Here is a 115343-nt window from a genome sequence, read left to right on the forward strand (position 1 = left end):
TCCGGTGCGTATGTGCTGGCGATGTCGATCCATCACATCGCCGCCGACGGGTGGTCGATCGCACCGCTGGCGCGGGATCTGTCGACCGCGTACCTGGCGCGCCGGTCCGGCCGGTCCCCGCAGTGGAGTCCGCTGCCGGTCCAGTACGCGGACTACGCGCTGTGGCAGCGCGAGACCCTGGGCTCGGAGTCCGATCCCGAGTCGACGCTGACCCGCCAGCTCGCCTATTGGACAGGGCAATTGGCGGGGGTGCCGGATCGTCTCGAGCTGCCCGCCGATCGGCCACGCCCGATGGTCGCGACACAGACGGGTGCGAGCCACTCCTTCGTCCTGGACGCGGCGTTGTTCGCCGGCCTCGGGGAGGTGGCGAAAGCCCACGGCGCCACCATGTTCATGGTTGTCCACTCGGCGTTGGCCTTGCTGCTGTCGCGGCTGTCCAGGACCGCCGACATCTCGATCGGAACGCCGATCGCCGGGCGGGGCGCAGCGGCTTTGGACGACGTGATCGGCATGTTCGTCAACACGCTGGTGTTGCGTACGCCGGTGGATGAGGCCGGTTCGTTCGCGGATCTGCTCGCCCGGGTCCGGCAGGTGGATCTCGAGGCCTTCGCCCACGCCGATATCCCGTTCGAACGCATCGTGGAAGCCATCGATCTGCCGCGGACCCAGTCGCATCATCCGCTGTTCCAAGTGCTGCTGGCCTTCCAGAATCTCGACCTGGATCCGGCCGCCGCGCAGCTGCCCGGGGTTCGGGTCTCGCCCATGGAACTCACCGTCGGCGTCGAACGATTCGATCTGTCGGTCACCGTCGCCGATATTCCGGACACGCGGGGCGATATCCCGGTCACCCTCGGTTTCGCCACGGACCTGTTCGACCGGTCGACGGTCGTGGCGATGGCTCGTCGGCTGGAGCGCATCCTGCGCGCCGTGGTCGCCGATCCGGCCGGCGGCTTGCGCGAGCTGGACGTGCTCGACGCGGACGAGCGGAAGTCGTTGCGGGAGTGGGGTGATGGCGGCGTAGGCGCGGTGCCCGCGACGCTGGACGACATGCTGACCCGGGTCGCCGCGCGGTTCCCGGATCAGCTCGCGGTCGTCGACGCGGCCCAGCGCCTGACCTATGGGGAACTGGATCGCTGGTCGAATCGGTGCGCCCGCATGCTGATCGACCGCGGTGCCGGGCCGGAAACGGTGGTGGCTATCGCGCTGCCGCGCTCGGCGGCCTGGGTGCGGGCGGTCTGGGCGGTCGTCAAGACCGGCGCGGCTTTCGTCTCCGTCGACCCGGCACACCTGCGGGAGCGGAACCGGTTCGTCCTGACCGATGTCGCGGCGACGGTGGTGATCGCCGCGGCCGCAAGCCGCAGCGAGACAGCCGAATCCGGCCCGGCCGCGTGGACCGAAGCCGGGATTCCCGTGCTCGATCCGGATCGGCTCGACCTCGCCGGTTACAGCGGCGAAGCGCTGACCGATGTCGATCGGCCCGGAGCCGTGCGATCGGGCAATACCGCCTACGTCGTGTACACCTCGGGGACGACCGGCACGCCGAAGGGCGTCACCGTCACCCACGCCGGGTTGGCGGCCGTCGCGGCCGCGCAGCGCCGGCAATTCGGGCTCGACGCCGATTCCCGCGTATTGGCCGTTGCCGCGCGCACTTTCGACGCGGCGGTGTTCGAATTGCTGGCGGCGGTTTCGGTCGGCGCGAGGTTGGTCGTCGCGGACGGTGACGCGTTCGCTGGTGCGCTGCTGACGACGCTGATCCACGACGAGGGGGTCACGCACGCCTGTGTGACTCCTGCGGTAGCGGCCACACTGGACGCCGAGCGGCTGAACACGCTGCGCGTGTTGATGGTCGCCGGTGAAGCGTGCCCGCCGGCGCTGGTGCGGCAATGGTCTCGGACCGATGCCGCCGGTGTGCGTGAGCTGTACAACCTGTACGGGCCGAGCGAATCCACGATCTGGGTCACCGCGACCGCATTGCGAGCGGGGGAGCCGGTCTCGCTGGGCGGGCCGATTCCTGGCGTCCGGCTGGTGGTGCTGGACGCGTGGCTGCGTCCGGTACCGCCGGGCGTGCTCGGCGAGCTGTACGCGGCCGGACCCGGTGCGGCGCGCGGCTACCTGGGCCGGGCCGCGTTGTCGGCCGCGTCGTTCGTCGCCGATCCCGGCGGGCCCGCGGGGACCAGGATGTACCGCACCGGCGACCTGGTGCGGTGGCTGCCGACTGGCACGCTGCGGTTCGCCGGGCGCGCCGACCGGCAGGTCAAGATCCGCGCCCAGCGCCTCGAACTCGGCGAGATCGAAACCGCCCTGGCGCAATTGGACGAGGTACGGGAAGCGGTGGTCGTCACGCACACCGACAGCGAAACAGTGCGATTGGCCGCCTACCTCACCGCCGCGCCCGGTCATCTCCCCGAGCCCGGCACGATCCGGCACGCGCTCGCGCGACGACTGCCCTCGTTCATGGTCCCCGACACCGTCACCGTGCTCGAGCGCCTGCCGTTGACCGCGACCGGCAAGGTGGATTATCGCGCCTTGCCCGCCCCGGATCGGGTGGCGGTGGCGTATCGGGCGCCCTCGACGCCGTTCGAGGAACTCGCGGTCGACGCGTTCGCCGAGGTGCTGGGCGTGGACCGGGTCGGGGTCGACGACGACTTCTTCGCGTTGGGCGGCCATTCGCTGTCGGCGACGCGCGTGGCGGCGCGGGTGGCCGCGGCGACCGGCGCCGAGGTGAGCGTGCGCGAGGTATTCGACGCGCCGACCGCGGCGCAGCTGGGGCGGATGCTGACCGAACGCTCGTCCGGCGACGACCCGGTGCGGTCGCGGCTGGTGGTGCGCGAGCGGCCCGACTATCTGCCGCTGTCGTTCGCGCAGTGGCGGATGTGGTTCATCAACCGGCTCGAACCGGACTCACCGGCCTACAACATTCCCCTCGTGCTGCGGTTGACGGGCGAACTGGATATCGAGGCGCTCACCGCCGCCCTCGGCGATGTGGTGGCGCGTCACGAAACCCTGCGCACCGTGTTCCCGGACCGGGACGGGGATCCGTACCAGCGGATCATTCCGGTCGCGGAGACCGCCGTGACGGTCGAGGTGCGCAGGGTGCTCGCGGCGGATCTCGAGCGGGAGATCCGGTCGCTGGTCCGGCGCGGATTCGAGCTGGCGAGTGCGCCGCCGCTGCGAGTCACGTTGCTGGACAGCGGTTCCGGTGAGTTCGTGCTCGTGCTGGTGCTGCATCACATCGCGGCCGACGGCTGGTCGCTCGCGCCCCTGGCGCGGGATCTGTCGCTGGCGTATACGGCGCGGCGGGCGGGGCTGGATCCGCGGTGGGCTGGTCCGTTGCCGGTGAAGTACGCCGATTACACGCTGTGGCAGCGTGCGGTGCTCGGGACGGAATCCGATCCGGAGAGCGTAGCGGCGCGGCAGGTCCGGTACTGGGCCGAACAGTTGGCGGGATTGCCCGATCGGCTCGAGCTGCCGACCGACCGGGTGCGGCCCGCGGTGGCAACACAGCGCGGGGATACCTATTCGATTGCGCTGGAGCCGGATACGGCGGCGGGGCTGTACCGCATCGCCCGCGCTCAGCACGCGACGGTGTTCATGGTGCTGCACGCGGTGCTGACGCTCGCACTGGCGCGGGTTTCGGGCGGCGCCGATATCGCGGTGGGCACGCCGATCGCGGGGCGCGGGGCCGCGGCGCTGGACGGGCTCATCGGCATGTTCGTCAATACGCTGGTGCTGCGTACCCGGGTCGATGAGTCGTCCTCGTTCGCGGAACTGCTCGAGCAATGCCGCCGGGTCGATCTGGAGGCGTTCGCACACGCCGACACCCCGTTCGAACGGGTGGTGGAGGCGGTCGATCCGCCGCGCACACAGTCGCATCACCCGCTGTTCCAAGTGATGCTCGCGTTCCAGAACCTCGATCTCGGGGCGGCGGCGGATCTGCTGCCCGGGATGTCGTGCACGCCTATGGATCTGGGCAGCGGGGTGGAACGCTTCGATCTCACGGTCACCGTGTCCGACGATCCCGGTGCGGACGGCGGGCTGCTGATCGGCGTGAGCTACGCGCTCGATCTGTTCGATCGGGCGACGATCGTCGCGCTGACCGGGCGCTTGCGACGGATCATCGACGCCGTGCTCGCCGACCCCGCGATCGGGTTGCGTGCGATCGACGTCCTCGACGCGAAGGAGCGAATGACGCTGGCGCAGTGGGGCGATGGCGGCCCGGGACCGGAACCGACCACCCTTACCGAGATACTGGGCCGGGCCGCGGTCGAGCACGCGGACCAGCTCGCGGTCGCCGATGCCGGGAGCGCGTGGACCTATCGGGAGCTGGACGAGTGGGCGAATCGGTGCGCTCGGCTGCTGATCGAGTCCGGGGCCGGACGGGAATCGGTTGTCGCGGTGGCCATTCCGCGGTCGGTGGAGTGGGTGCGCGCGGTGTGGGCGGTGGCCAAGATCGGCGCCGCGTTCGTTTCGGTCGATCCCACCCAGCCGGCGGAGCGCAATCGGTTCATTTTCACCGATTGCCACGCCTCGGTGGTGCTCACCAACCGTGAGATCGTTTCTCGGGTAATCGGTTCGGGTGCCGCCGATGCCGAGCTGAGCGCATGGGCCGAGGCCGGCATGCGGGTGATCGATCTGGACGCGGCCGGCCTTTCCGCACGCAGTACCGCGCCGGTCGGCGACATCGACAGGGGTGGCGCGGTGCGCCCCGGCAATACCGCCTACGTCGTTTACACCTCGGGCTCGACCGGTCGACCCAAAGGGGTGGCCGTCACCCATGCGGGATTAGCGGCCGTCGCCGCCATCCAGGCCGCGCGCAGTCGACCGGACCGGGCATCGCGCGTATTGGCGGGCGCCGCACGCACTTTTGATGCCGCGGTCATCGAAGTGCTGTTGGCGGCACCGGCTGGCGCGGCCCTGATCGTCGCGCCGGACGACGTCTTCGCGGGGGAACCGCTGGCGAAATTGTTGCGCGAGCAGCGCATCACCCACGCCTTCATGGCTCCCGCGGTCGGCCTGTCGGTCGATCCCGCCGGGCTCGACGACCTGCGCGCCGTCCTGAGCGGCGGCGAGGCGTGCCCGCCGGAGTTGGTGCGGCGCTGGTCGGGCACCGACGCCGCCGGCATCCGTGAGCTGCACAACGTGTACGGGCCGACCGAGTGCACCCTGTGGATCGCCGGGACGCCGCTGGATCCCGAACATCCGGTGTCGCTGGGTGGTCCGATTCCGGAAGCTCTTCTGGTGGTGCTGGATTCGTCCCTGCGGCCGGTGCCGCCGGGTACCGTCGGAGAGCTGTACGTGGGCGGTCCGAGTGTGGGGCGCGGTTATCTGCACCGGCCGGCCATGTCGGCGGCCGCGTTCGTGGCCGATCCCTTCGGTGCGCCCGGATCTCGGATGTACCGCACCGGAGACCTGGTGCGCTGGACGGGCTCGGCCGATGCCGCGGCGTTGCGGTTCGTGGGCCGCGCCGATTTCCAGGTCAAGATTCGCGGTCAGCGGCTGGAGCTCGGCGAAATCGAAACGGTGCTGGCCGATTCGGCGGAGGTGCGGCAGGCGGTCGTGATCGTCCACGCACCCGAGGGCGGTGCCGCGCGATTGGCCGCGTATGTCACCGCGGCACCGGAGTGCGGCCTCGATCCGGCCGCGATCCGGCAGGCGGTGGCGCGACGGTTGCCCTCCTTCATGGTCCCCGACACCATCACCGTCCTCGAGGCGCTGCCGCTGACCGGGAACGGAAAGGTCGATCGACGCGCGCTGCCGGCACCGGAGGGGGCGGTCGTGCCCTACCGGGCGCCTTCGACACCGCTCGAAGAAATCGTGGTCTCGGTGTTCGCGGAAGTGCTCGGCCTGGCGCGGGTCGGCGTCGACGACGACTTCTTCACTTCGGGCGGCACCTCAGTGGTCGCCATGCAGCTGGTGTCCCAGCTGCGGGCCCGCACCGGGATCGCCGTCCCCTACCGGCTGCTGTTCGCCGATTCGACACCGGCGTCCCTGGCCCGATATCTCGCGAAACCACAGTCCGAGCTGGGCGTCTCCCTCGGAGTACTGGCGCCGCTGCGGTCATCCGGCGACAAGACCCCGCTGTTCTGTATCCATCCGGGCGGCGGTCTCGCCTGGGTCTACGGCGCCCTCGCGGGCCATCTGGACCCGGACCGTCCGATCTACGGCCTCCAAGACCCCTACGTGGTGGACGACAGCCCCCGGCTGGACTCGGTGGAGGCCTACGCCGAGCGCTACGTCACGGAACTGCTCGAGGCCTTCCCCGGCATCACCTATCACCTGCTCGGCTGGTCACTGGGCGGAAAGATCGCGCACGCCATGGCCGCTCGCCTGCAACAGGCCGGTCACCCCGTCGGCCTGCTCGCCCTCGTCGACGCGGGCATCGCCGAGAACCTCGCGCCCGCACCGGAACCCGACGCCGCATCGGACCAGCGTGCGCTGACCGAATTCCTGCACGGCTGGCGGACGTTCCTCGGCATAACCGACGACCAGCAAGTCGACGATCCGGCAGCGTTGCTGCCGCTCATCGCGGAACGACTCAGCGCCGAAGGGATTTTGAGCCCCCAGCAGGTAGAACGAGTAACCGAGTGCTTCACAACCCCGGTCTCACACGAACCGGGCCACTACACCGGCGACGCCGTCCTCTTCGTCGCCGCCCGGGAGGCATATCGAGACCAGATCGCCGCAACCTGGCGCGGGCATATCACTGGTTCCATTCACGAATTCCCGATCGATGAATGGCACACCGGAATGATGAATCCGACGGGCGCCGCCGCCATCGGACCGATACTGAATACCCTGCTCCGGGAAAACGAAGCCGGGACGGCCCAGAGCGCGGACCTCGGGCCCGATCGCCGACCGTGAGCTACCGCACCGCGAGCCAGGGAACACCGTGCACCGGCACATCCTGTATTTCCGAGTTGAGGGTGTTCTCGACTGGTGCTCGGCGGTGGGGGCGTGGCGGGCGACACGATCATGCGCTGGCGAAATAGGACAGATTCTGACCTACCGGGTTCCTAAGTTGGTCTGCATGAACGCTGACATCATTCCCTTCCGGATCGATATCCCGCAGGGCGAGCTCGATGATCTGCGTGACCGGCTGGCCCGCACCCGATCGCCATACCCGGTCCCCGGCACCGGCGCGGACTGGGACCGTGGCATTTCCCCGGACTACCTGCGCGAGCTGGCTACCTATTGGGCCGACGGTTTCGATTGGCGCGCCCACGAAGCCGAACTGAACCGCTACCCGCAGTTCATCACCGAGATCGACGGGCAGCGGATTCACTTCCTGCATCTGCGCTCACCCGAACCGGGCGCGACCCCGCTGTTGCTCAACCACAGCTACCCGACCTCGTTTGTCGAGTTCCTCGCCGCGAGCGGGCCTTTGACCGATCCGCGCGCCCACGGCGGCGACCCGGCCGACGCGTTCCATCTGGTCATCCCGTCACTGCCCGGCTTCGTCTTCTCGAGTCCGCTGTCGGCACGCGGCTGGAACATGGAGCGGACCGCGCTCGCCTTCGGAGAGCTGATGACCCGCCTCGGTTACGAACGTTTCGGCGTCGAGGGCGGCGACCTTGGTGCCGGGGTGACCGGCCGGGTTGCGACACTGCTGCCCGAGCGGGCCATCGGCGCCCACACCCACGGTGACCGGCTCCAGGTCGGCATGGTCGGGGAGGACCTGCCGGTTCCCGCCGGCCTGGATGCTGACGAACTCGAGCAGCTCGAACAAGCGCAATACCGCTGGTCGCAGATGAAGGGCTACAAGTTCCTGCACTCCACCGAGCCCAATGCCCTGTCGGCGGGCTTGGCCGACTCGCCGATCCTGCAGTTGGCCTGGATCGCAGAGAAGTTCGTGGAGTGGGCGAACCCGGCGACACCGATCAGCCGAGACAACGTCCTGATCACCGCGAGCCTGTACTGGTTCACTCGCACCGGACCCGCGGCGGCCGACTTCTACTGGGAGATAGCCCACGCCGGGAACCCCGGCTGGGGCGATACCTCCGTTGTGCCGCAAGGCCAGTCACTGTTCTACAGCGACCCTTTCGTGCGCAGGCTCCTCGGCGCCGGCGACAACGTCGCCTTCTTCCGTGAGCACTCCGAGGGCGGGCATTTCCCCGCTTTCGAGGTCCCCGATCTGTTCGCCGACGACATCCGCACCTTCTTCCGCCAACTCCGCGGCTGAACACCAAAGCCCACCCGAAGCTGCGTCCGGGCCTGCTCATGACGCTGCATACCGAGCAACGAGACCGAGACACCGGCCGCTTTGTCGTGTCTGGTCCAGGCGGTCGCCTTGATCTGGTTGGCTTGCGCATGAAAGGGGCTGGCTACCGCCCTCGCACCGTACCGACACCGCGCAGGAGGATCGCATGGCTACGCGACACAGCGGCGAAATGAAATGGTTCGACACCACCAAGAGGTATGGCCTCATCAAACAGCACGGGAGCGGTGTCGAAATCTACTGCCATATCGACCAATTCCCCTCTGACACTCAACCATTCGACGTCCGTCAGGGCATGCCAGTGACGTTCGAGGTGCTCAACGGCGACGCCAGTCGCGGACCAATGGCTACCAACATCATGTTCGGAGATGCGTAGGAGTCACGACCGCCGCTGAGCGCTCGGCCGTCGGGCTCGGGCCAGCACCACGGCGAACGCACCAAACTAGTCGATATACAGGATCGTTTGAACCCGCCAGTATCGAGAATCGAACGATTTCGCGGCGACACCAGGTGGATGTCGAGCGGACCGAGATGCGCTCTAGGACTTCACCGGCCGTACCAGCAGGCGCGCCGGGCCAGCGGTGGTGTGGTCGGGAGGTGACTATCCCGACCTGTACTACCGGCGGTGGGCGATAGGCCCGATGAGCAGGGGCTGGTCCAGCATGTCTGCGGTGAACGACACTCCGGTGACCTTCGCCGCCAGGGCGAAGGCCCTCGGCACGCCGGTGCTGAGGCTGATGTCCCAGGCGTCGGAATTGCTCTCGGGTTCATCCTCATCGGCGTCATAAATGTAGTCATCGTCGGTCATGTCCAGCTCCATGCCCAGCTCGCGCATGTAGTCGTTGAGCCGGTCGGGCTCGCTACCCCAACGGATATGCGGGTACCACAGTCGGTGGCCGGTCACGATCGTGCCGCCGATCGCGTACTCGAGGCTGTGCACGGCGTAGTCGTGTCGGGTGATCGCCAGGACCTCACAGTCTCGCGATAGCTCCGCCAGCGTCTTGTGGTCAGTCACCGACCACCCGCACGGTTCGATGGCCACGCTCCAGGCACCGGCCCGAAACACGCCCACGTAACCGCCGCCTTCCCCGCCGCCGGTCTTGCCGTTGAGCTCTTCGAAATCCGACTCCTGGCCGGCGGCGCCACCGTTGCTGAAGCGGCGCACCACCTCCGACGGGTCCAGGTTTCGGAAGAAGCCGACGCTGAAGATCACGCCCAGCGGGCCCGCTTGGCTCTCGGATGCGTTGAGCCACTGAAATGGGGCCAGGGGATCGGTTGTCGCCATATGGGTCATGGTGGCAGAGCACACCGACAACCATTCGATCGTCCGGATGCTTGATCACTGTCCTCAGCGCGGACTTCCCGTCGCCATCCGGGACCGCCCGAAGCACTGAACTGCCGCGTGGCGGGCGACTCGATCAGGCCACGCGGCACGACCAAGAATCAACGGGCGGAGATCATCTCGGCATCGCGGACTGGGGACCGGACGGCGGCTGCACCCGGATACCGACCCGAAACCCACTGTCTGACAATCCAATCGATGACACGACAAAGGCCCGCCGTGCGCGGGCCTTTCGTAGAGTGCAGGCATGTGGTTGCTCAAGGGGATGGTCTGCGCGGTGCTCGGAGCAATCCTGCTGTCGGTCGCAGCGATTGCTGCTTTCGGTTTTGCGAGTGCCCATCCGGAATGTGCCCAGATTCCCCAGGATGTCGCCCCCTGCGATTTCTGGCCGAGGGTCGAATACATCGCTCCCTTTGTCGGGCTGTGGGGAACTGTCGTGGGCACACCCATCGTCGCGATCGCGCTGCTGGTCGCGGTCGGGGTGACCCGTCTTGCGAACAATGTGTTGGACGTCGAGGAGCGGACCGGGCGGATGGAAGACTAGGCAAGACGTTCTGGTTCGCACTCATTCATGCAGACTTCAGTCAGGACGAGTGAGCGATAATCACCGTAAGGTGTTAGATCAGCAGGGCTCCCATGCGGACGCGGTTCCTGGCTGGGATCGGTACTGCCAGGACGCCGGTGCCGACGACGCTGGTCTGTGGGCCGAGGGTCTCGGGTGAGACGGACAGCCTGGGTGCGGCGCCTTCCACGCCGACGTCCCATTCGGCAGGTGGTTCCTGGGGAGTGACGTTCAGTTTGGCCGCGGGCAGTGCCTCGCGGCCGAAACGCCGGCGCAGGGCGTTCACGTCGTGCTCGCCGACAGTGCGCGGAGGTGGTGTGCGGTGGCCTCTGCCGTGGTCGTTTGCTTCGAGCCAAGCACGTAAGGCTTCGCGAGTCGGTGCCGACCCGAGCGCATCGGCCTGGTAGAACATGACCTCGCCATCGACTGCCATGTACCAGTCATCGTCTCCCTCCGGCATGGCACCGCCTACCGCGCAATGGATGCGGACTGCGCCGTCCTCGGCCACACACCAGTGGCTCCAGAAGTCCTGCTCGCAAATTTGCTCGTAGAAATGCGCCGCCCCGAACCGTTTGCTCAACTCGGCGCAACGCTTGTCCGGCTCATCACTGGGCTGCCAGTCGGCCAGCACCAGTGTCCAACCGTCCAGCGCCGGAGTAACGAACACCTCGCAATAGCTGTAGGGGTTCCCCCAACCGTCGTGATAGACGTTGAGATCGGTGTACAGATTGGCCGGCCGCCTGCCCTGTTTCGGGTCGCGCTCTTGGTCGAGCCACGCGCCGAATCCCATGCGGAGAGTCGCAGGAATCGGATCGCATAGCCCGAACGCGTCCAGCACCGCCGCCTGATCGGTGGTGGGCAATGCGTACCAGCCCTTGCTCAGAAGAACCGGTTCGGGCACCTCTGTTGCCTGTTTCATCCGGAGCAACCGGTATACCAATGCCAGGTCGGCCGGATCGAGTTGCTGCCAGCCGAATTCGGCCAGCAGCGCCAGTGCCACACCGCGGACTCGTGAGGGACGCTTGCGCACCTCGCGCAGCACACCGAGTATGCCTGGACCCCCGCGGGCCAGCTTGAAATACGCTTCCCGCCGAACCCATTCGGTCGAACTGCCCAACAGCGCTACCAGCGCTGCCACGTGGCAACACCGGCGCGCGTCCGCGCCTTCAGGCTCCCACCCCCAGTGCTGAATACCCGGCTCGTGCTCGATCGCGGCTGGGAACTCGGGGAGTTCGGTCCCGGCGGGCAGACCGAGAATCACGCCCAGCCGATCCCGAAATCCGTCGTCACCGGCCCGCGCGAACTGGTCCCACAGAGTCTCGAAAGCGGTCCAGGGGTATCGCAATGTTTGCAGCGCCGCCGTGGCGTCAGGCCAGGCGTAGGCGTATTCCTCCTCGCCCAGGACGCGGCTGGCGACCTGGACATGGCCAAATAACTGCTCCCAGTTGCGCCAATCCATCACCTCCCGCACCTGTCGCCGCACCGCCGGATCTCGATCAACCAGCAACAGACCGAATTCCGTGGCACCCATCACTCCGAAACTCACACCCGCACTGTAACTTCGAGCACCGACGAGCCCGTAGCAGCTCGGTAGTGACGCTATGAAGACCTACCCGTCCGCCGGACCGCTCGAGGCTACTGACACCACGCCAGCGCGGTTGGCTGGCCGATCAACTGTTTAGCGGTGATCGGGGCGGGGATACCCCACGAGACAGATCGCAATATTGTGGCAGGATGGTTTGATCGACCTGCCCAGCATCAGATTCGAAACGGTCTCTTCACAGAGGAGTTCGCACGATGAGCGAGGCACATTTCACCACTGACGATGCCGGAATCCCGGTACCCAGTGACGAGCATTCACTCACCGTCGGCCCCGACGGTCCCATTCTTCTGCACGACGCCTATCTCATCGAGAAGATGGCGCAGTTCAACCGCGAACGGGTACCCGAACGTCAACCACACGCCAAAGGCGGCGGTGCCTTCGGCGAATTCGAGGTCACCGAAGACGTCAGCGCCTACACCTGCGCCGATGTCTTCCAACCCGGCCGCAAGACCGAGGTCCTGGCCCGTTTCTCCACCGTCGCGGGGGAGCGTGGCAGCCCCGACACCTGGCGCGACCCGCGCGGATTCGCCCTGAAGTTCTACACCCGCGAGGGCAACTTCGACATGGTCGGAAACAACACTCCGGTGTTCTTCGTCCGCGACCCGATGAAGTTTCAGGACTTCATCCGCTCGCAGAAACGCCGCGCCGACAACAATCTGCGCGACCACGACATGCAGTGGGATTTCTGGACCCTGTCACCGGAATCCGCGCACCAGGTTACCTGGCTGATGGGTGATCGCGGCATCCCGCGCACCTGGCGGCATATGAACGGCTACTCCAGCCACACCTATCTGTGGAACAACTCCGCGGGCGATCGCTTCTGGGTGAAATACCATTTCAAGACCGACCAGGGCATCGAATTCTTCACCCAGGACGAAGCCGATCAAATGGCCGCGATCGACACCGATTACCACACCCGCGACCTGTTCGAGCACATCGCCGACGGCAAACACCCCAGCTGGACGCTGCACATGCAGATCATGCCGTTCGACGACGCCAAGACATACCGTTTCAACCCCTTCGACCTGACCAAGGTGTGGCCGCACGCCGACTACCCGCTGATCCCGGTCGGCAAGCTCACCCTGAACCGCAACCCGGTCGATTACCACACCGAAATCGAACAATCCGCCTTCGAGCCCAGCAACGCCGTCCGCGGGACCGGCCCCAGCCCCGACAAGATGCTGCTCGGCCGCTGGTTCTCCTACCCGGACGCACACCGGCACCGCATCGGCGCCAACTACAAACTGCTGCCGGTCAATTCACCACACGCCGCACCGGTCCGCTCGTACTCCAAAGACGGCGCCATGCGCTACACCAATGTCGCCGACCCGGTGTACGTCCCGAACTCCAAGGGCGGCCCACACGCCGACCCAGCCGTCTCCGGGCCACCGATCGGCTGGCACACCGACGGCGAAATGGTCCGCACCGCCTACACGCTGCGCACCGAGGACGACGACTGGGGCCAGCCACGCACCATGATCCGCGACGTTCTCGACGACGCCGCCCGCACCCGCCTCGTCGACAACGTCGCAGGCCATCTCCGCAACGGCGTCACCGAGCCGGTGCTGAAACGCGCGTTCGAATACTGGGCCAATATCGACACCGAGATCGGTTCGCGGATCGAGTCGACGGTACGGGCCAAGCAGGACGAGCTGGACCCGAAGGCCGAGCAGCAATCCAATCCCGCACGCTCATCGGCCCAGCGGAAAGCCTGAGTTATGACGTAGACCTCCTTCCACGGGGTCTCTGGGTCGAATCGTTGTGAACCTGAGCGGTGCGTGTTGCTCGCAGCCCCACGGAACTACATGACATGGCTGTAATGTCGAAGATGTGCAGCGACGAATTATGGGGATCGAGACCGAGTTCGGTGTGACATGCACCTTTCACGGTCACCGTCGGCTGTCCCCCGACGAGGTGGCCCGGTACCTTTTCCGCCGGGTGGTGTCCTGGGGCAGGAGCTCTAATGTGTTCCTGCGCAACGGGGCTCGGTTGTACCTCGATGTGGGTTCGCATCCGGAGTACGCCACGGCAGAGTGCGACAGCCTGCATCAGCTGGTCACCCATGACCGCGCCGGTGAGCGCGTGCTCGAGGAGCTGCTGATCGATGCCGAGCAGCGGCTGGCCGAGGAGGGTATCGGCGGCGATATCTACCTGTTCAAGAACAACACCGACTCCGCGGGCAACTCCTACGGCTGCCACGAGAACTTCCTCGTGGTGCGGGCCGGCGAGTTCTCCCGGATCTCGGATGTGCTGCTGCCGTTCCTGGTGACGCGCCAATTGATCTGCGGCGCGGGCAAAGTGCTGCAGACGCCGAAGGCCGCGACCTTCTGCTTGTCGCAGCGCGCCGAGCACATCTGGGAGGGCGTCTCCTCGGCGACCACCCGCTCGCGCCCGATCATCAACACCCGCGACGAGCCGCACGCCGACGCCGAGAAGTACCGCCGGCTGCACGTCATCGTGGGCGACTCGAACATGTCCGAGACCACCACCATGCTCAAGGTCGGCACGGCGGCGCTGGTGCTGGAGATGATCGAGGCCGGCGTCTCGTTCCGGGACTTCGCCCTGGACAATCCGATTCGCGCGATCCGCGAGGTCAGCCACGACATGACCGGGCGGCGCCCGGTGCGGCTGGCGGGCGGGCGGCAGGCCAGCGCCCTCGACATCCAGCGCGAGTACTACCAGCGCGCCGTCGAGCACCTGCGCAACCGGGACCGCGACCCGCAGATCGACCAGGTCGTGGACCTGTGGGGCCGCACCCTGGACGCGGTCGAGGCCCAGGACTTCGCCAAGGTCGACACCGAGATCGACTGGGTGATCAAGCGCAAGCTGTTCCAGCGCTACCAGGACCGCTACAGCATGGAGCTGTCCGACCCGAAGATCGCCCAGCTGGACCTGGCCTATCACGACATCAAGCGCGGCCGCGGCGTCTTCGACCTGCTGCAACGCAAGGGCCTGGCCAAGCGGATCACCGAGGACGAGGCCGTGGACGCCGCGGTGGACACCCCGCCGCAGACCACCCGCGCCAAGCTCCGCGGCGATTTCATCACCGCCGCGCAAGAGGCGGGCCGCGACTTCACCGTCGACTGGGTGCATCTGAAGCTGAACGACCAGGCCCAGCGCACCGTGCTGTGCAAGGACCCGTTCCGTTCGGTGGACGAGCGCGTCGATCGGCTGATTGCCTCGATGTAGCCGCCGGTTCCTGGGTATACCGACCCCATGGAACTGAAAGAGCTACTCGATATCGAACGCCAAGGGTGGGACGCGCTGTGTGCCGGCACCGGCGCGTCCTTCTACGGCGAACTCATGACCGACGACGCGGTGATGGTGCTGGCCAACGGCATGATCCTGGACCGCGCCGGCGTGGTCGATTCCCTGCGCGCCGCGCCGCCGTGGCGGACCTACGAGATCGAAGATCCCCGGCTCGTCGACGTCGGCGGTGACGGCAAAGTGCTCGTCTACACCGGCGTCGCCTACCGGGACGGGGCCGAACCGGCTTTCCGCGGCATCATGTCCAGCACCTACGTGCTGACGAAGGCGGGCTGGCGGCTGGCCTGCTACCAGCAGACCGAGATTCGTTAACCGAAATCCATGGTGACTCATAAGGTCCCGCTGCGATGCTCCCTCGATGGGAGGACGAACTGTTTACACCATCGTCGGGGGCGCCACCGTAGTAGTCGCGCTCGCTAGCGCCATCGGATGCGGTACGGAGAAGCCTGGAATCGCGAAACCATCGGAATCCACGGTGACGGCTACCCCGACGACCACGCGAGCTCCGACGACGAGCCGCACCACCACGCCCCGGCGAACGACCACCTCGGCCCCGTCCACGCTGCCGCCGGCCGCGGACGGCACGAACGTGGCCGCCTGCGCGGACGGCACCTGCGAAGTCGAGGTCACCGGCCCGACCACCATCCCGATCCCGGGCTCCACCCTCGCCGTGCTCGCCATCACCGGTGACGCGCTGACCATCCTGGCGAAGTCGACGACGATCCGGGCCGATGCGGGGGACACCATCCGGGTGAGCGGCGTGGTCGTGAAACCGGTGGCGATCGTCGGCGGCTCCGCGGTGCTGAGCTTGACCAAGGCCTAGGACTGCGGCCGCGGATGGTCCGCCGCGGCGAGCTGGTGCCCGGATTTCTTCGGCGCCGGCGGCGACTCGACGTCGACGGCGTAACGCACCAGCACCCGTCCGTGCGGTCTGGATTCGACTCCGAGGCAACGCAATCGGGTCGGCCGCGCGGTGCGTTCCAGATCCGGCGCGGTGAACATCATCGACGTGCGGGTGCCGCCGACCGCGATCGGGACGATCTCGGTCTCGATCTCGTCGATCAGCCCGGCCCGCAGCAACGCCCCGCCCAGCCGCGCGCCGCCGGTCGCCACCACGGTGTCCACACCGAACCGGGCGCGCAGCACCTTCAGCGCCGCGGCCAGGTCGACGTGCCGCCGCCCGACCACCAGATACGGAATCTGCTCGCGCCGCAGATACGCCAGGTACCGCAGCGGCGTCGCCACCGCGACCAGCACCAGCAGGTGCCATCCGGCCATCTCCTCGCCCGGAAACTCCTTGTAGGTCCAGCGCACCCGCCCGCGGCTGTCGGGTACCACGAACCAGCCGGCGCTCGCCTTCGCCCGCACCTCGGCGGGTAGGTAGTCGCTGCCGAGCAGCTGCGGCGACAGCTGGGTGGCGGGCAGCGGCGCGGGCCGCTGATCGTCGGTCACCAGCGACCCGCTGCCTTCCAGCAGTACCTGCGGCTGATGCCGGTGCAGAATGTCGAGGTAGCCGTCCCCGCCGGTGGGCCAGCGATCGTCCAGCATCAGCAAGCTACGCGGCGAAACCGCGAGCCTGCCGTCCACCGAGACGACATTGTGGGTAATCACTCGAGGCCGTTGCATCATCGCCTCCCATCCACTGACCGGATACCCGGCACCGGCGGGGCGAACCGGCTGGCCCGCTGCGGATTACCCGTCCGCGAGATAACGCTCGACGGTCGCCACCTTCGAGGTCATGCCATCGGTGACACCCGGCCGGATATCGGCCTTGAGCACCAGACTGCACCGCGGTGCGACGGCCAGCACCGCGTCGCTGGCCTGCTTGACGACCGCCATCACCTCGTCCCATTCGCCTTCCACCGTGGTGAACATGGCATCGGTGCGGTTCGGCAGGCCGCTGGCGCGCACGATCCGCACCGCCTCGGCAACGGCCTGGCCGACATCGACACCGGTGCCGAGCGGGGTGACGGAGAAGGCGACGATCATGGCTCCATCATGCTCGATCTGTGCGCCGCCGCGCGTGCCGCGCCCCCGGGCTATTACGCTCTACCGGGTGGCGATATCCAAGGTCGAGCGGCTGATGAATCTGGTCATCGCGCTGTTGTCGACCCGGCAGTTCTTGACCGCGGAGCGGATCCGGGACAGCGTCGCGGGGTACGAGGAGTCCGCGAGCGACGAGGCGTTCAGCCGAATGTTCGAGCGCGACAAGAACGAACTGCGTGACCTGGGCATTCCGCTGGAAATCGGGCCGGTGAGCCGGTATTCGAGCGTCGAAGGGTACCGGATCAACCGGGACGCCTACGAGCTGCCCGAGATCGATCTCAGCGACGAGGAAGCGGCGGCGGTCGCGGTCGCGGTGCAGATGTGGGAGTCCCCGGAGCTGGCGGCGGCGGCCGAGGGCGCGCTGCTGAAGCTGCGCGCGGCGGGCATTCACGTCGAAGCCGACGTCGCGGTGACCGCGCCCGCGGTGCCCGCGCGCACGCGCGGTTCCGAACCCGTGCTCGGCAAGTTGCTCGCGGCGATCGATGCCGGGCAGGCGGTGCGGTTCGAGCATCGCGGCGCGGTGAACGCGCCGTACCTGATGCGTGACGTCGAGCCGTGGGGTGTGGTCACCCGGCACGGCCGCTGGTATCTGGTCGGGCACGACCGGGACCGCGCGGACGTCCGCAGCTTCCGGCTGTCCCGCATCGGCGACGAGGTGACGCCGTACGGACCGCTCAACACCGTGCGCAAACCCGACGAGGTGGATCTGCGCGAGATCGTGGACCGTGTCACCAGCAACACCCCGGTCAGCGGATCGGCGACGGTGTGGGTGGCCGACGGCCGCGGGCAGGAGATCCGCCGGCTCGGCCAGGTGCTGGAGGAGCGGGCCATCGGCGAGCGCGGCGGCATGGTGGTGCAGGTGCCGATCCGGTCGCGAGATTGGCTGGCGCGCTTGATCACCGGGCTCGGTCCGGACGCGCTGGTGCTCGCGCCCGAAGATCTCCGCGCCGACGTGGTCGCGCGGCTGCGCTCGGTGTTCGATCGGACGGAGGTCGCGCTGTCGTGAGTACGAGTTCCCGGCTCTCGGTGCGGCTTTCGCGGCTGCTCAACATGATCCCGTACTTCATCGCCAATCCCGGCATCAGCGCCGCGGACGCGGCCGCCGATCTGGGCGTCACCACCAAACAGCTGATGAGCGACCTGAATCAGCTGTGGATGTGCGGCCTGCCCGGCTACGGCCCCGGTGATCTCATCGACCTGTCGTTCTCCGAGGAGAGCATCGAGGTCACCTTCTCGGCGGGCATCGACCGGCCGCTGCGGCTGACCTCCACCGAGGCGACCGCGCTGCTGGTCGCGCTGCGCTCGATCGTGGACATGCCCGGCATGGTCGACCCGACGGCCGCGCACGCGGCCATCGCCAAGATCGAAGCGGCGATCACCGGCGGACTGCTGGTGCCCGAGTCCGAGCCGCCGACGGCGGCGTCCGGGCCCGAAGCGGCCGGGAAAGACCCGGTGGCGACCGTGCGCGCCGCGCTCGCCGACAAGCGTGCGGTCCGGATCGTCTACTACTCGGCCAGCCGCGACGTGGTCTCCGAACGCGTCGTCGATCCGATCCGGATCGTGCTCGTCGACAACAACAGCTATCTGCAGGGCTGGTGCCGCCAGGCCGAGGGCGTGCGGCTGTTCCGCTTCGACCGGATCGAAGCGGCCACCGAACTCGGCGAGGCGGCCCGCCCGCCCAGCCACGCCACCGCCGAAGCCGCGGCCCTGGACCTGTTCCAGGACGATCCCGCGGTGCCGCTGGCGCGCCTGCTCGTTCGTCCCGACTACGGCTGGGTACTCGACCAGTACCCGATGCACCGGATGGCGGTGCATCCCGACGGCAGCCTGGAGGCGACGATGCGGTTCGCCACCCTGGACTGGATGGCCCGGCTGCTGCTCGGTTTCGGCTCCGGCGTGACCGTGCTCGGACCGCCGGAACTCGTTGCGGCCGTGCGGGAACGGTCCAACGCCGCGCTAGCCGCCTATGCCGCCGCCGGATACGAGGAGGCCGGCACACCGTGAGCCCGGATCGATTACCCCACCGCGTCCTGGTGCTGGGCGCGGGCAGCGTCGGCGTGTTCGCGGGCGGCAAGCTGGCCGCCGCGGGGGCGGAGGTGACTTTCGTCGGCCGGCCGCGGGTGCTCGACCAGATCGGCGCGACCGGGCTGCGGCTCACCGATCTGGACGGCGGCGATGTCGCGGTCGGCAGCGACCGCTTCGAGGTCGCCACCGAACCGGACGAAGCCGGGTCGGCGGATCTGGTGCTGGTGACCGTGAAATCGGCGGCCACGGCGGAGGCGGTGCGCGGGCTGCTGGGCAAGATCCGGCCGGGCACCGTGGTGCTGAGCCTGCAGAACGGCATCGGCAACGACACGGTCATCCGGGAGATCCTGCCCACCTGCGTGGTGCTGGCCGGGATGGTGATGTTCAACGTCGTGCAGCACCCGCAGGGGCGATTCCATCGCGGCACCGAGGGCGAGATCGCGATCCAGGACGACCCGGCACTCGCCGAATTCCACGACCTGTTCGCCCGGTCCGGGCTGGGCTGGCGCCGCTACCCGCAGCTGCTGCCGGTGCAATGGGCGAAACTGCTGCTGAATCTGAACAACCCGATCAACGCGCTGTCCGGGCGGCCGCTGCGGGAGCAACTCGGCGACCGGAACTACCGCCGCTGTCTGGCGCTGACCCAGCGTGAAGCCCTGGCCGCGATGAACCGGGCGCGGATCCAGCCCGCCCGGCTCACGCCGCTGCCGCCCGCGCTGATGACGCGGCTGCTGACGGTGCCGGACGGGGTCTTCCGGCGGGTCGCGGCCAAGGTCCTCGCCATCGATCCGGTGGCGCGCTCGTCCATGGCCGATGACCTCGCGCTCGGCCGCAAGACCGAGATCTCCTGGCTGTGCGGTGAGATCGTCGGGCTGGGCGCGATGGTCGGCCTGCCGACGCCGGTGAATCAGCGACTCATCGAACTCATCGTCGCGGCCGAGCAAGGCGACAAGCGCACCTGGACCGGAGCCGAACTTCTCGCGCAACTCCAGGCCGCGGCCGCCACCGTGCGTTAACGCCCGGCAAACGCCGATTTACCGGGGCGTTCGAGCGGTGGGGCGCACAAATGCGCCGCTCAAAGTCCGGTAGCATCAGAAACACCACAGTCTTGGGAGGTACACCATGGGCCAGTTCAGCATCTGGCATTGGCTGATTGTCGCAGCCGTCTTCGTGCTGTTCTTCGGCGCGAAGCGGATGCCGGACGCGGCCCGCGGTCTGGGCCGTTCGCTGCGCATCTTCAAGAGCGAGGTCAGCCAGATGCAGAGCGAGGGCAGCTCCTCGACCCCGGCCGCGCAGCCTGCTCCGCAGCAGCTGCCGGCCGCGCAGCCGGCCAACCCGGTCGCGCAGCCGCAGGCGCAGCCCGAGTCGAAGTCGCTGTAAGAGCCGGACGCTCCACCCCGGGTGAGTCGAGCTCGCCCGGTTCCGCGCTGTTCAGACACAGGGGCCGACTACACCTATGCGAATCCCGTTCGATCCCCGGCGCAGCAAGCGCCGGACCAATCCCGACGGCACCATGTCGTTGGTCGAACACCTCCAGGAACTGCGTACGCGGCTGCTGATCTCGCTCGCGGCCATGATGCTCACCACCATCATCGGGTTCCTCTGGTACGCGCATTCGTTCCTCGGTGTGGAAAGCCTCGGTGAGATCCTGCGCGGCCCCTACTGTGCGCTGCCGCCCAGCGCGCGGGCCGCGCTGACGCCCGACGGCGCCTGCCGCCTGCTCGCGACCGCGCCGTTCGAGCAGTTCATGCTCCGGTTGAAGGTCGGTTTCACCGCCGGCGTGGTGCTGGCCGCGCCGGTCTGGCTGTATCAGCTGTGGGCGTTCATCACCCCCGGCCTCTACGCCAAGGAACGCAAGTACGCGGTCGGGTTCGTCACCTCCGGCACCGTGCTCTTCGCCACCGGCGCCGTGCTCGCGTATGTCGTTGTGGCCCATGCCCTGGACTTCCTGCTCACCATCGGCGACAACGTCCAGATCACCGCGCTCAGCGGTACGCAGTACTTCGGATTCATCATCCAGTTGCTGATCATTTTCGGGGTCAGTTTCGAAACGCCGCTGATCGTCATCGGACTCAACCTGATCGGCGTGCTGACCTACGAACGGCTCAAGGCGTGGCGGCGCGGAATCGTGTTCGGGCTGTTCGTGTTCGCGGCCATCGTGACGCCGCAGGATCCGTTCTCGATGCTGGCCCTGGCGCTCGCGCTGACCGTGCTGTTCGAGGTCGCCGTGCAGTTCGCGCGGATCAACGATCGGCGCCGGGCGCGCAAGGAAGAACAGGCCCTCGCCGACGACGAAACCGCCGGCATCGACGAGCCGGAAGCCGTTGCGCCCGCGGAGTCGATCTCCGAACCCGCCGGAAAATCCACGCGACCAGTGTCGGACTACTCCGATACGCTCTGAAATGTGACAGATCATGCGGCGTCGGGCGAGCTGACGAAGTTTTCCGCCGAGCTGAGCTTCTCCCTGGATCCTTTTCAGCGCGACGCGTGCGCCGCGCTGGAAGCGGGGCACGGCGTTCTCGTGTGCGCCCCGACCGGCGCGGGCAAGACCGTCGTCGGCGAGTTCGCGGTGCACCTCGCCCTCGCCTCGGGCGGAAAGTGCTTCTACACCACGCCGATCAAGGCGCTGTCGAACCAGAAGTTCGCGGACTTGACCGAGCGCTACGGGCGCGACAGCGTCGGTTTGCTCACCGGTGACCAGTCCCTGAACCCGGACGCGCCGGTGGTCGTGATGACCACCGAGGTGCTGCGCAACATGCTCTACGCCTCCTCCGACGCGCTGCGCGGGCTGTCGTATGTGGTGATGGACGAGGTGCACTACCTGGCCGACCGGTTCCGCGGCGCGGTGTGGGAGGAAGTCATCCTGCACCTGCCGCCGGACGTGCGGCTGGTCAGCCTCTCGGCGACCGTCAGCAACGCCGAGGAATTCGGCGCGTGGATGGAAACGGTGCGCGGCAACACCTCCGTGGTGGTCGACGAGACCCGCCCGGTGCCGCTGTGGCAGCACGTCATGGTCGGCCGGCGCATGTTCGACCTGTTCGACTCCAGCTCCAGCGAGCAGAAGGTGCTCGTCGACGAGGATCTGGTCCGCTATATCCGGCAGCGGGAGTCCGCGGATCGGATGAACGGCTGGGCGCCGCGGCATCGCGGTGGCGGCCCGCGCCGCGATTTCCGGCCGCTGCCGCGTCCGGAGGTGCTGGCCAAGCTGGACGAGGAAGGTCTGCTGCCCGCGATCACCTTCATCTTCAGCCGTGCGGGGTGCGATGGGGCGCTGGCGCAGTGCCTGCGTTCGCGGCTGGATCTGAGCAGGCCGGACGAGACCGCGGAGATCGACGCGATCATCGAGAAGCACACCGGCGATCTGCCCAAGGGCGATCTGGAGGTGCTCGGTTACTGGGAGTGGCGCGAGGCGCTGCACCGCGGCCTGGCCGCGCACCACGCGGGCATGCTGCCCGCGTTCCGGCACACGGTCGAGGAACTGTTCGTGCGCGGGCTGGTGCGGGCCGTCTTCGCCACCGAGACACTGGCATTGGGCATCAACATGCCCGCCCGCACGGTGGTGCTGGAACGCCTGGTGAAGTACAACGGCGAATCGCACGCCGAACTCACCCCCGGCGAATACACCCAGCTGACCGGTCGCGCCGGCCGGCGCGGCATCGACATCGAAGGTCACGCGGTGGTGCTGTGGCAGCCCGAGGTCGACACCAGCACCGTCGCCGGGCTGGCGTCCACCCGCACCTACCCGCTGCGCAGCTCGTTCAAGCCGGGCTACAACATGTCGATCAACCTGATCGACCGGATGGGCGCCGAGGAAGCGCGGGCCCTGCTGGAACGTTCCTTCGCCCAGTTCCAGGCCGACCGTTCGGTGGTCGGGCTGGTGCGCGGCATCGAGCGTAACGAGGGGCAGCTGCGCAAGCTGCGCGGTCAGCTCGGCGGCGAGGAAGGCGGCTTCCTCGAATACATTTCGCTGCGTGAGCGGATCAAGCAGCGGGAACGGTCGCTGGAACAGCAGAAGCGCTCCGATCGGCGCGGCGCGTCGGTCAATTCGCTGGTCCGGCTGCGCCGCGGCGACGTGGTGGCGATCCCGTCCGGCCGCCGGCAAGGTCTCGCGGTGATCCTGGAACCCGATGCGACACCGGGTGATCCGCGTCCACTGGTGCTCACCGAGGACCATTGGGCGGGCCGGGTGTCGGTCGCCGATTTCCCGGTTCCCGCCGAGGCGCTCGGCCATATGCGGCTGCCGCGCCGCGTCGACCACCGCACCGCGCGGACCCGCCGCGATCTGGCTTCCGCGTTGCGCGGCACCGGCATCGAGGCGCCCGGGCGCAAGCGGCGCGACAAGCGGGCGGCCGCGGCCGACGACCGCGAACTGGACACGCTGCGGCGCTCGCTGCGTTCGCATCCGGCGCACGCGCGGTCCGACCGCGAGCAGATGAGCCGCGTCGGCGAACGCTACAACCGGGTGCTGCGCGAAACCGAGTCCATGCGCCAAAAGGTCGCCGCCACAACCAATTCGCTGGCGCGTACCTTCGACCGGATCCTCGGGCTGCTGGAGGAGCGCGGTTTCGTGCACGAGGGCGAGGTCACCGAGGACGGCCGCCGCCTGGCCCGCATCTACGCCGAGGCGGACCTGCTGGTCGCCGAGTGCCTGCGGGAGGGCTTGTGGCGCGGGCTCGGCCCGGCCGAACTCGCGGCCGTGGTGTCGGCGCTGGTGTACGAGTCCCGTCAGGAGGGCGGCTATCTCGGCGTGACCGGACCCACCGAACCCATCCGGCGGGCCGTGGGCGCCACGGTCGCGGTGTGGAGTCAGCTGCGGACCGACGAGTCCCGGCACAAGCTGCCGCCGACCCGCGAACCCGACCTCGGCTTCGTCACCGGCGTCTACAAGTGGGCGCGCGGCGACGGACTGGCCGAATCGCTGCTGGCCAGCGGCGATCAGGGCAGTCCGCTCTCGGCCGGTGATTTCGTGCGCTGGTGCCGGCAGGTCATCGATCTGCTGGATCAGATTCACAACACCGCCGACGATGTCGAGGTGGCGGGCACCGCGGCGAAGGCGGTGCGGGCGATCCGGCGCGGTGTGGTCGCGGTGGACGCGGCGTAACGTGGCTAAGTTGGGTTACGCGCGCGGCGTCGAACACAGCGGATTCGATTGTGATTTGATTTCTTTCGCGTACCGACCGTGGAGTAGTCGCATGGCGACGAGTCTCGCGCGGGGGGCTACCGTATGTATAACGATGCGAGTGGAGGCAAGATGAGCGGCCCGTACGGACCGAACGATCCCGGGGAGGGACGCAACGATCCCACCCAGCACTGGGGAGCGGACCAGAACCCCGGCCAAGCCGGCCCGACCCAGCAGTGGGGCGGCCAGCAGCCCGGCCAGGCGCAGCCGACCCAGCACTGGGGCGACCAGACGCCGCCTCCGCAGCAACAGCAGTGGGGCCAGCAGACCCCTGGTCAGCCGCAGCAGCAATGGGGTCAGCAGACCGGCGGGCAGCCGCAGCAGCAGTGGGGTCAGCAGACCGGTGGCCAGCAGCAGTGGGGCCAGCAGCCACAACAGGATTGGGGTCAGCAGACCGGCGGCCAGCCGCAGCAGCAGTGGGGTCAGCAGCCGCAGGGCCAGTGGGGCCAGCCCGGCCAGCCGGCGCCGCAGCAGACCCCGGCCAAGAAGAGCAAGAAGGGCCTGATCGCCATCCTGGCGGTCGTCGGCGTGGCGGTGATCGGCGCGCTGATCACCGGCGTGCTGCTGCTCACGGCCAAGGACAAGCTGGACCAGAGCGCCGTCCAGGACGGCGTCAAGAAGGTCCTCACCGACTCCTACGGCATCTCCGACGTCGCCGACGTCTCCTGCCCGTCCGGCCAGGAGGTGAAGGTGGACGCGACCTTCGAATGCAGCCTCAAGGTCAGCGGCGAGCAGAAGAAGGTCAACGTCAAGATCACCAAGGACGATGGGACCTACGAGGTCGGTCGTCCGAACTAGACGGATCGAACGCATCCGCTCGGGTAGCTCGCGCTCCGGCGCGAGCTACCGCCGCGGCGCCGCCCGAATCAGCGCGTGCTCAACGCGGTGACCAAGCGGGCGATGGGGCTCTCGGCGTTGTAGGCGGTCGCGAGCTCACGCAAGCGGTCCGGATCGGCGGGCGTGCGGGGGAGCAGGTCGGGCCGGGAGAGTTCGACCTCGGCGTCGCGGACGATGCGTACCGCCGGGGCGGCAGCCTTCAAATAGTCGTGTGCCGCACGAAGTTTGGCGCGCATGCCGGCGGCGAGATCGGCTTCGGGATCGTCTACCGCCGCGACCAGCGCCTCCAGCGAACCGAAACGATTGATCAGAGTCGCCGCGGACTTGTCGCCGATGCCCGCCACACCGGGGAATCCGTCGGAGGAGTCGCCGCGCAGGGTGGCCATATCGGCGTAGGCCGGGCCCGCGTTCTCCAGGGGCACACCGTATTTCGCGGAAACCTCGGCGGGACCGAACAATTCGGCCTTGGCCAGGCCGCGGCCCGCGTACAGCACACGGACCGGCGGGGCCGGTTCGTCACGCACCAGTTGCAGCAGATCGCGGTCGCCGCTGACAATGACGACCGCGTCGGTGCGCTCCTGGCTGGAGAGGGTGCCGCACACATCGTCGGCTTCCAGGCCCGCCGCGCCGCCGGTCGCGATGCCCGCCGCGGCGAGCACCTCGAGGATCATCTCGACCTGCGGGGTCAACAGGTCCGGCACCTCTTCGGCGCCCGCCGCAGCTGTGCTGGAGGAATCCAGGCGGTGGGTCTTGTAGGTGGGCACCAGGTCGACCCGGAACTGCGGGCGCCAATCCAGATCCAGGCACACCACCAGCCGGCTCGGCGAGTGCTTGGTGATGAGCGAGGCGACCATGTCGGTGAAGCCGCGCAAGGCATTCACCGAACGGCCGTCGGGCGCGGTGATCTTGTCTGGGATCGCGTAGAAGGCACGAAACCACAGACTGGCGCCATCGAGCAGCAACAGAGGCCCACCGGTAGAAGTCACGGCGCTGAGGCTACCCGCCCACCCTGACAAGCTCAGCCCCAGAGATCCCGCAATTCCTTGCGCAGGATGTCGACCTGAACGGTGAGCGCGCCGAGTAATTCCTCGCGGTTGAGCCGGTTGGTGGTGCGGAACGCCCAGCTGGCGTTGCCCTGCGCGTCGATGAGCTTGACCAGGACGAAGGCTTCGATGGCCGTGTCGCCCGGCTCCAGCGGGTGGATTTCGAGACCCCGCAGGACATCGTGGATCGGAACCCGCGGCCCGCTCGCCCCAGAGTGTCTTTCCATCCCCCTAGTTTGCGCTGTGGTGGCCGCTTCCGGCGGCGGGTAACGTCGATGGCTATGAGTTCGCAGACGAAGTCCAGGTTCGCGGCGGATGTGTATCGGGACCGGTTGGAACGGGCAGTGGATCTGATGCGGGCGGCGTCGCTGGACGCCTTGCTCATCACCCCGGGGCCGGACCTGCGGTATCTGATCGGCTCGGACGCCGAATCCTTCGAGCGGCTGACCTGCCTGGTCATCACCGCCGACAAGGCGACGCCCGCGGTGGTGATTCCCAAGCTGGAGCTGGCGTCGCTGGCCGGTTCCGCGGCCGGCGAGCTCGGCCTGCGCGTGCTGGACTGGGTGGACGGCGTCGACCCCTACGAGCTGGTGCACTCCACCCTGCACGCCGGGTCCCGCATCGCGGTCGCCGACGCGATGCCCGCGCTGCACCTGATCCCGCTCGCCCAGTCCACCAGCGGCCTGCCGGTCTCGGCCACCCCGGTGCTGCGGGAACTGCGAATGACCAAGGACGAGGCCGAGATCGACGCGCTGCGCCGGGCCGGCGCAGCCATCGACCGGGTGCACGCCCGGATGGGTGAATTCCTGGTCGCCGGGCGCACCGAGGCCGAGGTCGGCGTGGACATCGCCGCCGCCATCGTCGAGGAGGGCCATACCGAGGCGGCGTTCGTCATCGTCGGCAGCGGCCCGCACGGCGCCGACCCGCACCATCACGTCTCGGACCGGCGCATCGAACCCGGTGACGTGGTAGTCATCGACATCGGCGGCCCGGTCGACCCCGGCTACTACTCCGACTCCACCCGGACCTACAGCATCGGCGAACCGAGCGCGGAGATCGCCGCGAAGTTCGCCGCCCTGGAGCACGCGCAGGCCGCGGCGGTCGCCGCCGCTCGGCCCGGCGTGACCGCCGAATCGGTGGATGCCGCCGCCCGGAACGTCTTGGTGGAAGCCGGATTCGGCGAGGCCTTCGTGCACCGCACCGGCCACGGCATTGGCCTGTCCGTGCACGAGGAGCCCTACATCGTCGCGGGCAACGACCTGGTGTTGCAGGAAGGCATGGCGTTCAGCATCGAACCCGGCATCTACTTCCGTGGCGACTGGGGCGCCCGCATCGAGGACATCGTGGTGGTCACCGCGGACGGCTGCGAATCGATGAACAACCGCCCGCACGGACTCACGGTCCTCTAACCCAGCGAGTCGAGGAAGCCGAGCGCCAGCGTCCAGGTGCGCTCGGCGGCCTCGGCATCCCAATCCGGCAACCCGGGGTCGGTGTATAAGTGTCCCGCACCGCGATACCGGTACACCTCCACGTCGGCCCCGGCCCGCTGCATGTCCAGATACCAGCTGTTCAACCAGTCGTCGGGCTCGTACATGTCCGGGTCGGCCACGTGCAACTGCGTCGGCAGCCCGTCCATCGAAACATCCTCGGGCACATCGGAAGTCCCGTGCAGCAGCAACAGCCCGCGCGCCTTCACATCGGCCAGTCCGATGCTGCCCGCGAAGTACGCCCCCAGCGAGAACCCGGCGTACACCAGCCCCTGCTCCGAATGCGGCGCCGCCGCGACCACCGCCCGCCGCAGCAGTTCGTCCTGCCCGATCTCGTCCCGGATCAGCATCCCCTCCTCGACCGAGTCGGCGGTGCGCCCGTCGTACAGATCCGGCACATACACCTCGTGACCCGCGGCCCGCAGCCGGTCGGCGGCCTCCTGCACCGCCGGTCGCAGCCCGCACGAAGAGTGGAACAAGATGACCTTCATGCTCGGCGACTCTACTGGCGGAGTTCGGCTCCGAGTTCGGGCGATCGGTGAATCCTCACATGCGGAGTGCGGCTCGAGCCCACGACTGTTCCGGTATCGTGCTGCGGTACACGCGCATTGGGGTTGATGGACAATGCATTTCACGGTACTCGGGCCGATCCGTGTGCGACACGATGACGGATCCGATCGAACGCCACGAGCGTTGAAGCTGCGAATGCTGCTCGCCTTACTCATCGACAGCGCCGGTGCGGTGGTTTCGAGTGATCAGCTGATCAAGGGTTTGTGGAACGAACCGCCGCGCACCGCCGACAGTGCGCTCCAAGTCTATGTCTCGCAACTACGCAAGCATTTTCAAGGACAGTCCGGACTGATCGAAACGCGTCATCCGGGCTACGCCCTCTTTCTGTCCGATCACCACTGTGACATCGCACAATCGCAGATCTTCCGATACCGGGCCGTGGCCGCGGAGGCGCGCGGCGACCTGTCCGAGGCTTCGGTGCATCTGGCCAGATATCTGGACCTGTGGGCGGGGCCCACCTTCGCGGATGTGCGCCGCACGACCTGGCTCGAGCAGATCGCCAAGGTGCAGGACGAGCATCGCGCGAACGCGCAGCAGCGCCGGATCGAGATCGATCTGCGCCTGGGACGGCACCAGGCGCTGGTCCCCGAGCTGTACGCGCTGGTGGCGCGCAACGCGAACCAGCAGACGCTGTGGGGTTACCTGATGCTTGCCCTGCACCGATCCGGCCGCTCCGCGGAGGCGCTGGAAGTCTTCACCGAGATGCGCGGCAATCTCGTCGCCAGCCACGGAATCGAGCCGAACCGGGAACTGCGGTCCCTGCAACGCCGCATCCTGGAAGACGATTCGGGCCTGGACGATCCGCTCCTGACGATGAATTGATCAGGCCCGGCCGAAGGCCAGGCACACGTTGTGCCCGCCGAATCCGAAGGAATTCGACAGTGCCGCGTCGATGGCGCCGGCGCGCGCCGTGCCGTGCACGATATCGAGGTCGATCTCCGGATCCTGATGGTCCAGGTTCAGCGTCGGGGGGACCAGCCCTTCTCTGATGCTCAGCACCGTGAGCGCGGCCTCGACGGCTCCGGCGGCGCCCAGCGCATGACCGAGCGCGGATTTCGGCGCGTAGATCGACGCGTCGCGCCCGATCGCCGTGCCGATCGCCCGGGCCTCGGCCAGGTCGCCGAGCGGAGTCGCGGTGGCGTGGGCGTTGACGTGCCCGACTTCCGCGGGCGCCAATCCCGCGGTCCGCAAGGCCTGGGTCATGGCCCGGGCGGCGTGCGTGCCGCTCGGGTCCGGCGCGACCGTGTTGTAGGCGTCGGAGGTGATGCCCGCGCCGAGCAGGCGGGCATGAATGGTCGCGCCGCGCGCCCGCGCGTGCCGTTCGTCCTCGAGGACGAGCAGCGCCCCCGCCTCGCCCAGGACGAATCCGTCGCGATCGCGATCGAACGGGCGGGAGGCGGTGCGCGGATCGCCGGTCCGGGTACTCAGCGCGCGCATCACGGCGAACGCGGCCAGCGGGACCGCGCCGAAACTCTTCTCCACGCCACCCGCCACGACGATGTCGGCGTCGGCGCCGGCGATCAGTCGCCAGGCGTGCGCGATCGCCTCCGCGCCGGAGGCGCACGCGGCGACCGGCGTGTGGATGCCGGCCCGGGCGCCCAGGTCCAGCGCTACGGCGGCGGCCGCGCCGTTGGGCATCATCTGCTGCACCGCCAGCGGCGAAACCTTCCGGTACCCACCGGTTTCGAGGCCGGCGGTGGCGGTCACCAGCACGTCGGCGTCGCCGAGTGCCGTGCCGATCGCGACCGCCAGCCGATCGTGATCCACGCCGGGGCTGCCCGCCGCCCGCCAGGCGACGCGGCTCAGCCGGAGCGCGAGGCGCCCGGTGTAGGCCAGCCTGCGTTGCTCGATCCGGGTCAGCAGGGTGTCGGGAGCCGGTTTCAGGCGACCGCCGATCGTCACCGGCAGCTGGTATCGGTCGATGAGATCGGGTTCCAGCTCGCCGATGCCGCTCGATCCGGACAGCAGGCGCTGCCAGGTCGCGGTGAGGTCGCCGGCGAGTGCGGTCATCGCGGCCATGCCGGTGATGACGACCGCCCGGCCGCTACGTGGTGGGCGCATACCTCAGATACTCCCCAACTTCCGGTGTGATCGTCGCCGTCCGGGCAATTCTTAAGCGCCTCTGAAAAGGCGCTGAAATGGCGCTGAAGCAGCACTGTCGCCGGGCTGAAACCCGGCTCGCTCCAGGTGATCTTCACTCGGCCGCGCAGTACCATTTGGAGCATCCTTGAACCGGCTCAACGTAATCCGATGAAGTTGCGCGAATGAGCGGTCGCATTGTCGTGCTGGGGTCGAATCATGCCTGCTGTTTCCGCTGTCACAGGTGATCCGACCAGGGTTATCGCGGTAATCGGAATGGCTGGACGATTTCCTGGTGCGCCCGATATCGAGAGTTTCTGGAGCCTGCTCGCCGCTGGTCGCGAATCGATTCGACCGGTTCCCGGCGAACGCTGGGACAGCCGTTCCCACTTCGATCCCGAGCTTGCAATTCAGTCCGTCGGCGGATTTATCGATGGCGTAGAGCATTTCGACGCAACATTTTTCGGAATTTCGCCCAGAGAATCCGAAGTGATGGATCCGCAACAGCGATTGATGCTGGAGACCGCCTGGTGCGCGCTGGAGGACGCCGGCACTCCGGCCGCCGCCCTCCGCGGTTCGCGCACCGGCGTCTACGTGGGCGCGCTCTGGCACGACTATGAAACGCTGCGCAAGCAGCGGGGAGTGCCGGTGACCCAGCACAGCCTGGCGGGGTGCGAACTGGACATGATCGCGGCGCGGGTCTCCTACTTCCTCGGGCTGACCGGGCCGAGTTTCGTTGTGACCAGCGGCTGTTCGTCCGCGCTGGTCGCGATCCACGTGGCGCGGCAGGAGCTGATTCTCGGCACGGTCGACGCGGCGCTGGTCGGCGGGGTGAACCTGATCCTGACGCCGGACGCGTCGATCGGGCTCACTCATCTGGGCGCGCTGTCGCCGACCGGCCGCTGCCACGCGTTCGGCGCGGCGGCCGATGGCTATGTGCGCGCCGAGGGCGTCGGCGCGATGTATCTGAAAACGCTGGACCGGGCGATCCGGGACGGCGACCGGGTGCGCGGGCTGATCGTCTGGACCGAGGTCAACAACGACGGCGGCGGGGAGAGCGCCTTCACGCCGAATCCCGTTGCGCAGGAGTCACTGCTGCGACGCGCCTACGCGGCGTCCGGCGTGCCGATCGATCAGGTCGCCTATGTCGAGGCGCACGGCACCGGGACCGGGCGCGGCGACCCGATCGAGGCGGCGGCGATCGGGTCCGTGCTGGGCCGGTCCCGGCGCGGCGGGTTGCCGCCGCTGCCGATCGGATCGGTGAAGACCAACACCGGCCACCTCGAAGCCGCCGCGGCGCTGCCCGGCGTCTTCAAGGCGCTGTTGTCGCTGGAACGCGGCTATGTCCCGGCGAGTCTGCATGCGGAGCAAGTGAATCCGGCGATTCCCTTCGAGCAGCTGAACCTGCGGGTGGCGCACGAGGGTGTCCAGTTGCCCGCGGCGGGTCCGGTCTTTCTCGGAGTCAATTCCTTCGGACTCGGCGGCACGAACGCGCACCTCATCCTGACCCGCGCGCCCGCCCGCGACGCCCCGGCGGACGCGCAGGCGGAGCCGGGGTTGCCGGCATTCCTGCCGCTCTCCGCGCACACCTCCGCGGCGCTGCGGCAACGCGCCGGGGACCTCGCGGATTTCGTCCGGCGGGAACCGGTGGACGCGACGGCGCTGGCGGGCACGCTCGCGCACCGGCGCGATCACTTCGGATTCCGTGCGGCGCTGGTGACCTCCGGCGGCGTCGAACTCCAGCAGTCACTGCGACAGTTCGCCGAGGACGCCGAACCGGCGGGCGGCGCTGTCGAAACCGGCCGGGCCGTCGAGCACCGGGGGACCGCGTTCGTGTTTCCTGGTCAGGGCGGCCAGTGGGCGGGAATGGCCCAGCAGTTGCTGGTGGTCCCGCAGTTCCGGGAGATCATCGACCAGTGCGCGAACGCACTTGCGCCGCACTGTCGCTGGGACCTGCGTTCGGTCCTGGCCGGCACGCACGGCGCGGGCTGGCTGGACCGGATCGACATGGTGCAGCCGGCCCTGTGGGCGACCATGGTCGCCCTCGCCGAGGTCTGGCGGTCGGCGGGGGTCGAGCCCAGCGTGGTGATCGGGCACAGTCAGGGTGAGATCGCGGCGGCGACCGTCGCCGGTGCGCTGTCCTTCGACGACGCCGCCCGCATCGTGGCGTGCCGTAGCGCCCTCGCGCGTCGCACCGTCGGGCACGGCCGGATGCTGGCGGTCGAGCTGAGTCTGCCCGCGGCGGTCGAAGCGCTGGCCGGTTTCGAAGACTCCGTGCACTTGGCCGCGCACAACGGGCCGTCGTCGTGCATCCTCACCGGGCGCACCGACGCGGTGCTGCTGTTGCGGGAGCTCCTCGAGGACGCGGGGACTTTCTGCCGCCTGGTGAATGTCGACTACGCCTCGCACAGTCCGCAGATGGAGGAACTGCGCGCCGACCTGATGGCGGTGCTCGAGCCGATCCGCCCGCGCGCGACCGCGACGCCGATGTACTCCACCGTCACCGGCCGGCCGGTGCGCGGCGCGGAGCTCGACGCCGGATACTGGGTGGACAACCTGTGCCGGCCAGTGCGTTTCGCGGAGGTCATGGCCGAGGTGCTGGGGAATCCGGACCTCACGCACTGCCTCGAGGTCAGCCTGCATCCGGTGCTGACACCCGATGTCGAACAGCTCGCCGAACACCACGGCTCGGCCGCGACGGTCCTGGCCACGCTCTACCGTGGCGCGGCCGCCCCCGCCGATCTGGTGCGGGCCTTCGGCCGGGCATACGTGTGCGGCCTGACGCCGTTCGGGTTCCTGAACGACGCGGCACACCTGCCGATTCCGGCCTATCCGTGGCAGCGACGCCGGCACTGGCCCGGTCCGGCGCGGCGACCACTGGCCGCCACGCTGGGGCAGACCTTGGTTCTGATCCCGGATGTCGTGGAAGACGATGTGCGGCAGGGGCGAATCGAGATCGACCTGGTCGCGCAGCCGTGGCTGCGGGACCATCGCGTCGGCGACTCGATCGTCTATCCGGGCGCGGGATTTCTAGCGCTGCTGGTGCAGGCGGCCGTCGCCCGGACCGGCGCGCCGCCCGCGGAGCTCGGCGATGTCGTGTTCCACGCGGGACTGGTACTGACCGAGGAACCGGCCCACCTGGCCCTCACCTGGCGCGAAGATGTTTCCGGTGGCGCGAGTTGCACTGTTCGCTCGCTGGCGGGGACGGAGCCGGTGTGGCTCGACAATGCCACGGGCCGGGTGTGGTTCGAGCAGCGCGGCCCGGCGGCCGCGCGCTTCCCCGAGCCGCTGCTCAGCGCGCCGCAACGACCCGTCGACGAGCACTACGCGGTCAGCGCGGAACGCGACCTGCACTACGGCCCCTCTTTCCAGGGCATTCGCCGCCTGTTCCGGCAGGGTGCGGAGGCGCTGGCCGAGGTCGTGCTGCCGCCGAACTGCCGGGTCGGCGCCGAGCGCGGTCACCCGCACGTGGCCCTGTGGGACGCCTGTTTGCAGACCGGGCTCGAGGTGTACTCCGGCACCGAGACACTCGTGCCGGTCGGTGTCGAACGCGTTGTGTGGCTACGGTTGCCGGACGCCCCGGTCAGCACGGCCTGGGCGTACGCGGTCCGCCGGGTGGAGTTGTGCGATGTGCTGGTTTTCGACGCGGAGCGCCGTCCGATGCTGGCCATGTATGGGATCCACTTGCGGCCGTTGGCCGTTCGCGAACCGGATGCCGTGCAGCCGACCCTCGACTTCGGTTTCCAGGAGGAACCGGCGATCACGGCAACCGGCTCGCCGAGGGCCTGCGTGGTGTGCGGTCCGGGCGAGGCCGCCGCGCTGCTCGACCGGCTGCGTGCCGATCTCCACGGTTCCGGCGCGGCTGTCGAAACCGTCCTCGTCCCGCCCGGCGTCTCCTCGGCCGCCCTCGCGGAAACGCTGTCCGCGGCCGGCGGAAACGACCTCGTCTTCCTCGCGCCGCCACCCGATCTCGACATCCGGCACTACCAGCAGGGCCTGCGGGCCCTCGCCACTCTGGTGCAGGCGTGCCTGCGCCTCGGCGCGCCACCGCGACTGGTGGTGCTGACGCAGCGGGCGCAGTACGGCGTGGACGGCGATATGCCGGACCCCGGCAGTGCGATGTTCTGGGGTTTCACCAGGGTGGTGCAGAACGAGCATCCGGAGCTGTGCGCGCGGCTGCTCGATGTGGGCCACCTCGAGGATTTTCCCGCTGCCGTGCACGAAATCCAGTGCGTCGACGGCGCGGACCAGCTTGTGCTGCGCGGTTCCCGTCGACTGGCAGGCCGGTTGTCCTATGGCGTCGAGCCGCGGCTCGAACTGCCCGTTACCGGCTGGCGGACCTCGGCCGAGGCGTTCCGGCTGGAGGTGGCGCGCCCCGGCTACTGGGACGGCATGGCGTACCGATCGATGCCGCGCCGCGCGCCCGGGCCCGGCGAACTCGAGGTGGAAGTGACGGCCGCGGGGCTCAACTTCGTCGACGTGATGAAGGTGCTGGGCACCTATCCCGACCGCTCGCGCACGGGGTCGCTGCTCGGTGGTGAATGCGCGGGCCGCGTCACCCGAATCGGACCGGGTAGCACCGGATTCGCGGTGGGCGAGCGCGTCGTAGCGATCGTCATGGGAGCGTTCGCGACCCATGTGATCGTGCGGGCGGCACACGCGCGCACGATCCCGGAGACCATGTCCGACGAGGACGCCGCGGCGACGTCCATCGCCATGGTCACGGCCTGGTACAGCTTGTGTGAGCTGGCGCGCCTGCAACCCGGCGAGACCGTGCTGATCCACTCGGCGGCGGGCGGCGTCGGCCTCGCCGCCGTGCAGATCGCGGAACTGACCGGCGCGCGGGTGATCGCGACGGCCGGTACCTCCGAGAAGCGAAAGCAACTGCGCGACAGCGGAATCGCTCATGTGCTGGATTCTCGGGACTTGTCCTGGGGCCCGGAGGTGGCCCGGATCACCGGCGGCCGCGGCGTCGACGTCCTCCTGAATTCGCTGATCGGTGCCGCCATACCCCTGGGGCTGGACGCGCTCGCCGAGGACGGCCGCTTCGTCGAGATCGGCAAACGCGACATCTACGCGGGACGGCACATCGCCCTCGCGCCGTTCCGGAAGGGAATCAGCCTCGCCGCCGTCGATCTGGACGGGATGATGCAGCGCCGGCCGGAGTTGTTCGCGCGGGTCTTGGGCGCCGTATGGCAGCACCTCGCCGACGGCGTGCTGAAACCGCTTGCGTGGAGCCGGTATTCGTTCGACGATGCCGGCGCCGCGGTGCGCACGCTGGGGTCCGGTGACCTGGTCGGAAAGATCGTGCTGACCGATCCGGCGTCGGTGCGGAGCGTGGCGCCGAAACCGCTCGAGGACGGGCGTTTCCACGCCGACGCGACCTATCTGATCACGGGCGGCCTCGGCGCCCTGGGACTCGCGCTGACGGAATTCCTGATCGCCCACGGCGCGCGGACGATCGTGCTGGTGTCACGGTCCGATCCGGCGGGCGCGGTGCTGCGGCGGGTCGCCGCGCTGCGCGAACGCGGCGCCCGGATCGAGTGCCGCGCCGTGGATGTCGCGGACGCGGGGCGGGTCGGCGCGCTCGTCGAGGAGATTCGGGCCGGGTTGCCGCCGCTGCGGGGCGTCTTCCACATGGCCGCCGTGCTGGCGGACTCGACGGTCGCCAATCTGTCCCCGGACCGGATCGATCACGCGACCGCTCCGAAAGCGGCCGGCTGCGCGAATCTCGACCGCTGCACCCAGGGCATGCCGCTGGATCTTTTCGTGCTCTTCTCCTCGGCGGTCGCGCTCGTCGGGAACCCCGGGCAGGCCGCTTACGCGGCGGCGAACGCCTATCTGGACGCGTTCGCGGCGGCGCGGCGCCTACGCGGGTTGCCGGCGCTGAGCATCCGGTGGGGAGCCTTCGACGCCATCGGGCTCGCCGCCGCCGCGCCGAATCGTGGCGCCCGCCTGGCGGATCGAGGGATCCAGGGATTCGATGTGGACCGCGCGTGGGCGGCCCTGCTGCGGATGCTCGGGACGGACCAGCCGCTGGCCGGGTATGCCCCGTTCGACGTGCGCCGCTGGCTCGACGCCTACCCGCATTGCGCGGCGCGGCCGAGCTGGCAGCAGGTGCGGCAGCTGAGCGCCGGCAACGGATCCGCCGCGGCGCCGGCGAGCGAGTTGCGGAGCCGTCTGCTCGCCGCGCCCAGCGCCGATCGGACCGCCCTTGCGCTGCAACGGGTTCGGGAGCTCACGGCGCAGGTGCTCCGTCTGGATGTCGACATCCTCGACAGTGACACGCCCTTGAAGTCGGTCGGGCTGGACTCCCTGATGGCGCTGGAATTGCGCAACCGGCTGGAGGCGGCGTTCGGGCTGCGTCTGTCCTCGACATTCCTGTGGACCCACGCCGCCCCGCGCGCCATCACGGCCGCGCTGTGTGAGCGAGTGACGGCCGAGACATGATCGACGCGGACAGCCCCGGCGCGGTCACGCCGATGAGCCGCGCGCTGGCGACCATCACCCGGCTCAAAGCCGAACTGGCCGCGCGCACCGAGGAGCCGCCCCTCGCGGTCATCGGCGTCGGGATCAGGTTTCCCGGCGGAATCGATGATCTGAACAGCCTGTGGCAGGCGCTGTCGACGGGACGCGATCTTCTCGGGGACCTGCCACCGCAACGGCGGCGGCGATTCGACGGCGAGTGGGCGGGCCTGCCGCAGCGGGGCGGCTTCCTCACCGATGTGTTCGGCTTCGACGCGAAGTTCTTCGGCATCGGCCCGGCGGAGGCGCGGGCCATGGACCCGCAGCACCGCTTGCTGCTGGAGGTGGCGTGGGAGGCCTTCGAGGACGGAGCATGCCTGCCCGACCTCCGGCAGCCGAGTTCGATCGGGGTCTATGTCGGGATCAGCACCTTCGATTACCTGGACTGGCTCGGCGCCGCGAAAGGCCCCTTTCTCGCGCTGGGGGCCGGGCACTGCTTCGCCGCGGGCCGGATCGCGCACGTGCTCAACCTGACCGGGCCGGCCGTCGCGATCGACACGGCCTGTTCGTCGTCGCTGGTCGCGCTGCATCTCGCGCGGCAGGCCATCGGGCGCGGTGACTGCGGCGCGGCGGTGGTCGCGGGCGTGAACCTGGTGCTCTCGCCGCGGACGACGCGTCTGCTGCACTACACCACCGCGCTGTCACGCCAAGGCGTCTGCCGGGCCTTCGACGCTCGGGCCGACGGGTTCGTGCGCAGCGACGGGGCCGCGGCGATCGTCGTCAAACAGCTCGGCGACGCCGTGCGTGACGGGGACCGGATCCACGCGGTGATCCTCGGTTCGGCGACGAATCAGGACGCGCGCTCCGCGGCGCTCACCGCGCCGTCCGCGCAGGCGCAAGCCGATGTCATTCGCCGGGCGCTCGCCGACGCGGGACTGACCGCGGCCGACATCGGTGTGCTCGAGGCGCACGGCACCGGCACCGCCCTGGGCGATCCGATCGAAGTGGCCGGAATCGCGTCCGCCCTCGCCGGCAGTGGGCGGCGAAAGCTGTTGGTGGGCAGTCTGAAAGCGAATACCGGGCACATGGAGGCGGCCGCCGGAATCGGGGGACTGGTGAAGGTGATCGCGAGCCTGAAACAGCGGATGATTCCGCCGCTCGCGCATTTCACCACGCTGAATCCGCGCATCGACCTGGACGGGCTGCCCCTCGTGTTCGCCGGGGAAACCACGCCGTGGGATTCCGGCATCGGCGAGTTCGCGGGCGTGAGTTCGTTCGGGATGAGCGGGACGAACGCCCACGTGATCGTCGGTGCCGGACCGCCGGAGACCACACGGAAGACAGTGCCGGTCAACGGATTCGAGCTCGGGGCGCGGACACCGGCGGCGCTGCGCGCGCTGGCTCGTCGATATCGCGCTCACCTGGCGCACGCCGATGACCACGATTTTGCGGCCTTCGCCTACAGCGCGACGATGATCGGCCGCCCGCACCCCGTGCGTGCCCGGATCCCGGCCTGCGACCGGCCGGCCGCCATGGCGGCCTTGGATCGGGTTGCCCACGGGGAGGCTGTGGATTCGGTTGTCGCGGCACCGGATTCGCCGAATCTTCCCGGCCGGGCGGTCACCGGCCTGCCGAAATATCCGTGGGAGCGGACAGAGTACGTGCTGGGCTTGACCAGCTGAGCGAATATCGCATGGAGTTCCCTATGTCCCAAGCGCAGTCGTCCTCGATCTCGGCCGCTCAGGAAGCGTTGTGGTGGGCCCAGCGGCTGGCGCCGGAGCTGTCCAACAATGTCGGCGGGTACCTCGATGTCACCGGCTGTGTGGATCAGTCGCTGCTGGCGGCCGCGCTGCGGGTGGTGGTCGCCGAGGTCGACGTGCTCTTCGTGAACTTCGCCGACGAGACCCACGGGCCGCGCCGAACCGAGCGGGCCGATCGTGGCTGGCAGCCGGACTTCGTCGATGTCAGTGCGACCGTGGATCCCGGGGCGAGTGCCCAGCGGCACATGGCCGCCGCGCATCGGCTTCCGTTCGATCTGGCCGGTGACCTCCTGTTCCGGGGCGGCACGATCAAACTGGGCGCGGACCGGTGCTTTCTGTTCGCCATCGCGCACCACATCGTGATCGACGGATACGGGCTGGGGCTGGTGGTGCGCCGCGTCGCCGAGGTCTATTCGGCGATGACCGCGGGGCGACAGGTGCCGGACGCGGGCTTCGCGGGGGCCGACGCCATCGAGGCGGCGGAGCGAAAGTACCGGGAGTCCAGCCGCTTTGCCCGCGATCGGGAATTCTGGGAGCGCTACACCGCCGACCTCCCGAATCCGGTCGCCCTCCCGGGCGTTCCGGAGCCGGGCTCGGCGCACACCCTCCGGCACAGCGTGCGGCTGGCGACCGGCGAGGCGCACGACCTGCTGGCCGCGGCCGAGAGCGTGGGGCTGTCGATGCCCGAAGTGCTGGCGGCGGCCGTCGCGGCGCTGGTGCATCGGGTGTCGAGCCGGGACGAGTTCATGCTGCGGCTGGCGGTGGCCAACCGGACCGGCGCGGCGCGGCGGACGCCGGGCTTGATGTCGAATATCGTTCCGGTGCGGGTCGATATCGGTCCCGGCCTCGGCCTCGGCGACATCGCGGGCGCCCTCGGCACGGAACTGCGCACCACGATCCGGCATGCGCGGTTTCCCTTCGCGGACATCCGGCGGATCGGGAATCCGGGCGCGGTGCTGGGCAATCCGTTCGGTCCGTTGCTGAACATCATCCCGTTCTCCGACGACGAGATCTATTTCGGTGACTTCAGCGTCCGGATCAACGCGCTGTCCTTCGGGCCGGTCGACGACCTCGCCCTCTCGATCTTCTACGACCGGCACAACATCAAGAGCCTGAGCATCGAGCTGGATGCGAACGGCCTGTCCTACGCGCCCGACGACCTCCGGCGGTACGGGGACATCCTGACCGCGATCCTGCGCGGGTTCCTCGGCGACCCCACGCGACCGGTCGGGCGGCTGGCGCTGGCGAGCGCCGCGGAATCCGAACGGGTACTGCGGACTTGGAACGGCATCGCGACCGCCGTGCCGGCGGCGACGACGGCGGAACTGTTCGAGCGGCAGGTGCGGCGGTCGCCGGAAGCACTCGCCGTGCGGTGCGGGGACACCCGAATCAGCTACCGGCAACTGAACTCTCGCGCCAACGCGCTGGCCTGGGTCTTGATCGAGCAGGGGATCGGACCGGAATCGGTTGTCGCGGTAGCCCTGCCCCGCACGGCGGAGCTGATCGTGGCGCTCGTCGCGGTGCTCAAGAGCGGTGCGGCGTATCTCCCGATCGATCCCGCCTATCCGGGCGAGCGCATCGAGCTCATCGTCGCGGACGCCGGGCCCGAACTCGTGATCACCGATTCGGTGACCACCCTGCCGAGCACCTCCGCGCCGCGACTGGTTCTGGACGCTCTGGCATTTCCGGCGTCCGACGACCCCACGGACGCGGATCGCACCCGTCCGGTCCGCCCGGATAACCCTGCCTATCTCATCTACACTTCCGGCTCCACCGGAACTCCCAAGGGCGTCATCGTCACCCAGCGCAACCTGACCAACCTGGTGACCCAGGTGGGGCGAGTGTTGCCGCCGGGCGATTCGCCGAATGTCGTGGCCGGGACGTCCATCGCGTTCGACGTGTCGGTCGCCGAGCTGTTCGCGCCGCTCGCCGCGGGTCGCAGCGTCGAGCTGATCTCCGACAATCTCGCACTCGCCCACCGTATTTCGCCGCAAAGTTTGCTCAGCACGGTTCCGTCGGTCTTCCAAGAGGTGCTGGGGCTGCTCGCCGACCCGGCCGGTGTCGGCGGCGTGCTGCTGTCCGGGGAGATCTTGCCCCGGCGGCTGGTCGACGCAGCCGCAGCCGCCCTACCGGAGACGCCCATCGTCAACGCCTACGGGCCCACGGAGACAACGGTATTCGTGACCAGCCATCGGGTCCGCGGGCCGGTGCCGGGCGAGTCTTCGGTGCCGATCGGCAGGCCGTTGCGGAATGTGCGGGTGTATGTGCTGGACGCCGGGTTGCGGCCGGTTCCGGCAGGTGTCGTGGGGGAGCTGTATATCGCGGGCGCGCAGGTGGCGCGTGGGTATCGGGGGCGGGCGGCTCTGACGAGTGCGAGGTTCGTGGCGTGTCCGTTCGACGCGGGGGAGCGAATGTATCGCTCCGGCGACGAGGTGCGGTGGACGCGTTCCGGGGAACTGGTGTTCGTGGGGCGGGCCGATGATCAGGCAAAGATCCGGGGTGTGCGGGTGGAACCGGGTGAGGTCGAGGCGGTGCTGCTGACCCACCCGGCAGTCGGTAAGGCGGTGGTCGTGCCCCGCTCCGGAATCGACGGAACCGCGCAGCTGGTGGGCTATATCGTGCTCGACCGCAAGGTGCTGGCCGCCCGGGATCGGGAATGGGAGCAGGAACTCGTCGGGCAGTGGGGCCGGGTGCATGACGATCTGCATTCCCCCGGCCCGCGCGCCGGCGACTCGGCGGAAGTGGGCTTCTGGGAGGATTTCCGTGGCTGGGTGAGCAGCTACACGGGTGCGCCGATTCCGCCGGCGGAGATGCGGGAGTGGCGGGATGCCACGGTGGCGCGGATTCGGGAGCTGGACCCGCGCCGGGTGCTCGAGATCGGGGCGGGCTCCGGGCTGCTGCTGTCGCGTGTGGCCGCGAGCTGCGAATCCTATTGGGGCACTGATATATCAGGTGGCACCGTCGCGGAGTCGCGGCACCGGCTGGCCCGGATCGAGGAGGACTGGGCCGGACGGGTAGTGCTGCTGGCGCAGGCCGCCGATGACGTGCGCGGCTTGCCGGTCGGCGAGTTCGACACGGTCGTGCTGAATTCGGTGGTGCAGTATTTTCCCAGCGCGGGCTATCTGATCGACGTCCTCGAGCGGGTGATCGAAATGCTGGCCCCGGGCGGCGCGGTGTTCCTCGGGGACGTCCGGGACCTGGATTCGGTGTCGCTGTTCGCGACGGGAGTCCAGCTGGCCCGGGCCGGGAGCGACGACACCGCGGCGCAGGTGCGCGCTCGGATTCGGCGCGCTGTCGCCGAGGAACGCGAGCTGCTGCTGTCGCCGGAATTCTTTGTGCGGCTGCGCGATCGGATACCCGCGATCACGGCGGTGGAGGTCCGGTCGAAGGACGGCCGTGCCCGGAACGAGCTGACGGCCTATCGGTACGACGTGGTCCTGCGCACGGCGCCGCCTGCGCCGCGCGTCCCGGTCCCGCGGGAAGTGCGCCGGTGGGAAGAATTCCAGGACCTGACCCGGCTGCGGGCGTACCTGAGCGGATCGGCCGCGAACTCCATTCTGGTGCAGGGGATTCCGCATGCCGGATCGTTGCCCGACGGCGGTGCGGCCGCCGTGCTGGCGGCGGCGGGGCCACGTCGCCGCATCGCCGACTTGACCCTCGACGGTGAGCTCACGTCCGGCGTGTGGCCGCAGGATTGCCGCGAACTGGGACGGGAGCTCGGCTATGCGGTCGCGGTGCGGCCATCCGCCGCACCGGGGTTGGTGGACGCCGAGTTCGTGACCGCTGACCGTGCGGTCGGGACAGTATTTCCGGTCGCTTTCGAGCCGGACGAGGATTCGGCGCGAAGTCTCGAGGACTGTGCGAGTGATCCTGGTGCGCGGGATCGGCTGGCGGGGATGCGGGGATTCGTGGGTCGTTCGCTGCCGGAGTTCATGGTGCCCGCGGTGGTGCTGGCGGTGTCGGAGTTGCCGTTGACGCCGAACGGGAAGGTGGATCGAAAGGCGTTGCCCGATCCGGAGTTCGTGGGTGGGGTGTATCGGGATCCGCGTGATGAGTCCGAGCGGGTGTTGGCGGGGTTGTTTGCTGAGGTCTTGGGTGTGGGGCGGGTGGGTATCGATGATGTGTTCTTCGATTTGGGTGGGCATTCGTTGTCGGCGACGCGGTTGATCAGCCGGATTCGGTCGGTGCTGGGTGTGGAGTTGCCGATTCGGGTGGTGTTCGAAGCGCCGACGGTGGCGGCGCTGGCGGCTCGCCTGTCGGAGGGCCGGGTGGCGCGGGGCCGGTTGCGGGCGTTTTCGCGGCCGGATCGGGTGCCGTTGTCCTATGCGCAGTCCCGGCTGTGGTTCCTGCACCGGTTCGAGCCCGGAGCCGCGGTCTACAACATTCCGGTCGCACTCCGCATGACCGGCGTACTGGATGTGGCTGCGGTGGCGGCCGCGCTGGGTGATGTGGTCGCCAGGCACGAAGTGCTGCGAACCGTCTACCGGGAGCAGGACGGCGTGCCGTGGCAGTGCCTGCTGGACACTGCCGAGGTCCGAGTTCCGGTATCGGTAGCGGAGATCACCGACGAGCAGCAGCTGGTGCGCGCGGTGGCCGAGGCGGTGGCGGCGCCGTTCGATTTGGCTTCGCAGATTCCGTTGCGGGCGTGGGTGTTCCGGTTGGGTGGGGCTGAGCATGTGGTGGTGCTGGTGTTGCATCACATCGCTGGTGATGGTGGATCGTTGGTGCCGTTGGCGCGGGATGTGGCGGTGGCGTATGCGGCGCGGTCGTGCGGAAGTGCGCCGGAGTGGCAGTCGCTGCCGGTGCAGTATGCAGATTATGCGTTGTGGCAGCGGGAGGTGTTGGGCGAAGAATCCGATCCGGGGAGTGTGCTGGCCGCGCAATTCCGGTACTGGGAAACAGAATTGGACGGATCCCCGCAGGCGCTGCGGCTACCGGCGGATCGGCCGCGTCCGGCGGTGGCCTCCTATCGGGGGGAGACGGTGCCGTTGCGTGTGGGTCCGTCGTTGCGGGCGGGGCTCGAGGAGCTGGCGCGGGCGCGTGGTGCGACGTTGTCGATGGTGTTGCAGTCGGGTTTGGCGGTGTTGCTGTTCAAACTCGGTGCCGGAGAAGACATCACGATCGGTGGTCCGGTCGCGGGGCGTACCGATGAGGCGCTGGCCGATCTGGTGGGGTTCTTCGTCAATACGTGGGTGTTGCGGGTTCCGGTGTCGGGTGCGGTCCGGTTCGGTGAGTTGGTCGATCGGGTGCGTTCGAAGGCGTTGTCGGCGTATGAGAATCAGGATGCGCCGTTCGAGCGTTTGGTGGAGTTGCTGAATCCGGCGCGGTCGACCGCGCATCATCCGTTGTTCCAGGTGGCGTTCGCCTTGCAGAACAACGAACTTCCGGATCTGAGCTTCCCCGGCTTACGAATCACGCCGCTGCCCACCCCGGTACGGACCGCCAAGTTCGACCTGAACTTCGGTCTCGCCCACCACCGGGAAACCGGCGGCCTCGAGGGGACGATCGAGTACGCCGCGGATCTGTTCGACCGGGCCAGTGCCGAAGCCCTCGCGGCGCGCTACGTCCGGGTATTGCAGCACGTCGTCGCGGATCCCGGTATCCGGGCCGGGCGGCTGGAGCTGTTGAGCGCCGCGGAGTCCGAGCAGGTGCTGCGGTCCTGGAACGACACCGTGTTCGCCACACCGGAGCTGACGATCGTGGAACGGATCGAGCAGCAGGCGGACCGCTCGCCGGAAGCGCTCGCGCTGGTCTCCGGCGACGCGCGAATCGACTACGGGCAGTTGAACTCCCGTGCCAACACCCTGGCCTGGGAGCTGATCGGGCGCGGCATCGGGCCGGAATCGGTGGTGGCGGTGGCGTTGCCGCGCACCCCGGACCTGATCGTGGCATTGCTGGCGGTGCTCAAAGCCGGTGCCGCCTACCTGCCGATCGATCCCGCCTACCCCAGTGCCCGCACCGAATTCATGGTCGGTGACGCCAGACCGGAACTCGTCCTCACCGATACCGCCACCCTCGGCGCGCTGCCCGGCACCACGGCGGCGCGCCTGGTTCTCGACGCTTTCGCCGCCGGCCCGCGTACGCCGCAACGCAATCCCGCCGACGTCGATCGCGTTCGTGCACTGCGCCCCGGGAATCCCGCCTATCTCATCTACACCTCCGGTTCGACCGGCATCCCCAAAGGCGTCGCTGTCACCCACCACAACCTCGCCGCCCTGTTCGTGGCCACCGCGGGTCGCTGTGGCACGGCGGCGACCGATGTGTGGGTGATGTGTCATTCCCAGGCTTTCGACTTCTCGGTCTGGGAGATCTGGGGCGCCTTGGTATCCGGCGCGCGGCTGGTGGTGGCGCCGTGGCAGGTCGCCCGGTCACCGGAGACGCTCTGGGACTTGATCGTCGAGTCGGGGGTGACGGTGCTCAACCTGACGCCGTCCCAGTTCCGCGGGTTGATCGAATACACCCGGGACAAGCAGCTCACCTCCGCGAAGACGGCGCTGCGCAGAGTGATTCTGGGCGGTGAGGCCCTGGATCGTACGCAGCTGGGCGATTGGCGTCCGAGTACATGGTCGATGGGCGCGGACGCGGTCGTCGCGAACATGTACGGGATCACCGAGACCACCGTGCACGCGACGCATCTGGCCTTGCCCGGGCTCGGGGAGTCAGGCTCCGCCGACCTGATCGGCACACCCCTCGGAAGTTTTCGGGCCTATGTGCTGGACGGGGGTTTGCGGCCGGTTCCGGCGGGTGTGGCGGGGGAGTTGTATCTCGCGGGCGCGCAGGTGGCGCGGGGGTATCGGGGGCGGCCGGGTCTGACGAGTACGCGGTTCGTGGCCTGCCCCTTCGGTTCCGGGGACGTGATGTACCGCTCCGGAGACGAGGCGCGCTGGACCCGGACCGGAGTTCTGGAGTTCCTCGGCCGGGCCGACGAGCAACTCGAAGTGCTCGGTGTGCGAGTGGAGCCAGGGGAGGTCGAGGCGGCGCTACTGGCACATCCGGCCGTGGCCGGCGCGGTGGTGTGCGGACGCACCGACCCTTCGGGTTTCGCCCGCCTGGTCGCCTACGTCGTTCCGGATGCGGTCCGCGCCCCGGTCGCGGCGCGCTGTCTACGGTCGGACCGACTGGGGAAGACACCCGGTGCGCAGGTTCACGAACTGCCCAACGGCATGCCGATCGTCGCGCGGAACCTGTCCAACGTCCGGTTCCTGTACCAGGAGATCGTCGAACGAAACGAGTACTTCCGCTGGGGCGTAACGGTTCCCGAGCGCGGCTGCGTCGTCGATGTCGGAGCGCACGTCGGGATGTTCTCGATGCTGGTCGGCTACACCTCCGCCGCGGCCGAGATCTACGCGATCGAGGCGATTCCCGACGTCGCGGCGATGGCCGAACTGAACTTCGAGCTGCACGGCGTGCGGGCCACGGTGCTCAACTGCGCGCTCGGCGCGCACAGCGGGACCACGGCGATGACCTACTACCCCGAGATGTCGATCCTGTCGACGCGCTCCTCCGACAGCGCCTCGGTCGAGGCGACGGTGCGCGCGTACGTCCAAGCGACCGCCGCCGAGGGGCTGGACCTGGATGGTCCCGAGCTGGCCGATCTGATGGCCGATCGGCTGCGGCGCCGCGACCTGGTCGTTCCGATGGCGACGCTGTCCCAGGTGATCCGGGCCGAAGGGATCGAACGGATCGATCTCCTCAAGGTCGACGTGGAAGGCAGCGAAGTCGATGTGCTGCACGGGATTTCCGCCGACGACTGGCCGCGGATCGGGCAGGTCGTGCTGGAGGTCCGCGATGTCGCGGGCAGACTCGCGGAAGTGGTGACGCTGCTCGAGCGGCACGACTTCGAGATCGCTGTCGAGACGGCGCCATACCTGGCCGGAACCGATCTCTGGATGGTCTACGGGGTGAGCAGGCAAGCAGGCGGCCTGTCGACTCCCAGCGCGCCGAGTGACATTGCGGAACAGCGGGTTTCGCGCATGTCGCCCGGCGCTCTCGCCCGGCACATCCGGGGGTTCGTGGGCGGGCGATTGCCGGAGTTCATGATGCCCGCGGTGGTGCTGGCGGTGGCGGAGTTGCCGTTGACGCCGAACGGGAAGGTGGATCGAAAGGCGTTGCCCGATCCGGAGTTCGCGGGCGGGGTGTATCGGGCTCCGCGCGATGAGTCCGAGCGGGTGCTGGCCGGGTTGTTCGCGGAGGTGCTGGGTGTCGCTCGGGTCGGGATCGATGACGGGTTCTTCGATTTGGGTGGGCATTCGTTGTCGGCGACGCGGTTGATCAGCCGGATTCGGTCGGTGCTGGGTGTGGAGTTGCCGATTCGGCTGGTGTTCGAAGCGCCGACGGTGGCGGCGCTGGCTGCTCGCCTGGGCGAAGGCCGGGTGCGTCGAATCCCTGTGGGCGTCCGGTCGCGCCCGGATCGCCTGCCGTTGTCGTATGCGCAGGCGCGGCTGTGGTTCCTGCACCGGTTCGCACCGATGACAGCGGTTTACCACGTCCCGGTAGCGCTGCGATTGATCGGTGCGCTGGGTATGCCCGCCTTGACGGCGGCGCTGGGTGATGTGGTCGCGCGGCACGAAGTGCTGCGGACCGTGTACCGGGATGAGGACGGGACACCCTGGCAGCAGGTTCTTTCCGGTGTGGACGTGCCGGTGACACTGCGCGAGGTCCCCGGCGGGCAGGAACTCGACGAGGAGATAGCGGCGGAGATACAGCGGCCATTCGATCTGTCCACGCAGATTCCGCTGCGGGCGTCGGTATTTCGATGTGGTGTGGCTGAGCATGTGGTGGTGCTGGTGCTGCATCACATTGCCGGTGATGGTGGGTCGTTGGTGCCGTTGGCGCGGGATGTGGCGGTGGCCTACACGGCGCGGTCACGCGGGACGGCTCCGGAATGGGAGCCGCTGCCGGTGCAGTACGCCGATTATGCGTTGTGGCAGCGGGAGGTATTGGGCGAGGAGTCCGATCCGGAGAGTGTGCTGGCTGCGCAATTCCGTTACTGGGAAACAGAATTGGCTGGATCCCCGCAGGTGCTGCGGTTGCCCGCGGATCGGCCACGACCGGGTGTCGCTTCGCAGGCCGGCAGTGCCGTTCCCTTGGAGGTGCCGGTGCGGTTGCGGGCGGGGCTCGAGCAGCTGGCGCGGGCGCGTGGGGCCACGTTGTCGATGGTGTTGCAGTCGGGTCTGGCGGTGCTGCTGTTCAAACTCGGTGCGGGAGAGGACATCACGATCGGTGGTCCGGTTGCGGGGCGTACCGATGAGGCGCTGGCCGATCTGGTGGGGTTCTTCGTCAATACATGGGTGCTGCGGGTTCCGGTCTCGGGCTGCACCCGCTTCTCGGACCTGGTCGACCAGGTCCGGGACAAAGCCGTGTCCGCCTACGACCATCAGGACGCGCCGTTCGAACGGATCGTGGAGCTACTGAATCCGCCGCGATCGACGGCGCATCATCCGTTGTTCCAGGTGTCGTTCGCGCTGCGGCACAACGAACTTCCCGATCCGGCGATTCCCGGACTACGGATCACGCCGCTGCCCACCCCGGTACGGACCGCCAAGTTCGACCTGAACTTCAGCCTCACCGGCTCCGCCGCATCAGGCGGCCTCGCGGGTGAGATCGAGTTCGCTACCGACCTGTTCGACCGCGCGACCGTCGAAGCCATCGCCGCGCGCTATGTCCGGGTGCTGGAACAGGTCGACGCCGACCCCGATATCCGGGTCGGCCGGGTGGCGTCGCTGAGCGCCGTCGAGTCCGAGCAGGTACTGCGTTCCTGGAACGACACCGCGGCCGCCACTCCCGCGCTGACGGTCGTGGAGCTGTTCGAGCGTCGAGTCGACCGGTCACCGAATTCGGTCGCGGTGGTCTGCGCGGATAATCGAATCGACTACGCGCAACTCAACTCTCGCGCCAATGTGCTCGCGCGGGCGTTGATCGGGCGGGGCATCGGGCCGGAATCGGTGGTGGCGGTAGCGCTGCCGCGCACCCCGGATCTGATCGTGGCATTGCTGGCGGTGCTCAAAGCCGGTGCCGCCTACCTGCCGATCGATCCCGCCTACCCGGGTGACCGCACCGAGTTCATCCTCGCCGATGCCGCACCGGAACTGGTGCTGACCGACCTGGCGCGCATCGCGACGGCGGGCGTTCCGGAGACCAACCCGGTCGACCGCGATCGCGTGCGCGCGGCACATCCCGACCAGCCCGCCTACCTCATCTACACCTCGGGCTCGACCGGAAAACCCAAGGGCGTCACCGTCACCCACCGCAACCTCACCAATATGGCCGTCCACGACTGGCCCGACGACCGCGGCGAGGTGATGCTGGCGCACTCGCCGATCATGTTCGACGCCTCGGCCTATGAGATCTGGCCGACGCTGGCCACTGGACGCACCCTGCGCATCATGTCCGAGGCGGCGCACGACATCGATCGGATCCGCCGCTATCTGCTCGACTACGACGTGCAGACGATGTTCGCGACGAGTCCGGTGCTGGAGCTGTTCGCCGAGGGCGACCTCGGTTGCCTGGATCGCCTGCGCTTGCTGGCCTCGGGCGGCGAGGTGCTGTCGCGGCCCGCCGTCGCCCGGATCCTCGATCGGCATCGAGCGTTGCGGATCGCGAATACCTATGGGCCCACCGAAACCACCGTGGCCGCGACAGCTCATGTCGTCACGTTCGGTGATCTGCCCGCCGGCAGCACGATGCCCATCGGCGCGCCCTTGACGAATGTGCGGGTGTATGTGCTGGACGGAGGTCTGCGGCCGGTGCCGGTGGGGGTGGTCGGGGAGCTCTACATCGCGGGCGCACAGGTGGCGCGCGGGTACCGGGGTCGCCCGGGTCTGACGAGTGAACGGTTCGTCGCCTGCCCCTTCGGCAGTGGGGACCGGATGTATCGCTCCGGCGACGAGGTGCGCTGGCATCGCAGTGGTGCACTGGAATTCGTGGGCCGGGCCGATGACCAGGTGCAGATCCGGGGCGTCCGGGTGGAACCGGGCGAGGTCGAGGCCGCGCTGCTGGCGCACCGGGCCGTGGACAGGGCGGTCGTGGTGGCCTGCGCCGGTGCGGACGGAGCCGCGCGGTTGGCGGCGTATGTGGTGCTCACCGGCGACGAACGCGGGCCGGGCGAATCCGCGTTCGACGCGACAGCGCTACGCGCGTTCGTGGGTCGATCGCTGCCGGAGTTCATGGTGCCGGCGGTGGTGCTGGCGGTGGGGGAGTTGCCGTTGACGCCGAACGGGAAGGTGGATCGGCAGGCGTTGCCGGTCCCAGAGTTCGTGGGTGCGGTGTACCGCGCTCCGCGCGATGAGTCCGAGCGGGTGCTGGCGGGGTTGTTCGCGGAGGTGCTGGGGGTCGCTCGGGTGGGCGTCGATGATGTGTTCTTCGATTTGGGTGGGCATTCCTTGTCGGCGACGCGGTTGATCAGCCGGATTCGGTCGGTGCTGGGTGTGGAGTTGCCGATTCGGGTGGTGTTCGAAGCACCCACGGTGGCGGCGCTGGCTGCTCGCCTGGGCGAAGGCCGGGTGACTCGGATACGGCTGGGTGTCCGTGCGCGCCCCGATCGGGTGCCGTTGTCGTATGCGCAATCGCGGCTGTGGTTCCTGCACCGGTTCGAGCCCAGGTCGGCGGTCTATCACATCCCGCTGGCTCTGCGATTGATCGGAGCGCTGGATGTCGCCGCGCTGCGCGCGGCGATCGGTGATGTGGTGGCCCGCCACGAAAGTCTGCGCACGGTATTCCCGCACGAAGGGGGTGTGCCCTGGCAGCAGGTACTGGCGCACGACGAGGTGGAGGTGCCGGTCTCGGTTGTGGAGGTAGCGGGCGACGTGCGGGACACCGCCGCGCCGGGTGGAGTCGGCGAGCCCGCCGGGCCGCTACAGGGCGCGATGGCGCGCGCCGTGGCGGCGCCGTTCGATCTGTCCACGCAGATTCCGTTGCGGGCGTGTGTGTTCCGGACGGGCACAACCGAGCATGTGGTGCTACTGGTCGTGCATCACATCGCCGGTGATGGCGGGTCGCTGGTGCCGCTGGCGCGCGATGTAGCGGTGGCTTACGCGTCCCGACGGTCGGGTGGCGGGCCGGAGTGGACGCCGCTGCCGGTGCAGTACGCCGACTACACGCTCTGGCAGCGGGAGTTGCTGGGCGAGGGATCCGACCCCGGCAGCGTGCTGGCAGGCCAATTCCGTTACTGGGAGCGGGAACTGGCGGAGATACCGCAGTTGTTGCGCTTGCCGACCGATCGGCCGCGTCCGGCGGTGGCCTCGAATCGGGGGGAGACGGTGCCGTTGGTGCTGTCCGCACGCTTGCGGGCGGGACTCGAGGAAATGGGGCGGGCGCGTGGGGCCACGTTGTCGATGGTGTTGCAGTCGGGTTTGGCGGTGTTGTTGTTCAAACTCGGTGCGGGAGAGGATATTACGATCGGTGGTCCGGTCGCGGGGCGTACTGATGAAGCCTTGAGCGATCTGGTGGGGTTCTTCGTCAATACCTGGGTGCTTCGTGTTCCGGTGTCGGGCGGAACCGGGTTCGGCGAGCTGATAGATCGGGTGCGTTCAAAGGCGTTGTCGGCGTATGAGAATCAGGATGCGCCGTTCGAGCGTTTGGTGGAGTTGTTGAATCCGGCGCGGTCGACTGCGCATCATCCGTTGTTCCAGGTGTCGTTCGCGCTCCAGAACAATGAGTTGCCCGAGTTGGCTTTCCCGGGTTTGGCGATCACGCCGTTGCGTGCTCCGACGCGGATCGCCAAGTTCGACTTGTTCTTCAGCCTCGCCGAGTACCTCGACGACGGCGACCGATCCGGCGGCCTGGTGGGTGAGGTCGAGTTCGCCACCGATCTGTTCGATCGGGCGAGTGCGGAAGCGATCGCGGCCCGGTATGTGCGTGTGCTGGAACAGGTGGTCGCGGAACCCGGTGTCCGGGTCGGGCGGGTGGAGTTGCTCAGCGCCGGAGAAGCCGAGCAGGTGCTGCGAACGTGGAACGCCACCCGGATCGCGACCTGCACGCAGACGATCGTCGAGTTGTTCGAACGGCAAGCAGCGCGTTCGCCGGAAGCCGTCGCGGTGGTGTGCGCGGATACCCGAATCGGCTACGCGGAACTCAACTCCCGGGCGAATGTTCTCGCGTGGGAGCTGATCGACCGGGCCATCGGGCCGGAAATCATTGTCGCGGTGGCCTTGCCGCGCAGCCCGGAATTGGTCGTGGCGTTGCTGGCGGTGCTCAAGACCGGGGCGGCCTACCTGCCGATCGACCCCGCCTACCCCAGTGACCGCACCCGCTACGTCCTCACCGACGCGGCGCCCGCGCTGTTGGTGACCGACAGCGCCACGGTCGCGGCGCTGCCGCATACGCCCATGCCTCGCCTGATCATCGACCGCCACAGCGCCCGTACCGATACCCTGGACACCGATCCCCAGCCGCATGAGCGCACTCGCCCGCTGCGGCCGGACCACCCGGCCTACCTCATCTACACCTCCGGCTCGACGGGACGACCCAAAGGCGTCGTCATCACCCATCGCGGTATCGCGGGGCGGCTGGAGATGATGCAGGAACTGCACGGGCTCGGTGTGGACGACGCGGTGCTGCAGAAGACGTCCTTCGGTTTCGATCCGTCGGTGTGGGAGATCTTCTGGCCGTTGCTGATCGGCGCCAGAACGGTCCTGACGCCGGGCGACTGGCGCGATCCGGGCTATCTCGCCGAGCTGATCCGGACCGAGCGCATCTCGATGATCCGATTCGTGCCCTCGGAGCTGGAGGCGTTCCTGGACCATCCGGCGGCGACGGAACTGCGATCCCTGCGCCATGTCATCAGTGGGGGTGAGGCGATGCCGGCGCACCTGGCGCAGCGGCTGATCGACACGCTTCCTGCCGTCTCCTACAACATGTTCGGGCCCACCGAGACCACGATCGCCGCGACGGTCCAGGTGCTGGAGCCGGGAACAATGCGCGCGGGCGGCGCGGTGCCGATCGGCGGGCCGCTCGGGAATGTCCGGGTCTATGTGCTGGACGGGGGTTTGCGTCCGGTCCCGGTGCATGTCGTGGGGGAGTTGTACATCGCCGGTGGGCAATTGGCTCGCGGTTATCGGGACCGTGCCGGTGCGACCGGTGAACGGTTCGTGGCGTGTCCGTTCGGTGTGGGTGAGCGGATGTATCGCTCGGGGGATGAGGTGCGCTGGAATCGAGACGGTGGGCTGGAGTTCGTCGGGCGCGCCGATCATCAGGTGAAGGTGCGGGGTGTGCGGGTGGAACCGGGTGAGGTCGAGGCGGTGCTGCTGACCCACCCGGCCGTCAGCCGGGCGGTAGTGGTGAGCCGCGCGGGCGCGGACGGCGTCGCCCAGCTGGTGGGGTACGTGGCCCTGGACCGCGGCGTGCTGGTCGCCCGGGACCGGATGTGGGAGCAGGAACTCGTCGAGCAGTGGGGTCGGGTACACGATGACCTGCACGCGGACGAGGCCGAAGCGCCGCCGAGCTTCGGGGAGGATTTCCGGGGCTGGGTGAGTAGCTATACGGGTGCGCCGATTCCGCTGGCGGAGATGCGCGAGTGGCGGGATGCGACGGTCGCGCGAATCCGGGAGCTGGACCCGCGCCGGGTGCTCGAGATCGGTGCCGGCTCCGGACTGCTGCTGTCGAAACTCGCGCGCGACTGCGAATCATATTGGGGCACAGATGTTTCTGCCACCGTGGTGGACCGTTTGCGCAGCGGTCTGGCCGGGGCGCGGCCGTCGTGGGCGCGGTGGGTGCGGCTGCTGGCGCAAGCCGCCGATGACGTGCGCGGCCTGCCGGTCGGCGAGTTCGACACGGTCGTACTGAATTCGGTGGTGCAGTACTTTCCGAGCGCCGGTTATCTGATCGACGTGCTCGACCAGGTTGTCGGGTTGCTGGCGCCGGGCGGATCGGTGTTCCTCGGCGACGTCCGGAATCTGGATCTGGCGGCACTGTTCGCTACCGAGGTGCAGGTCGCGCGGGCCGGTGTCGACAGCACCGCGGGGCAGCTCCGGGATCGGGTGCGGCGTGCTGTCGCAGAGGAACGTGAGCTGCTGCTGTCGCCGGAATTCTTTGTGCGGCTGCGTGATCGGATACCCGCGATCACGGCGGTGGCGGTGCGGTCGAAGGACGGCCGTGCCCGGAACGAGCTGACGGCCTACCGGTACGACGTCGTTCTGCACACCGCGCCGGCGCGGATTCGCGCGGTGCCGACCGGCGCGCGGGGCTATGTCTGGGAACGCGGTGACGGCTTGCGCCGCCTGGCCGAGGTGCTGCGCGCGTGCCCCGCGGAAACCCTTCGCGTCAGCGGAATTCCGCAGGCAGGTCTGGTGCGAGCCGTCGCCGCGGCGGAGCGGATCGGACGGGCCGGGAAAGGTGACCTGGTGGCGGATATCGATCTCGGTGCCGGGACCGCGGCCGGTGTGTGGCCGCAGGACTGCCGTGACCTCGGGCGCGACCTCGGCTACGACGTCGTGGTCACGCCCGCGCGGACACCAGGACTGATGGATGCCGTCTTCGTCTCCGCCGGATCACCGGAGTCCGGCGCGGGGGACGGGCGCGTGCGTACGGACACTGCTCTGCCGGTGCGGGATTCGGTGCGTCGACTCGAGGACTGTGCGAGTGATCCCGGTGCGCGGGATCGGCTCGCGGGGATGCGGGGGTTCGTGGGCCGGCGGTTGCCGGAGTTCATGGTGCCCGCGGTGGTGCTGGCGGTGCCGGAGTTGCCGTTGACGCCGAACGGGAAGGTAGACCGGAAAGCGTTGCCCGATCCGGAGTACCTCGCCGCCGGGATCTATCGAGGTCCGCGCGACGACACCGAACGGGTGCTGACCGGGTTGTTCGCGGAGGTGCTGGGGGTCGCTCGGGTGGGCATCGATGACGGGTTCTTCGATCTGGGTGGGCATTCGTTGTCGGCGACGCGGTTGATCAGCCGGATTCGGTCGGTGCTGGGTGTGGAGTTGCCGATTCGGCTGGTGTTCGAAGCACCCACGGTGGCCGCGCTGGCGCCCCGGCTGGGGGAAGGCCGGACGACCCGAGTGCGATTGGGTGTCCGGTCGCGCCCGGATCGCCTGCCGTTGTCCTATGCGCAGTCCCGGCTGTGGTTCCTGCACCGGCTGGAACCGTGGTCGCCGGTGTACAACGTCCCCATTGTGCTTCAGCTGACCGGCGAACTGGATGTCGCGGCGCTGGCGGCGGCGGTGACCGACGTGGTCGGCAGGCATGAAAGCCTGCGCACCGTATTCCCGGACGAAGGCGGGGTGCCGTGGCAGGAGGTGCTCGCGGCGGACCAAGTGCGGGTACCGATCACGGTGGCGGACGCGGAACTCGAGGTGCCCGAGGGCGCAGGGGAGTTCGCGGGCCGCCTGACGCCGGCGGTACTGCGTGCGGTCGCGGTGCCGTTCGATTTGGCTTCGCAGATTCCGTTGCGGGCGTGGGTGTTCCGGTCTGGTGTGGCCGAGCATGTGGTGGTGCTGGTGCTGCATCACATTGCCGGTGATGGTGGGTCGTTGGTGCCGTTGGCGCGGGATGTGGCGGTGGCGTATGCGGCGCGGTCGCGGGGGGCGGCTCCGGAATGGGAGCCGCTGCCGGTGCAGTACGCGGATTATGCGTTGTGGCAGCGGGAGGTGCTGGGCGAGGAGTCCGATCCAGGGAGCGTGCTGGCCGCGCAATTCCGTTACTGGGAAACAGAATTGGCCGGTGTCCCGCAGGTGCTGCGATTGCCGGTCGATCGTATGCGTCCGGCAGTGGCGTCGTACAAGGGCGAGTCGGTGCCGCTCGTCGTCTCGGAGCGATTGCGCGGGGATCTGGAGCAACTGGCGCGGGCGCGTGGTGCGACGTTGTCGATGGTGTTGCAGTCGGGTTTGGCGGTGTTGCTGTTCAAACTCGGTGCGGGAGAGGATATTACGATCGGTGGTCCGGTCGCGGGGCGTGCCGATGAGGCGCTGTCCGATCTGGTGGGGTTCTTCGTCAACACCTGGGCGCTGCGCGTTCCGGTGTCGGGTGCGATCCGGTTCGGTGAATTGGTCGATCGGGTGCGTTCGAAGGCGTTGTCGGCGTACGAGAATCAGGATGCGCCGTTCGAGCGTTTGGTGGAGTTGTTGAATCCGGCGCGGTCGACCGCGCATCATCCGTTGTTCCAGGTGTCGTTCGCGTTGCAGAACAATGAGTTGCCGGAGTTGGCTTTTCCTGGTTTGGCGATCACGCCGTTGCGTGCTCCGACGCGGATCGCCAAGTTCGACTTGTTCTTCAGCCTCGCGGAACTTCTCGGCGAGGGGGACGGACACGGCGAACTGCGAGGCGAGATCGAGTTCGCCACCGACTTGTTCGATCGTGCGAGTGTGGAAGCGATCGCGGCCCGGTATGTGCGTGTGCTGGAGCAGGTGGTTGCTGAACCGGGTATTCGGGTCGGGCGGGTGGAGTTGCTCAGCGCCGGAGAAGCCGAGCAGGTGCTGCGGACCTGGAACGACACCGCCGCCGCGGGCCCCACGCCGACAGTCGTGGAACTGTTCCAGCAACAGGTGCGCCGTTCGCCGCACACGCCCGCCGTCACCTGCGGTGACGCGCGAATCGACTACCAGCAGCTCGCCTTCCGCGCCGGCGCCGTCGCCCGGCAACTGATCGACCGGGGAGCGGGACCCGAAGCGGTGGTCGCGGTCGCGGTGCCACGGACTCCGGAACTGATCGTGGCGCTGCTGGCGGTGCTCCAGACCGGCGCCGCCTACCTGCCCATCGACCCCGACTACCCCAGCGACCGGACCGCCTCGATCCTCGACGATGCCCGGCCCTTGCTCCTGCTCACCGACACCACCGTCGCCCCTTCGCTCCCTCCTGCCTCGCCGCCTCGCGTGCTGCTCGATACGAGCCCGGCCGCCCGCACGCACACCGGCCCGGCGCACCGCGGCCACCCGGTGCACCCGGACCACCCCGCGTACCTCATCTACACCTCCGGCTCCACCGGAAAACCCAAGGGCGTCACCGTCACCCACCGAAACGTCGCCAATATGGCCGTGCATTCCTGGCCGATGCGGGCCGAGGATCGGATGCTCGTGCACGCGTCGGTCGGTTTCGATGCCGCCGCACTGGAGATCTGGCCCGCCCTGGTCGGCGGCGGCGGCCTGATCTTGGCGCGGGAAAGCAGGTCCGACCGACAGGAGCTCGCGCGGGCCAGTCGAAGCGCCCAGCCCACGGCGATGTTCGGCACCCCCGAACTGATCGAACTCCTGCTCGACGAACCGAATCCGGAAGACGCTGTCCTGCAACCCATCAGACGCCTGATCTCGGGTGGCTCAGCACTGCCGGGCCGGATTGCCGAGCGGCTGCGGCGATCTCATCCCGCCCTCGAGGTCGTCAACGGTTACGGACCCGCCGAGACCACGGTCTGCGTTACGCAGCACCGGATCTCCGAGGTCGAGCGCGGCGGTCCGGTGGCGATCGGAAGACCGACCGGAAATGTGCGGGTTTACGTGCTGGACAGTGGATTACGTCCCGTGCCGATAGGTGTTCCAGGGGAGTTGTACATCGCCGGGAGCCAGCTGGCCCGCGGTTACCACCAGGCTCCGGGCCGGACCGGGGAACGATTCGTGGCGTGTCCGTTCGGTGTCGGGGAGCGGATGTACCGGTCGGGGGACGAGGTGCGCTGGAATCGAGACGGCGACCTGGAATTCGTGGGCCGGCTCGACGATCAGGTGAAGGTGCGGGGCGTGCGGGTGGAGCCGGGTGAGATCGAGGCGGTACTGCTGGGCCACCCGGCAGTCGAGCGAGCGGTGGTGCTCGCGCGTACGGGCGCCGACGCGGCCGCCCAGTTGCTGGCCTACGTGGTGCTCGGCGCGATCGACGGCCTGTCGGGCGAACCCGAGCGCGGCGAGATCTGCACGGGAGTGCGGAGTTTCGCGGCGCGGCGGCTGCCGGAGTTCATGCTGCCCGCGGCGGTGGTCGCGGTGCCGTACCTGCCGCTGACCCGCAACGGGAAGATCGATCGCGCCGCGCTGCCCATCCCGGAACTCACCGGCGGGAGCTACCGGGGCCCGCGCAACGACACCGAACGAATCCTGGCCGAACTCTTCGCGGAAGTCCTCGGCGTGGCCCGGGCCGGAATCGACGACGGATTCTTCGATCTGGGCGGGCACTCCCTCGCGGCGACACGATTGGTCAGCCGCATCCACGCGGTCCTGGGCCTCGAGCTACCGATGCGGATCGTCTTCGAATCGCCCACGGTCGCGACGCTCGCGACGCGCCTGGGCGAACAGCACCTGCCGGACACCGTCGACCCGTTCGCCACCGTCCTGCCGATTCGCGCGTACGGAGCCGGGACACCGCTGTGGTGCATCCACCCCGCCGGCGGACTGAGCTGGGGATTCATGAAACTGCGCGACCAGATCCCGGACCGCAGGATTTTCGGATTGCAGGCCCGCGGCTTCGACGGTGCGACACCGCCCGCCGCATCGATCGCGGCGATGGCCGCCGACTACCTCGATCTGCTGACCGGTGTGCAACCCGAAGGGCCCTACCATCTGCTGGGCTGGTCGTTCGGCGGCGTCGTCGCGCACGCCGTGGCCGTCGAACTCGAGCGGCGCGGGCATGCCGTCGGCGTGCTGGCCCTGCTGGACAGCCGCCCCTACGTCCCCGGCGCGAACGCGGTGGTCGATCTGGGGCCGGCGCATGCGCGCGCCGATGCCGTTGTCCGGCAATGGTTCACCGAGCAGTTCGGGACGCCCGCGGCGGCGCCGCAGTGGGACTACCTGATGGACCTGGCCACCCGGGTGTTCAAGAACAACTGGGAGATCTACCGGGCCTGGGACGTGCCGTTCTATCGCGGTGACGCGCTGATCCTGCGGGCGACGCGCGCCGAGGACGGTTCCCGGCTCGACGCGCCCCTCGGGCGATTGTGGCGACCGCATATCGGCGGCCGGATCGACATCGGCGACGTAGACGCCACCCATGCCGGTTTGGACAGCGCGGCGGCCGCGGTCACCATCGGCTCGATCCTGCACCGCGCGTTGGCCGCCCAAGAGACGGCGAACGGCGAGCGGCCGGTCGGCCGGTCGGCTCGGCAAAGTCCCGCGCTGGTGCCGAATTACGCTGACGTCCAAGCGCATTACGACATCTCCGACGAGTTCTACGCACTGTTTCTCGACCCCTCGCGCACCTATAGCTGTGCCTACTTCGAGCACGAGGAATCGACCCTCGAAGAAGCCCAGCTGGCCAAAATCGATCTCGCGCTCGGGAAATGCGACCTGCGTCCAGGAATGACGCTGCTCGACATCGGATGCGGCTGGGGCTCGACGCTGCGCCGCGCCGTCGACGCCTACGACGTCGACGCCGTCGGCTTGACGCTGAGCCGCAACCAGCACGCCTACGTGCAGGGCGCGGCCGGGGCGGGCGGCCGGCGCCGGCGTATGGAAGCGCGACTACAAGGGTGGGAGGAATTCGAGGAACCGGTCGACCGGATCGTCAGCATCGGCGCGTTCGAGCATTTCGGACTCGAACGCTACGACACCTTCTTCGGCAAGGCCGCGCGGTTGCTGCCCGACGACGGGGTGCTGCTGCTGCACACCATCGTCCGGACCGACGCCGACGACCTCGACCGCGACCTCGTCGAATTCGCCTGGTTCATCCAGAACGAAATCTTCCCGGGCGGCCAATTGCCGAAACCGCGCTGGGTAGTGCAGAGCGCGACGGCCGCCGGTTTCGCGGTGACCCGGGTCCATGCCCTGCGCAGTCACTACGCCCGCACTCTCGACTGCTGGTCGGCGGCGCTCGCGGCGCGGCGCGCGGAGGCCTGCGCGGTCGCCTCCGAGCAGGTCTACGAGCGCTACCTGCGTTACCTCTCCGGGTGCGCGGCGTTGTTCCGCGACGGGCGTCTGGATGTCATGCAGTTCACCATGGCGAAGGGTGGCCGTCGATGACCGAGCTCGAGAAGCGGAATCTGCTCAGAGTCGAACCGCTCGAAGCCTTTTCGGGAACGTTCCGGGTGCCCGCCTCCAAACCGGAGACCCAGCGCGCGATACTGGCCGGCACGCTGGCCGAGGGGGTTTCGCGGATCGGCAACGATCTGCGCGCCGGCGAGACCGAGGTGATGAAGCGGGCATGCCGCGCGCTGGGCGCCGAAATCACCGAGCACGAGGGCTATCTCGAGATCCGCGGCTGCGGCGGGCGGTTTCGCCACGAGGGACTGGTCCTGCAAGCCGAGGGATCCGGGCTCGTTTTCCGGACCATGGCCGCGCTGGGTTCGGTGCAGCCCGCGCCGGTGGTCGTGACCGGTGACGAGATCCTGTGCGGGCGGGTCATGGCGCCGCTGCTGACCGGGCTGCGCGAGCTCGGCGCCCGCATCGACTGCGTCTGCCGGGACGGGCATGCTCCCATCGTGAACTGGGGCCGCGGCTTGCGGGGCGGGCAGTGCCGGTTACCCGGCGACATCAGTTCGCAGTTCGTCACCGCGGTGTTGTTCGCCGCGCCGTTCGCGCGCGAACCGGTGGAGATCGAGATCGTGGGTGAGCTCTACTCGAAGTCGTATATCGCACAGACGCTGTCGTGTCTCGCCGCCGCGGGGGTGCGAGTGTCCGCGTCCGACGATTTCCGCCGGTTCCGGGTGTGGCCCTCCGCCTACCGGGCCCGGAATGTGTCCGTGCGCGAGGACTACACCTCGGCCTCCTATCTGCTGGCCGCGGCGGCGCTGTTTCCGGGCCGGACGGTGCTCGGCCACGTCAGCGGCGGCAGCGGGCAGGGCGAATACGCGATCCTCGGCATCCTGGAGCGACTCGGACTGCGCGTCGATCGCGAGCGCGCGACCTCGAGCCTCATCGTGGACAACCCCACCGGACGACTGCGCGGCGACCTCGAGGTGGACGCCCGGGATTGCCCGAACATCGTGCCCACCCTGGCCGCGATCGGAGCGTACGTCGAGGGCCGCATCCGGGTCGTCGGCGGGCGGCTGGTGCGCTTCCACAAAGCCTCCCGGGTCGAGGCGATGGTGCACGAGCTGTCCCGCGCGGGCGTCGATATCGAGCCGCTGTACGACGACGGCGTCTGCGACGGCTTCGAAGTGCGCGGCGCACCGGACTACCCGGGCGGCGTCACCTTCTCCAGCTGGGGCGACCACCGCATCTTCATGTCGCTGTTCGTGGCAGGCCTGCGCATGCGATCGGCCAACTTGTTCACCGGCTTCGAAGACGTCCGGCTGTCCTTCCCCGGGTTCGTCGAGGAATTCGCCGCCGCCGGCGCCGGCACCTCGGTGGTCGACGGCGGCTTCGGCGGCCCCAGCCTGAACGACCGTGCCTACCGCGACCTGAACGCGGTCGATTTGGTGTAGGGCGGCCCTACCGTGGCCGGTCGGCGCGCATGCTGCGGCTGCACAGGACGCGGGTGACCTGGATGGCGATGACGACGCGGGTGGGGTTCTCGCGGGGGGTTTTGTAGCGGGCGGTGTAGCGGGCTTCGGCTTCGTGGACGCTGTCCGGGTCTTCGAGGACGGTGGCGGGGCCCTCCAGGGTGAGGTAGCGGGCGCCGTCGACCTGGCTGACCGCCGCGTACCCGGAGTTGCGGACGTTGCGGGCTTTGGTGGTCTTGGTGTCGGTGATGATGCGGGCCAGGCCGGATTCGGTGTCCCAGGTGAAGCCGACCGCGACCACGTGCGGGGTGCCGTTGGCGCGCAGGGTGGTGACGGTGGCGAGGTGGCGCTCGGTGAGGAAGTCGAGTGCGGCGGGGGACAGGTCGGCGGCGGTGATCGGCATGGCACGACCGTAGCGTCAGCGCGGGCCGGGGCAATGACAGACTGGGCGCATGGGATTGCGCGGTGGGGTTGCCGACGGGCCGGTGCTGGTGCTCGGTGGACGAAGTGAGATCGGGCTGGAAATAGCGCGGCGGCTCGCGCCGGGGCAGGTGGTGATTCTCGCGGCGCGGCGCAGCGGCGAGCTGAGCGCGGAGATCGCCGCGGTCGAGGCCGCCGGGGCCACCGCGGTGCACGCGGTGGAGTTCGACGCCGACGACACCGCGAGCCATGCGGCGCTGCTGGAGAAGATCGCGGCCGAGTACGGGCGGATCGGCGTCGCGGTGCTCGCGTTCGGGATCCTCGGCGATCAGGCTCGGGCCGAACAGGATCCGGCACACGCGGTGGCGGTCGTGCACACCGATTACGTCGCGCAGGTCAGCGTGCTGACGACGCTCGCGAATCTGCTGCGGGCCCAAGGCGACGGGCAGATCGTGGTGTTCGGCTCGATCGCCGGAGTGCGGGTGCGCCGCGCCAACTATGTCTACGGTTCGGCGAAAGCCGGTTTGTACGGGTTCGCCAGCGGGCTCGCCGACGCGTTGCACGGCAGCGGTGTGCACCTGATGCTGGTCCGCCCCGGGTTCGTCATCGGACGGATGACCGAAGGAATGGATCCCGCACCCTTTTCCAGCACTCCGGACCAAGTCGCCGACGCGGTCGTCGACGGGTTGCGCAAGCGCGCGGCCCGCGTCGCCGTGCCGCGCATCATGAACCTGGTGTTCGTAGCGACCCGCTTCGTGCCGCGGTCGATCTGGCGGCGGATGCCGCGATGAGCCTGCCCTCGATGCTCGCAGGCTCGGCTCGGCCACTTGATGTGCGCTTGGGCGCGGCGGCTGGCCGACAGCTCTCGGTCGCTGTCGTGCGGACTAGGGCAGTTACTGCTGGGCAAGGGAACTCGACGTGGTTGGCAGCCGCCGGACGTGGGCCGCGCCAGTATGCGCAGAGGCAGCCGCGGTGACGGAGCCGAGGTGGTCCGGTACGCCGATTGCGGTGGTGGGGATCGGGGCCGACGGCTGGGACGGCCTGAGTCGCGTTGCGCAGGAGGCGGTGCGCGGGGCGGAAGTGCTCTTCGGGTCGGTGCGGCAGTTGGAGCTGGTGCCGGAAGAGGTTGCGGGGGAGCGGGTTTCGTGGCCGTCGCCGCTGGTGCCCGCGTTGCCGGAGCTGTTCGGACAGCATGCCGGACGCAAGCTCGCGGTGCTGGCCAGCGGGGATCCGATGTTCTACGGGATCGGGGTGACGCTGGCGCGCTTGTTCGGGGCGGACGCGCTACGGGTGTTGCCGCAGCCGTCGTCGGTGTCGCTGGCGTGTGCGCGGCTGGGGTGGGCGCTGGCGGAGGTGCCGGTGGTGAGTGTGGTGGGGCGGCCGCTGCCGACGGTGCTGCCGGAGTTGAGCGGCGGCCGGCGGGTGCTGGTGTTGAGCGCGGACGAGAACAGTCCGGCGCGGCTGGCGGAACTGCTGGTGCGCAACGGGTTCGGAGCGTCCCGGATGACGGTCTTGGAGCAACTGGGCGGGCCGGGGGAACGGCGCTGTTCCGGCGACGCGCAGGAGTGGCAGCACGAGCCGGGTGACCCGCTGAACATCGTCGCGATCGAGTGCGTGGCCGATCCCGCGCATCCTCGAGTCACCCGTATCCCCGGGCTGCCGGACGAGAGTTATGACGGCGACGGCCAGCTCACCAAGCGCGAGGTGCGGGCGCTGACCTTGTCCGCGCTGGCGCCCGCGCCGGGGGAGTTGCTGTGGGATGTGGGCGGCGGGTCGGGGACCATCGCGATCGAATGGTGCCGGACGCATCCGGACTGCCGGGCGGTGACCTTCGAGCGCCTCGAACCCAGGCGGCGGCAGATCGCCGGCAATGCCGCCGCACTGGGCGTCCCGCACCTCGATGTGCGTGGCGAGGTGCGGGCCGAGCTGGAGAACTCGACCGAGTTGACGCCTCCGGACGCTATTTTCGTCGGTGGCGGGCTGACCCAGGATGGCGTACTCGAGACATGCTGGTCCCATCTACGCCAGGGCGGTCGGCTGGTCGTCAACGCGGTGACGGCGGAATCCGAAGCGCTGCTGCTGAATTGGGCCGCCGCGCACGGCGGTGATCTGCGGAAGTTTCAGATCTACCGGGCCGAACCGCTCGGTGGATTCACCACCTGGCGGCCGCAACTGCCGGTCACCCAGTGGTCGGTTGTCAAGGCTGCCTCGCTGTGAAATCCCCATTCTGCAGGTGATTCCCGCGCGCGGCCCCGGTAGGGTCGGTCCCCGAGATCCGACCTTGATCTTCGGGTCCGTATTCCTGATGTGGAGTTGTATGAGATACAAGAAATTTGCCGCCACCGCGATCATCGCCGCCGCTGCCACCGGCATCGCCGCGGGCACGGCCGGCGCGGCGCCCGCGGTGCCGGCTCCCGCCGTGCAGAACCAGGCCGCGCCCGCGGTGCAGGGCGAGGACCAGGGCGTGAACTACGCGGTACAGCTGGCCGACAAGTCGATCGTGGCCGCCCTCACCGGCGGTGCCTTCAGCCTGGACGCCGACAAGAAGTACGTCACGGTGAAGAACACCGAGGGCGCGGTCGTCACCCAGATTCCGCTGGCCGCCCAGGTCGGCGAGCAGCTGATCCCGATCGCGGCGACCATCGACGAGGCCGGCCAGAAGCTCACCCTCACCCCCGAGCTGAAGGACGTGAAGCTCAGCCCCGACGCGGCGAAGCTGCAGGCCGAGGCCATCGGCTCGCAAGAGTGGTTCTTCGCCGAGTTGCAGCGCGCCTCGCTCGGCGCGGTCATCGGCGGCATCATCGGCTTCCTGTTCTTCGGCATCGGCATCTTCCCGGGCGCGCTCATCGGCCTGCTCATCGCCGGTGGCCCGAGCCTGATCAACGCGGGCATCGCCTACTTCAGTGGGCAACCCTGAAAATCCTGATTCTGGGCGGCACCCGGGAAGCCCGGGAATTGGCCCAACTCGCTTCCGGCGAGCGCGGATTCGACATCGTCTCCTCGCTCGCCGGACGCGTTCGCGACCCGCAGCTGCCCGCGGGCGCGGTGCGCATCGGCGGCTTCGGCGGGGCGGACGGGTTGCGAGAGTGGTTGGCGGCCAACGAGATCGATGCCGTGGTCGACGCTACCCATCCCTTCGCGGCTGCCATGAGTTCGCACGCCGCCACCGCCGCCACGGAGCTCGGTCTGCCGCTGCTGCACGTGCGCCGGCCGGGGTGGGTCGAATCGCCCGGCGACCAGTGGATTCGCGTCCCCGATCTGGCTGGAGCCGCCGACGCGCTCGCCGGTCTGGGCGAGCGCGTCTTCCTGACCATCGGCCGCCAGGGGGTCGCTGCCTTCGCGGGCCTGCACCGGCACTGGTTCCTGATCCGGGCGATCGATCCGCCCGAGGGCGCGGTGCCCACCCGGCATCAATTGCTGCTCGCGCGTGGGCCTTTCACCGAGTCCGAGGAGTCCGGGCTGCTCGCTGAGCATCGCATCGACGTGCTGGTCACCAAGGACAGCGGCGGCGCGCTTACCGACGCCAAACTCGCCGCCGCGCGCGCCGCCGGGCGGCCGGTCGTGGTCGTGGACCGGCCCGCGCTGCCACCGGGCGGCACCGTGGTGAACTCGGCGGGCGATGCCTGGACTTGGTTGCGGCGCACACCGTCCGCGTCCGGATAGCTCAGTCGGCGAGGAGTCCGGGGAGCCGTTCGAACCACTCCAGGACGCCTCGTTCGTAGTTGATGCCGAAGGCGAGGGTGGCGCGCAGGTGCGCGGGCATCTCGGTGGGTTCCTGGGCGAGGTATCCGTCCAGCCGTTTCTGGTGGATCTCCCGGTTGGCGGCGATGATTCGATCGCGATGTCCCGGCTCGAGATGGTTGCCGAAGGCCAGCGTCAGCAGCAGTGGCACCCGGATGGTCTCGGCTCCGGGATCGCGGGAGATCCACTCGTGGAAGGCTTCCCGGCCCGGCTGGGTGATCTGATACGGCGTCCGGTCGCGCGCGCCGACGGGGCCTTTCTCCACCAGTCCGGCCGTATCCATCGCGGCGAGCTCGCGGTAGACCTGGCTCTGGGTGATGGTCCAGAAGTCGCCGATCCGTTCCTGCGCCAAGGTGGTCAGGTCCCATCCGGACATCGGGCCCTCGTGCAAGAATCCGAGCAGCGACGCCGCTGTGGAGTTCAGCGATTTGCGCCGGGTCGTGGTCTCGCTCACCGATCCGCTCCCTTCACCTCGCCATATTCCTAAGTGGAATATTAGCTGATCGGTGCCGGGAGCGGCCGGCGGCACGCCGGTTACGGCTTGCTGATCTCCACCTGGATCTCGGTCACCCAGTCCGCGACGTCGTCGGGGCAGTGCAAGTAGACCTCGCGGGCGAAGCCGTGCTGCCGGTAGCCGTTGTCCGCGATCCACCGCCCGACGGCCTGGTAGGTCTCCTCGACGAGGTCCATGGCGCCGCGGTGGATCGCGGTCGCGGCCTGCTCGATCGCGGGCAGGTCGACGATCTCGAAGTCCAGCGCGGAGTCGGGCGGGTCGTTCACCGGCATGCCCGCGTGGACCAGCACACTGTCACCCTCGGCCGGTTCGTAGGCGGCGATTCCGGGTCCGGTGATCGCGAGGCCCGCGCGTTCGAGGCGCGCACAGATCTCGGGGTACAGGGGCTGGATCACCGGACCGATATCCTCCGGCGCGTAGGACGCGGCCTTCGCGGTGAGCCGCGCGACGCGGACCGGGGCGATCTTCTTGAGCACGATGTCGTCGGTATGCATGACGCCTTCTCTTTCGATTGCTCGCAGACGTGCCTCCACTCGGCGCAACCTGGCCTCGTCGGCCGCGATCTGCTGCCGCAGTTCCGCGCGCCGCAACGAGAGCATCCCCTGCAACTGCTCCAGCGAGATCTGCTCGTCGAGCACTACCTTGACCTGATCGAGGGTCAGGCCTAGATCCTTGAGGGCGACCAGCCGGTTGAGCCGGGACAGCTGGGCGACCTCGTAGAAGCGGTAGCCCGAGGCCGGGTCGACGTACGCGGGCCGGAGCAGATCGACCGCGTCGTAATGACGCAGCATCCGCACCGACACGCGACCGAGGTGGGCGAAGTCTCCGATACTGAACATGACCGCTTCTGTGTAGGAGCTGACACCGTGTCAGGGTCAAGCGAGGGGTTCGCTAGGTGTCGTAGCGGCGTGAGGTGAAGACGCGAGGTCCGTCCGGCGACTCGAACACCGAGGTGGTCGAAGCGCCGATGATCAGCAGGGTGCGCATGTCGACGTCGGACTGCTCCAGGTCGGACAGGGCGATCACCCGGACCGATTCGGTGGGGCCGCCGACGTCGCGGCCGAGCACCACGGGAGTGTCCGGCTTGCGATGCTCGAGCAAGAGATCGCGCATCGCGCCGACCTGCCAGGTGCGCTCGGAGGAGGCGGGGTTGTAGACGGCGATGGCCATGTCGGCGGCGGCGACCGCCGAAAGTCGTTGCGCCACCACCTCCCACGGCTTCAGGCGATCGGAGAGCGAGATCATCGCGTAGTCGTGGCCGAGGGGTGCGCCGACCCGGCTGGCGACCGCGTTGGCGGCGGTGAGGCCGGGCAGGACCCGCACCGGGACATCGCGCCACTGCGGGTCGGCGGATTCTTCCAATACCGCTGCGGCCATGGCGAAGACGCCGGGGTCGCCGGAGGAGACCACCGCGACTTTCGCGCCGTTCTTCGCCAGATCCAGTGCCATGGCGGCACGTTCGGATTCGACCTTGTTGTCGCTGGCGTGCCGGCGCTGGCCCGGCCGTTCGGGGACCCGGTTGATGTAGGTGGTGTAGCCGACGAGATCGGTGGCTTCGGCCAGGGTTTGACGCACCTCGGGGGTGGTCCAGTCCGGAGATCCGGGGCCCAGTCCGATCACGACCACCTCGCCGACACCGCCGCCGGTCGGCGACGAGGGCGAGCCGCCTTGCTGGGCAACCGAATTCACGCTGGATGACGCCGGCAGCGTGACGATATCCGACCCGTCGACCGGTACGTTCGCGGTGCCGGAGCGAGTTGGGGATTCGACCGGGGTAGGCGACTCGGCCGGCACGCCGGCCAGCTGTTCGAGCCGGTGTGCCGCGGCGCTCCTGGTGTGCGGGAGCGGTGCGGTCGGCGTGGGGCCGGGGACCAGGGTGATGGAAAAGTACGGCACGTCCGCGTCGTCGACCTCGGCGGCGTCGAGGACGCGCTGCCGGGTGGAGCTGGCGCGTTCGATGTAGTAGGCGTCGTCCAGGCGTCCGGAGTCCGAGAGTGCCTGGCGCACACCGGGATAGGTGCGGCCCAGTTTCATGATCGCGGCCGCGTCGGTGTCGCGCAGCCGGCGCGTGAGTTCCTCGGTGGGCATGGTGCCGGGCAGGATGGTCAGGACCTGTTCGCCCTCGACCAGCGGGGTGCCCAGTGCCGCCGACGCCGCGCTGACCGAGGTGATGCCCGGAATGATCTCGGCTTCGAACCGGTCGGCCAGACGGCGGTGCATGTGCATGTAGGAGCTGTAGAACAAGGGGTCGCCGGCGGCGAGCAGCGCGACGCTCCGGCCCGCCGTCAGGTGCGCGGCGAGGCGTTCGGCGGCTTCCTCATAGAACTCGTCGATAGCGCCCTGGTATCCGCCCGGATGGTCGGTGGTCTCGGTGGTCACCGGGTAGACCAGGTGCTCCTCGAGCTGATCCGCGCGCATATACGGCGCGGCGATGCCGCGCGAGATGCTGCGCCCGTGCCGGGCGCTGTGGAACGCGATGACATCGGCCGACTCGATGACCTTGGCGGCCTTGACCGTAACCAGCTCGGGGTCACCAGGCCCCAGGCCGACACCCCAGAGCTTGCCCGGCGTTGTTCCGGCGGAAGGCGCACTACCGGGCCGCCCTGTGTCGGTCGCGGTCTGCTCGGCCGGGACCGCGCCCTGGTTGTCGGCGGTCACTGTGCTGTCGCTCATTCCTGTTCGCTCGCAATCGCATTCAGGGCAGAGGCGGTGATGGCGCTGCCGCCCCGCCGGCCGCGCACGGTCAGGTATTCGACGCCGCCGTACGCGGCGAGCGCGTCCTTGGATTCGGCCGCGCCGATGAAGCCGACCGGAATGCCGAGGATGGCGGCGGGGCGGGGCGCGCCCGCGTCGAGCAGGTCGAGCAGATGGAACAGGGCGGTCGGCGCGTTGCCGATCGCCACGACCGCGCCTTCGAGGCGATCGCGCCACAGTTCCAGCGCGGCGGCCGAACGGGTATTGCCCAGCGCGGCAGCGAGTTCCGGAACGCGCGGATCGCGCAAGGTGCAGATCACCTCGTTGTCCGCGGGCAGCCGCTTACGGGTGACGCCGGAGGCGACCATGTGCGCGTCGCACAGAATCGGCGCGCCGGCGCGCAACGCCGACCGCGCGGCCGCGACCACGCCGGGGGAGAACGCGATGTCTTCGGCCAGATCGACTTGCCCGCAGCCGTGGATCATGCGCACCACCACTTGCGACACGTCCGCCGGAAAACGGCTCAGCTCGGCCTCGGCGCGAATGGTCGCGAACGAGCGCCGATAGATCTCGGCCCCGTCGGTGAGGTAGCTGGCACGCACGTCGGACATGCGCACCACCCTAAGTCGAGCGCGGATCCGGCTCAGGTGCGGGGGCGCTCCAGGATGCGGGACATGACGATGGAACTGCGGGTGCGGCCGACCCGGGTGTTCTCGCGGATGTGTTCCACGGTGGATTCGATCTCGGCCATGTCCTTGGCCATCACGTGGACCAGGGCGTCGGCTTCGCCCGCGATCGTCCACACGCCGACGACCTGCGGGATCGGTTCCAGACTGCGGCGCAGCTCGGCCGGGGAGATGTTGTCGCGGTAGTAGACCTCGACGTAGGCCTCGGTGGTCCAGCCCAGCGCGGCCGGGTTGACCAGGGCGGTGAAGCCGGTGATCTGCCCGCTGGCGACCATCCGATCGACCCGGCGTTTCACGGCCGGAGCGGACAATCCGATCGCCGAACCGATCTCCTGGAAAGAGGCGCGCGCCGATTTCAGCAGATGTCCCAGGATCCGGCGGTCGAGGTCGTCCACGTCACACCCTTTCGAGTCCGGCGCAACGAATCGCTGTTTTCACGATCAACTACGCAACGGATTGATGTTCCTGGCGCAATGGTAGGTCATTTACCTTCGTGACAGCCTGCATACTCCGCGCCGACTCCGGGAGCCACGATGACTTCTGTAGCCACACCGAACTCACCCACCCCGCCGGCTCCGCCGGCTGCCATCCCCCTGGCCAACTCCGACTCGACCCCGGCGCGACGGCCGTCCCCCCGCCGTTTCGTCATGTGCCGCCCGGATCATTTCGCCGTCTTCTACGCGATCAATCCCTGGATGAATCCGGCCGAACCCGTCGATCGCGCGCTGGCGATCGCGCAGTGGGAGACGCTGCGCGCGGTGTACGAACAGCACGGCCACCAGGTCGATCTGGTGCCCGGCGAACCCGGCCTGCCGGACATGGTCTTCGCCGCCAACAGCGGCCTGGCCTACGGCGGCCGCGTCATGTCGGCGCGCTTCACCCACCCCGAGCGCGCCGCCGAAGGCCCCGCCTACCACCAGTGGTTCGCCCAGCGCGGTTTCACGGAGGTCGTCGCGGCGCAGGAAACCAATGAGGGGGAAGGCGATTTCATCCGCGTCGGTCAGCGCATTCTCGCCGCCACCGGTTTCCGCAGCTCGGTGCCCGCACATCGCGAGGTGGAGCACTACTTCGGCCGCCCGGTGGTCTCCCTGGAACTGGTCGACCCGCGCTTCTACCACCTGGACACCGCGCTGATGGCCCTCGACGAGGACAACATCGCCTACTTCCCGGCGGCGTTCAGCCCCGACAGCCGAGCCATCCTCAGCGCGCTCTACCCCGAAGCGATCGTCGCCACCGACGCCGACGCGGTCGTCCTCGGACTGAACGGCGTCTCCGACGGCTACCACGTCTTCCTCAGCGACCGCGCGCACCACCTCCAGGAAGCGTTGCGCGCCAACGGCTACCAACCCGTCGGTCTGGACCTCTCAGAACTCCTGCGGGCCGGTGGCGGCGTCAAATGCTGCACCTTGGAGCTGCACGACTAGGCCGCCACCGACAGGCCGGCTCAGCCCGCGCTGCGGATCTGGGTCAGGAACTCGGCGTTGGTCTGGGTTTGCCGGAGGCCGGTCAGCAGGAGTTCGATCGCCTGCTGCGGCTCGCGGCCCGCGAGGGTGTTGCGCAGGGCGCGGGTGGCGGTGCGTTCCTCGGGGGTGAGCAGCAGCTCTTCCTTGCGGGTGCTGGAGCGGTCGATATCGATCGCGGGGAACACGCGACGGCCGGCGATCTGGCGGTCGAGCTTCAGTTCGGCGTTGCCGGTGCCCTTGTATTCCTCGAAGATCACGGTGTCGGCGACCGAGCCGGTTTCGACCAGGGCGCTGGCGATGATGGTGAGCGAGCCGCCGTTCTCGATATTGCGGGCGGCGCCGAGGAACTTCTTCGGCGGGGCCAGGGCGCTCGCGTCGACGCCACCGGAGAGGATGCGGCCGGAACCGGCGGCGGCCAGGTTGTAGGCGCGGGCCAGGCGGGTCAGGGAGTCCAGTAGCACGACGACGTCATGGCCCATTTCGACCCGGCGCTTGGCGTGCTCGATGGCCAGCTCGGCCAGGGCGATGTGTTCGTGGGCGGGCTGGTCGAAGGTGGCGGCGGCGACTTGCGCCGGGACCGTGCGGGCGAGGTCGGTGACCTCTTCGGGGCGTTCGCCGACCAGGACCAGCATCAGCTCGCATTCCGGGTGGTTCTTCGCGATGCCGTGCGCGATCGATTGCAGCACTGAGGTTTTGCCTGCTTTGGGCGGCGCGACGATCATGGCGCGCTGGCCTTTGCCGATCGGCATCACCAGATCGGTGGCGCGGGTGGTGAGTTCGTGCGGTTCGGTCTCCAAGCGGAGCCGGTCCTGCGGGTAGATCGGGGTCAGGTCGGTGAAGTGCGGCCGGGACTTGGCGTTGCCGGGCGGCAGGCCGTTGATGCCGTCGACGCCGAGCAGGGGCGCGAGTTTCGCGCCCTCGCGTTTGGATCCGGTTCTGCCGGTGAGGATGTCGCCGCGGCGGAGTCCGTATTCGCGGACCAGCCGGGGCGGGACGTGGACGTCGTCCGGGCCGGGCAGGTAGCCCTGGACCCGCAGCGTCGCGTGGTTGTCTCTGAGGTCGAGGATGCCGGTGATCGGCATCTTCTGAATAGTGTTGTCTTGCATGATGTTTCCCCTGAGGGTGAGTTTCTGGGTGCGGCGGGTCGCCGGGAATTCCGCCTGATGGGAATGACGTGCGCTGCTCGCGCCGGGGCTGGAGCCTGGTTCGCGATATGCGGGACCGTCGTGGCGATGGGAAGGGTTTGTGGGAGGGAGCCGACACCTACGTCCACAAGATGGAGATGTCCCTACTGTAGCAGATCAGTCGACGCGGTAGCCGCCGGGCATGGCGGTGATGTCGGTAACCGCGCCGCGCGGACGACCGCAATGCCGGTCGCAGCCGGACCAGTGCTGGCGTCCCGCGGCGATGACGTCCTCAGAAGCCAGGTTCTCGCCAGGACTCGTCCGCCCAGCGGGCAGCACCCGGCCGGATTCGACGGCGTCGGCCACGTCGGCACGCACGTCGGTGCGGGATTTCGCGCAGCCGGGCCGGCCCGCGCAGGCGCTGACCAGCAGCCACGGCGAGTTCGCGTCGAAGATCAGGCCCAGCGGGGCCAGTACCCGCACCACCTGTTCGGCGACGCCCTCTTCGAGATCGGCGATGACCAGACTGCGCCAGGGCGTCACGAAGATCGGGCGTTCGATGGCGGCGAGGAATTCGGCGAGCCGGGCGGGCAGCGACCCGAGGCGCACTCCCGCGCCCAAGCTGACTTGGCCGTTGTCCTGGTCCAGCCAGCCGATCGGAATGTCATGGGCGGCACCGAATTCCAGCGGTTCCGCGGTGGCGGACAAGCCGAGGTGTTCGATCACCCCGCGCACGCCGCCGTCGACCTCGTGCAACCGCCACTGCCCGGAACTCAGCTCGAGAAATCCGTGCGCGGCGGCCAGCATGACGTCCACCGCGTCGGCGACCGATACCCGGATTCCGCTGTCGCGTCCGGCCAGGACCAGGGCGAAGTCGTCCGCGGCGACGGCGTGCACGCCGATATCGCCGCCGAGGCCGCTGATGTCGCCGCGCCCGTCGTCCAGGGTGAACAGCACTCGTCCGGGCAGCTCGGCCAGGCGCTGTTCCGCGCGCAATCCGGCGTCGAGGGCGGGCACCAGCGGATGGATGTCCGTCCAGCCGCCGACCCGGCCCGCCAGCGGCGAGGCCACGATATTGCGGACGCGATCATGACTGTGGCTGGGCAGCAAGCCCGCCGCTTCCAGCCGCCGGGACAGCTCGGCGGCGTCCCGCACCTGCCGCACCTGAAGGTTTCCGCGCGAAGTCAGCTCGAGCGTGCCGTCGCCGAGGTCGGCGGCGGCCGCGGCGAGTGCTTGCCACTGCGCGGCCTCGACCCGGCCACCGGGTACCCGGATGCGCGCCAGCGGGCCGTCGGCCGCCTGATGCAGCCGCAGCACACCGGGACAGGAATCGGGCACCTCGCGCGTCACACCTCGAGCCTACGAGTTCCCGATGCTCAGCTCGAGCCCGGCGTCGCCGCCGCGACCGGCTCGGGTTCCGCCGCGACCGGCTCGGCGACCGGTTCTTTACGCCGCCCCGGCGCCCAGAGAGCGACCAGCACCGCCGCTGCCAGCGTCAGGCAGCCCACCACCAGTGCCGCCTGTTGCACGCCGTGCATGAACGCGTCCTTGGCGAAGTCGGCGAGCGGTTGTGCTTGCGGCCCAGCGCGTTCGGCGACCTGCAGGGCCGCGGCGAGCGAATCGCCCACGGGTTCGCGGGCGGCCTCGGGCAGCTGCGGCAGCGCGGGCGCGATCTTCGCGCTGTACCCGGCGGCGAGCAGGCTGCCCATGATGGCGATGCCGATCGCGGCGCCGACCTCCCGTGCCGCGTCGTTGACCGCCGCCGCGACGCCGTGCTTCTCCTCGGGCGTTCCGGCGATGATCGCGGTGGTCGCCGGGGCGGTGCACAGTCCGAGCCCGGTGCTCATGATCATCAGCGGCCCCAGGGCTTGCAGGTAACTGGAGTCGGTGCCGAGCCGGGACATCACCAGCATCGCCCCGCCCAGGATGACCAGCCCGGCCAGCGTCGTCCAGCGCAGCCCGATCCGGTCGGCCAGCCACGGCGCCACCGCGGACACGGCGACCATCGGCACCACCATCGGCGCGATCGCCAGCGCCGAGGTCAGCGGCGCGTAGCCGAGGATCAGTTGCAGGAACTGCACCAGGATCATGAAGGTGCCGAAGGAGATCAGGAACTGGATGGTGATCGAGGCGGTCCCGCTGCCGAACCCGCGGTCGGCGAACAGGCGCACGTCCAGCATCGGGTTGCGGACCCGCAATTCGATGAGCGTGAACAGTCCGCCCGCGACCAGCCCGCCGCCGAAGAGCCCGAGCACCAGCGGGTCGAGCCAGCCGCGTTCGGGGGCCTCGATCGCCGCGATCACCACCAGGCCCACCGCGAGCGCGGCGGTGAGCGCGCCGAGCGGGTCGAGCGCGGGCCGGTCCTGATCGACGGATTCGGGCACCGTGAACGCGCCCACGGTGAGCGCGAGCCCGGCCACCGTCATCGCGAGGAAGATCGACACCCAAGACCATTGGGCCAGCAGCAGACCGGACCCGACGATGCCGAGCACCGCTCCCGCACCGGCGATTCCGGCCCACAGCCCGACCGCCGCGCCGCGGCGTTCCTCCGGGAAGCCCGCCGTCAGCAGCGACAGCGTCGACGGCATGACGAGTGCGGCTCCCACACCGGCCGCCGCCCGCGCCGCGATCAGCCAGACCGGGTCGTCGAGCAGCAACGGCACGGCCGAGGCGAGCGAGAACGCGATCAGGCCGCCGATCAGCACCTTGCGCCGGCCGAAGCGATCGCCGAGCGCGCCGGCGGGCAGCACCAGACAGGCCAGGGTGAGGGTGTAGCCGTCCACGATCCAGGTGAGCTGACGCTGACTGGCCCCGGTCGCCGCGGCGATCTCGGGCAGGGCGGTGTAGAGCGCCGCCATCGAGGCGATGACCAGTGTGACTGCGAGACAGGACAGTACGAGCAGCCAGCGCTGCGCCGCCGAGAGTCCGGGTTCGCTGGTTCGGGTGCTTGTCATCAGAACTCCGCTACTATCCGTATCGTTACGCTACTAGTGGTAGCACAAGTATCGTGGGTGGCGATAGACCTCGACGAGAGGAATGCTTTCCGGATATGAGCGCGACAGAGGACACCGGCGTCGACCCGCGACGACTACGTTCCCGCACCCGGCTGCTCGACGCCGCCACCGCCCTGCTGAAGTCCGGTGGGCTGGAAGCGATCACGGTCGAGGCCGTGACCAAGCTGTCCAAGGTCGCCAAGACCACCCTGTACCGGCACTTCGACAACGCGGTGCAGTTGCGCGCCGCGGCCATCGAGCGCTTGCTGCCACCGGCCATCGAAACACCCGCGCCCGGCCCGCTGCGGGAACGCCTGATCGCCTTGCTGGAACGCCAGTTCGCCGTGATTCGCGACGCGCCACTACAGGTGACGACGCTGGCCTGGCTGGCCACCGGCACCGACCGCGCCGATTCCGCGGACGCCCCCGCCCTCACCGCCCTGCGCCAGCGCCTCATCGACCAATACAGCGTCCCTTTCAATCAGGTGTTCGACACCCCCGAGGCCCGGGACCTCCTGGGCGATCTCGACCTCGGCTCCGCCCTCGCCCAACTGGTCGGCCCCCTGGTGTTCACCAAACTCATCGGCATCGGCCAGGTCACCCCCGCCGACTGCGCCCGCATCGTCGACGACTTCCTCTTCGCCCGCACCGGCCAGCGCCCGGAACCGCCCGGTCGGTAGAGTCGGTTCATGCTTGAATCTCCTGGTCTCGCAGACCGTTTCGCGATTATCGAAGCGTTCACCCGCATGTTCGTCTACTGCGATCAGAAGCGCTGGGACGATCTGGTGGGTGTGGTGTTCACCGAGAAGGTGGACTTCGACGGCGGATTCGGGGGCGGGGCAGGGGAGCGCCCCGCCGCCGACATCGTGGCGGACTGGCGCGAGGGCCTCGGCGGGCTGGACGCGGTGCATCATCAGGCCGGCAACTACTTGATCGAGCTGGACGGCGACACCGCCACCGCGCACGCCGACGCGATCGCCGTGCACGTGCGGAACTCGGCGGCCAACGGCGCCACGCGCACCTTCGTCGGCAGCTACAGCCTCGGGGCACAGCGGACGCAGGCGGGCTGGCGCGTCAGCAAGTTCCACTACCTGCTGAAGGTGATCGACGGCAACGCTGATCTGACCTAGGGGCCGCAGCGCGTGCGTGCGATCATTGACGACCTCATGTCAACTATTCGCTGGACCGAGCACGGGTCGACGGCGTCCGCGCGCTGGCATTCGGAGAACGCCGCGGTGGCGCCCGCCGAGGTCGTCGTGGTCGACGATCGGACGACGGCGAAATTCGCGTATCGCCTGGCGCAGGCGGGGACCGGGCTGTTGTGGCAGGGCGATTTTCACAACGCTCGTCAGCTCCTGCGCGCGATGGAGCGGCTATTCGCACGTCGGCGTCGCAATCCGCCGGCCGGTGGCGACCTGGCCACGCTGTTCTACAACCAGCGGGCGGAACGCGCCGAGCGGGCCGAGGTGCTCGGGAAGCTGATCGTCCGGCTGGCACCGGACCACTCGCTGGAGCTGCGCCGCGCCCCGGACGTGCGGGCGGCCTGTGCGCACGCTTACGGCGTGCCCGACGGGCCGATGTGCGTGTCGTTGTCCGAATTGCTGGGCGTGCTGAGCGCCTACCAATGGCATCAGAAGGGAGTCGAGGTCGCCGCGCTGGCGGGCCGCATTCATCCTGATTACGGCGTGTTCTCGCCGATCCGCGGCGAATACGTCGAGCTCGTCGCCGAGGCCGCGTGGCCGGACGGCGTCGATCAGCCGGTCGTGTTCGATCTGGGCACCGGGACGGGCGTGCTCGCCGCGGTGCTCGCGCGGCGCGGCGGTCAGGTCGTGGCCACCGACATCAACCGCCGTGCGGTGGCGTGCGCCCAGTCGAACATGGACAGGCTCGGGCTGACGTCCCAGGTCGAGGTCGTCCAGGCCGACGTGTGGCCGAGCGGGCGCGCGGACGTGGTCGTGTGCAATCCGCCGTGGATTCCCGCGCAGCCGACCTCGGCTCTCGAACTCGGCGTCTACGACGCCGGATCCGACATGCTCCATCGCTTCCTGGACGGCCTCGCCGCCCATCTCACGCCGGGCGGGGAGGGCTGGCTCGTGCTCTCCGACCTGGCCGAGCACCTCGGCTTGCGGACGCGGGCGGAGTTGCTCGCTCGGATCGCCGACGCGGGCCTGCGCGTCGTCGACCGACACGACACCGCTCCGCGCCATCCGCGCGCCAGCGATGCCACCGACCCCTTACATCGGGCCAGGAGCCAGGAGGTCACCTCGCTGTGGCGGCTCGCCGCCTAGGCGGCGGCGATCACTTCGATCTCCAGCAACCACGCCGGGTCGAAGATCTGGGCCAGCACCACCGTCAGCGCGGGCTGGTGATCGCCGAGCACGTCCTGGCGGATCTTGGTGTTCACGTCGGCGAGCGCGCGATCACTCAGAAAGCTGGTCACTTTGACGATATTGGTCGTGGCCATGCCCGCCTGCGACAGCGTCGCCACGATGTTGGCCCAGATGAGCCGGCATTGTTCGGCGGGGTCGGTGGGAACGGCGCCGGTCCGGTCCTCCGGGATCTGGCCGCTGACGAACAGCAGGCGGGTGGCATCGGCCACCTCCAAGCCGTTGGTGTAGCCGCCGATCGGCGCGGGCACCGAATCCGAGTCGTGCGCAATCAGTTCCACGACGGGTGAGCCTAGGCGGCCGGGGCTGATCTCGAGGCGAAGTCGGCAGACCCGTGCATCCGGCAGCGGAGCGCGCGACCATGCTGGGTAGCATCGTCATGCTCGGCGGGCGACGAGGAAACCGGTGCAATCCCGGTGCGGTCGCGCCACTGAAACAGCCAGACCCTCTCCGGCGAGCACAAACCCACCCATGGGCGCGTAACCCGAGGAAGGCCGTCTCTGTGATTCTGCTGCTGTCCACGTCCGACACCGACCTGCTCAGTGCCCGCGCCAGCGGCGCGGAGTACCGCTGGGGCAACCCGGCCCGGCTGCTGGTCGACGACCTGCCGGCCCTGCTCGACGGCGCCGATCTGGTGATCGTGCGCATCCTCGGCGGCAAGCGCGCCTGGGAAGACGGGTTGGAGGCGGTGCGCGCCAGCGGGATTCCGATGGTGGCGCTGGGCGGCGAGATCGCGCCGGACGCGGAACTGATGGAATGCTCGACGGTGCCCGGCGGCGTCGCCGCGGACGCGCACAACTATCTGGCGGCGGGCGGCGCGGAGAATCTGCGTCAGCTGCACAACTTCCTGTCCGACACGGTGCTGCTCACCGGCCACGGCTTCGAGCCGCCGGTGCACCTGCCCAGCTGGGGCGCGCTGGAGCGCACGGCCGCCGAGGTGGACGGTCCCACCGTGGCCGTCGTCTACTACCGCGCCCAGCATCTGGCCGGGAACACCGGCTACATCGACGCCCTGTGCGGCGCGATCGAGAACGCGGGCGCGAAAGCCCTTCCGCTGTACTGCGCCTCGCTGCGCACCGCCGAACCGGAGCTGCTCGACACGCTCCGCACCGCCGACGCCCTGGTGGTCACCGTCCTCGCGGCGGGCGGCACCAAACCCGCGACCGCCTCGGCCGGCGGCGACGACGAGGCCTGGGATGTGGCCGCGCTCGCCGAGCTGGATGTGCCGATCCTGCAAGGTCTGTGCCTGACCAGTGGCCGGGCGCAGTGGGAAGCCAATGATGACGGCCTGTCTCCGCTGGACGTCGCGACGCAGGTCGCGGTCCCGGAGTTCGACGGCCGCATCATCACGGTGCCGTTCTCGTTCAAGGAATTCGACGCGGACGGGCTGTCCACCTATGTGCCCGACGCCGAGCGCGCGGGCCGGGTGGCGGGTATCGCGGTGCGCTACGCCCGGCTGCGGCATATCCCGAATTCGGACAAGCGGGTCGCGCTCATGCTGTCGGCCTACCCGACCAAGCACGCCCGCATCGGCAATGCCGTGGGCCTGGACACTCCGGCCAGCGCCATTCGCATGCTCACCGCAATGCGTTCCGCCGGTTACGATCTCGGCGCGCCCGGGGAAATCCCCGGCCTGGAGGAGCAGGACGGCGACGCGCTGATCCACGCGCTCATCGCCGCGGGCGGGCAGGATCCGGACTGGCTGACCGCCGAACAGCTGGAGGGCAACCCGATTCGCATCGGCGCGGCCGTCTACACCAGCTGGTTCGAGTCCCTGCCCGAGGATCTGCGCGAAGCCGTCGTCGAAGCGTGGGGGCCGCCGCCCGGCGAGATGTACGTCGACCGGTCGCAGGACCCGAAGGGCGAGATCGTCATCGCCGCACTGCGTTTCGGCAATGTGGTGCTGATGGTGCAGCCGCCCCGTGGTTTCGGCGAGAACCCCGTCGCCATCTACCACGACCCGGATCTGCCGCCCAGCCACCACTACCTGGCGGCTTACCGATGGCTCAGGGGGGCGGACGGTTTCGGCGCCGACGCGATGGTGCACCTGGGCAAGCACGGGAACCTGGAGTGGCTGCCCGGCAAGACCCTCGGCATGTCCGCGTCCTGCGGCACCGATGCCGCCCTCGGCGATCTGCCGCTGATCTACCCGTTCCTGGTCAACGATCCCGGCGAGGGCACCCAGGCCAAGCGTCGCGCGCACGCCACCCTGGTCGATCACCTGATCCCGCCGATGGCGCGCGCCGAAAGCTATGGCGACATCTCCCGTTTGGAGCAGTTGCTCGACGAGCACTCCAACATCTCCACCTTGGACCCGGCCAAACTGCCCGCCATCCGCCAGCAGATCTGGACGCTGATGCGGGCGGCCAAGATGGACCACGATCTCGGGCTGACCGACCGCCCCGAAGAGGACGTCTTCGACGACATGCTGCTGCACGTCGACGGCTGGCTGTGCGAGATCAAGGACGTGCAGATCCGCGACGGCCTGCACATCCTGGGCCAGGCCCCGGCGGGCGAGACCGAACTGGATCTGGTGCTGGCCATGCTGCGCGCCCGCCAGCTGTGGGGTGGTGAGCAGAACGTGCCCGGTCTGCGAGAAGCGCTGGGGCTCAGCGAGTCCGGCGACGAGGCGCGCGGCCGGGTCGACGTCGTCGAGGCGCGGGCGCGGGAGTTGCTCGGCGCGCTGCAGGCCGAGGGCTGGTCCGCCGGGGCCGTCGACCAGCTCGTCGCCGACTTCGAAACCGCGATCCTCGATGGTCACCGGGCGGCGGACGAGGGCGGCGACGCGGCGCGCGCGTCTGGCGGCGCCGCGGATTCGGCGCGTCTGGCGGCGGTCGCCACGGTCCTGCGTTTCGCTGCCACCGAGGTGGTGCCGCGCCTGCGCCAGACCGGCGTCGAGGTCGACCGGGTCCTGCACGCGCTCAACGGCGGCTTCATTCCGGCGGGTCCCAGCGGTTCGCCGCTGCGTGGCCTGATCAACGTGCTGCCGACCGGTCGCAACTTCTACTCGGTCGACCCGAAGGCCGTGCCCTCGCGCCTGGCGTGGGAGACCGGACAGGCGATGGCCGACTCGCTGGTGCAGCGCTATCTCGCCGATCACGGCGAATACCCGCGCTCGGTGGGTCTTTCGGTCTGGGGCACCTCCGCGATGCGCACCTCCGGCGACGATATCGCCGAGGTGCTGGCGCTGCTCGGCGTGCGGCCGGTGTGGGACGAGGCGAGCCGCCGGGTCACCAACCTCGAGGTGATCTCCCTCGCGGAGCTGAACCGCCCGCGCATCGACGTCACCGTGCGCATCAGCGGCTTCTTCCGGGACGCCTTCCCGCACGTGCTCGCGCTGCTCGACGACGCCGTGCGCCTGGTCGCCGAGCTGGACGAGCCCGCCGAGTCGAATTACGTCCGCGCGCACGCCCAGGCGGATCTGGCCGAGCACGGCGACGCGCGGCGCGCCACCACCCGCATCTTCGGTTCCAAGCCCGGCACCTACGGCGCGGGCCTGTTGCAGCTCATCGATTCCAAGAGCTGGCGGACCGACGACGATCTCGCGCAGGTCTACACCGCCTGGGGTGGTTTCGCCTACGGCCGCGACCTCGACGGCGCGCCCGCCGCCGCGGACATGCGCACCGCGTACAAGCGGATCACGGTGGCCGCCAAGAACACCGACACCCGCGAGCACGACATCGCCGACTCCGACGACTACTTCCAGTACCACGGCGGCATGGTCGCCACCGTGCGCGCGCTGACGGGTAAGAACCCGGAGGCCTACATCGGCGACAGCACCCGTCCCGACGCGGTGCGCACCCGCACGCTGTCCGAGGAGACCTCCCGGGTGTTCCGGGCCCGCGTGGTGAACCCGCGCTGGCTGGAGGCGATGCGCCGGCACGGGTACAAGGGCGCGTTCGAGATGGCCGCGACCGTCGACTACCTGTTCGGCTACGACGCCACCACCGATGTGGTCGCGGACTGGATGTACGAGAAGCTGAGCGAGAGCTACGTTTTCGACGACGTGAACCGCAAGTTCATGGAGCAGTCGAATCCGTGGGCGCTGCACGGGATCACCGAGCGCTTGCTGGAGGCGGCCGAGCGCGGCATGTGGGCGGCGCCGGAGCAGGAGACGCTGGACCGGCTGCGTCAGGTATACCTGGAGACCGAGGGCGAGCTCGAATAGCGGTGGGCCGGGCGCGAGTTTCCGCTCGCGCCCGGGTCCCGGTGGAATCGCTGCGATTTCGTTGTAATAGGCGCTACCCTGTGTCCAGTCCGTGACTTCGGTGGCGAAGAAATCGCAACAAAACGACACGTCGGTTTTCTTGGGCCGGAACGACTCTCGATCCGGGCCGCGGCCCGGAATTCTGAATTACTCTCGGCGCGAAATCAATACCCTACTTCTGGGGTCTTCATTCCGTCACATTCATTGCCGTGAAGGCGCATGATTATTGAGTCCCATGTCCGTATCTCGGGGAACAACAATCGATTCGGCTGGATGATTGGAAGATCTTATGAAGTTCAGGAAATTTCTAGCGGCAACTGTATTGACCGTCGCTGCCACCGGCATCACGGCTGCCACCGCGAACGGCGCACCCGCTGCGCAGACGTTCAGTGGCTTCGATCGCGGTGTCGAGTACGTGGCAGCGGTCGCGCCGGACCACTCGGCGGCCACGCTCACCCTGGCCTCGGGCAAGTTCGAGCTCAGGCCCGAGGGCATCACCGTGATCGCGCCGGACGGCGCGGTCCTGGCATCGGTGCCGACCACGTTGCAGACCGCGGCCGGTCCGCTTCAGGTGATCCCTGAAGTCGACGCCGCCGCAAGCCAATTGACGTTGACGCCGGTCAACGCTCCGGCTCCGCAAGCCGCATTGCAGAACATCGGTGACGCCGGGACCACCGTCGCCGGCGTGCTGATCGGTTGTGCTGTCGGTGCGCTCATCGGCCTGCTGTTCTTCGTCGCGGGCTTCATCCCGGGCTGCATCATCGGCGGCATCATCGGTGGCATCGCCGGCGCCAACCAATGACCTAGGCCCAGGGTGGTGAATCCATAGCGGATTTCCCCGGCCGGGCGGCCGAGCCTTTTCTCGGAAAAGGCCGCTCGACCGGGGATCTCTGTATTCGTATTAGGCACACTCGCTTTTCAATTGGTTCAGTCGATTACCGCCGCCGATTATCGCGCGCCCGCCGCGCGCTGGAATCGCGCCGCCGTCACCCGCAGTTGCGCGGCGAGCTCCGGCGAGTCCAGCACCTCGAAATCCACGTCCAGCAACCCGAGATACAACGTCAATTGCTGCGCCGTATCCGAACCCACTTGCGCCACACAGTGATCCGGACCGTCCGGTTCTACCGCCACGGCCGCCGGCATACGCGCCCGCATCTCGGCGGCGGGAGCCGCGAACCGCACCCGTGCCCGATACCGCCACATCGCCGACCCCACCCCGCCCTGCACCCGTTCGGCCACATCCGCTTCGGGAATCTCGCGAGCGGTGAACCGCGGGCCGTTGGGTGTGCGCGGCGTGATCCGATCGACCCGGAAGGTCCGCCAATCCGCGCGCGCCGTGTCCCAGGCCACCAGATACCAGCGCCCGCGCCAATGCGCGAGCCGATGCGGCTCCACATCCCGGCGCGATCGCACTCCGGAATCCCCTGAACCCGAATGGGATTCGTAGTCGAACCGCAGTCGCTCACTCGCCCGGATGGTCGCCGCGATCGCTGTCAGGACCGCCGCGTCCACCGTCGCTCGCGGCTCACCCGGCACGTGCACCGTCGCCGCGGTCAGCGCCCGCACCCGATGCCGCAACCGGGACGGCAGCACCTGCTCCAGTTTCGCCAGCGCCCGTACCGAGGTCTCCTCGATCCCGGTCACCGCACCGTTGGCCGCCGTCGCCAAGCCGACGGCCACCGCGACCGCCTCCTCGTCGTCCAGCAGCAGCGGCGGCAGCGAACTCCCGGCCCCCAGCCGATACCCGCCCGCGGCCCCCGGCGTCGCCTCCACCGGATAACTCAGCGTCCGCAACCGCTCGATGTCGGTCCGGATCGTCCGCGTCGACACCCCCAGCCGCTCCGCCAGCGTGGGCCCGGTCCAATCCCGATGCACCTGCAACAGTCCGAGCAGCCGCAGCAGCCGAGCAGAGGTCTCCAGCATCCAGAGATTCTCGCACCCATCGCGGAAGGGTTTGTTCCGCAATCGCGAACCCGCCGCTCACGTCGTGGTCGCTGAGCGCGAGCCCGGAAAGCGGCATGATGGACACCGACGGCTCCGATCCATCGCGAGGAGGGCGGACAACATGGTCAACGACGTCGAAAAGCGATTCTCCGACGACGGCACCTACCGCCGCGCCGCGACCTACACCCTCGCGATCCTCGCCCTCACAGCCTTGGTCGCGGCCCTGACCTTCTGGTGGGCCGCGGCCCGGGCCCGCTGCTCCGGCGCCGACATCGTCCTCTGCGACACCACCTCGGTCGTCGCCGTCGTCTTCGCCCCCGGCGCGATCCTGCTCCTCGGCGGCCTCGGCGCCTTCGTCCTGACCTACCTGGCCTGGCGCCGCGGCAAGAACTGGGTCATCTGGCAGGGCGCCGGCTGGTTCCTCTTCGTCCTCATGACGATGTACCTCGCCATCGGCGGCACCACCGCGGGCCGCTAAAAGTTTTCCGGAATGCGGAAGGAAGTCTTCCGCATTGGCGCGGAGAGTGGTGTTCATGACGAACACAGCGCAGATCCGTCCCTTCCAGATCGAGATTCCGCAGGCCGAGATCGACGAGTTGCGGCAGCGGTTGGGGGCGACGCGGTGGCCGGTGTTGCCGGCTGGGACCGAAAACGATTGGAGCCGGGGGATTCCCGGCGGGTATCTGCAAGAGCTGGCCGAGTATTGGGGCGGGGCGTTCGATTGGCGGAAGCAGGAGGCGGCGTTGAATGCCTTCCCGCAGTTCATGACCGAGATCGACGGGCAGCCGATGCACTTCTTCCATGTGCGGTCGGCGGAGCCGACCGCGGTGCCGTTGCTGCTGGTGCACGGGTATCCGAGTTCGGTGGTGGAGTTCCTGGATGTGATCGGGCCGCTGACCGATCCGCGGTCCTACGGCGGGGACGCGGCGGACGCGTTCCATGTGGTGATTCCGTCGCTGCCGGGGTTCGGGTTCTCGACGCCGCTGGCCGAGATCGGGTGGGAGATGAAGCGGACCACCGAGGCGTTCGCCGAGCTCATGACGCGGCTCGGGTACGAGCGGTTCGCGACGCAGGGCAGTGATGTGGGGTCGGGGATCACCGGGCGGCTGGCGGCGACGCTGCCGGAGCGGGTGATCGCGAGTCATGTGGTGACCGACCGGGGGATGCTCGGGCTGATGGGGGAGCAGTTCCCGTTGCCGGGGCATCTGAGCGCGGACGAGCTGGCGTTGATCGCGGTCGAGCAGGCGAAATGGGCGCAGGAGAAGGGCTACCTTGTGCTGCAACAGCATCGGCCGCAGTCGCTGGGGCCCGCGCTCACCGATTCGCCGGTGGCGCAGCTGGCGTGGATCGCCGAGAAGTTCCAGAACTGGACCGACCCGGCCCGCTCACCGGAGGATTCGGTGGATCGTGACCGCCTGCTCGCCACGATCAGCCTCTACTGGTTCACCCGCAGCGGCGCCACCGCCGCCCAATTCCTCTGGGAGGTCGAGAATTCCGGCCTGGACTGGGTGGCGCCGTCGACTGTCCCCACCGGCTGGGCGGTCTTCAACACCAGCCCGGTGATGCGCTCGGCGATGAACCCCGGCGGCTTTATCGAGCACTTCACCGAGTACGCCGAGGGCGGCCACTTCGCGGTCATGGAACAACCCGGCCTGTTCGTCGACGACGTGCGCGCGTTCTTCCGCAAGCACCGCGCCGGGTAGTCAGGCGGATTCGGCGAGACCGGCGGAGCGCCAGGTGTCGGCCAGCTCCTGCAGGGGCAGGTCGAGCGCCTGGCTCAACGCCACCACGGTGCCGAAGGCGGGGGAGGGCAGGCGGCCGGTTTCGATCTTGCGAAGGGTTTCCGGCGACATGCCCGCGGCATGGGCGACGTCGGTGAGGTCACGGTCGCCGCGGGCCGCGCGCAGCAGCCCGCCGAGTCGGCGACCGGCCTCGATCTGGGCGGGAGAAAGCGGGAGACGAACCATGAGCTCACGCTAGCACGCCGATTGGTATTAAAATACCGAGGGCGCTACGGTGGTATTAAAATACCAACGAGAGGTGAGTGCAGTGGTGGATTTGAAGTCGCCCGAGGAGATCCAGCGGATGCGGGTGACCGGGCAGTTCGTGGGCGAGGTGCTCGCCGAGCTGCGCGAGCGCGCGCAGGTCGGAGTGAATCTGCTGGACCTGGAAGCCCATGTGCGCGAACGCATCCGGCAGCGCGGCGCGGAATCCTGCTACTGGGATTACGCGCCGTCCTTCGGGCGCGGCCCGTTCCGCAACACCGTCTGCCTGTCGGTCAATGACGCTGTCCTGCACGGACTTCCCTACGACTACCGGCTGAACGACGGTGACGTGCTGAGCATGGATCTCGCCGTCGGCATCGACGGCTGGGTCGCGGACTCGGCGACCACCGTCATCGTCGGAACGGCGGCGGCGGAAGACGCCGAGCTCGTCCGCGCCACCGAGGAAGCCCTGGCGGCCGCCATCGCGGTGGCCTTGCCCGGCAACAAGATCGGCGATATCTCCGCCGCGATCGGCGCGGTCGCGAAAGCGCACGGCTATCCGGTGAATCTGGAATTCGGCGGGCACGGCCTCGGCCGCACCATGCACGAGGACCCGCACGTGCCCAATGCCGGCCGTCCGGGCCGCGGCTACCCCCTGCGCCCCGGCCTGACCCTCGCTATCGAACCGTGGTTCGCGCGCACCACCGACCGCATCTACACCGATCCGGACGGCTGGACGATCCGCTCCGCCGACGGCTCGCGCACGGCGCACTCCGAGCACACCGTCGCCATCACCGAGGACGGCCCGCGGGTGCTGACGCTGGCGGGCTGAGTCCGGGAACCGCGCCTGCCCGAGCATTCGGGCGCGGTTCTCGGCGGGGGAGTTACGCGGTTTCGGCGATCACCAGGGTGCTGACATAACCCTGGTACTTGTCGTCGAAGTTCTTGTCCGCGTAGTGGCACTCGACCTGGAACCGCACCGTATTGCCGCTGATCGCGACAATATCGGTGTCGGCCTCCACGACATTGATGTGGTGATCGTCGCTGTCGAAGTCGAGCTTGAAACCGTTGAGCGCCACGCCTGCCCGCAACACGGTTGCGTTGAACGTGACGCTGCCCTGAAGAGTGCGACGGCCGGTCCCGGAGGGAACGGTGATCGAACTGGTCGCGAACTGGACTGCCATGGGAGCCTCCTTGGAAGGGTGTGATCTGACCCCATAAACGTCGCAGCTGAGTCAGTGGCGCAACAGTGACCCCGGGGGTGGCTCAGCCCACCCCTGGTGGCGGATTTCCGCCCCGAGGTGGCATCAGTCGGACAACCACCGCTCCAGGTCGGTGCCGGCCTGGAGTTCTTCCGCCACGACCGCGCGATCCGCCGCGGACAGGTCGAGCTCACGCACCTGGGCCCGGTACTTCGCCGCGCTGTCCGAATCGCCCTGGGCGACAGCCAATTCCGCGAGCATGGCCAGTGCGCGGCCGCGATCCACCGGCTCGGATTCGACGGCGAATCGGCGCAGTCCGACCTCGAGCACCCGGGCGGCGGCCCGGTCGTCGGTCTTGAAGTCCCGCAGGATGCGGGCATTGTCGAGCACCTTCGCCAGATTCTCCAGGTCGGCGGACCCGCCGTACTCCAGCTCCTCGGGCTCGTCGCGCTGGATGAACAGCAGCCAGTTGCCGTGCGGATCGACCACGGTGAAACGGCTCTGGCCCGGCCGGAACCGGGTGATCCGGGGGTAGCCCTTCGAGGGAATCTTGCCGTAGAACACCCGCAGTCGTTCGGTGAAATCGCGGTGCTGAGCGGCCACGTCGTCGACCATGATCAGGCAACCGACCCCCTCGAACGGGGGCGTCAGGCCGTCCGGCATCGCGGTGAAATGCAGCGGGCAGCCATTGCGCTCGGCCGCGATGTACACGTAGGGCCGGGTCTGGGACGAGGTGATGGTGTATCCGAGGGTTTTGTAGAAGTCGAGGGTTTCCTCCGCCGATCCGCTCCACAGCACCGGGACGGGATAGTCGGCCATGATCTCTCCTCAAATCGAGACTAATCAAGTTTGACTACTCCAGGCTAGGGTGCGAATCGGCTGGAAGTCAAATTTGAGTAGTATGAGACGCGAGCAAAGGAGCCGAACATGCCCGCTGTGCGTCTGCTGGTGCTGGGCGTCATCCGACGGCAGCAACCCACCCACGGTTACGCCGTGCGCCGTGAACTGCTGTCCTGGCGCGCCGAAACCTGGACCAACGTGAAACCGGGCTCGATCTATCACGCCCTCAAACAGCTCACCGCGGAGGGAAAGCTGCAAACCGTCGGGACCGAGAACAGCGCCGAAGGCCCCGGCCGCACCCTGTTCGAACTGACCGGCGCGGGCGAGGCGGAGTTCCGCAGGCTGATGGACGTCGCCCTGGTCAGCATCGACATGGAGGAACTCGGTGCCGCCATCGCGTTCATGGACGCGCTGCCGCGCGCGCACATCGTCGCGAAACTGCGCGAACAGCAGCGCAACAGCGCTCAGGTGCGCGACGAACTGCTCCGGATGATCCCGGAATTCCCGGCCCGCCACGAGCCGCCGCACGCCCCCGATCTGCTCGAACTCTGGAGCGGCGTCTTCGCGAACCTCACCGGCTGGACCGCCGGGCTGCTGGAACGCCTGGAGGCCGGGGAGTATCGAACAGCCGACTGAGGCAACAAGATCGGCGGCCCAGTAGGCTGACCACATGACGAACACCCTGGGTGCTGTCGGTAAAGCCGACTACGTACTGCTGACCACCTTCCGCAAGGACGGCACTCCGGTCGGCACCGCGGTCTGGGCCGTGGCCTCGGAGGGCAAGCTCTATGTCTGGACGGTCACCGACAGCTGGAAAGTGAAGCGACTGCGTCGCAATCCCGCCGTCACCCTGCAGCCGTGCAGCCCCAGCGGCAAACCGCACGGCGCGGTCGTCGAAGGCACCGGGCGGGTACTCGACGCGGCGGGTACCGAGCACGTGCGCAAGTTGTTGAAGAAGAAGTACTTCATTCTCGGCCCGCTCATCATTCTGGGCAGCAACCTGCGCCGCGGGAAGGCGGGCACGATCGGCCTCGAGATCACCCCCGCCCCTTGATCACTCGCCGTTCGGCGCGCGCCGGGCAAGTCGGGCCGGCCGAATCGGTACGACTCGCGGCGCACCCGCACGCGCTCGGCTATCCTCCCTCTCGCATGGGGGTGGTCCACGGGCCCCGAAGACGCCGAATTGATACTGCCCCAGTAAAGGGAGGGACTGAATGACCGCACCGACCAGACGGCCGAATGCTTCGCGCCCGTACCCGATCGCTCAACCCGAAGAGCCTGGCCACGGCCCCGACCACAATGGCTGGGTGCCCGTCATCATCGCCGGCGTGGTCGCCGCCGTCGCGATCGCGATCGCCGGTGTGATCGGCGGACTCATCGTGGTCAATATTCGCGAGAACGACGCGCCCGCAATGAAACCCACGCCCGCCGCCGCCGTCCAGGCGCCGGCCGCGGTCGCGCCGATCGGCGCGTTGCCGACCACCACGGTGGCCAAGGCCGCACCCGCCGTGCCGGACAATCTCGATCCGGCGGCCGTGCAGCGCGGCGTCGCCCAGGTGCTGGGCGAGTCCTACGGCCTGGCCGCGGTCAAGGACATCAAATGCCCCGCCGAGATGCCGGTGGTCGTGGACAGCAGCTACGAATGCAGCGTCAAGATCGACGGCATGAAGAAGACCGTCGCGGTCACTGTCACCGACCACGACGGTACCTACGAAGTGTCACGCCCGCATTAGGTCGCTTGACTAACCGAAGACATATGGAAGTCGGGAATCCGCAACGGCGGCATGGCCGTCCGGGTGAACCAGTCCTTCCACTCGCGGGGCAGCGTGACCTCGGTGCGGCCCGCTTCGCTGACTCGGCGCAACAGGTCCAGCGGGCTCTCGTTGAACCGGAAGTTGTTCACCGCCGCAGTCACCTCGCCGTTCTCCACCAGATACACGCCGTCCCGGGTGAGCCCGGTCAGCAGCAGGGTGGCCGGATCGACCTCGCGGATGTACCACAGGCAGGTCAGTAGCAGGCCACGTTCGGTGCGGGCGATCATGTCCGCCAGGGAGGTGTCCGCCCCGCCGGTCATCAGCAGGTTCTCGCCGGGAATCGTGACGGGCGCGCCGAATTCGGCGGCGGTCGCGCGCGGATACACCAGCGACTGGATGACGCCCTCGCGCAGCCAGTCCACCCGCTCGGCGGTCAGGCCGTTGTCGAAGACCGACACCGACTCCGAGGACGCGGCGGTCGCGACGAACGGAATGTACTCCAGCCCTTCGGCCGTCGGATCGGAGTAGAGGGTGAGCGGAATGCCGGTGAGCCGCTCGCCGATGCGCGTGCCGCCCGGCCGGGCGAAGGCGGTGTGGCCCTCGTGCGCGCCACGGCCCTCCATGGTCCAGTTCAGGTAGATCATCAGATCGGCGACCGCCGAGGGCGGCAGCAGGGTTTCGTAGCGTCCGGCGGGCAGGTCGACGCGGCGCTTGGACCAATCCAGGCGGCGGGACAGCTCGCGCAGCAGGCCGGGGACATCCACGTCGGCGAAATCCTGGGTGCCGGCGCCGACCCAGGCGCTCGCCAGATCCGCTCCCGCGCCGCGCTTTCCGTTGATCTCGATCGAACCGGTCGGCTGGATCCAGCGCCGGCGCACGCCGGTGGAGGTGCCCAGCCAGGTGGACTGCACCTGGTGGTGCGCGAAGCCGTAGAGCTTGTCCGTGCCGTCGAAACCGATCGCGAGATCGCGGGCCACGCCCTCGAAGACGGTGATGTCGGTGCTGGCGGGGGCGCCGTCCCAGGGCAGGTCCCAATCCGGGCTGTCCGGGCGCAAGGAATCCGGATCCAGCAGGGGCATAGCGTCTTTCGCCGGTTCGGCGGTGCGGGCCGCCTCCTCGCTGGCGCGCACCACGGCCGCGATCTCGTCGGCGTTCACGCTGGTCGAGCTGATGCTGCCGACTCGCGCGTCGTTCGGCCCCGCGCGGAAGATCGACACGACCGCCCAGGCCCGGGACACCGAAGACCCGTTGGTGGTCATGGAATTCCCGGCCCACCGCAGCGATGCCTCGTGCGCGTCGGTGACGATGACGATGGCCTCGTCCGCCTGGGACAGGCGCAACGCCTGCTCGACGACCTCCGGAGCAGCCAAAACCGTTGTCGCGGTCACGATCCCGCCTCATTTCGGGTGTTGAGAATATTGACGCCGCGCACCAGGACCGACGGGCAGCCGTGGCTGACCGCCGCCACCTGACCGGGCTGGGCCTTGCCGCAGTTGAACGCGCCGCCCAGCTGCCAGGTCGACGGTCCGCCGACCGCCTCCATCGAACCCCAGAAGTCGGTGGTGGTCGCCTGGTAGGCGACATCGCGCAGCTGACCGTCCAGCTCGCCGTCGCGGATCCGGAAGAACCGCTGCCCGGTGAACTGGAAGTTGTAGCGCTGCATGTCGATCGACCAGGATTTGTCGCCGACGATGTAGATGCCGTCCTGGACCCGGGAGATGAGCTCCGCGGTGCTGGTGTCGCGTTCCGGGTCCGGTTGCAGCGAGACGTTGGCCATCCGCTGGATCGGCACGTGGTGCGGTGAATCGGCATAGGAGCAGCCGTTGGAGCGGTCCAGGCCCAGGCGCGGGGCGAACACCCGGTCCAGCTGATAGCCGACGAGGATGCCGTCGCGCACCAGATCCCAGCGCTGCCCGGCCACGCCCTCGTCGTCGTAGCCGACGGTGGCCAGGCCGTGGGTCTGGGTGCGATCGCCGGTGACATGCATGATCGGGGTGCCGTATTTCAGGGTCCCGAGCTGGTCCGGGGTGGCGAACGAGGTTCCGGCGTAGGCGGATTCGTAGCCGATGGCGCGGTCGTACTCGGTGGCGTGACCGATGGATTCGTGGATGGTCAGCCACAGGTTGGTCGGATCGATGACGAGATCGGCCGGGCCCGCGGTGACGCTGGGCGCCTTCACCTTCTCCGCCAGCCAAGCCGGGATCTGCGCGAGTTCGGCGTCCCAGTCCCAGATCCCGTCGGCCCCGGTGACGTACTCCCAGCCGCGTCCGGCCGGGGCGGCCAGGGTACGCATGGATTCGAAGACGCCCGAGGCGGAGTCGACGGTGATCGCCTCCAGCACCGGATGCAGGCGCACCCGCTGCTGGGTGATCGAGGAGCCGGCGGTGTCGGCGTAGAAGACCTGCTCCTTGACCTGGAGCACCGACGCGGTCACGTGATCGACGCCGTCGGCGGCCGAGAGGCGGCCCGAATAGTCCTGGAGCACATCGACTTTGTCGGTGGTCGGGATCGCGAACGGGTCCAGCTCGTAGGCCGAGACCCAGTGCGCGTCGGCGTAGCGGGGTTCGTCGGCGAGCTCGACCTTCTCCCGATTGAGGGCGCGCAAGGTCTTGGCGACGGTGACGGCTCGCTGCGCGACCTCGGCGGCGGTGTCGGGGGTGAGCGCGGCGGCCGAGGCGAATCCCCAAGTTCCGTCGACGATCACGCGGACCGCGAGGCCGAGATCGGTGGAATTGCTGATCGCCTCGACGCGGCCGTCCCGTATTCGGATCGATTGCGTCACCAGACGATGCACCCGCAGATCGGCGTGCTGGGCGCCCAGCACTCGCGCGGTGGACAGCGCGGCGTCGGCGAGCGTCGAGAGCGGTAGCGCAAGAAATTCGGCGTCTACTCCGGAAGTCACCCTGGTAACGCTACACCCGATGAATTGCCCTGAGAGACTGAAGGACCGGCATTTCAAGATCGCGCGGCGCGCGGGAAACCCGTGGTTACACTATCGAGAGCGCCATATGACGTACTGTGCCCGCGTGCCACCATCCGCCCTCCGCGACCGTAAACGGGAACGTACCCGCCGCGCTCTCCTCGAAGCCGCTGTCGAGCTTTTCGAGGAAAGAGGTTACGAGGAAACGACAGTGGCCGACGTCGCTGCCGCCGCCGAAGTAGGCACCCGCACCTTCTTCAACTACTTCGCCAGCAAGGAAGAGTTGCTCTTCCCCGAACCCGACGAACGGGTCCGGGCCGCGGTCGCCGCCATCGGCTCCCGCCGTCCGGGCGAACGGCCGGTCGAGGTATTGCTACGCGCGTTGCGGGCGGCGGGCGACAATCCCGGTGAGCACCTTGTCGACGATCTCAATGCCCGCATCGCCGCTGTGCGCGCCCAGGTTTCGCGCACCGTGCCCGCGGTGAGCGGGCGCGCCGCGCACGCGCAACTGGTGGCGCAGCGGGAGATCGGCCGGCAGCTGCACGCCGCGTTCCCGGACGAGCTCGACGAGGTCGGCGCCGCCGCCCTGGTCGGCGCGGTCGTGGGTGCGGTGTCGGGTGCGCTGACAGTGCTGTTCCAACAACCGCATTCGACCCCGGAAGATGGCGAACGCCTGCACCGGCGCATCCACGAGACGACCTCGCAGGTGCTGAAACCGTGGCTGGCCTCGACCAAGGCGCCGGAACCGGTCGGCTGAAACCGGTTGCGGCTCAGCTGAACTGCTGCCAGCCGAGCCGGGCCACCATAGCGACGACCACCACCAGGAGAACGACGCGCACGAACTTGGCGCCGTTACGCAAGGCCATGTGCGAGCCGAGAACCGCGCCCGCGATATTGGCGACCGCCATGGCCGCGCCGAGCGCGACCAAGATATGGCCGGTCAACCCGAAATAGAGCAGCGCGCCCACGTTGGACCCGCAGTTGATCACCTTCGCCATCGCGGCGGCCCGGACGAACTCGGTGCCGAGCAGGGTGGCGAAGGTGATGATCAGGAAGGTGCCGGTGCCGGGGCCGATGAGGCCGTCGTAGAGGCCGATCAGGCCCGCGGCCAGCGCGACCACCAGCAGAACCTTGCGGCGGGTCGGCGGGTGCGTGGCCATGGTGACGCCGATCGAGGGCCGGAAGGTGACGAACAGCGCCACGCCGACCAGGACCACCAGCACGATCGGGATGAAGAGGTCGCGATCGATCAGCGAGACGGCGGCCGCGCCGGCCGCGGCGGTGATCGCGGCGAGCACGGCGGCGGGCACCATCAAGCGCCACTGGATCGGCACCTTGCGCGCGAAGGTCGCGACCGAGGCGGCGGTCCCGGCTACGGCGGCCATCTTGTTGGTGCCGAGCGCGGTCTGCGGCGCGATGGTGGGCGCCACCAGCAACAGGGTCGGCAGGATGATCAAACCGCCGCCGCCGACCACCGCGTCCACCCAGCCCGCGGCCGTCGCGGCCGCCAGCAGCGCCGCCCAGTCTCCAAGATCCACGCCCGCAAGCCAATCAGACATCCCATGTTTGTCCGCACGGTGGGTCCAGTACCAGCGCGGCCACCTACGCTGAACCCCATGCGCCGGTTCAGTCTGTGGCTTCGAGGCAAGCCCGTCGTCGCCGACTCGATCCTGGCGTTCGGGCTGCTGGTGATCGACATCGTCGCCGGTATCGGCGAGAGCAAGCATCCGATCGTCTATCTGGTGCTGAGCGGACTGTTGCCGTTGCCGGTCGCGCTGCGCCGGATCTATCCGCGGGCGATGGCGGCCACCTTGTTCGGGTTCTCCATCGCCACGACCGTGCTCGGGTATCTGCTCGACGACATGGCCGTGCATCCGGCGCTGATCGCGCTCGGCATCATGCTCTACACGCTGGTCGCCTACGTCGGCCGGCGCGAAGGACTGCTGCTGCTGGCCGGACTGATCCTCGACACCGTGCTGTCGATCGCGCTGCTGGACCAGCCGGTCCTGACCACCAGCTGGGCCATCGGCATGTATTACGCGCTGTGCTGGACCCTCGCCGAGTTCAACGGCGCGCGCCACGCCTACGACGCCGAGGTGGCGGCGCGGCTCGCGGTCGCCGACTACGACCGGGAACGCCGCACCCACGAGGCGGTCTCGCGGGAACGCACCCGTATCGCCCGGGAACTGCACGACGTCGTCGCGCACGCGGTGAGCGTGATCATCGTGCAGGCCGACGGCGCGAAATACGCGCTGCGCCGCGATCCGGACACCGCGGAACAAGCGCTCACCACCATCTCCGCGACCGGCCGCGAGGCGTTGCGGGAACTGCGCCGCACCGTGGCGCTGCTGCGCACCGAGCACGCGCCCGATCAGCTGCCGCAGCACGGCACCGCGGGCATCGCCGCCATGGTGGACATGATGCGCGGCACCGGACTGGCGGTCGACCTGGAACTGACCGGCCGGATCGACGGCATCGCGCCGGAGGTCAGTCTCGGTGTGCACCGGATCATTCAGGAGTCGCTGACCAACACGCTGCGGCACGCGGGCGCGCACCCCAAGGCCTGGGTGCGGGTGCAGCGGCGCGAGTCCGACGTGCTGGTGGAGGTCACCGATTCCGGCGGCACGCCGGTGCACGGACCGCCGGCGAATCCGATCGAGGGCAGCGGGCTGGGGCTGCTCGGTATGCGCGAACGCATCGCGGTGCTGGGCGGCACGCTGGAGACCGGCCGCGTCCCCGACGGCAAGTGGCGAGTGCACGCCACCATTCCGCTCACCCCCGGACGCACCGAATAGGTCTGCTGTGCCGATAGATTGAGAGCGTGCCGATCACCGTTCTCGTCGTCGACGACCAGGAATTGATGCGCATGGGCCTGAAGATGGTGCTCGGCGCCCACCCCGACCTGGAAGTGGTGGGTGAGGCGGAGAACGGCGCCGCCGCCGTCTCGCGGGCCCGGGAACTGCGGCCCGACGTGGTGCTCATGGACGTGCGGATGCCGGTCGTCGACGGTGTCACCGCCACCGGGCAGATCGTCGAGGCGGGGCACAGCAAGGTGCTCGTGATGACCACCTTCGACCTCGACGAGCACGCGCTGGGCGCGCTGCGCGCCGGCGCCAGCGGCTTCCTGCTCAAGGACACTCCGCCCGAGGACCTGATCTCCGCGATCCGCAGCGTCGCCGCCGGTGACGCGGTGGTCTCCCCGAAGGTGACCAAGCGTCTGCTGGACCGCCTGATCGCCGAAGAACCCGACGGTATGCGCGACCCGGCGGTCCTGGACGTGCTCACCGCCCGCGAACGCGAAGTGCTCGAGCAGATCGCCGCCGGGCGCTCCAACGCCGAGATCGCCGAGCAGTTGTTCCTCTCCGAGGCCACGGTGAAAACCCACGTCGGCCGGGTGCTCACCAAGCTCGGGCTGCGCGACCGGGTGCAGGCCGTGGTGCTGGCCTATGAGACCGGCCTGGTCCGGCCCGGCGGCTGAGGGTGCGCGAAATCTCAGGGCCTTCCCAGGCCGAGAGGGAGAAATCCCCTCCGTCCGGACGTTGACCTAGGTAGATCGTCCGAAAGGATCGCAATGCCCGCCCTGATCTTCTTCCTGTACGCCGTCATCGAACTAGCCGCCCTCGTCGCCGTCGGTCAACTCTTCGGCATCGTCCCCGCGATCCTCGCGCTCATCGCGGTCTCCGCCCTCGGCATGCTGCTGATCGGCTCCCAGGGCCGCCGCGTCTTCGACCAGTTCCGCCGCGCCCGCGCGGGCGAGATCACCCCCGGCACGGCCGTGGCCGACGCCACCCTGGTCGCCGCCGGCGGCCTCCTCATGTTCATCCCCGGCCTGGTCACCGGCCTGATCGGCCTCCTCTTCCTACTCCCGCCCACCCGTTTCCTGGTGCGCCCCCTGGTCCGCTCCGTCGCCGACCGCCGAGTCGAGAAGTTGCGCGCCCAGATGCCGTACCGCGGCATCGTCATCGACGGCGAGGAGGTCGTCGACCGCGGCGAAGTCATCGACGGCGTCGTCGTCCAGCAGTGGTATGAGGACGGCAAGGGCAGCGCCCACCGCATCATCGACCCGGCGGTGTGAGGCGTCCGAGCGCCGTTCTGCGATATCTTTGAGGCTCAGCCGTTCGCAAGGGTTGGAGTTATCGTCCGTGAGCGTCCCCGTCATGCACCCGCGCCCGGGAAATCTGCGCGCCGTCGCGGAACAGATCGAGTCTGCGACGGGCCTGCGTGTGCAGATCTTGGGAGGGAAGCTCGTGATGTCACCGACCCCGCGCGGCAAACATGCGGGCACGATCCGGCGGCTGCGGCATCAATTGGAGCCAAGAATCCCGCAGGGGCTGGCCTCGTATGAGAACAGCTCTATCCCGATGCCGGATGACGACGACGATTACTGCACTCCCGACCTGATCGTCCTCCCCGAATCCTGGGACGACGACGACGAATGGCTGGCCGATCCGGCGGATGCCGAACTTGCGGTCGAGGTGATTTCGAAGTCGGAGAAGGCACGGCAGATCACGGACAAGAACGGGTGGTACGCCGCCGCGGGCGTCAAGATACTGCTGGTGGTGGACCCCAGGCATGGCATGTGGACGCTGTTTACGCACCCCAAAGACGGTGCGTACCACGGCAAACTCGATGGAGTTTACGGGGACGCGATCACATTGCCCGAACCATTCGGGTTCGACCTCGACAGCGGGTGTCTGCCCCGGTACGGCGATGGCTGACACGCGACCGGCATGTTCTGCGGCATAGCAACTTTGTGATCGCCAGCGGCAGGAAACAGAGGGCTCGCATTGGTGGTGCACGACGAATTCATGGACTGGGTGCAGATCGCCGGTTGCACAATCACTCTCTGACGGGCCCTGCTGGTGTGGGGTGCGGCATATCGGCGTGTGGGGCGTGCGGGGGTGGTGGGGGGATACGGCAGACTGGTCACTCGTGGGTACCCAGTTGCTGATCGGTGGTCGGATTTACAGCTCCAGCGCTCCGGACGCGACCGCTATGGCGGTCACCGATGGGATGGTGGTGTGGCTGGGGGCCGACAAGCCGGGGCTGGCGTTGCATCCGGACGCGGAGGTCATTCAGCTCGACGGTGCGTTCGTGGCGCCGGGGTTCGTGGATCCGCATGTGCATGTGACGGCGCTGGGGTTGAAGTTGACCGGGCTCGATCTGGCGGGGGCGCAATCGCTCGAGCAGTGCCTGGCGCTGGTTCGCGACTATGCCGCGGCGCATCCCGAGGGCTCGATTCTGGGTGACGGGTGGGATGAGACTCGCTGGGCGGGCGGGCGGGCGCCGACGGTAGCGGAGCTCGACGCGGCCGCCGGGGCCGATCGGCAGGTGTATCTGGCTCGGGTGGACGGACATTCGGCGCTGGCGTCGTCGGCGCTGCTGGCCGAGGTCCCGGAGGTGACTTCGGCGACCGGTTACCGGGCGGGCGAGCCGGTGCGGGCCGACGCGCACCACCTGGTGCGCGCCGCGGCGCTGGCGGGATTGACTCGGGCGCAACGGGATTCAGCGCGCAAGGCGGCTTTGGACGCGGCGGCGGCGCAGGGTGTCGTGGCGGTGCACGAGTGCGGTGGGCCGGATATCGCGGGGTGCACAGACATGCAGGAGTTGCTGGAGTTCGAGCACGGCGTCGAAGTGCGCGCCTACTGGGGTGCGGCCGTGCGCAGCGCCGAGGAGGCGAAGGCGCTGGTGCAGGAGCTCGGGGTGCACGGGCTGGCCGGTGACCTGTTCGTGGACGGGTCGCTCGGTTCGCACACCGCGTGGTTGCGCGCACCGTACGCCGACGACGACAGCACCGGACGCTCCTACCTCGACGCGGACGCGGTCGCCGCACATGTGCGGGCGTGCACCGAGGCCGGGATCCAGGCCGGATTCCACGTCATCGGCGACGCCGCCATGGACGCGGTAGTCGCCGGTTTCGAACAGGTGGTGGACGCACTGGGCGGCCCCGCCGTGGCCGCGCGCGGACACCGCATCGAACACGCCGAGATGCTCGACGCCGACCACATCGCGAAACTGGGCGCCTGGGGCGTAATCGCCAGTGTGCAACCAGGTTTCGACGCCGCCTGGGGCGGCCCGGACGAAATGTACGCCGCGCGCCTCGGCAAAGACCGCGCCGCCACCCTGAACCCCTTCGCCGCCATGGCCGCCGCCGGCATCTCCCTCGCCATCGGATCCGACGCCCCGGTCACCCCACTCGACCCCTGGTCCGCCGTCCGCGCCGCCGCCCACCACCGCACCCCTGGCAACGGCATCTCCCCCCGCGCCGCCTTCGCCGCCGCCACCCGCGGCGCCTGGCGCGCAGGCGGAGTCCGCGACGGCCTCGCCGGCACCCTGGTCCCCGGCGCCCCCGCCTCCTACGCCATCTGGCAAGCCGCCCCCCTCGTAGTAGCCGCCGCCACCGACACCGTCCAACGCTGGTCCACCGACCCCCGCTCCCGAGTCCCCGGCCTCCCACCCCTCACCCCCGACACACCCCTCCCACGCTGCCTGCGCACCGTGCACCGCGGAGTCACCATCTATGAAGCCTGACCCCACCCACCGCTCAGTCGCCCCACCCACACAATCACCTATGCGAAGTCGCAAAAGCCGCTGTGCCGTAACAACAGCCGGTGCGGAGTCCACCGATCACGGTCGTCCGCTGCCTGGGTCTGTAGGGCCTAACTGTGCACGCGGGTTTGTTGCTTCACCTGTGCGATCGGGCATGCGGGGTCGCGGAAGGCCCTGTGCTGTAGCGACTGTGGGTGTGGAGTCCACCGCGCGCAATCGTCCACTGCCCGGGTTCGCAGGCCCTAGCTGTGCACGCGGCTTTGTTACTTCACCCGTGCGATCGGGCGTGGCAGTGGCGAGAGGGGCTGTGTTGTGGCGGTAGCTGGTGTGGGGTGCGTTGGGTGGGGCCTGCGTCGGTCAGGGACGGCACCGAGGCGGATCTTGCGGTCAGCACGGATGGATTCTGTGGGAGCTGAGTGTGCGCGCGGTTTTGCCACTTCACCTGTGCGATCGTGTCTGTCGGCTGGCGAAAAGTGCTGTGCCGTGGCGGTTGTCGGTGTGGAGTGCGTCCGGTGTATGCGAGCGAGGGTTGGCTCTGCGGGGACGTCGTCGTCATCGGCGCCTCTGACCGCGAGCGGTGAGTGCGGGCCGGTTCCTCGGGGCCTTGGCCGTGTGGGTGGCGAGATGGGTTGTGTCGGTGTCGGTGTGGATGGGGTGGGGCGATGAGTGACGGGCGTGGGTCGGTGGTGCTGCGGGTGATGGGGGTGGTGGGGCGGTATCCGGTGGGCAGTCGGGTGGTGGGGGCGGTTGTTGCTGGGTTGTTGTTGTTCGGGAGTTTTCCGCCGCGGCCGTTTTGGTTTCTTGCGCCGGTGGGGGTTGCGGTGTTGACCCTTGTGGTGCGGGGGGAGGGGAAGTTGCGTGGGGGGTTCGGCTATGGGGTGATTGCCGGGCTTGGGTTCTTTTTGCCGTTGTTGCCTTGGACCGGGATTTATGTCGGGCCGGTGCCGTGGTTGGCGCTGTCGGCGGTGTGTGCGGTGTATGTCGGGTTGTTCGGGATGTTGGCGCGGCTGCTGGGGAGGTTGCGGGGGTGGCCGGTGTGGGTTGCGCTGGCGTGGGTGACCGCGGAGTGGGTGCGGTCGAGTTTTCCGTTCGGTGGGTTTCCGTGGGGGCGGCTGGCTTTCGGGCAGGCTGATGGGTGGTTTCTGCCGTTGGCGATGGTTGGGGGCGCGCCGCTGGTGGGGTTTGCCGTGGCGCTCACTGGGACGGGGGCGGCGGCGCTGGTCGGTCGGTTGTTCGTGCGGTGGCGGGTGCTGACGGATGGCCGAGACCCGGCGGCAGGACGACGCACTGCGGAGGCTGAGCCGGCAAGCGCTGAGGAAGCGCTCGAGGTGGTCGAGAAGGCGCAGCTCAGCGGGGGTTCCAGGGTTGGAATTTTCGCTGCGGCAGCGACTCTGGCTATCATGCCCATTACCGGAGTGATCCTTCGGACCGCGCTGCCCGCCCCGGATGTGGGCGACCGGATGATCACGGTCGCCGCGATCCAGGGCAGCGTGCCGCGGCTCGGTCTGGATTTCAACGAGCAGCGGCGCGCGGTGCTGGACAACCATGTCCGGCGCACCGAGGAATTGGCCCGGGCAGTCGCGGCGGGGGCCGCGAAACAGCCGGATGTCGTGATCTGGCCGGAGAATTCGTCCGATATCGATCCGTTGCGCAATGCCGACGCGCGCCAGTTGATCAGCCGGGCGTCCGAGGAGATCAAGGCGCCGATCCTGGTGGGCGCGGTGCTGGTCAACTCCGATCGCACCACCACCAATTCGGTGATGGTGTGGAACGGCGCGGCGGGCCCGGCGGACCGGCACGACAAGAAGATCATCCAGCCCTTCGGCGAATACCTGCCGATGCGCTCGTTCTTCCGGCTCTTCTCCGAATACGCGGACCGCGCAGGCTATTTCGTGCCCGGCGACGGTGACGGCACGGTGCGCGCGAACGGCATCGACATCGGCGTGGCCACCTGTTATGAGGTCGCCTTCGACCGCGCCTTCCGGGACTCGATGCGGGCCGGCGCGCAACTGCTCACGGTGCCGACCAACAACGCCACCTTCGGCGACAGCGAGATGACCTACCAGCAAATGGCCATGTCCCGGGTGCGGGCGGTCGAGCACGGCCGGGCGCTGGTGGTCGCCGCGACCTCCGGCGTGAGCGCGATCATCACCGCCGACGGCGCTGTACAACAGCAAACCCCGCTGTTCGTCCCCGCGGCGCTGGTCGCCGAGCTTCCGTTGCGCGACAACACGACACTCGCTACCCGATTCGGGCCCCTGCCCGAATATTTGTCGGTTATTCTCACCGGTGCTGCCGTGGTGGCGGCGCTGCTGGCCCGTCGCCGGGCTCGTGGCGCGGACGCCACCACACCGGATGCCCTCGCCAAGCCGCTCGGCTGACGTGCGGCACAGCACCCCCGCTAACCGAACACTCGGTATCTTCCGGGGCCGGTGTGACTGTAGGACACCTGCCCCGGGCCGCTGCACGCGGTTCACCGTCGCATAGCCACAGGATCAGAAGCGTGTTCTTCCCGCAGTCCTGATGAGGGCGTTTCCGGTGCGTATTCCGGTTAATTCGGCCAGTTAGCCGTGAAATAGCTGGCGAAATCCATACTCTGCCAATGCCCTTCGATGTGAAACAAATCCACATCGGCGACCATCCGTTGGTCTTGATGCTCCGAATCATAGGTCGTGGATCACGTCCTACGGCTGGCGCGTGCGCGCGGGTCGTGGTGGTGCTCGGGGAGTTGCGTCAACTGCGCCCACCCCGTCGCCTGACCACCACCCCCTCCTTGGGGTCGCATGGCGACGCGGTGTTTTAACCGGCAGAACGGAGTGATTTGATGAGGTCATTGGCCACCGAACGCGTAGACCAATGCTCTTCTAGCGAATTCTCGGCACAACCTTTTCCGCTCACGCCCGCGCAGACAGCCCTGTGGTATGCGCAGCGGATTCGTCCGGAGGTGCCGCTCACCATCGCCCAGTACGTGGAGATCCACGGTGATCTCGACGTCGGTCTGCTGCTCTACGCGATCGAGCGCTTCGGCTCCGAAACCGAGGTCGGCCATGTGCGCCTGCGGGAGATCGAGGGCATCCCGCATCAGCTGATCGATCCGGCGCGGCGCCCCGGCTGGGCCCGCATCGACCTGCGCGGCGAAGCCGATCCGAAGGCCGCCGCGCTGCGCTGGATGGACGTGCACTCCGGCTCGCCCATCGATCTGGAGCGGGATCCGTTGACCACCAACGCGATTCTGCGCATCGGTGACGCCCACTACATCTGGTACGCGCGCGCCCATCACATCGTGATCGACGGCTACGGCGCCATGAACGCGACCACCCGCACCGCGGAGATCTACTCGGCTCTGGTGAATCAGACCGAGCCCGCGGTGTCCCGGGCGACCCCGCTGGCCACCATCTACGCCGACGAGCAGACCTACCGCGACTCCAGTCGCTTCCGCAACGATCGCGACTACTGGTCCGAGCAGCTGGCCGGCGCCGGCAGCGCGGTCACGCTGTCCAACTCCACCGTGACCGGTTCGGCCCCCGACGCCGGCCGCCGCATCGCCGCCGGGGTTCTCGACCCCGCCACCGACACCGCGATGAACGCCGCCATGGCGGCCTTCGGCACGCACAGTTCCACCCTGTTCGCCGCCGCGCTGGCCTGCTACGTGCGCTCGGTCACCGGCAATCCCGATGTGGTGCTGAGCCTTCCGGTGTCCGCGCGCACCACCGTCGCGCTGCGCCGTTCGGCCGGTGTGGTGTCCAACGTGGTGCCGATCCGCATCCGTTTCGACGCCGGCACCACGGTCGCCGACGCGGTGCGCGCCGCCGAACTGCAGATCACCGGCGCACTGCGCCATCAGCGCTACCGGCACGACGACATCCGCCGCGACTGCGGGTACTCCCGGGACGCGCGCGGCTTCTTCGGCCCGATGGTCAACATCATGCTGTTCCACACCGAGCTGAAGTTCGGCAGCCTGCCCGGCGAGCTGCACGTGCTGTCCACCGGCCCGGTGGAGGATCTGTCGGTCAACCTCTACAACGGGGACGGCGGGCGCATCCACGTCGACTTCGAGGCCAACCCGCGGCTCTACACCGCCGCCGAGGCCGGCGCCCATCACGGCCGGTTCCTGGACTTCCTGGGCCGTTTCCTGGCCGCCGAACCCGCCACGCCCGCAAGCACTCTCGCCGCCATCACCGACGCCGAACGCGATCTGGTGCTCTACGACTGGAACGCGACGGAGGCCCCGGTCCAGCAGGGCACGCTGGCGGGCCTGTTCGCCATCCAGGCGGGTCTGTGCCCGGACAGCGTCGCGCTCGAATTCGACACCGAGACAATGACCTACGGCGAGTTCGACGACCAGGCCAACCGCTTGGCCCGGCTGCTCATCGCCCGCGGCGCGGGCCCGGACACCGTGGTCGGGCTGTGCCAGCGCCGCGGCATCGAACTCGTCGTCGGCATGTACGCGATCATCAAGGCGGGCGCGGCCTACCTGCCGCTGGATCCCGACCATCCGGCCGAGCGGATCGAGGAGATCGCGCGTCAGGCCGGCCCGGTGTGCGTGCTGACCGCGGCCCGGGACGGGCTCGTTCTGCCGGACAACGTCGCCACCCTGGCCATCGATACCCTCGATCTCGCGGGCTTCGACGGTGCGCCGGTGGTCGACGCCGATCGGCGGGCGCCGCTGCGCGCCGACCATCTGGCCTACGTCATCTTCACCTCCGGTTCCACCGGCAAGCCCAAGGGCGTCGGCGTCACGCACGCCGCCATCGTGAACCGGCTGCGCTGGATGCAGCACGCCTACCCGCTGGACGCCACCGACGCGGTGCTGCAGAAGACGCCCGCCACCTTCGACGTGTCGGTCTGGGAGTTCTTCTGGCCCTTGCAGATCGGCGCCCGGCTGGTCGTCGCCACCCCCGACGGTCACCGCGACCCGGTCTACCTGGCCCAGGTCATCGTCGAGAAGAACATCACCACAGCGCATTTCGTGCCGTCCATGCTGTCGGTCTTCGTCACCGATACCGACGTGCGCGGCTGCACCGGCCTGCGCCAGGTGTTCTGCAGCGGTGAGGCGCTGCCCGCCGCCACCGCGCACGAGTTCCGCGTCGCGCTGCCGCACGCCGAACTGCACAACCTGTACGGGCCCACCGAGGCCGCGGTCGACGTCACCTACTGGCCGTGCCCGGTCGAGCCGACGACAGTGCCGATCGGCAGCCCGGTGTGGAACACCCAGACCTACGTGCTGGACGCCGAGTTGCGCCCGGTGCCGCCGGGCGTGGTGGGTGAGCTGTATCTGGCGGGTGTGCAGCTGGCCCGCGGCTACCTCGGCCAGCCGCGCCTGACCGCGGACCGGTTCGTCGCCAACCCGTTCACCCCCGGCGCCCGCATGTACCGCACCGGCGACCTCGCGCGCTGGCAGGTCGACCCCGATCACGGCGCGCACCCGGTCGACGATGCGATCGGCGTGCTGGATTACTTGGGCCGCACCGACTTTCAGGTCAAGATCCGCGGCCTGCGCATCGAGCTCGGCGAGATCGAGTCCGCGCTGCTGGCCGACCCGGCCGTGGCGCGCGCCGTCTGCGTGGCCCGCGCGGGCCGGACCGGCGACGAACTCGTCGGCTATGTCGTCGCCACACCCGGCCACACGCTCGACACCACCGCACTGCTCACCGCACTGCGGCAGACCCTGCCGGGCTACATGGTGCCCGCCATGCTGGTGTCGCTCGACGAACTACCGCTCAACTCGAACGGCAAGATCGATCGCAAAGCCCTGCCCGTGCCCACCGCGGTGGCGCGCCCGCAGCGCGTCAGCGCCGCGCCGCGCACCGACGTGGAACGCACCCTGGCCGGCATCTTCGCCGAGGTGCTCGACCTCGACCCGGCCGCGATCGGCACCGCCGACAACTTCTTCGACCTCGGCGGCAACTCCCTGGTCGCGGCGCGCGCCGTGGCCCGGATCAATGCCGCCCTGGGCGCCGGGCTCACCATCCGCGACCTGTTCGAGGCCGCGTCCATCGCCGCGCTCACCGTGCGGTTCGCGACGCACACACCCACCGAGACACCGAAACTCGTCGCCAGTCAGCGGCCGGAACGCATTCCGCTGTCGCTGGCCCAGCAGCGGCTGTGGATCCTGAACCGGTTCGCCGAGCACGCCGCCGCCTACAACATGTCCCTGGCGGTGCGCGTCGACGGCCCGCTCGACGTGGCCGCGCTGCGCGCCGGTTTGATCGATGTCATCGAACGGCACGAGAGCCTGCGCAGCACTTTCCCGGAATCCGCGGAAGGCCCTTACCAGGTGGTGCATCCGGCCGCGGAGATCCCGCTGACGCTGGATCCGATCGAGGCCGCCGACGCCGATGTCGCCGGGCTCGCCGCCGAATTCGCCGGGTACGGCTTCGATCTGCGCAGCCAGGCCCCGATCCGGGTGGCGTTGTGGACCACCGGCCCGGGTCAGCACGTGTTCCTGCTCGTGCTGCACCACATCTGCGGTGACGGCTGGTCGGTCGCGCCGCTGGCGCGCGACCTCATGTCCGCGGTGGCCGCCCGCGCCCAGGGCACCGCGCCCGCGTGGTCGCCGCTGCCCGTGCAGTACGCCGACTTCGCGCTGTGGCAGCGCGAGCTGCTCGGCGAGGAAACCGACGAGACCAGCGCGCTGAGCCGCCAGCTCGCCTTCTGGTGCAGCACGCTCGACGGGCTGCCCGATCAGCTGGACCTCCCGCTGGATCGCCCGCGCCCGCTGCGCCGCGGCACCGGCGGCGGGCGGGTCGAGTTCGCCATCTCCGCCGAAACCCGCCGGGCCGCAGGCGAACTCGCCGCCGCCCGGGGCGTCAGCATGTTCATGGTGCTGCACGCCGCACTGGCCACGCTGCTGGCCCGGTTGTGCGGCAGCGGCGACATCGCGATCGGCACGCCCATCGCGGGACGCTCCGATCCCGCGCTGGACGATCTGGTCGGCATGTTCGTCAACACCTTGGTGCTGCGCACCGAGGTCGACCCCGCCGCGGGCTTCGGCGCGATGCTGGACCTGGTCCGCGAGACCGACCTGAACGCCTTCGCCAACGCCGACGTCCCGTTCGAGCGGCTCGTCGAGGAGGTCAACCCGGACCGCTCGGCCTCGCGGCATCCGCTGTTCCAGGTGATGCTGTCCTACAACCGAGCCCCGGAACTGCGCATCGAGCTGCCCGGCGTCGACGGCGCCCCGGTGCGGGCCGAGATCCTGCCGCTGGACGCGGGCATCGCCAAGTTCGACCTGCAGCTGGAGGTGCACGACGGGTCGGCCGACGGCCCGCTCAGCGCCGAATTCGGCTATGCCACCGATGTTTTCGACGAGCGCACGGTGGCGGCGTTCGCGCGCCGGTTCGTCGCGGTGCTGGACGCCGTGGTCGCCGCGCCGGAGGCCCCGGTCGGTGACATCGAGATCCTGGACCGCCGCGAAACCGCGCGGCTGGTGCCGATCGCGGGTTCGCCCGCCGAGCCCTCGGTCACCCTGCCCCGGATGCTCACCGAGATCGCCGAGCGCCTGCCCGACGCGGTCGCGGTGCGCTACGCGGGTCACGACACCACCTACGGCGAGCTCGACGAGCTGTCGAATCGCCTGGCACGGGTGCTGATCGAGCACGGCGCCGGCCCCGAGGTCGTGGTCGCGATCGCGCTGCCGCGTGGCCTGGATTCGATCGCCGCGGTGTGGGCCGTGGCGAAGACCGGCGCCGCGTATGTGCCGATCGATCCGGGCTACCCGGCCGAGCGGATCGGGCACATGATCGCCGATTCGGGCGCGATGCTGGGTCTGACGATCCCGGAGTGCCTGGCGGCCATGCCCGCGTGGCCGGTCGCGCAGGGCAAGCACCGCAAGCAGTCCCTGGACTGGCTGGTGCTCGGATCCGCCGAGCTCGCCGCGGAATCCGCGCGCTACGGCACCGAGCCGATCACCGACGCGGAGCGCCACCATCCGCTGCGCGTCGCGCATCCCGCCTACCTGATCTACACCTCCGGCTCGACCGGCAAGCCCAAGGCCGTCGTGGTCACCCACGCCGGGCTGGCTTCGCTGGCGCACGAGCAGATGCACCTGTTCGGCGTCACCGATTCGGCGCGGACGCTGCACTTCTCCTCGCCGAGCTTCGACGCCTCGGTGCTGGAGCTGCTGCTCGGTTTCGCGGCGGGCGCGACCATCGTGGTCGCGCCGGCCGGCCTCTACGGCGGCCGGGAACTCGCGGATCTGCTTCGCACGGAACGGATCACGCACGCCTTCATCACCCCCGCCGCGCTGGCGACGGTGCCGGACGAGGGCCTGGATCAGCTCGAGGCCGTCATCGTCGGCGGCGAGGCCTGCTCGGAGGATTTGATCGAGGCGTGGTCGCGGCGGCATCGGATCCACAACATGTACGGCCCGTCCGAGGCCACGGTCGCCGCCACCGCCTCCGGGCCGATGGCGGCGGGACAGCCGGTGCCCCTGGGACTTCCGGTGCGCGGCATGCGGCTGTTCGTGCTCGACGGGCGCCTGCACCCGGTGCCGCCGGGTACCGCGGGTGAGCTGTATCTGTCGGGCCCCGGCCTGGCGCGCGGCTACCTCGGCCGGCTGGGCCTGACGGCCCAGCGTTTCCCGGCCAACCCGCTGGGCCGCCGCGGCGAACGCATGTACCGCACCGGCGACCTGGTGATCGCCGACGCCGCTGGGCTGCTGCGTTTCCTGGGCCGCGCCGACGATCAGGTCAAGATCCGCGGCTTCCGGATCGAGCTCAGCGAGATCGACCATGTGCTGCGCGCGCATCCGGGCGTGCGGTTCGCGCTGACCGTCGTGCACACCGACGAGCACGGCCAGCCGCGCCTGGCCGCCTATGTCACCGCCGACCAGCCGGTCACCGGCGCGGAGATCGCGGAGACCGCGCGGCAGCGGCTGCCCGGGTACATGGTGCCCGCCTCGATCCTCGTGCTCGATGAAGTACCGGTCACCCAGGCCGGAAAGCTGGACCGGAAGGCGCTGCCGGAACCGGTGTTCGCGGCCGTGGGTTCCTCGCGCGCGCCGGTCGACGACACCGAGCAGCGGGTCGCGGAGGTGTTCGGGCAGATCCTCGGGCACCCCGTGCGCGGGGCCGAGGACAGCTTCTTCGACGTGGGCGGCAACTCGCTGCTGGCCACCCGGCTGGCCGCGGCGCTGCACGCGGAGTTCGGGGTGGACCTGCCGGTGCGGGCGATCTTCGAGGCGCCCACCGTCGCGGGCGTGGCCGGGCAACTTGCGGAAGCGCCCCGGACGCAACGGCTGGCGCTGGCTGTGCACACGCCGCGTCCGGGACGCATTCCATTGTCGCTGCCGCAGCAGCGACTGTGGTTCCTGAATCGATTCTCACCCGAATCCAGCGCCTACAACATCGCATTCGTCATACGGATCGACGGCGATCTGGATGTGGCCGCGCTGCGCGCCGCGCTCACCGATCTGGTGGAGCGGCACGAGGTGCTGCGCACCGTGTTCCCGGAGGACCTGCAGGGCGCGCATCAGCGGGTGCTGCCGACGGCCGAAGCGCTGCCGGGGCTTGTGCCCGTCGATACCACCGCGGCCGGCGCCGAGCAGGCGCTGCGGCAGCTGGCGCGGCGCGGCTTCGATCTCACCACCGAGGTGCCGTTGCGAATCGCCTTGCTGCGCACTGACTCCGGGCGCTATCTGCTCGGCATCGCGTTGCACCACATCGCCGCGGACGGCTGGTCGCTCGGCCCGCTGACCCGCGACCTGGCCGCCGCCTACGTGGCCCGCCACGACGGCGAGGTCCCGGCCTGGCACCCGCTTCCGGTGCAGTACGCGGACTTCGGGCTGTGGCAGCGCGCCGTGCTCGGCGACGAGAGCGACCCGGAGAGCCTCGCCGGCCGCCAGCTCGAGTACTGGCGCACCGCGCTGGCCGGCATCCCGGAGGAACTGCCGCTGCCCTACGACCGTCCACGCCCCGCGACACCGAACCACGAGGCCGGGACCGTCCGGTTCGTGGTGCCGGAGCCGGTGCAGGCGGCGTTGGACGACTTGGCGCGCGCACAGGGCGTCAGCCTGTTCATGGTGCTGCGCTCGGCGCTGGCGGTGCTGCTGCGCTGCGTCACCGGCGGCCGCGACATCGTGATCGGCACCCCGATCGCGGGCCGCACCGACGCCAAGCTCGACGAGCTGGTCGGCATGTTCGTCAACACCCTGGTGCTGCGCTCCGACGTCGACCCGGACCAGTCGTTCGCCGCGCAGCTGCGCGCCGACCGCGACACCGAACTGACCGCGATGGAGCACGCCGACCTCCCGTTCGAGCGGATCGTCGAGGAGCTCGGCAAGGACGTGCGCGCCGTCGGCCGGCCGCCGCTGTTCCAGGTGGCGCTGACCGTCCAGGAGGGCCCGGTGCCCACCCTGGAGCTGCCGGATCTGGCTTTGCGCGCCGAAGAACTCGATATCGCGCTGGCCAAGTTCGACCTGGAGCTGCGCGCTACGTCCGTCGCCTGCGACGGACCCGGCCAGCCCGGGCAGGCTTTCGAATTCGTCTACGCCGCCGAACTGTTCGATGCCCGGACGATCGAGACCCTGGCCGGTCGGCTGTTGCGCGTCCTGGCCGCGATCACCGCCGATCCGCAGGTGCTGATCCGCGATATCGATGCCCGTACCGAGACCGAACGGCGGCTGCTGTCGCCGGCCACCGGCTCACCGGCCAACCAGCCGTGCACGCTGGCGGCCTGCTTCACCGCCACCGCGCATATCCACCCGGACCGGATGGCGCTCAGCTTCCGGCCCGATCCGGACGACGAGGCGATCACCCTCACCTATGCCGAAACCGACCGGGTCTCCAACCGTTTGGCGCGCGCCCTCATCGAACGCGGTCTCGGCCCCGGCGACCGGGTCGCGATCGGATTGACCCGCTCCATCGAGTCGGTGGTCACGATGCTCGCGGTCACCAAGTCCGGTGCGGCGTTCGTGCCGATCGATCCGAAATACCCGGCCGACCGGATCCGGCACATGCTCGCCGACGCGGGCTGCTGGACCGGAATCACCATGTCCCCGTTCGCCGCCCGGCTGCGCGCGGCCGGCACGCCGCACGACGGCGGCCGCGTCACCGACTGGCTGCTGCTCGACGACGAGGAGCTGATCGGCGAACTCGCCGAGCACGACGACGACATGATCGACGACTGGGAGCGCAGCCGCAGCACCCAGGTCCTGGATCTCGCGTACCTGATCTACACCTCCGGCTCCACCGGCAAACCCAAGGGTGTGGCCGTCACGCACGCGGGGCTGTCCAACTTCGCCGACGAACTGCGCGACCGCATGCGCGTCGACCGCGACTCGCACGTGTTCCACTTCTCTACCCCCAGTTTCGACGCCGCGGTCTTCGACGTGCTGATGGCGTGGGGATCCGGGGCCCGGCTGGTCATCTGCCCGCCGGATGTCTACGGCGGCGACGAACTCGCCGCGCTGATGGAACGCGAACGCGTCAGCCACACCTTCTTGACGCCGGCCGCGCTGGCCACCTTCGACCGCGCGCGCCGGCCGCTGCCCGACCTGCGCGCGATCTGCGTCGGCGGCGAGGCGCTCGACCCGAACCTGGTGGCGCAGTGGGCGCCCGGACGGGCGATGTTCAACGGGTACGGGCCGACCGAGACCACCGTGGTCATCACGGTGGCCGGCCCGCTGAGGGCGGGCGAGCCGGTGACCATCGGCACCCTGGTGCGCGGGGCCCGCGCGCTGGTGCTCGACGAGCGGATGCGGCCGGTGCCCGTCGGCGTGCCCGGCGATCTGTACCTCGGCGGATTCGGTGTGGCGCGTGGCTATTTCGATCGCCCCGGACTGAGCGCGGCCCGATTCGTCGCCGACCCGCACGGCCCGCACGGGTCGCGCATGTACCGCACCGGCGACGTGGTGCGCTGGGACAACGCGGGCGAACTGGTCTACCTGGGTCGCAGTGACCATCAGGTGAAGGTGCGTGGTTTCCGGATCGAACTCGGCGAGATCACCAATGCTTTCACCGCGCATCCGAGCGTGCGGTACGCGCACACCGAGGTGCGGCGCATCGAGGGTATGGACCGGATCGTCTCCTTCGTCCAGCTCGCCGACGGCGGCGGCGTCGAGATCGAGGCGCTGCGCGCGCATGTCGCCAATCAGCTGCCGGCGCATATGGTTCCGGCGGCGATCACGCTGCTCGACGAGCTCCCGCTGACCCCGGTCGGCAAGCTCGACACCGCCGCGCTGCCGGAACCGCAGTTCACCGCGGGCCCGGCGGGCCGGGCCCCGCGGACCGACTCGGAAAAGCTGGTGGCCCGGGTGATGGGCGAACTGCTCGGCGCGGAGCAGGTCTCCGCCGCCGACAGCTTCTTCGATATCGGCGGAAACTCTTTGCTGGCTACGCAATTGGTGGCTCGGCTGGCCGCGGCCGCCGATGTCCGGCTCGCGGTGCGCAGCGTGTTCGCCGCGCCGACCGTCGCCGAGCTGGCCGCATTGCTCGACGCGCGACCGGAGCAGGACCAGTCGCGACCCGAGCTGGTGCGCCAGGAACGCCCGGACCGGATCCCGCTCTCGGCGGCGCAGCGCAGGCTGTGGTTCCTCAATCGGTTCAACGAAGTCGACCCCGCAGGAGCGGACTCCGGCAATTCCGATGGCGCGTACAACATTCCGGTGGTGCTCCGGATGACCGGAACGCTCGACGTGGACGCGCTGGTGCGGGCCCTGCACGAGGTGCAGGGCCGGCACGAGACGCTGCGCACGGTCTTCCCGGAGCACGACGGGATCCCGGAGCAGCGGGTGCTCGATCCGGTCGACGCGGCGGTCACCCTGTTCGTCGCCACTGTGACGCGCGGCGCGGTCGCCGAGGCGGTGCGGAGTTTCGCCGCGCCGGGATTCGACCTCGCGGACGAGGTGCCGCTGCGCGCCGCGCTGATCACCGTCTCCGATCGGCCGGACCCGGACGGCGTGCTGCCGCCCGCCGCGTCGACCGAGAACGTGCTCGTGCTGGTGGTGCACCACATCGCGATGGACGGCTGGTCGCTGGAACCACTGGCCGCCGATGTCGCCGTGGCCTACCGGGCGGCCTGCGCCGGTGTCGCGCCGGGCTGGCCCGAGCAAACGGTGCAGTACGCGGATTACACACTGTGGCAACGGGATACGCTCGGCACCGAGAACGATCCGCAGTCGCTGGCCAGCCGCCAGCTGGCCTACTGGCGGGATCGGCTCGACGGCATTCCCGAACTGCTCAGCGTGCCCGCCGACCGGCCCCGCCCGCCGGCGCCGTCCTATCGCGGCGGCCAGGTGGAGTGCCCGATCGACGCGTTCACCCACCGGGAACTGCACGCCCTCGCCGGCGGCAACAACGCCAGCATGTTCATGGTGCTGCACACCGCGCTCGCGGTGCTGCTGTACCGGATGACCGGTACCGGCGACATCACCGTCGGCACCCCGATCGCCGGACGCGGCCACCCCGCGCTGGACCGGATGGTCGGCATGTTCGTCAACACCCTGGTGCTGCGCGCCCAGGTCGACCCCGAAGCCGGTTTCGCCGAGCTGCTGCACCGGGTGCGCGACGCCGACCTGGACGCGTTCGGGCACGCCGACCTGCCGTTCGAGCGGCTCGTCGAGGTGCTCAACCCGGCCCGCTCGCAGGCGCATCACCCGCTGTTCCAGGTGATGCTCTCGGTGCAGAACCATCCGGCGCGGGTGCTGGAGCTGCCCGGGCTGCGCATCGAGGCCGAGGACGCCGACGCCGGTATCGCCAAGTTCGACCTGCAGTTCACGCTGACCGAAACCCACACGGCGGCACGCGAACCCGCCGGCATCACGCTGCTGGTCACCTACGCGAGCGATCTGTTCGACGAGCAGACCGCGTTGCGCCTGGGCAAGCGCCTGACCCGGTTGCTGGCCGCGATCGCGGCCAACCCGACCGCCCCGGTCGGCGACCTGGAGATCCTGGACCAGGCCGAATGGGCCGGGCTGGCCCAGGTGCGCGGCGCCGAGCCGGACCGCCCGGTCACCTTCCCGGCGGTGTTCGCCGCGGCCGCCGCGGTCGACCGGTCCGCGATCGCGCTGCGGTCGGCCGAGACCCAGGTGACCTACGACGCGCTCGACCGCTGGACCAACCGGCTGGCGCGGGTCCTGATGGATCGCGGTGTCGGACCGGAAACCCTGGTGGCCCTTGGTATTCCGCGGTCGGTGGAATCGGTCGCCTCGATGCTCGCGGTGGCCAAGGCGGGCGCGGCGTTCGTGCCGGTCGACCCGCTGTACCCGCCGCAGCGGATCGGGCAAATGCTCACCGATTCCGGTGCGCGCGTGGGCGTCACGCTGGCCGAATACCACGACCAGTTGCACATCGCCTGCCACGAGACCCGGTGGTTCACGCTGGACGATCCGGCCTTGCGGGCCGAGGTGCTCGCCGCTTCGGACGAGCCGATCACCGCGGCCGAGCGCACGCGCGCGCTGCGCGTGGACAATCCGGCCTACGTCATCTACACCTCCGGCTCCACCGGCACCCCCAAGGGCGTGGTCGTCACGCATGGTGGCCTGTCCAACTTCGCCAACGAGACCGCGCAGCGGTTCGGCGTCGAACCCGGCTGCCGGGTCCTGCATTTCGCGACGCCGAGCTTCGACGCCGCGATGCTGGACGTGCTGCTGGCGCTCGGCGGCGCGGCCACCCTGGTGATCACCCCGCCCGGCGTGGTCGGCGGCGCCGACCTGCGCGAGGTGTTCATCGAGGAGCGCATCACGCACGCCTTCATCACCACCTCCGCGCTCGGCACGGTCGACCCGTCCGGGGTCACCGAGCTGACGCACGTGCTGGTCGGCGGCGAAGCGCTGCCGCCGGACCTGGTCACCCGCTGGGCGCCGGGCCGCAAGCTGCACAACGTGTACGGGCCGACCGAGACCACCATCGTCACCGTCGTCTCCGCGCCGCTGCGGCCGGGCGGTCCGATCACCATCGGCGGCCCGATCCGCGGCGTCGGCACCGCCATCCTGGACGGGCGCCTGCACCCGGCGCCGGTCGGCGTCACCGGCGAGCTGCACCTGGCCGGCAACGCGCTGGCCCGCGGCTATCTGAACCGGCCCGGGCTCACCGCACAGCGGTTCATCGCGAACCCGTACGGCAAACCCGGTGAACGCATGTACCGCACCGGCGATCTGGTGCGCTGGTCCGGCGGCGGCGGTTCGCCGGCGGTCGCGCCCGCGCCGAGACCGATGGTGTCCGTGCACGGTGCGCGCCCGGCCGATCCCGCGCCGGTCGCACCGCGGGAGATCGAGTACGTCGGCCGCACCGACCATCAGGTCAAGATCCGCGGCTTCCGGATCGAACTGGGCGAGATCGACGCCGCACTGGCCGAGCACCCGGCCGTGGAGTTCTGCACCACGATCGGGCATCGCACGCAGGCCGGCGTCACCGCGCTCGTCGCGTACGTGAAGCCGAGCCCGGGTTTCGGGCCGAGCGTGCCGGAACTGCTCCGGCATGTGTCGGGTCTGGTGCCGAATTATATGGTCCCGCAATCGATCATGCTGATCGACGAGGTTCCGCTGAGCCCCGTCGGGAAGCTGGATCGCAAGGCGCTGCCGGAACCGGTGTTCACCGCGGCCGTCGGCTACCGGGCGCCGGCGACCCCGATGGAGTCCGCGCTGTGCGCGGCCTTCGCGAGCGTGCTCGGCGTGGCGACCGTGGGCGCCGACGACGGGTTCTTCGAACTCGGCGGCAACTCGCTGCTGGCGACGAAGGTCGTCGCGCAGCTGCGCGCCACCGGCATCGACCTGCCGGTGCAGCTGATGTTCGGCGAGGCCACCCCGGCCGCCATCGCGACCCGTCTGGAGACCTCCGGCGGGGCGAGCGCGGCCATGGCGGCGGCGCTGGCCCCGGTGCTCCCGATCCGGCCGGTCACCGCGGCCGCGGGTCCGGCTCCGCTGTTCTGCGTGCACCCGGCGATCGGGCTGTCCTGGTGCTACTCGGGCTTGCTCGCGCACCTGTCGCCGGACCGGCCGGTGTACGGCCTGCAATCGCCGCACGTCGCGGGCCAGGACGGCTTCGACTCGATCGCCAGGGCCGCGGAACACTATGTGGCGCAGATCAAGTCGATCCAGCCGTCCGGGCCGTACCACCTGCTCGGCTGGTCGCTGGGCGGGTTGATCGCGCACGAGATCGCGGTGCAGTTGCAGGAGGCGGGGGAGCGGGTCGACCTGCTGTCGATGATGGACAGCTATCAGCTCTCCGACGCCTGGCTGGAACACGCCATTCCGAGCGTCGCGGAGATCATCGAGGAATTCGGCGGCGCGGTGCTGCCGGACGACGCGCCGGGCACGGCCGCCGCCCTCGATCCGGCGATGAACCTGCGGGACGCGGCCGAACTGCTGCGCTCGCGGCCGGGCCCGTTCGCGGCGCTCACCGTCGAGCACTTGGAACGGCTGTACGCGGGCTACACCAACGGCACCGTGCTCGCGCACGGATTCCGGCCGCGCACCTTCGACGGCGACCTGGTGTTCTTCACCGCGGCTGCCGACGAGATCAACCGCGCCGACCCGGATCGCCAGGCCGCGGCCTGGGAACCGTTCGTCACCGGTGCGATCCACGATCACCGGCTGCCGTGCCGGCACTCGGGGATGACGACGCCGGACTCGCTCGCCTCGATCGGCCCGGTCCTGCACCGGCATCTCGAAACCACGCGCACCGAACAGAAGGAGACCGTCTAGTGAGTGAGGGCTGGTACTTACCCACCCCGTCGGCTCCGCCGACTGCCATCCCCGGGGGCGCGAGCACGGACGCACCGCCACCTCGCGTGGTGCTCGCGGGCAGCAATGAGAACGCCACGGAGACAAACCTTTACAGCCTGCCCGACCTGCTGGCCGCGAAGATCCGGCAGAGCAGGCTCACGCCGCGCTTGCGGGGAGGCGTTTCATGAGTTTGGCGGTGGAAGTGCTGGGCCTGGTGAAGACCTACGGCAAGGTCCGGGTGCTCGACAACATCGATTTGCAGATCCCCGCGGGCACCGTGATGGGCCTGCTCGGGCCCAACGGCGCGGGCAAGACCACCACCGTCCGCATCGTCACCACGCTGCTGCGACCGGACGGCGGCTCGGTACGGGTGGCGGGCATCGACGTGCTGCGCGACCCGGCGGGTGCGCGCCGCCGGATCGGCTTGTCCGGGCAGTACGCCGCGGTCGACGCGAACCTCTCCGGGTACGAGAACCTGCGCATGGTGGCCCGGCT

The 115343-nt window shown here is 69.1% G+C and carries 70 protein-coding genes and 1 pseudogene (2 of these 71 only partly in view); 46 read left to right on the forward strand and 25 right to left on the reverse strand.

Features of this window, described 5'->3' with window-relative positions; translation table 11 throughout:
• The 3 genes from AB0M14_RS17185 to AB0M14_RS17195 form a co-directional block, all read left to right on the forward strand.
• A protein-coding gene (locus tag AB0M14_RS17185) for a non-ribosomal peptide synthase/polyketide synthase (RefSeq protein WP_364995358.1) crosses the window boundary here: on the forward strand, positions 1-6861 show its 3' end. Its footprint begins 18933 nt before the window's first position; 6861 of the gene's 25794 nt are visible here — the last part of the coding sequence; the start codon falls outside the window, past its left edge; the stop codon is at positions 6859-6861.
• 166 nt (positions 6862-7027) lie between these two features.
• Positions 7028-8179, forward strand: a complete 1152-nt coding sequence (locus AB0M14_RS17190; RefSeq protein WP_364995361.1) for an epoxide hydrolase family protein — start codon at positions 7028-7030, stop codon at positions 8177-8179.
• Positions 8180-8363: 184 nt separating this feature from the next.
• Positions 8364-8591 carry a cold shock domain-containing protein gene (locus tag AB0M14_RS17195; RefSeq protein WP_364995364.1) on the forward strand — a complete coding sequence of 76 codons (228 nt, stop codon included), beginning with the start codon at positions 8364-8366 and terminating at the stop codon, positions 8589-8591.
• 240 nt (positions 8592-8831) lie between these two features.
• Here AB0M14_RS17195 and AB0M14_RS17200 read toward each other — a convergent pair whose 3' ends face one another.
• Positions 8832-9500, reverse strand: a complete 669-nt coding sequence (locus AB0M14_RS17200; protein WP_364995366.1) for a DUF6461 domain-containing protein — start codon at positions 9498-9500, stop codon at positions 8832-8834.
• A gap of 304 nt (positions 9501-9804) precedes the next feature.
• On the opposite strand from AB0M14_RS17200, the gene AB0M14_RS17205 reads away from it, so the two are divergent.
• A complete protein-coding gene (locus tag AB0M14_RS17205; RefSeq protein WP_364995368.1) occupies positions 9805-10101 on the forward strand; it encodes a hypothetical protein in 297 nt (98 codons plus the stop codon).
• 73 nt (positions 10102-10174) lie between these two features.
• Here AB0M14_RS17205 and AB0M14_RS17210 read toward each other — a convergent pair whose 3' ends face one another.
• A complete protein-coding gene (locus AB0M14_RS17210; protein ID WP_364995370.1) occupies positions 10175-11665 on the reverse strand; it encodes a hypothetical protein in 1491 nt (496 codons plus the stop codon).
• A 251-nt stretch (positions 11666-11916) separates the two neighbouring features.
• On the opposite strand from AB0M14_RS17210, the gene AB0M14_RS17215 reads away from it, so the two are divergent.
• The 4 genes from AB0M14_RS17215 to AB0M14_RS17230 all read left to right on the forward strand — a co-directional run bounded on the left by AB0M14_RS17215 (position 11917) and on the right by AB0M14_RS17230 (position 15812).
• Positions 11917-13437, forward strand: coding sequence for a catalase (locus AB0M14_RS17215; RefSeq protein ID WP_364995372.1), 1521 nt, complete (start codon positions 11917-11919; stop codon positions 13435-13437).
• Between the two features lie 115 nt (positions 13438-13552).
• Positions 13553-14911, forward strand: a complete 1359-nt coding sequence (gene pafA / locus AB0M14_RS17220) for a Pup--protein ligase (protein WP_364995375.1) — start codon at positions 13553-13555, stop codon at positions 14909-14911.
• Between the two features lie 27 nt (positions 14912-14938).
• The gene (locus AB0M14_RS17225) at positions 14939-15301 is read left to right on the forward strand and encodes a nuclear transport factor 2 family protein (RefSeq protein WP_364995377.1); all 363 of its coding nucleotides are present in this window, start codon (positions 14939-14941) and stop codon (positions 15299-15301) included.
• A 163-nt stretch (positions 15302-15464) separates the two neighbouring features.
• The gene (locus tag AB0M14_RS17230) at positions 15465-15812 is read left to right on the forward strand and encodes a hypothetical protein (protein ID WP_364995380.1); all 348 of its coding nucleotides are present in this window, start codon (positions 15465-15467) and stop codon (positions 15810-15812) included.
• Here the strand turns inward: AB0M14_RS17230 and AB0M14_RS17235 are convergent.
• On the reverse strand, positions 15809-16615 hold the full coding sequence (locus AB0M14_RS17235) for a dihydrofolate reductase family protein (RefSeq protein WP_364995382.1): 807 nt from the start codon (positions 16613-16615) through the stop codon (positions 15809-15811). The two genes, AB0M14_RS17230 and AB0M14_RS17235, sit on opposite strands and share 4 nt — an antisense overlap.
• Before the next feature lie 66 nt (positions 16616-16681).
• Positions 16682-16978 (reverse strand): MTH1187 family thiamine-binding protein, encoded by a 297-nt coding sequence (locus tag AB0M14_RS17240; RefSeq protein ID WP_364995384.1) that lies wholly within the window; start codon positions 16976-16978, stop codon positions 16682-16684.
• 67 nt (positions 16979-17045) lie between these two features.
• On the opposite strand from AB0M14_RS17240, the gene AB0M14_RS17245 reads away from it, so the two are divergent.
• The 7 genes from AB0M14_RS17245 (at position 17046) to AB0M14_RS17275 (ending at position 25037) form a co-directional block, all read left to right on the forward strand.
• Entirely contained in the window at positions 17046-18041 is a 996-nt protein-coding gene (locus AB0M14_RS17245; protein WP_364995388.1) for a YafY family protein, read from the forward strand.
• Positions 18038-19039, forward strand: a complete 1002-nt coding sequence (locus AB0M14_RS17250) for a YafY family protein (RefSeq protein WP_364995390.1) — start codon at positions 18038-18040, stop codon at positions 19037-19039. Before AB0M14_RS17245 ends, AB0M14_RS17250 begins: the two co-directional genes overlap by 4 nt.
• Complete coding sequence (locus AB0M14_RS17255) at positions 19036-20076, forward strand: 2-dehydropantoate 2-reductase (RefSeq protein ID WP_364995393.1); 1041 nt, start codon at positions 19036-19038, stop codon at positions 20074-20076. The genes AB0M14_RS17250 and AB0M14_RS17255 overlap by 4 nt, the downstream gene beginning before the upstream one ends.
• 106 nt (positions 20077-20182) lie before the next feature.
• A complete protein-coding gene (gene tatA / locus AB0M14_RS17260; protein WP_364995396.1) occupies positions 20183-20440 on the forward strand; it encodes a Sec-independent protein translocase subunit TatA in 258 nt (85 codons plus the stop codon).
• Positions 20441-20516: 76 nt separating this feature from the next.
• Positions 20517-21461 carry a twin-arginine translocase subunit TatC gene (gene tatC / locus AB0M14_RS17265; protein WP_364995398.1) on the forward strand — a complete coding sequence of 315 codons (945 nt, stop codon included), beginning with the start codon at positions 20517-20519 and terminating at the stop codon, positions 21459-21461.
• Between the two features lie 3 nt (positions 21462-21464).
• Positions 21465-24161 carry an RNA helicase gene (locus AB0M14_RS17270; RefSeq protein WP_364995401.1) on the forward strand — a complete coding sequence of 899 codons (2697 nt, stop codon included), beginning with the start codon at positions 21465-21467 and terminating at the stop codon, positions 24159-24161.
• A gap of 150 nt (positions 24162-24311) precedes the next feature.
• A complete protein-coding gene (locus AB0M14_RS17275; protein ID WP_364995403.1) occupies positions 24312-25037 on the forward strand; it encodes a DUF4333 domain-containing protein in 726 nt (241 codons plus the stop codon).
• Positions 25038-25105: 68 nt separating this feature from the next.
• On the opposite strand, the gene AB0M14_RS17280 is transcribed toward AB0M14_RS17275, so the two are convergent.
• A complete protein-coding gene (locus AB0M14_RS17280) occupies positions 25106-26062 on the reverse strand; it encodes a 5'-3' exonuclease (protein WP_364995405.1) in 957 nt (318 codons plus the stop codon).
• A 32-nt stretch (positions 26063-26094) separates the two neighbouring features.
• Positions 26095-26346, reverse strand: coding sequence for a hypothetical protein (locus AB0M14_RS17285; RefSeq protein WP_194813723.1), 252 nt, complete (start codon positions 26344-26346; stop codon positions 26095-26097).
• Positions 26347-26400: 54 nt separating this feature from the next.
• Here AB0M14_RS17285 and AB0M14_RS17290 point away from each other — a divergent pair, with 54 nt between their 5' ends.
• Positions 26401-27528, forward strand: coding sequence for a Xaa-Pro peptidase family protein (locus AB0M14_RS17290; RefSeq protein ID WP_364995408.1), 1128 nt, complete (start codon positions 26401-26403; stop codon positions 27526-27528).
• Here the strand turns inward: AB0M14_RS17290 and AB0M14_RS17295 are convergent.
• Positions 27525-28331 (reverse strand): dienelactone hydrolase family protein, encoded by an 807-nt coding sequence (locus AB0M14_RS17295; protein WP_364995410.1) that lies wholly within the window; start codon positions 28329-28331, stop codon positions 27525-27527. The genes AB0M14_RS17290 and AB0M14_RS17295 overlap by 4 nt on opposite strands.
• Here AB0M14_RS17295 and AB0M14_RS17300 point away from each other — a divergent pair.
• Positions 28312-28998, forward strand: a complete 687-nt coding sequence (locus AB0M14_RS17300; protein ID WP_364995412.1) for an AfsR/SARP family transcriptional regulator — start codon at positions 28312-28314, stop codon at positions 28996-28998. The two genes, AB0M14_RS17295 and AB0M14_RS17300, sit on opposite strands and share 20 nt — an antisense overlap.
• On the opposite strand, the gene AB0M14_RS17305 is transcribed toward AB0M14_RS17300, so the two are convergent.
• Positions 28999-30237: a KasA/KasB family beta-ketoacyl-ACP synthase gene (locus AB0M14_RS17305; RefSeq protein ID WP_364995415.1), complete on the reverse strand. Its 1239-nt coding sequence runs from the start codon at positions 30235-30237 to the stop codon at positions 28999-29001.
• Positions 30238-30474: 237 nt separating this feature from the next.
• On the opposite strand from AB0M14_RS17305, the gene AB0M14_RS17310 reads away from it, so the two are divergent.
• Genes AB0M14_RS17310 through aroA form a run of 4 tightly spaced genes read left to right on the forward strand, consistent with a single transcriptional unit; the run spans position 30475 to position 60744 of the window.
• Positions 30475-36705: a type I polyketide synthase gene (locus tag AB0M14_RS17310; protein ID WP_364995418.1), complete on the forward strand. Its 6231-nt coding sequence runs from the start codon at positions 30475-30477 to the stop codon at positions 36703-36705.
• Positions 36702-38402 (forward strand): beta-ketoacyl synthase N-terminal-like domain-containing protein, encoded by a 1701-nt coding sequence (locus AB0M14_RS17315; RefSeq protein ID WP_364995420.1) that lies wholly within the window; start codon positions 36702-36704, stop codon positions 38400-38402. Before AB0M14_RS17310 ends, AB0M14_RS17315 begins: the two co-directional genes overlap by 4 nt.
• 23 nt (positions 38403-38425) lie before the next feature.
• Positions 38426-59341: a cyclopropane mycolic acid synthase family methyltransferase gene (locus tag AB0M14_RS17320; RefSeq protein ID WP_364995423.1), complete on the forward strand. Its 20916-nt coding sequence runs from the start codon at positions 38426-38428 to the stop codon at positions 59339-59341.
• Positions 59338-60744, forward strand: a complete 1407-nt coding sequence (gene aroA / locus AB0M14_RS17325; protein WP_364995426.1) for a 3-phosphoshikimate 1-carboxyvinyltransferase — start codon at positions 59338-59340, stop codon at positions 60742-60744. The genes AB0M14_RS17320 and aroA overlap by 4 nt, the downstream gene beginning before the upstream one ends.
• A 7-nt stretch (positions 60745-60751) precedes the next feature.
• Here aroA and AB0M14_RS17330 read toward each other — a convergent pair whose 3' ends face one another.
• Positions 60752-61165, reverse strand: coding sequence for a PPOX class F420-dependent oxidoreductase (locus AB0M14_RS17330; protein ID WP_364995429.1), 414 nt, complete (start codon positions 61163-61165; stop codon positions 60752-60754).
• Between the two features lie 49 nt (positions 61166-61214).
• On the opposite strand from AB0M14_RS17330, the gene AB0M14_RS17335 reads away from it, so the two are divergent.
• The 4 genes from AB0M14_RS17335 (at position 61215) to AB0M14_RS17350 (ending at position 64845) form a co-directional block, all read left to right on the forward strand.
• The gene (locus AB0M14_RS17335) at positions 61215-61973 is read left to right on the forward strand and encodes an SDR family NAD(P)-dependent oxidoreductase (protein ID WP_364995432.1); all 759 of its coding nucleotides are present in this window, start codon (positions 61215-61217) and stop codon (positions 61971-61973) included.
• A gap of 181 nt (positions 61974-62154) precedes the next feature.
• The gene (gene cbiE, locus AB0M14_RS17340; RefSeq protein ID WP_364995435.1) at positions 62155-63399 is read left to right on the forward strand and encodes a precorrin-6y C5,15-methyltransferase (decarboxylating) subunit CbiE; all 1245 of its coding nucleotides are present in this window, start codon (positions 62155-62157) and stop codon (positions 63397-63399) included.
• 100 nt (positions 63400-63499) lie between these two features.
• Positions 63500-64099 carry a hypothetical protein gene (locus AB0M14_RS17345; protein WP_364995438.1) on the forward strand — a complete coding sequence of 200 codons (600 nt, stop codon included), beginning with the start codon at positions 63500-63502 and terminating at the stop codon, positions 64097-64099.
• On the forward strand, positions 64096-64845 hold the full coding sequence (locus AB0M14_RS17350; protein WP_364995859.1) for a cobalt-precorrin-6A reductase: 750 nt from the start codon (positions 64096-64098) through the stop codon (positions 64843-64845). Before AB0M14_RS17345 ends, AB0M14_RS17350 begins: the two co-directional genes overlap by 4 nt.
• 1 nt (position 64846) lies before the next feature.
• Here the strand turns inward: AB0M14_RS17350 and AB0M14_RS17355 are convergent, their stop codons facing one another.
• The 5 genes from AB0M14_RS17355 to AB0M14_RS17375 form a co-directional block, all read right to left on the reverse strand.
• A complete protein-coding gene (locus tag AB0M14_RS17355) occupies positions 64847-65377 on the reverse strand; it encodes a PadR family transcriptional regulator (protein ID WP_364995440.1) in 531 nt (176 codons plus the stop codon).
• A gap of 80 nt (positions 65378-65457) precedes the next feature.
• Positions 65458-66276 carry a MerR family transcriptional regulator gene (locus AB0M14_RS17360; RefSeq protein ID WP_364995443.1) on the reverse strand — a complete coding sequence of 273 codons (819 nt, stop codon included), beginning with the start codon at positions 66274-66276 and terminating at the stop codon, positions 65458-65460.
• A gap of 52 nt (positions 66277-66328) precedes the next feature.
• Positions 66329-68110: a precorrin-2 C(20)-methyltransferase gene (locus AB0M14_RS17365; RefSeq protein WP_364995445.1), complete on the reverse strand. Its 1782-nt coding sequence runs from the start codon at positions 68108-68110 to the stop codon at positions 66329-66331.
• Entirely contained in the window at positions 68107-68742 is a 636-nt protein-coding gene (locus tag AB0M14_RS17370; protein WP_364995448.1) for a precorrin-8X methylmutase, read from the reverse strand. Before AB0M14_RS17370 ends, AB0M14_RS17365 begins: the two co-directional genes overlap by 4 nt.
• A 32-nt stretch (positions 68743-68774) precedes the next feature.
• Entirely contained in the window at positions 68775-69212 is a 438-nt protein-coding gene (locus AB0M14_RS17375; RefSeq protein WP_364995451.1) for an Lrp/AsnC family transcriptional regulator, read from the reverse strand.
• Between the two features lie 138 nt (positions 69213-69350).
• Here AB0M14_RS17375 and ddaH point away from each other — a divergent pair, with 138 nt between their 5' ends.
• The gene (gene ddaH / locus AB0M14_RS17380) at positions 69351-70241 is read left to right on the forward strand and encodes a dimethylargininase (protein ID WP_364995454.1); all 891 of its coding nucleotides are present in this window, start codon (positions 69351-69353) and stop codon (positions 70239-70241) included.
• 20 nt (positions 70242-70261) lie between these two features.
• Here ddaH and AB0M14_RS17385 read toward each other — a convergent pair.
• The 3 genes and pseudogenes from AB0M14_RS17385 to AB0M14_RS17395 form a co-directional block, all read right to left on the reverse strand.
• Positions 70262-71434: pseudogene (locus tag AB0M14_RS17385) on the reverse strand (transcription termination factor Rho, short form); the annotation flags it as partial.
• A gap of 147 nt (positions 71435-71581) precedes the next feature.
• The gene (gene cobG, locus AB0M14_RS17390) at positions 71582-72754 is read right to left on the reverse strand and encodes a precorrin-3B synthase (protein ID WP_364995457.1); all 1173 of its coding nucleotides are present in this window, start codon (positions 72752-72754) and stop codon (positions 71582-71584) included.
• Positions 72755-72780: 26 nt separating this feature from the next.
• A complete protein-coding gene (locus AB0M14_RS17395; RefSeq protein WP_364995460.1) occupies positions 72781-74358 on the reverse strand; it encodes an MFS transporter in 1578 nt (525 codons plus the stop codon).
• A gap of 95 nt (positions 74359-74453) precedes the next feature.
• Here AB0M14_RS17395 and AB0M14_RS17400 point away from each other — a divergent pair, with 95 nt between their 5' ends.
• The 3 genes from AB0M14_RS17400 to AB0M14_RS17410 are packed head-to-tail and all read left to right on the forward strand — an operon-like array spanning position 74454 to position 76685.
• Positions 74454-75077 (forward strand): TetR/AcrR family transcriptional regulator, encoded by a 624-nt coding sequence (locus tag AB0M14_RS17400; protein ID WP_364995462.1) that lies wholly within the window; start codon positions 74454-74456, stop codon positions 75075-75077.
• Positions 75078-75086: 9 nt separating this feature from the next.
• On the forward strand, positions 75087-75527 hold the full coding sequence (locus AB0M14_RS17405; protein WP_364995465.1) for a nuclear transport factor 2 family protein: 441 nt from the start codon (positions 75087-75089) through the stop codon (positions 75525-75527).
• Between the two features lie 36 nt (positions 75528-75563).
• Complete coding sequence (locus AB0M14_RS17410) at positions 75564-76685, forward strand: class I SAM-dependent methyltransferase (protein WP_364995862.1); 1122 nt, start codon at positions 75564-75566, stop codon at positions 76683-76685.
• Here the strand turns inward: AB0M14_RS17410 and AB0M14_RS17415 are convergent.
• A complete protein-coding gene (locus AB0M14_RS17415; protein ID WP_364995467.1) occupies positions 76682-77065 on the reverse strand; it encodes a RidA family protein in 384 nt (127 codons plus the stop codon). The two genes, AB0M14_RS17410 and AB0M14_RS17415, sit on opposite strands and share 4 nt — an antisense overlap.
• 221 nt (positions 77066-77286) lie before the next feature.
• Here AB0M14_RS17415 and cobN point away from each other — a divergent pair, with 221 nt between their 5' ends.
• Complete coding sequence (cobN, locus tag AB0M14_RS17420; RefSeq protein ID WP_364995470.1) at positions 77287-80952, forward strand: cobaltochelatase subunit CobN; 3666 nt, start codon at positions 77287-77289, stop codon at positions 80950-80952.
• 361 nt (positions 80953-81313) lie between these two features.
• The gene (locus AB0M14_RS17425) at positions 81314-81793 is read left to right on the forward strand and encodes a hypothetical protein (protein WP_364995473.1); all 480 of its coding nucleotides are present in this window, start codon (positions 81314-81316) and stop codon (positions 81791-81793) included.
• Positions 81794-81939: 146 nt separating this feature from the next.
• Here AB0M14_RS17425 and AB0M14_RS17430 read toward each other — a convergent pair whose 3' ends face one another.
• Entirely contained in the window at positions 81940-82914 is a 975-nt protein-coding gene (locus AB0M14_RS17430) for a WYL domain-containing protein (RefSeq protein ID WP_364995476.1), read from the reverse strand.
• 142 nt (positions 82915-83056) lie between these two features.
• Between AB0M14_RS17430 and AB0M14_RS17435 the strand changes: the two genes are divergently transcribed.
• Positions 83057-83413 carry a hypothetical protein gene (locus AB0M14_RS17435; protein ID WP_364995479.1) on the forward strand — a complete coding sequence of 119 codons (357 nt, stop codon included), beginning with the start codon at positions 83057-83059 and terminating at the stop codon, positions 83411-83413.
• Between the two features lie 55 nt (positions 83414-83468).
• On the forward strand, positions 83469-84638 hold the full coding sequence (locus tag AB0M14_RS17440; RefSeq protein WP_364995482.1) for an epoxide hydrolase family protein: 1170 nt from the start codon (positions 83469-83471) through the stop codon (positions 84636-84638).
• Here AB0M14_RS17440 and AB0M14_RS17445 read toward each other — a convergent pair whose 3' ends face one another.
• Entirely contained in the window at positions 84639-84902 is a 264-nt protein-coding gene (locus tag AB0M14_RS17445) for a helix-turn-helix transcriptional regulator (protein ID WP_364995485.1), read from the reverse strand.
• Positions 84903-84984: 82 nt separating this feature from the next.
• On the opposite strand from AB0M14_RS17445, the gene map reads away from it, so the two are divergent.
• The gene (map, locus tag AB0M14_RS17450) at positions 84985-85752 is read left to right on the forward strand and encodes a type I methionyl aminopeptidase (RefSeq protein ID WP_364995865.1); all 768 of its coding nucleotides are present in this window, start codon (positions 84985-84987) and stop codon (positions 85750-85752) included.
• Between the two features lie 52 nt (positions 85753-85804).
• On the opposite strand, the gene AB0M14_RS17455 is transcribed toward map, so the two are convergent.
• Complete coding sequence (locus AB0M14_RS17455; RefSeq protein WP_364995488.1) at positions 85805-86104, reverse strand: hypothetical protein; 300 nt, start codon at positions 86102-86104, stop codon at positions 85805-85807.
• A gap of 123 nt (positions 86105-86227) precedes the next feature.
• On the reverse strand, positions 86228-86941 hold the full coding sequence (locus AB0M14_RS17460) for a glyoxalase (RefSeq protein ID WP_364995491.1): 714 nt from the start codon (positions 86939-86941) through the stop codon (positions 86228-86230).
• Between the two features lie 108 nt (positions 86942-87049).
• Here AB0M14_RS17460 and AB0M14_RS17465 point away from each other — a divergent pair, with 108 nt between their 5' ends.
• The 3 genes from AB0M14_RS17465 to AB0M14_RS17475 all read left to right on the forward strand — a co-directional run bounded on the left by AB0M14_RS17465 (position 87050) and on the right by AB0M14_RS17475 (position 88695).
• The gene (locus AB0M14_RS17465) at positions 87050-87598 is read left to right on the forward strand and encodes a PadR family transcriptional regulator (protein ID WP_364995493.1); all 549 of its coding nucleotides are present in this window, start codon (positions 87050-87052) and stop codon (positions 87596-87598) included.
• 34 nt (positions 87599-87632) lie between these two features.
• Positions 87633-88016: a PPOX class F420-dependent oxidoreductase gene (locus AB0M14_RS17470; RefSeq protein ID WP_364995495.1), complete on the forward strand. Its 384-nt coding sequence runs from the start codon at positions 87633-87635 to the stop codon at positions 88014-88016.
• Between the two features lie 253 nt (positions 88017-88269).
• Positions 88270-88695: a DUF4333 domain-containing protein gene (locus AB0M14_RS17475; RefSeq protein ID WP_364995497.1), complete on the forward strand. Its 426-nt coding sequence runs from the start codon at positions 88270-88272 to the stop codon at positions 88693-88695.
• Here the strand turns inward: AB0M14_RS17475 and AB0M14_RS17480 are convergent.
• Together AB0M14_RS17480 and AB0M14_RS17485 are read right to left on the reverse strand one after the other, a co-directional pair.
• Positions 88692-90104, reverse strand: coding sequence for a TldD/PmbA family protein (locus AB0M14_RS17480; RefSeq protein WP_364995500.1), 1413 nt, complete (start codon positions 90102-90104; stop codon positions 88692-88694). The genes AB0M14_RS17475 and AB0M14_RS17480 overlap by 4 nt on opposite strands.
• Positions 90101-91618 carry a TldD/PmbA family protein gene (locus AB0M14_RS17485; protein ID WP_364995502.1) on the reverse strand — a complete coding sequence of 506 codons (1518 nt, stop codon included), beginning with the start codon at positions 91616-91618 and terminating at the stop codon, positions 90101-90103. The genes AB0M14_RS17480 and AB0M14_RS17485 overlap by 4 nt, the downstream gene beginning before the upstream one ends.
• Before the next feature lie 124 nt (positions 91619-91742).
• Between AB0M14_RS17485 and AB0M14_RS17490 the strand changes: the two genes are divergently transcribed.
• Positions 91743-92393, forward strand: coding sequence for a helix-turn-helix domain-containing protein (locus AB0M14_RS17490; protein ID WP_364995505.1), 651 nt, complete (start codon positions 91743-91745; stop codon positions 92391-92393).
• A gap of 13 nt (positions 92394-92406) precedes the next feature.
• Here the strand turns inward: AB0M14_RS17490 and AB0M14_RS17495 are convergent, their stop codons facing one another.
• Positions 92407-93174 (reverse strand): TSUP family transporter, encoded by a 768-nt coding sequence (locus AB0M14_RS17495; RefSeq protein WP_364995867.1) that lies wholly within the window; start codon positions 93172-93174, stop codon positions 92407-92409.
• 78 nt (positions 93175-93252) lie between these two features.
• Between AB0M14_RS17495 and AB0M14_RS17500 the strand changes: the two genes are divergently transcribed.
• From AB0M14_RS17500 to AB0M14_RS17535, 8 genes are all read left to right on the forward strand, one after another.
• On the forward strand, positions 93253-94431 hold the full coding sequence (locus AB0M14_RS17500; protein WP_364995507.1) for a histidine kinase: 1179 nt from the start codon (positions 93253-93255) through the stop codon (positions 94429-94431).
• Between the two features lie 26 nt (positions 94432-94457).
• Positions 94458-95114: a response regulator transcription factor gene (locus tag AB0M14_RS17505; protein WP_364995510.1), complete on the forward strand. Its 657-nt coding sequence runs from the start codon at positions 94458-94460 to the stop codon at positions 95112-95114.
• 93 nt (positions 95115-95207) lie between these two features.
• On the forward strand, positions 95208-95711 hold the full coding sequence (locus AB0M14_RS17510; protein WP_364995513.1) for an FxsA family protein: 504 nt from the start codon (positions 95208-95210) through the stop codon (positions 95709-95711).
• 67 nt (positions 95712-95778) lie between these two features.
• On the forward strand, positions 95779-96354 hold the full coding sequence (locus AB0M14_RS17515) for a Uma2 family endonuclease (RefSeq protein WP_364995516.1): 576 nt from the start codon (positions 95779-95781) through the stop codon (positions 96352-96354).
• A gap of 214 nt (positions 96355-96568) precedes the next feature.
• Positions 96569-98167, forward strand: coding sequence for an amidohydrolase family protein (locus AB0M14_RS17520; protein ID WP_364995519.1), 1599 nt, complete (start codon positions 96569-96571; stop codon positions 98165-98167).
• Positions 98168-98883: 716 nt separating this feature from the next.
• A complete protein-coding gene (gene lnt, locus AB0M14_RS17525) occupies positions 98884-100566 on the forward strand; it encodes an apolipoprotein N-acyltransferase (protein ID WP_364995868.1) in 1683 nt (560 codons plus the stop codon).
• Between the two features lie 443 nt (positions 100567-101009).
• Positions 101010-114827: an amino acid adenylation domain-containing protein gene (locus AB0M14_RS17530; protein WP_364995522.1), complete on the forward strand. Its 13818-nt coding sequence runs from the start codon at positions 101010-101012 to the stop codon at positions 114825-114827.
• Between the two features lie 205 nt (positions 114828-115032).
• Positions 115033-115343, forward strand: partial view of an ATP-binding cassette domain-containing protein gene (locus tag AB0M14_RS17535; protein WP_364995525.1) — the start only. 685 nt of this gene lie beyond the right edge of the window; only the first 311 of its 996 coding nucleotides appear in the window; its start codon is at positions 115033-115035; its stop codon lies off the right edge, out of view.

The organism is Nocardia sp. NPDC051832, assembly GCF_040681285.1.
Lineage (GTDB): Bacteria > Actinomycetota > Actinomycetes > Mycobacteriales > Mycobacteriaceae > Nocardia.

What these genes read in the sequence shown, in the direction of transcription:
- AB0M14_RS17190 (WP_364995361.1), top strand. Translation starts at nt 7,028, where the DNA reads ATGAACGCTGACATCATTCCCTTCCGGATCGATATCCCGCAGGGCGAG.
- AB0M14_RS17195 (WP_364995364.1), top strand. Translation starts at nt 8,364, where the DNA reads ATGGCTACGCGACACAGCGGCGAAATGAAATGGTTCGACACCACCAAG.
- AB0M14_RS17200 (WP_364995366.1), bottom strand. Translation starts at nt 9,500, where the DNA reads ATGGCGACAACCGATCCCCTGGCCCCATTTCAGTGGCTCAACGCATCC.
- AB0M14_RS17205 (WP_364995368.1), top strand. Translation starts at nt 9,805, where the DNA reads ATGTGGTTGCTCAAGGGGATGGTCTGCGCGGTGCTCGGAGCAATCCTG.
- AB0M14_RS17215 (WP_364995372.1), top strand. Translation starts at nt 11,917, where the DNA reads ATGAGCGAGGCACATTTCACCACTGACGATGCCGGAATCCCGGTACCC.
- AB0M14_RS17225 (WP_364995377.1), top strand. Translation starts at nt 14,939, where the DNA reads ATGGAACTGAAAGAGCTACTCGATATCGAACGCCAAGGGTGGGACGCG.
- AB0M14_RS17235 (WP_364995382.1), bottom strand. Translation starts at nt 16,615, where the DNA reads ATGCAACGGCCTCGAGTGATTACCCACAATGTCGTCTCGGTGGACGGC.
- AB0M14_RS17240 (WP_364995384.1), bottom strand. Translation starts at nt 16,978, where the DNA reads ATGATCGTCGCCTTCTCCGTCACCCCGCTCGGCACCGGTGTCGATGTC.
- tatA (WP_364995396.1), top strand. Translation starts at nt 20,183, where the DNA reads ATGGGCCAGTTCAGCATCTGGCATTGGCTGATTGTCGCAGCCGTCTTC.
- tatC (WP_364995398.1), top strand. Translation starts at nt 20,517, where the DNA reads ATGCGAATCCCGTTCGATCCCCGGCGCAGCAAGCGCCGGACCAATCCC.
- AB0M14_RS17275 (WP_364995403.1), top strand. Translation starts at nt 24,312, where the DNA reads ATGAGCGGCCCGTACGGACCGAACGATCCCGGGGAGGGACGCAACGAT.
- AB0M14_RS17285 (WP_194813723.1), bottom strand. Translation starts at nt 26,346, where the DNA reads ATGGAAAGACACTCTGGGGCGAGCGGGCCGCGGGTTCCGATCCACGAT.
- AB0M14_RS17290 (WP_364995408.1), top strand. Translation starts at nt 26,401, where the DNA reads ATGAGTTCGCAGACGAAGTCCAGGTTCGCGGCGGATGTGTATCGGGAC.
- AB0M14_RS17300 (WP_364995412.1), top strand. Translation starts at nt 28,312, where the DNA reads ATGCTGCTCGCCTTACTCATCGACAGCGCCGGTGCGGTGGTTTCGAGT.
- AB0M14_RS17295 (WP_364995410.1), bottom strand. Translation starts at nt 28,331, where the DNA reads ATGAGTAAGGCGAGCAGCATTCGCAGCTTCAACGCTCGTGGCGTTCGA.
- AB0M14_RS17305 (WP_364995415.1), bottom strand. Translation starts at nt 30,237, where the DNA reads ATGCGCCCACCACGTAGCGGCCGGGCGGTCGTCATCACCGGCATGGCC.
- AB0M14_RS17310 (WP_364995418.1), top strand. Translation starts at nt 30,475, where the DNA reads ATGCCTGCTGTTTCCGCTGTCACAGGTGATCCGACCAGGGTTATCGCG.
- AB0M14_RS17315 (WP_364995420.1), top strand. Translation starts at nt 36,702, where the DNA reads ATGATCGACGCGGACAGCCCCGGCGCGGTCACGCCGATGAGCCGCGCG.
- AB0M14_RS17320 (WP_364995423.1), top strand. Translation starts at nt 38,426, where the DNA reads ATGTCCCAAGCGCAGTCGTCCTCGATCTCGGCCGCTCAGGAAGCGTTG.
- aroA (WP_364995426.1), top strand. Translation starts at nt 59,338, where the DNA reads ATGACCGAGCTCGAGAAGCGGAATCTGCTCAGAGTCGAACCGCTCGAA.
- AB0M14_RS17330 (WP_364995429.1), bottom strand. Translation starts at nt 61,165, where the DNA reads ATGCCGATCACCGCCGCCGACCTGTCCCCCGCCGCACTCGACTTCCTC.
- AB0M14_RS17335 (WP_364995432.1), top strand. Translation starts at nt 61,215, where the DNA reads ATGGGATTGCGCGGTGGGGTTGCCGACGGGCCGGTGCTGGTGCTCGGT.
- AB0M14_RS17345 (WP_364995438.1), top strand. Translation starts at nt 63,500, where the DNA reads ATGAGATACAAGAAATTTGCCGCCACCGCGATCATCGCCGCCGCTGCC.
- AB0M14_RS17360 (WP_364995443.1), bottom strand. Translation starts at nt 66,276, where the DNA reads ATGTTCAGTATCGGAGACTTCGCCCACCTCGGTCGCGTGTCGGTGCGG.
- AB0M14_RS17365 (WP_364995445.1), bottom strand. Translation starts at nt 68,110, where the DNA reads ATGAGCGACAGCACAGTGACCGCCGACAACCAGGGCGCGGTCCCGGCC.
- AB0M14_RS17370 (WP_364995448.1), bottom strand. Translation starts at nt 68,742, where the DNA reads ATGTCCGACGTGCGTGCCAGCTACCTCACCGACGGGGCCGAGATCTAT.
- ddaH (WP_364995454.1), top strand. Translation starts at nt 69,351, where the DNA reads ATGACTTCTGTAGCCACACCGAACTCACCCACCCCGCCGGCTCCGCCG.
- AB0M14_RS17395 (WP_364995460.1), bottom strand. Translation starts at nt 74,358, where the DNA reads ATGACAAGCACCCGAACCAGCGAACCCGGACTCTCGGCGGCGCAGCGC.
- AB0M14_RS17400 (WP_364995462.1), top strand. Translation starts at nt 74,454, where the DNA reads ATGAGCGCGACAGAGGACACCGGCGTCGACCCGCGACGACTACGTTCC.
- AB0M14_RS17405 (WP_364995465.1), top strand. Translation starts at nt 75,087, where the DNA reads ATGCTTGAATCTCCTGGTCTCGCAGACCGTTTCGCGATTATCGAAGCG.
- AB0M14_RS17410 (WP_364995862.1), top strand. Translation starts at nt 75,564, where the DNA reads ATGTCAACTATTCGCTGGACCGAGCACGGGTCGACGGCGTCCGCGCGC.
- AB0M14_RS17430 (WP_364995476.1), bottom strand. Translation starts at nt 82,914, where the DNA reads ATGCTGGAGACCTCTGCTCGGCTGCTGCGGCTGCTCGGACTGTTGCAG.
- AB0M14_RS17435 (WP_364995479.1), top strand. Translation starts at nt 83,057, where the DNA reads ATGGTCAACGACGTCGAAAAGCGATTCTCCGACGACGGCACCTACCGC.
- AB0M14_RS17440 (WP_364995482.1), top strand. Translation starts at nt 83,469, where the DNA reads ATGACGAACACAGCGCAGATCCGTCCCTTCCAGATCGAGATTCCGCAG.
- AB0M14_RS17445 (WP_364995485.1), bottom strand. Translation starts at nt 84,902, where the DNA reads ATGGTTCGTCTCCCGCTTTCTCCCGCCCAGATCGAGGCCGGTCGCCGA.
- AB0M14_RS17455 (WP_364995488.1), bottom strand. Translation starts at nt 86,104, where the DNA reads ATGGCAGTCCAGTTCGCGACCAGTTCGATCACCGTTCCCTCCGGGACC.
- AB0M14_RS17460 (WP_364995491.1), bottom strand. Translation starts at nt 86,941, where the DNA reads ATGGCCGACTATCCCGTCCCGGTGCTGTGGAGCGGATCGGCGGAGGAA.
- AB0M14_RS17465 (WP_364995493.1), top strand. Translation starts at nt 87,050, where the DNA reads ATGCCCGCTGTGCGTCTGCTGGTGCTGGGCGTCATCCGACGGCAGCAA.
- AB0M14_RS17470 (WP_364995495.1), top strand. Translation starts at nt 87,633, where the DNA reads ATGACGAACACCCTGGGTGCTGTCGGTAAAGCCGACTACGTACTGCTG.
- AB0M14_RS17500 (WP_364995507.1), top strand. Translation starts at nt 93,253, where the DNA reads ATGCGCCGGTTCAGTCTGTGGCTTCGAGGCAAGCCCGTCGTCGCCGAC.
- AB0M14_RS17510 (WP_364995513.1), top strand. Translation starts at nt 95,208, where the DNA reads ATGCCCGCCCTGATCTTCTTCCTGTACGCCGTCATCGAACTAGCCGCC.
- lnt (WP_364995868.1), top strand. Translation starts at nt 98,884, where the DNA reads ATGGGGGTGGTGGGGCGGTATCCGGTGGGCAGTCGGGTGGTGGGGGCG.
- AB0M14_RS17530 (WP_364995522.1), top strand. Translation starts at nt 101,010, where the DNA reads ATGAGGTCATTGGCCACCGAACGCGTAGACCAATGCTCTTCTAGCGAA.